Below are 115,343 nucleotides of genomic sequence, written 5' to 3' on the forward strand. Positions count from 1 at the left end.
CGCGCCCGCTTCCTGGCCCTGCTGGCCTACACCGACAGCCACGGCCGCTGAGACCGGGCAGTCGACAAGTAGTAAGGGATTGAATGCATGCGCGCCTTAGCTGAGTTCATCATGCGCGGTCGCGTGCAGGCCACTCTGGTAGTGGCTGGATGTGCGGCATTGCCGTTGCTTTATTGGTTGGGTGCTGCCGCAGGTTGCCTTGTGCTGCTGCGGCGCGGTTTGAAGGACGCCCTTGGCGTTCTTGCCCTGGGTTTGTTGCCGGCCTTGATCTGGTGGCTGCAAATGGGTGATCCACGGGTACTTCTGGTACTGCTGGGGTCATCGAGCCTTGCGTTGGTTTTGCGCGCAAGTGAGTCCTGGGTCCGTACGCTGCTGGTCAGCGTGGCATTGGGGTTGGTGTACTCAGTGATGCTTGGCGCGGCTTTCCGCCCGCAAATCGAGGCGCTGGCGCAGGAGATCGTCAAGATCCTGCCGTTGGCTCTCGGGGATCTCTACCAGCAGTTGTCGGTAGATGAGCGAGCGCGGTTTGCGTCACTGATTGCCCCGGTCCTGACTGGCCTGATTGCGGCTTTGTTGCAGGTCGTCAGCGTGCTGAGCCTGATTCTTGGGCGTTATTGGCAGGCGTTGTTGTACAACCCGGGTGGTTTTGGTCGCGAGTTTCGCAGTATCAGAATCCCAGCGGGGCCGGCGATGTTGCTGCTGGCGTGCATGGTTGTCGGGCCGAACTTCGGCCCACAGATGGCCTTGCTGGCGCCGATTTGCAGCGTACCGCTGGTGTTTGCCGGGCTGGCCCTGATTCATGGGCTGGTTGCGCGAAAGCGCCTGGCCAGGTTCTGGCTGGTGGGGTTGTACGTCACGCTGTTGCTGTTCATGCAGCTGATCTATCCGTTACTCGTGGTCTTGGCCATTGTTGACAGCCTGATTGATTTTCGCGGTCGTCTGGCGTCGAAAGACGCCGATAACGCGAACGGTGAAGGTTAAAAGTTAGAGGATTTTCACATGCAACTGATCCTTCTGGAAAAAGTCGCCAACCTGGGCAACCTGGGCGACAAAGTGAACGTTAAGGCCGGCTACGGTCGTAACTACCTGCTGCCATACGGCAAAGCCACCGCTGCAACCGCTGCCAACCTGGCTGCGTTTGAAGAGCGTCGTGCTGAGCTGGAAAAAGCCGCAGCAGACAAAAAAGCGTCGGCCGAAACTCGCGCTGCCCAACTGGCTGAGCTGGAAGTGACTATCACTGCCACCGCTGGTGACGAAGGCAAGCTGTTCGGTTCGATCGGCACCCACGACATCGCTGATGCACTGACCGCCTCCGGCGTTGAAGTGCAGAAGAGCGAAGTTCGTCTGCCGAACGGCACCATCCGCAACGTAGGCGAATTCGACGTAGCCGTGCACCTGCACGCCGAAGTTGAAGCCACCGTACGCGTTGTCGTGGTAGCAGCTTAAGTCGCACCTAACTGACTGGCACCTCGCGTGCCAGCCGGTTAACATCGGGCACGATCCTGTTTACAGGTCGTGCCTTTTGTTTTTCTACACACCCCAAATTCCAAGTGGCCATGAACGAAATCTCCGCTCCTGAGCAATACGATCTGCAAACCGCTGCCCTGAAGGTGCCGCCGCATTCCATCGAGGCCGAACAGGCCGTGCTCGGTGGCTTGATGCTGGACAACAACGCCTGGGAACGCGTGCTGGATCAAGTCTCGGACGGTGACTTCTATCGTCATGACCACCGCCTGATCTTCCGCGCCATCGCCAAGCTGGCCGACCAGAACTCACCGATCGACGTGGTAACCCTGGCCGAGCAGTTGGACAAGGAAGGCCAGACCTCCCAAGTGGGTGGCCTGGGCTACCTCGGTGAGCTGGCGAAAAACACGCCGTCCGTCGCCAACATCAAGGCCTATGCCCAGATCGTCCGCGAGCGCGCCACCCTGCGCCAGTTGATCGGCATCAGCACTGAAATCGCCGACAGCGCCTTCAACCCCGAAGGCCGCACTGCTGCCGAGATCCTTGACGAAGCCGAGCGGCAGATCTTCCAGATTGCAGAAGCACGGCCCAAGACCGGCGGCCCGGTCAGCGTCAACGACCTGTTGACCAAAGCCATCGACCGCATCGACACCCTGTTCAACACCGACGCGGCTATTACCGGTATTTCCACCGGCTACACCGACCTCGACGAAAAGACCAGCGGCCTGCAGCCGTCCGACTTGATCATCGTCGCCGGCCGTCCGTCGATGGGTAAGACCACCTTTGCGATGAACCTGGTGGAAAACGCCGTTCTGCGCAGCGACAAGGCGGTGCTGGTGTACTCCCTCGAGATGCCAGGTGAATCGCTGATCATGCGTATGCTCTCGTCTCTTGGCCGTATCGACCAGACCAAGGTGCGTTCCGGTCAACTTGAGGATGACGACTGGCCGCGCCTGACCTCGGCGGTCAACCTGCTCAACGACCGCAAGCTGTTTATCGATGACACCGCCGGTATCAGCCCGTCCGAAATGCGCGCGCGTACCCGGCGCCTGGTGCGTGAGCATGGCGACATCGCCCTGATCATGATCGACTACCTGCAGTTGATGCAGATCCCGGGTTCCAGCGGCGACAACCGTACCAACGAGATTTCTGAAATCTCTCGTTCCTTGAAGGCGCTGGCCAAGGAATTCAACTGCCCGGTGGTGGCGTTGTCCCAGCTCAACCGTTCCCTGGAACAACGTCCCAACAAGCGTCCGGTGAACTCCGACTTGCGGGAATCCGGAGCGATCGAGCAGGACGCCGACGTGATCATGTTCGTGTACCGCGACGAGGTGTACCACCCCGAGACGGAACACAAGGGCATTGCCGAAATCATCATCGGCAAACAGCGGAACGGCCCGATCGGGTTTATCCGGTTGGCGTTCATCGGCAAGTACACGCGTTTCGAGAACCTGGCGCCGGGTAGCTACAACTTCGACGACGACGAGTAATTTGTGGGAGCGGGCTTGCTCGCGAAGGCGGTGGATCGGCCAGCAGGTGTATTGACTGACACACCGCCTTCGCGAGCAAGCCCGCTCCCACATTTGAATGGGTTCACAATTCAGGGTCACCACAATTCCGACTACTACCGTCGGAATTGGTCAAAATTTGTGCTATATTCCGCGCCCGCGATTTTTCATCTTCACACCGGTCACCGTCATGCAAACAGCCAAGCCGTTATTTGACTATCCCAAGTACTGGGCCGAATGTTTCGGTCCTGCGCCATTCCTGCCGATGAGCAGGGAGGAGATGGATCAGCTTGGCTGGGATTCGTGCGACATCATCATCGTCACAGGTGATGCCTATGTTGACCACCCATCGTTCGGCATGGCGATCATCGGCCGGCTGCTGGAGTCCCAGGGCTTTCGCGTCGGGATCATTGCGCAGCCGAACTGGCAGTCCAAAGACGACTTCATGAAGCTCGGCGAGCCGAACCTGTTCTTCGGCGTCGCGGCCGGCAACATGGACTCGATGATCAACCGCTACACCGCCGACAAGAAAATCCGCTCTGACGACGCCTACACCCCCGGCGGCATGGCTGGCAAACGCCCCGACCGTGCAAGCCTGGTGTACAGCCAGCGTTGCAAGGAAGCCTACAAGAACGTGCCGATCGTACTCGGCGGCATCGAAGCTTCCCTGCGCCGCATCGCCCACTACGACTACTGGCAAGACCGCGTGCGCAACTCGATCCTGATCGACGCCACCGCCGATATCCTGCTGTACGGCAACGCCGAGCGGGCCATCGTCGAAGTTGCCCAGCGCTTGTCGTGGGGCCACAAGATCGAAGACATCACCGATGTGCGCGGTACTGCGTTCATTCGCCGTGACACGCCGGCGGGCTGGTACGAAGTGGACTCCACGCGCATCGACCGTCCGGGCAAGATCGACAAGATCATCAACCCGTATGTGAATACCCAGGACACCCAGGCCTGCGCCATCGAGCAGGAAAAAGGTCCAGTCGACGATCCGGAAGAAGCCAAGGTTGTGCAGATCCTCGCCAGCCCGCGTATGACCCGTGACAAGACCGTGATCCGCCTGCCATCGGTGGAAAAGGTCCGCGGCGACGCGGTGCTCTATGCCCACGCCAACCGCGTGTTGCACCTGGAAACCAACCCAGGCAACGCCCGTGCCTTGGTGCAGAAACACGGAGAAGTGGACGTGTGGTTCAACCCGCCGCCCATTCCCATGACTACCGAAGAAATGGACTACGTGTTCGGTATGCCTTACGCCCGCGTGCCGCACCCGGCATACGGCAAGGAAAAGATTCCGGCCTACGACATGATCCGTTTCTCGGTGAACATCATGCGTGGCTGCTTCGGCGGCTGCACCTTCTGCTCGATCACCGAGCACGAAGGCCGCATCATCCAGAACCGTTCCGAAGAGTCGATCATTCGCGAAATCGAAGAGATCCGCGACAAAGTGCCGGGCTTCACCGGCGTGATCTCCGACCTCGGCGGCCCGACGGCGAACATGTACCGCATCGCCTGCAAAAGCCCGGAAATCGAATCCGCGTGCCGCAAGCCATCGTGCGTGTTCCCTGGCATCTGCCCGAACCTGAACACCGACCACTCGTCGTTGATCCAGCTGTACCGCAGTGCCCGTGCGTTGCCGGGTGTGAAGAAGATCCTGATCGCTTCCGGCCTGCGCTACGACCTGGCCGTCGAGTCGCCGGAATACGTCAAAGAGCTGGTCACCCACCACGTCGGTGGCTACCTCAAGATCGCCCCGGAACATACCGAGGAAGGTCCGCTCAACCAGATGATGAAGCCGGGCATTGGCAGCTATGACAAGTTCAAGCGCATGTTCGAGAAGTACACCAAGGAAGCGGGCAAGGAGCAGTACCTGATCCCGTACTTCATCGCCGCCCACCCCGGCACCACCGATGAAGACATGATGAACCTGGCCCTGTGGCTCAAGGGCAATGGCTTCCGTGCCGACCAGGTGCAGGCGTTCTACCCGTCGCCGATGGCCACCGCCACCGCGATGTACCACTCGGGCAAAAACCCGCTGCGCAAGGTCACCTACAAGAGCGACGCGGTGACCATCGTCAAGAGCGAGGAGCAGCGCCGCCTGCACAAGGCGTTCCTGCGTTACCACGACCCGAAGGGCTGGCCAATGCTGCGTGAAGCATTGACCCGCATGGGCCGTGCCGACCTGATCGGGTCGGGCAAGGACCAACTGATCCCGCTGCACCAGCCGTCCACCGACAGCTACCAGAGCGCCCGGCGCAAGAACTCGACGCCGGCCGGCAGCCATAAGGTCGCCAAGGAAACCACCACCAGGATCCTCACCCAGCACACCGGCCTGCCACCCCGTGGCAGCGACGGCAGCAACCCGTGGGACAAGCGCGAGCAAGCCAAGGCTGCGGCCCAGGCGCGCAATAAGCAGGCGGCCAAAGAGCGCAGCGATGCGGCCAAGGGCAAGGGCGGCAAGCCTACGCGCAAGCCGGTTGTGCCGCGTTGATCGACGCCTGAAAAGCAAAACGCCAGCCTCGTGCTGGCGTTTTGCTTTCTGGTCGGTGGTGAGTCTGTTTGGTAAGGTGGCGCCCATTAGATTGCTATCGCAGGCAAGCCAGCTCCCACACTTGGAATGCATTCCCCTGTGGGAGCTGGCTTGCCTGCGATGAGGCCGGTCTGGGCACTCTCAATTTCAAGGAAGAACACTATGGGCAACCCCTTGCTCAACATCGGCATGGACTCCAACCGCTCCCAATTCATGGCGCGCCAACGCATTGAGAGCCAGATCAACCTGCCGCGGCTGTTCGCCGTCATTGACGCCGACCCCAGCATCGTCGGCGCTGGCGTGGTGTACATCGACGCCGACTTCAACGTGATCACCCTGCGCGAATTCAAGCCCATCTGCAGCATCAAACCCAAGCGCGTCATTTTGCGCGAGGCGCAGAAGTACATCTCGCCGGCGCAGTTCGTCGAGCAGGTGAAGACCGACCCCCGTGAAGGGCGACTCCAGAAGGAGGCCTTTGATATGGGGCTTTCCTGTGGGGCGGCGGTGATCGGTTGGATCGTGGTGTTCAGTGGCAGCGTCGCCGTACCCTTCACCGCCGGCGCCAGTGCTTTTGTGGTGGGTATTGGTGTCACAGCGGCGCTGGCCAGCAGTGCTCAGTGCGGGTTTGGCGTGGCCCGTACCTATAACGAGATCCTTGACCCGCAAGCCAACGACCGCATGGACGACGCCCAGTGGTATGGCGCGGTGTCACCGATTCTCGATGCCGCGTCGTTGGTCGGGATCGGAACGGGAGCCTTCACCACATTAAGGCTACTCAAGGCCAAAAAAGCCGCTGCGTTGGGCAAGAGCTGGTATGAATTGCTCAAGGGCTTGAATCGCCAGGAGCGCAAGAAGTTGACCCAGGAATTGCTCAGTCTCAAAGACCCAAGCCTGACCCCCAAGTTGCTCAAGTTGCAGCAGCGCGCCGGCACGTTGCCCAAGCGCTACAGCTCCACGGAAATTCGTCATGCCACGCTCACCCAGCTCAAGGACGCCTTGGGCGGCATGTTGGGTATATGGGGCAGCTATCGAACCGGTCACGTTGGCTCGGCATCGACGCTTGCCATTGGCCTGTATGAGGAACTGACGGAATGAAGGGGTTTCCCGATAGGCGCAGTTTCCTTGCGCGTTATTTTCCGGTGTTCATGGGCACCATCTTCATGGCGATTTTCTCTGGTTCGGTGGCTGTCTCCACGGCGGGCGTGACCTATTTGCGCGGTGTTGAGCCGGCGCTCAAGGCCAACTACTCCGGGGCTGCAATCCTGGTGCTGGTGGCAGTGTTGGTGTTTGGCAATGTGATGATTGCACGCGGGTATCCCTGGGCGACCCGGCTGGTGGCGGGCTACCTGGTGTGTTGCCTGCTGTTCGTGTTGCCGATGATTCAATACGGCCTCAATACCCTGGTGTACGGCTCGGCGGTGCTGTTTCCGCTGCTGGGCTTGCTGCTGCTCAACAGTAAGCGCCATCGTGAAATGCGCCAGCGGTTACTCGAAATACGTCACCTGCGTCGGGCGGTGATTGCGCAACGCAAGGCCCGTTGATTAGGTAGGTTTATTGGCGGTAGGTGGCCTGTTTGTTAGGGTGGCGCCCATCAGATTGCTATCGCAGGCAAGCCAGCTCCCACAGGGGAATGCATTTCAAGTGTGGGAGCTGGCTTGCCTGCGATGAGGCCGGTCTGGGCACTTTCAATGTCAAGGAAGAACACTTATGGGCAACTCCTTGTTCAACATCGGCATGGATTCCAACCGCTCTCAATTTATGGCGCGCCAGCGCATCGAGAGCCTGATCAATCTGCCACGGCTGTTTGCGGCCATCGATGCTGACCCCGGCGTTGTCGGTGCAGGAGTTGTGTATATCGATGCCGATTTCAACGTTGTCACTCTGCGCGAATTTCAGCCCATCTGCAGCATCGCGCCCAAGCGTTTGATCCTGCGCGAGGCGCAGAAATACATCGCGCCAACGCAATTCGCTCAGCAGGTGCAAGACAATCCGCGTGAGTTCCGCTTGGTGGGCGAAGCGGTCAATACCACGCTATCGTGTGCCGGCGCGGTCATCGGTTGGATTGTGGTGCTCAGTGGTTCCGTCGCAGTTCCGTTTTCGGCGGGGGCCAGTTCGGTGGTCGTGGCGCTCGGCTATACGGCCGCGGCAGCCAGTTCTGTGCAGTGCTTTGCCAGCGGCTATCGCACCGTCAATGAGGTCCGCAACCCCGCGCGCAATGATCAGCTCGACAGTGAGGAGTGGTACCAATACACCATGATTGCCCTGGATGCGGCGTCGTTGGTTGGGGTGGGTTCATCGGCATTGGCAACGGTCAAGCTGGTGCGGCTGAATAAGGCCTCTACCGGGAAAAGTGTGAGAGAGGTGCTCAGGGGCCTGAATCGACAGGAGCGCGCCAAGTTGACCAAAGAGCTGCTGAGCATCAACGACCCACGCTTGACGTCCAAGATGATCAAGTTAAAGCAGTTGTCGGGCGAGTTGCCTAAGCGGTTCACGCCCACCGAGGTCAAGCATGCAACGGTCACGCAGATCAAGGACGCGTTGGGTGCAGCCATCGGTTTTACCGGTAGTGCGGTGTCAGGGAACGTGCGCACAATTGCCATAGGGCTGTATGAGGAGGCCGAGCAATGAACGAGCTGCCTAGCATTCGCAGTTTTCTGTCGACGTATTTCCCCGTCTTTGTGGGGGCGATATTTGTCTGCATTTTCACCCTCGTGTTTGCGGTTCCGGTGTTCTTCGATAGCTATATGCCAAGCCTGTCCATGGCAGATAACGCCAAGTACTCCTTCCTGGTGGGTATCGCACTCACGCTAGTCATTGTGCACTGCAATTTCATGATTGCACGCGGGCGTCCCCAATGGATGTGGCCGCTAGTGTTGCTGTTGGGGGGATGCTTTCTGGGTGTATTGCCAACACTCAATGATCAGCCGAACGGGGTGGTATATGCCTTGAGCCTGGTGTTTCCATTACTTGGGCTGTTGCTGTTCAACAGCAAACGTCACCGTGAAATGCGCCAGAAACTGGTCGAAGTTCGCTGCCTGCGCCAGGCCATGATTGCCCAACACAAACACCATTGATTGGGTAGATTCACCACCTGCACTCAGCCCGGCGCTACAAATGTGTGCAGCGCCTGCACCATAGCCGCAACGTTGGCGCTGTTTTGGTGCTGTACTGCACCGGGCCTGACGTTTTAGTGCAATGACTACTGCTGTGGCATAAGTCTTGCGCGCGTTGTGCTTATGCCCTGGCTCGCAGGAGGCCGCCGTGTCGATTCATGTCGCGTTGCACCACGTTACGCATTACCGCTACGACCGTGCAGTTGAACTCGGCCCGCAGATCGTGCGGCTACGCCCGGCGGCCCATAGCCGTACGCGGATACTGTCCTACGCGTTGAAGGTGTTGCCCGAGCAGCATTTCATCAACTGGCAGCAAGACCCCCAGGGCAATTACCTGGCGCGCCTGGTGTTCCCGGAAAAGACTGACGAGTTGCGCATTGAAGTCGACCTGGTCGCCGAGATGGCGGTGTTCAATCCGTTCGATTTTTTCCTGGAGCCCTACGCCGAAAATATCCCGTTCAGCTACGCCGCCGATGAGCAGCGCGAGCTGGCGCCGTATCTGGAAACCTTGCCGCTGACGCCAAGGTTGGCTGCGTACCTGGCCGGTATCGACCGCACGCCGCTGCCTGCTGTGGATTTCCTGGTCGGCCTCAACCAGCGCCTGGCCGCCGATATCGGTTACCTGATTCGCATGGAACCGGGCGTGCAAACTCCGGAATTTACCCTGGAAAACGCATCCGGCTCCTGCCGCGACTCGGCCTGGTTGTTGGTGCAATTGCTGCGCAACCTTGGGTTGGCGGCGCGATTTGTCTCTGGCTATCTGATTCAGCTCACCGCCGACGTCAAAGCCCTCGACGGCCCGTCCGGTACCGAGGTGGACTTCACCGACCTGCACGCCTGGTGCGAAGTGTATTTGCCCGGCGCTGGCTGGATTGGCCTGGATGCCACGTCCGGGTTGTTCGCCGGTGAAGGGCATATCCCCTTGGCCTGTAGCCCCGATCCATCGTCCGCCGCGCCCATCAGCGGGTTGGTGGAGCCGTGCGAATGCGAGTTCACCCATGAGATGTCGGTGGAGCGCATCTGGGAAGCGCCACGGGTGACCAAGCCCTACACCGAAGAACAATGGTTGGCGATCCAGGCCCTGGGCCGGCAGATCGACGGCGACCTGCTCAAGGACGACGTACGCCTGACCATGGGCGGCGAGCCGACCTTCGTCTCTATCGACGACCCAGACGGCGCCGAATGGAACACCGCAGCCCTGGGCCCGGACAAGCGACGCCTGTCGGCCGAGCTGTTCCAGCGCCTGCGCCAGCACTATGCGCCTAAGGGCCTGGTGCATTTCGGCCAAGGCAAGTGGTACCCCGGGGAGCAATTACCACGTTGGTCGCTCAACTGTTATTGGCGCCGCGATGGCGTGCCGATCTGGCACAACAGCGCGCTGATCGCCGATGAGCAAGAGGACTACGGTGCCGACGGGGTGATGGCCGGGCGTTTCCTGGCCAGCGTCGCCGAACGCCTAAAACTGCCGGCGCGCTTTGTGTTCCCGGCGTTCGAGGACAATTTCTACTACCTGTGGCGCGAAGGGGCGCTGCCCCAGAACGTCACCGCTCAGGACCCGCGTCTGAGCGACGACCTGGAGCGTGAACGCCTGCGTAAAGTCTTCAGCCAGGGCCTGGATAAAGTCATCGGCCAGGTGCTGCCGCTGGCACGCACGGCGGCCAATGACCGCTGGCAGAGTGGGCGTTGGTACCTGCGCGACAACCATTGCCGCCTGGTGCCGGGGGATTCGCCGCTGGGCTATCGTCTGCCGCTCGCTTCGCAGCCCTGGGTGACGGCGGCGGAGTATCCGTTTGTGCATCCGACCGACCCTAACCAGGATCAGCCGGAGCTGCCGACCAGCGCCCAGTTGCAAAACCATGGCGAGCCCGCGCCGGGTGATGAGCGTGTGCCCAAGGTCGACGAGTCCGCCGACTGGCTGACCCGTACCGCGCTGTGCGCCGAAGCACGAGAAGGCCGCCTGTACCTGTTTATGCCGCCGCTGGAGCGCATCGAGGATTACCTGGAGCTGGTGACTGCCATTGAGGCCACCGCCGAAGAGCTGCATTGCCCGGTACTGCTGGAGGGCTACGAGCCGCCAGCGGATACGCGCCTGAGCAATTTCCGGGTCACGCCAGATCCCGGTGTCATCGAGGTCAACGTACAGCCATCCGCCACCTGGGACGAGTTGGTGGAACGCACCGAATTCCTCTACGAAGAGGCCCGGCAAACCCGCCTGACCACCGAGAAGTTCATGATCGACGGGCGCCATACCGGCACCGGTGGCGGTAACCACTTCGTACTCGGCGGTGCGACGCCCAAGGATTCGCCCTTCCTGCGCCGACCGGACCTGCTGCGCAGCCTGATCAGCTACTGGCATAACCACCCGTCGTTGTCCTATTTGTTCTCCGGCCTGTTTATCGGCCCCACCTCCCAGGCACCCCGGGTGGATGAGGCGCGCAACGATGCGCTGTATGAACTGGAAATCGCCTTCGCGCAGATGCCGGCACCGGGCGAGGACTGCCCGCCATGGTTGGTGGATCGCCTGTTGCGCAACCTGCTGATCGACGTGACGGGTAATACCCATCGCGCCGAATTCTGTATCGACAAACTTTACTCACCCGACGGCGCCACTGGCCGCCTGGGGCTGCTGGAATTGCGCGCCTTTGAAATGCCCCCCCATGCGCGCATGAGCCTGACCCAGCAGTTGTTGCTGCGAGCGCTGGTCGCGCGGTTCTGGCGCGAGCCCTATGCGCCGCCGAAGCTGGCGCGCTGGGGCACTGAACTGCATGACCGTTTCCTGTTGCCGCACTTTATCGAGCAGGACTTTGCCGACGTGATCGTCGAGCTGAACGCGGCTGGTTACCCGCTGCGAGCCGAATGGTTCGCGGCGCATCTGGAGTTCCGTTTCCCCAAGGTGGGCGACTACGCCGTCAGCGGTATCGAACTGGAACTGCGCCAGGCCTTGGAGCCTTGGCATGTGCTGGGCGAGGAGGGCGCGGTGGGGGGCACGGTGCGCTATGTGGATTCGTCCCTGGAGCGCCTGCAAGTGAAGTTGAGCGGGTTGCCACCGCAACGCTACCTGCTGACCTGCAATGGCGTGCCGGTGCCGCTGCAACCGACCGGCCGCGTCGGTGAGTTCGTGGCGGGGGTGCGTTATCGCGCCTGGCAACCGGCCAACTGCCTGCAACCGACCATCCCCGTGCATGCGCCGCTGGTATTTGACCTGCTCGACACCTGGATGCAGCGTTCGTTGGGCGGCTGCCAATACCATGTAGCGCACCCGGGCGGGCGCAATTACGACAGCCTGCCGGTGAATGCCAATGAGGCGGAGAGCCGGCGCATGGCGCGGTTTTTCCGCTTGGGGCATAGCCCGGGCAAGCTTGTGGTGCCGACTGTAACGGTAAACGATGAGTTGCCAATGACCCTGGATTTGCGGCGTTTCACAAAAAATAAGGAATGAACATGATCCAAGTGTGGGAGCTGGCTTGCCTGCGATAGCGGTGGTTCAGTCGATAGTTCTGGTGACTGACACACCGCTATCGCAGGCAAGCCAGCTCCCACATTGGATCGTAGTGAATTTGAGTTAACCTGACTTCCCTTGCCTCTGCCGAGCGTTCCATGTCCGACTTGCTCGACCGTTACCCGCTCACCGCGGGCACCTATCACGAACTGCTGGACGCCAGCGGCGCGGTGCGTGCCCATTGGCGGCGCTTGTTCGATCACCTGCAACGCAGCACGCCCGCACAACTGGCCCAGCGCCAGGCGTTGTTGACGCGCCAGATCCAGGAAAACGGCGTGACCTACAACGTCTACGCCGACCCCAAGGGCGCCGACCGCCCCTGGGAGCTGGACTTATTGCCCCATGTGCTGGCCGCTGACGAATGGCAGCAACTGTCGGCCGGCATCGCCCAGCGTGCGCGCCTGCTCAATGCGGTGCTGGCCGACCTGTATGGCCCGCAGCGCTTGATCAAGGAAGGCTTGCTGCCCGCCGAACTGGTGTTCGGGCATAACAATTTTCTATGGCCGTGCCAGGGTATCCAGCCGCCCGACGGTGCGTTCCTGCATCTGTACGCGGTCGACCTGGCGCGCACGCCGGATGGCCGCTGGTGGGTCACCGCCGACCGTACCCAAGCCCCATCGGGCGCCGGCTACGCCCTGGAAAACCGCACCATCGTGTCCCGCGCCTTCCCGGACCTGTACCGGGATATGCAGGTGCAGCACCTCACCGGTTTCTTTCGCACGCTCCAGGAAACCCTGGCGCGTCAGGCCCCTGGCGATGACCAGCCGCCACTGATCGTGTTGCTCACGCCGGGGCGTTTCAACGAAAGCTATTTCGAACACCTGTACCTGGCGCGTCAGCTCGGCTACCCCCTGGTAGAGGGCGGCGACCTCACCGTGCGTGACAGCACTGTGTTCCTGAAAACCCTCAGCGGCCTGCGCCGGGTGCACGCGATCATGCGTCGCCTTGATGATGATTTCTGCGACCCGCTGGAGCTGCGCACCGACTCCGCGCTCGGCGTGCCGGGCCTGCTCGACGCCGTGCGTCAAGGCAACGTGCTGGTGGCCAATGCCTTGGGCAGTGGTGTGCTGGAGTCCCCGGGGCTGCTGGGCTTTTTACCCAGGATCAATGAGTTTTTGTTCGGTGAAGCCTTGATCCTGCCGTCGATTGCCACCTGGTGGTGCGGTGAAGCGCCGGTGCTTGCCGAAGCCTTGGAAAAACTCCCGGAACTGCTGATCAAGCCGGCATTTCCCTCACAAAGTTTCGCTCCGGTGTTTGGTCGCGACCTTGACGACGAACAGCGCCAGGCCCTGGCCGAACGCATGCGTGCGCGGCCCTATGCCTATGTCGCCCAAGAGCTGGCGCAACTGTCTCAGGCACCGGTATGGCACACCGTGGATGACCACTTGCAACACCGTGCCATCGGCATGCGTGTCTACGCCGTGGCCAGTGAAGACGGTTATCGGGTACTGCCTGGCGGCTTGACTCGCGTGGCGGCCGACGCCGATGCCGAGGTGGTGTCGATGCAGCGCGGCGGGGCGAGCAAGGACACCTGGGTGCTCGGTGAGCGCGCGCCGGGTGGCGAGCAGTGGCGCGCCCAACGCACCATTGGCGCCTATGACCTGGTGCGCCGCGATCCCTATTTGCCCTCGCGCGTGGTGGAAAACCTGTTCTGGTTCGGTCGTTACTGCGAGCGCTGCGACGACAGTGCGCGCTGGCTGCGTATCGTACTGGCGCGGTATGTCGATGGCGACGATCCGCTGGCGTTGCAGGCCGCCGTCGAACTCGGCGAAAGCCTGCGCCTGTTGCCGGAGGAGGGCGAGCTGCCGGAGCGCCTGCTCGCCGCCTTGCTGGGTGATGACTGGCCTTCAAGCCTGCGCGCCAATTTGCAGCGCTTGCAGTGGGCGGCGTCCCAGGTGCGCGGCAAGTTGTCCCGGGGAAACTGGCAGGCCCTGGTGGAGCTGCAACGCGAAGCCATGGAACTGGAAAGCGACACTGCAGACTTTGGCGAGCTGCTCGACTTTCTCAACCGCCTGGTGATGTCCCTGGCGGCACTGTCCGGGTTTGCCCTGGACGACATGACCCGCGATGAAGGCTGGCGCTTCTTGATGATGGGCCGGCGTATCGAGCGTCTGCAGTTTCTGAGCAGCAGCCTTGCGGCGTTCCTGCGTGGCGTGGCCGTGTTCGATCAGGCCGGGCTGGAATGGTTGCTGGAGCTGGGCAACAGCAGCATCACCTACCGCTCGCGCTACCTGGCGGTGCCGCAGTTGATCCCGGTGCTCGACTTGCTGCTGCTCGACGAGCAGAACCCCCATGCGGTGCTGTTCCAGCTCAAGTTGGTGAGCCGCACCCTGCGCCGTCTCAATGATGATTTTGGCGTGCCCCGTGAAACCGGGCTGGCGCCGTTGGTCGAGCGCCTGGCGCGTTTTGACCTGGGCTGCCTGGAGGACGGCCTGTTTGGCGAAACCAGCGTGCGTGCCGCGCTGGACGGCCTGGCCGACTTGCTGCAAGCGGTGGCCGATGAAAGCGGGCAGGTGTCGGATCGCCTGGCGCTGCGCCATTTTGCCCACGTGGATGATGTCAGCCAGCAAACGGTGTCGGTGTAATGAGCGCGCGCTATCAGATTTTCCACGATACCCATTACCACTATGACAGCCCGGTGTCCCTGGCCCAGCAACTGGCGCACCTGTGGCCAAGGCCGTGCGCCTGGCAGAAGTGCACCTGGCAGCAGTTGGATATCAGCCCGGAACCCACCTCGCGCCGCGACGAACTGGACGTATTCGGCAACCCGATCACTCGCCTGGCGTTCGAACGGCCCCATGATGAATTGCTAGTGAACGCCGGACTCACTGTAGAAGTGCTTTCGCGACCCGCTCTGGACTTCCAGCGGTCGCCGCCCTGGGACCACACCCGCGACAGCCTGACCTACAGCAGCCAGGCCTTGAGCGCCGAGCTGATCGAAGCCTGCCGCTATCGCTTCGAGTCGCCCTATGTCCATCTGAAGAAAACCTTCGTCGAGTTCTCCGAAAGCTGCTTCCCGCCCGGCGAGCCTTTACTGCTGGGCACGCAGGCATTGATGGAGAAGATCTTCAGCGAATTTACCTTCGATGCCGAAGCCACCCAGGTCGCCACGCCGCTGGTTGAAGTGCTGGAGCGCCGTCGTGGCGTGTGCCAGGACTTCGCTCACCTGATGCTTGCCTGCCTGCGTTCCCGTGGCCTGGCGGCGCGCTATATCAGCGGCTACCTGCTCACCCAGCCACCGCCCGGCCAGCCACGGCTGATTGGCGCGGATGCTTCCCATGCGTGGGTTTCGGTGTTTTGCCCGGTATCAGGCTGGGTGGATTTTGACCCGACCAACAATGTGCAGCCGGCGCTGGAGCACATCACCCTGGCCTGGGGCCGGGACTTTTCTGATGTGTCGCCATTGCGGGGGGTGATTCTGGGGGGAGGCAGCCACGACCCGGAGGTGCGGGTGACGGTGATGCCGCTGGAATGAAAAACGATCATTCCCACGCTCTGCGTGGGAATGCCTGCTGTGACGCTCTGCGTCACCCTTGCGCTGGCTTCAAGCCTGGTGCGGGACGCGGAGCGTCCGGGGCTGCATTCCCACGCGGAGCGTGGGAACGATCATTCAGCTGGGTCTTTCGGGGTTTCGGTCTCGTCAGTTGCCGCTTCACCTTCGGCATCCGGGTTCAGCGCGCCGGCTTCTTCCTCTGCAGCGGCTTTCTTGCGTTGCAGCTTTTCCTCTTTCTTCTGTTCCTTGGCCAAGTCTCTCTGACGTTTGGCGAAGGAGTAATTAGGTTTGGCCATGGGCGATCCTCTAGGGTCGAAGGTGAGGGTGGGCGGCGCGCAGCTGCCTCGGGTCGTCATGGTAGCAGCTTCAGGGGGCCCTTTGCTTTCACTTACCGCAGGCGTAGGCAGCCAGAAGGCCGTTGAACAGGTGATTGAGGTGCATGGCATGAACTCCCGTGAGTGATGGGCCGATCATAATCAGGGTGCGGCAGTTTGGCTGGTTGATTGTGTTGATGAAGCTGATAGCCTAAAGTTGTATACAATCTGTTGATTCAGATCATAAGAACTCAAGCCTGATTGAGGCACCCTTACCGCAATCCGCGTTTTTAAAACCCTGCCTTGGAGATTCACATGTTTGCCAAACTCGTTGCTGTTTCCCTGCTGACTCTGGCGAGCGGCCAGTTGCTTGCTGCAGAGTGCAAGGTCACTGTCGACTCCACCGACCAAATGTCGTTCAACACCAAAGCGATTGAAATCGACAAGAGCTGCAAGCAGTTCACCGTTGAGCTGACTCACTCGGGTAACCTGCCCAAGAACGTGATGGGCCATAACTGGGTGCTGACTACCGAAGCCAATATGCAACCGGTGGCAACCGACGGCATGGCTGCGGGGATCGACAAGGATTACCTGAAAGCCGGTGATGAGCGCATCATCGCCCACACCAAGATCATCGGTGCCGGCGAGAAAGACTCGGTGACCTTCGACGTCTCCAAGCTGAAGGCCGATGAGAAATACAGCTTCTTCTGCTCGTTCCCAGGCCACATCTCGATGATGAAAGGTGCTGTGGTTCTGAAGTAAGACCGCGTTATCGTTCATCGCAGGCAAGCCAGCTCCCACATTCGACCGCATTCCCATGTTGGAATCCGGTCAAGTGTGGGAGCTGGCTTGCCTGCGATGGCGATGTGACAATCAATGCAAAACGATCAGGTTCACCTCAAGGCGCAAACGGCATCACCCGCTTGTGCTCAGTCTTGCGATAGGTCTCGCAGATAATCCTGAACGCCTCCTCACGCACCGGCTCACCCTGCAGGAACGCATCAATCTCGGCATAGGTCACGCCATGTGACGCCTCGTCCGGCTTGCCCGGCGAAAGGTCTTCCAGGTCGGCGGTCGGTACCTTCTCCACCAGCGATTCCGGCGCGCCAAAGTGACGGGCAATGGCCCGCACCTGATGCTTCACCAGCCCGCTCAACGGTGCCAGATCGCACGCGCCATCACCGAACTTGGTGTAGAAGCCCATCACCGCTTCCGCCGCATGGTCGGTGCCGATCACCAGCCCACCGGCCGCGCCGGCGATGGTGTACTGCGCCACCATACGCATGCGCGCCTTGGTGTTGCCCAGCACGAAGTCACGGGACGCCGCGGCCTTGCCTTCAAAGGCGGCCACTTCATTGGCCAGGGCTTTAACCGCCGGGCCGATGTTCACGGTGTGACGTTCATCCGGCTCGATAAAGTCCACCGAGGCCTGGGCGTCGTGCTCGTCGAACTGGGTTTCGTAGGGCAGGCGCACGGCGATAAAGCGGTACGCCTCATCGCCGGTGCTGGCGCGCAGTTCCTGCACCGCACGTTGGGCCAAGAGGCCTGCGGTCAGGGAGTCGACACCACCACTGATGCCGAGCACCAGGGTCTTGAGCCCGGAATTGCGCAGGCAGTCCTGGATAAAGGCCACGCGCCGGGCAACCTCGGCTTCGAGTGCGGCCGGGTCCTTGAACGGGGCTTGCACCTTGAGCTGTTGTGCAATCTCACGCTGTACGGCTTGCATGATTCACTCCTTGCTGGATAGGGCAGGTACTTTGAAAACGTGACGCAAATAGGCGACAAAATTCGGGTCGGTGCAATGGGTCTTGCCCGCTTCATCGGAAATCTTCGCGACGGGCTGGCCATTGCAGGCGGTCATTTTAAGCACGATGCTCATCGGTTCCACCCCTGGAATATCACAGGTCAGGTTGGTGCCGATGCCAAAGCTCACATTAATGCGACCGCGCAACGCCCGGAATATTTCCAAGGCTTTGGGCAATGTCAGACTGTCGGAGAACACCAGGGTCTTGCTCATCGGTTCGATGCCCAGCTTGTGGTAGTGAGCGATGGCTTTTTCTGCCCACTGGATCGGATCACCGGAGTCATGGCGCAGGCCGTCGAACAGCTTGGCGAAGTACAAGTCGAAGTCGCCCAGAAACGCGTCGGTGGTGATGCAATCGGTGAGGGCGATACCCAATAGGCCACGGTACTCGCGCACCCAGCAATCAAGGGCGGCGATCTGGCTGTCGATCAAGCGTGGGCCGAGTTGCTGGTGGGCCATGATCCACTCGTGGGCCATGGTGCCCAGCGGCTTCATATCGAATTCGCGCGCCAGGTGCACGTTGCTGGTGCCGACAAAACGGCCAGGGAAATCGTGCTTGAGCACGCTGACCACTTCCTCTTGCACCCGGTAGGAAAAGCGCCGGCGCGTGCCGAAGTCCGCCACTTGCAGCTCCGACAGCTCATCGCTGCTGGCGTTGGCGGTCAACCAGTCGAACTTGCGATACAGCTGCTCGCGGGCCTGTTCAAGGATCACGGTCTGGTAGCGGTAGCGGTTACGCACCTCGCTGACGATGGCCAGCATTGGCACTTCAAACAGGATCACATGCAGCCACGGCCCGCGCAGGCGGATAAACAACTCGCCGTTCTCGATGCCGGTTTGCACATACCGCAGGTTGAAGCGAAACAGCCCGAGGAAACGCAGAAAATCCGGCTTCATAAAGCTGATGCGTTCCAGGAACCCCAGTTGATCGGGGCTCAGGCTCAGCTCGGCGAGGCGCTCGATCTGGTAACGAATCTCCGCCAGGTAAGGGCGCAGGTCTTCGCTGTTACGGCAACGAAACTCCCATTCAACTTCCACGTTCGGGTAGTTGTGCAGCACCGCCTGCATCATGGTCAGCTTGTAGAAGTCGGTGTCGAGCAGGTTCTGCACGATGCGATCGGCAAACACACTCTCGCTCATAACGGGAATCTCCAGACGGGTCGGCGATGGAGGCCGGCCTTTACGCACAATTGAGGAAGGGGGTTAGTGGCGCATAGACTTGTGGGGTTTTGCCAGTGATTTTTTCAGTAAGGCCACTGGCGCCATCGCAGGCAAGCCAGCTCCCACATTTGGAGTGCATTCCAAACGGTGGAAGCTGGCTTGCCTGCGATGGCGATTCTCCAGGCGCTAAAGCACCTGCTCCATCATCCACTTCACAAACTCGCGCACCTTGGGCACCTCCGCCGAATGCTCGGGATACGCCAGGTAGTAAGCATCCTGGCTCGGCATCGCATGTTGCCAGGGGATCACCAACTTGCCCTCGGCCAATTCCTCCTCCACCAGAAAGCGCGGCAATAACGCCACGCCGCATCCCACCTGCGCCGCACGGATACACATATAAAACGTGTCGAACCGCGGGCCATGGTAGCTGTGCTCGGTATGGAAGCCCTGGCTGGCGAACCAGTCATGCCAGCCCTGGGGCCGCGAGGCGTTTTGCAGTAGCACCAGGTCGCTCAGTTGCGTGGGGTCGGTGAAAGGCTGGGCGGGCAGGCTGTCGGGCGAACACACCGGTACCAGCTCTTCACTGAACAGTTTCAGGCTCTCGGTGCCGGGACGTGCGCCCTGGCCGAAATAGAACGCCATGTCGGCCTTGCCTTGCAGTAACTCGTCCGGGTCCTGTTCGTTGCACAGGTCCAGGTGGATCTGCGGGTGGCGCAAACGCCAGCCTTTGAGGCGCGGCACCAGCCAGCGTGCTCCGAAGGTGTAGGGCGTGGACACGCGCAGCACTTCGGTTTCGCCCCCGTAGGAGCGCAGGTAGTGGGTGGACATTTCCACCTGGGTGAGGATCTTGCGCACTTCCACCAGGTACAGGTCGCCCGCCGGGGTCATCTGCAAGCGGCGGCGCACGCGGCGAAACAGCAGGTGTTGCAACAGTTCTTCCAGCTGCGCTACTTGTTTGCTCACCGCGCTTTGGGTGAGGTTCAGTTCCTCGGCGGCGCGGGTGAAGCTCAGGTGGCGGGTGGCCGCTTCGAAACACTGCAGGGCGGTGATCGAGGGCAAATGTCTTTTGTTCAGCACGGCATGCCTCTTTTTATTCTTTGCATGAATAAAGGGAATGATATCTCGCCTAATCGTCGTTTGTTGGCAAGTCTTGGGCCAGCTACAAATAGGGCCAGGATCGCCGTGCGTATTGCGGCGCGAATTTTTGTCTGCAGATTGAAGGAGTGACCCATGGTTGCCGCATTGCTTGATCGTCTCGGGGTAAACCCGGCGCTGTACCAGGCTGGAAAACAACCCGTGCATTCACCGATTGATGGCAGCCGTATCGGCAGTGTGCACTGGGAAGGCGCCGCCGAGGTGGAGCAACAGGTCAGTCGCGCCGAGCATGCATTCGAAGCCTGGCGCAAGGTGCCGGCGCCGCGGCGTGGCGAGCTGGTGCGCCAGTTCGGCGACGTATTGCGCGAGTACAAGGCCGACCTGGGCGAACTCGTTTCCTGGGAAGCGGGCAAGATCACCCAGGAAGGCTTGGGTGAAGTGCAGGAAATGATCGACATCTGCGACTTCGCCGTCGGCCTGTCGCGCCAGTTGTACGGCTTGACCATCGCCTCCGAGCGCCCCGGCCACCATATGCGTGAAACCTGGCACCCGCTGGGCGTGGTCGGCGTGATCAGCGCCTTCAACTTCCCGGTGGCTGTGTGGGCGTGGAACACTGCGCTGGCCTTGGTGTGCGGCAACGCAGTGATCTGGAAACCGTCGGAAAAGACCCCGCTCACTGCACTGGCCTGCCAGGCCTTGTTCGAGCGCGTACTGAAAAAATTCGACGGTGCCCCCGAGTACCTCAGCCAAGTGATCATCGGCGGCCGTGACGCCGGCGCTGCGCTGGTGGATGACCCGCGCGTCGCCCTGATCAGCGCCACCGGCAGCACGCGTATGGGCCGTGAAGTGGCACCCAAAGTCGCCGCACGTTTCGCCCGCAGCATCCTTGAACTGGGCGGCAACAACGCGATGATTCTCGGCCCAAGCGCCGACTTGGACATGGCCGTGCGCGCCATCCTCTTCAGCGCGGTGGGCACCGCCGGCCAACGCTGCACCACCCTGCGCCGGCTGATCGCCCATGAGTCGGTCAAGGAAGAAATCGTCACCCGCCTCAAGGCCGCCTATTCCAAAGTGCGCATCGGCCACCCACTGGAAGGCAACCTGATCGGCCCGCTGATCGACAAGCACAGTTTCGACAACATGCAGGACGCCCTTGAGCAAGCCTTGAGCGAAGGCGGCAAGGTGTTCGGCGGCAAGCGCCAACTGCAAGACACATTCCCCAACGCCTACTACGTATCGCCGGCCATCGTGGAAATGCCCGAGCAAAGCGACGTGGTGTGCAGCGAAACCTTCGCGCCGATTCTTTACGTGGTCGGCTACACCGACTTCGCCGAAGCACTGCGCCTGAACAATGCCGTGCCACAAGGTTTGTCGTCCTGCATCTTCACTACCGACGTGCGTGAAGCCGAGCAGTTCATGTCGGCGGTGGGCAGCGACTGCGGCATTGCCAACGTCAACATCGGCCCGAGCGGCGCGGAGATCGGTGGCGCGTTCGGGGGTGAAAAAGAAACCGGCGGCGGGCGTGAGTCGGGCTCGGATGCGTGGCGCGGGTATATGCGCCGGCAAACCAATACTGTGAACTACTCGCTGGAACTGCCGTTGGCACAAGGCATCACGTTCGACTGACCAGACTGATCGTTCCCACGCTCTGCGTGGGAACGCATTCTGTGACGCTCCGCGTCACGACAATGCGGACGCGGAGCGTCCAAGGCTACATTCCCACGCAGAGCGTGGGAACGAGCGGTGGTGAATTCATCCCGGAGTCTGGCAATGGCACTGCGCGAAACATGTTTATGGGAACACCTCACCCCAGGCCGTCCCGACCGAGCCGCGCTCAAGGGCGCGGTCAAGGTGGATGTGTGCGTGATCGGCGCCGGCATCACCGGTTTGTCGGCGGCCATTCATTTGCTGGAACAAGGTAAAAGCGTCGTCGTACTGGAGGCCCATCGCACCGGTCACGGCGGCTCGGGGCGCAACGTAGGGCTGGTCAACGCCGGCCTGTGGATTCCACCGGACGAGATCGAGGCCGGTTTCGGCACAGCGGTGGGCAGCCAGCTCAACCGCATGTTGGGTGCGGCGCCGTCCCTGGTGTTCAGCCTGATCGACAAGTACAACATCGACTGCCAATTGCGCCGTGAAGGCACCTTGCACATGGCGCACAACGCCCGTGGCGAGGCGGACTTGCGCAGCCGTGAGCAGCAGTGGAAGCGCCGTGGCGCACCGGTTGAGTTACTCACCGGCCAGGCCTGCGAGCACGCCACCGGTACCCGGAAAATCGCCGCCGCGTTGCTGGATCGGCGCGCCGGCACCTTGAACCCCATGGGCTACACCACTGGGTTGGCAAATGCCGCCGCAGCGTTGGGCGGGCAGTTGTTTGACCATTCTCCGGTCACCCAGCTTGAACGCCAAGGCGCCGATTGGTCGGTGCAGACCGCCGAGGGCGCGGTGCAGGCCGCGCAGGTGGTGATCGCCTCCAACGCCTACACCGAAGGCGAATGGACTGAACTGCGGCGTAACTTCTTCCCCGGCTATTACTACCAGGTGGCGTCGGCGCCGCTGACCGATGACGCGGCCAAACAGATCCTCCCCGGCGGCCAGGGTTCGTGGGACACGCGCCAGGTCCTGAGCAGTATTCGCCGCGATGCCGACGGGCGCCTGTTGCTGGGCAGCCTGGGTAACGGCAACCAGAAGCCGGCGTGGTTCCTCAAGGCATGGGCCGATCGGGTGCAGCAACACTACTTCCCGTACCTCAAACCGGTGCAATGGGAATTCACCTGGACCGGCTGCATCGCGTTCACCCCCGACCACTTGATGCGCCTGTTCGAACCGGCCCCCGGCCTGGTGGCGGTTACCGGTTATAACGGGCGCGGGGTGACCACCGGCAGCGTAGTGGGCAAGGCGTTTGCCGACTACCTGTGTCACCAGGACCCCCAAGCCTTACCGATCCCTTTTGCCCCTATGCAACCTCTGGCCGCTGTGGGCCTGCGCAGTTGCCTGTATGAAGCCGGCTTCTCGCTCTATCACGCCGGGCAATGCCTGAGGATCGTGATCTGATCAGCGAAATACCCCTCAGAAGCCTGCGTTTTCTTAGCAGGCTACCCATCTGTATTGGTGCAAGTCGTAGCAATCACGCACTGTAAATGTGCAGTTCCGTTACGCACGTTGTTACAGCTGTAGGAACTGTCGTTTATGCCTGTGGTTGCAGGTGCGACCTACCAGGGTTGTACTTTTTTGCAGTGCTGGTTGCACCCGTAGACGCTAGACGGTTGCACGTCCTGGCAAAAGGCGTCGAAACGCCTGTAATAACAATGACACCGTGTCTTTTTGAAGAATAAAAAAGTAATGGCACGCGGCTTGCTCTGAGCTTTCAGTGAAAAGTTTGAATGCAAGTTGTCGTGCCAAAAATCAAAAATATCGGAGCACCACTCATGTCCCAGACGTTTTACAAGAAAGGTTTTCTGGCCCTCGCCGTTGCTGCGGCGCTGGGTGTTTCTACGTTTGTTCAAGCTGATGTGAAAATTGGTGTGGCGGGCCCGATGACGGGTGCCAACGCCGCTTTCGGTGAGCAGTACATGAAGGGTGCCCAGGCGGCAGCCGACGTTATCAACAAGGCCGGCGGCATCAACGGCGAGCAGATCAAGCTGGTGGCGGGCGATGACGCCTGCGAACCCAAGCAGGCCGTGGCCGTGGCCAACCGCCTGGCCGACCAGGACAAAGTGATCGGTGTGGTCGGGCACTTCTGCTCATCCAACACCATCCCGGCGTCTGAGGTTTACGACGAAGCGGGCATCATCGCCATCACCCCAGGCTCCACCAACCCACAAGTGACCGAACGCGGCCTGGGCGCCATGTTCCGTATGTGCGGGCGTGACGACCAGCAAGGCATCGTGGCCGGCGACTACATTGTCGACGTGCTCAAGGGCAAGAAAGTCGCGGTGATCAACGACAAAGACACCTACGGCAAAGGCCTGGCCGACGCCACCGCTGCGCAGTTGACCAAGCGCGGCGTCAAGCCGGTGCTGGAAGAGGGCCTGACCCGGGGCGAGAAAGACTTCAGCGCCCTGGTTACCAAGATCCGTTCCCTGGGCGCCGACGTCGTGTACTTCGGCGGCTTGCATCCGGAAGCCGGCCCACTGGTGCGCCAGATCCGCGAAGCGGGCCTCAAAGACGTCAAGTTCATGTCCGATGACGGCGTGGTCACCGACGAACTGGTAGCCACCGCCGGCGGCGCGCAGTACGTTGATGGTGTGTACATGACCTTCGGCGCCGACCCGCGCCTGCTGCCAGACAGCAAGACGGTCGTGGAAGAGTTCCGCAAGAACGGTACCGAGCCTGAAGGCTACACCCTGTACGCTTACGCCTCGATCCAGGCCCTGGCCGCCGGCTTCAACGGTGCCAAGTCCAACAAGGGCGAAGACGCTGCCAAGTGGCTCAAGGCCAACCCGGTTAAAACCGTCATGGGCGAAAAAGCCTGGGATGCCAAGGGCGACCTGAAAGTCTCTGACTACGTGGTTTACCAGTGGGACAAAGACGGCAAATACCATCAGTTGGAAAAGCAGAAGTAAGTACAAGCACCACGGACTCAATGTGGGAGTGGGCTTGCTCGCGAAAGCAGAGTGTCAGTCGCCGAATGTGTTTATGACCCACCGCATTCGCGAGCAAGCCCGCTCCCACATAAGGGCTGTGTTTTGACCCCGATCTGTCTTTTCCTCCAGAAGCGCCGCACACCCACCGGTGTGCAGGTGCTCACCGCGTGAGATTGCGTTATGGATGGTATTTTCCTGCAGCAACTGGTCAACGGCCTGACCCTCGGGTCGGTCTATGGCCTGATCGCCATCGGCTACACAATGGTCTATGGCATCATTGGCATGATCAACTTCGCCCACGGCGAGGTTTATATGATTTCCGCTTACCTCGCGGCGATCAGTCTGGCACTGCTGGCTTACTTCGGCATCGAATCCTTCCCGCTGCTCATTCTCGGTACTTTGATCTTCACCGTAGTCGTCACCGGCGTGTACGGTTGGGTGATTGAGCGTGTCGCCTACAAACCCCTGCGTAACTCCACCCGCCTGGCACCGCTGATCAGCGCCATCGGTATCTCGCTGATCCTGCAGAACTACGCGCAGATCGCCCAGGGCGCCAAGCAACAAGGCATTCCCACCCTGCTGGCCGGCGCCTGGCGCGTCGATATCGGCACCGGGTTCGTGCAACTGACCTACACCAAAGTGTTCATCCTCGTGGCGGCGTTCGCCGGCATGGCCTTGCTCACCTACATCATCAAATACACCAAGCTCGGCCGCATGTGCCGCGCCACCCAGCAAGACCGCAAGATGGCCTCGATCCTGGGCATCAACACCGACCGCGTGATCTCCTACGTGTTCGTCATCGGCGCAGCCATGGCTGCCCTGGCCGGCGTGCTGATCACCCTCAACTACGGCACCTTCGACTTCTATGCCGGCTTCATCATCGGCATCAAGGCGTTTACCGCGGCGGTCCTCGGCGGCATCGGCTCCCTGCCTGGGGCGATGCTGGGCGGGATCATCCTCGGTATCTCCGAGTCGCTGTTCTCGGGGTTGATCAACTCTGACTACAAAGACGTGTTCAGTTTCTCCCTGCTGGTGGTGATTCTGATTTTCCGTCCCCAGGGCCTGCTTGGTCGCCCACTTGTGGCGAAGGTGTAAACATGTCTGCTGCCAAATCCATTGATATCAAGAAAAGTGTGGTCGATACGGTCCTCGCGGGGCTGATTTCGCTGATCGTATTCGGCCCGATTGTCGGCGTGGTGCTCGACGGCTACAGCTTCAACCTGGAACCTGCGCGGGTTGCCGTGCTGGTCGCTATCGTGATGGCCGGGCGCTTTGCCTTGAGCCTGTTCCTGCAAACTTCCAAGGGCGTGAAGATCCTGCAGGGGTTCGAGAGCAGCGGCTCCGGCGTGCACGTGCTGCCACCGGACTACAAGTCGCGGCTGCGCTGGATTATCCCGGCGTTGATCGTGATCGCCATCGTGTTCCCGATCTTTGCCAACAAGTACCTGCTCACCGTGGTGATCCTGGGGCTGATCTACGTATTGCTCGGCCTGGGGCTGAACATCGTGGTGGGCCTGGCGGGCCTGCTCGACCTGGGTTACGTGGCGTTCTATGCCATCGGTGCCTACGGCCTGGCGCTGGGTTATCAATACCTGGGCCTGGGCTTCTGGACGGTGCTGCCACTGGCGGCCATCGCGGCGGCGTTGGCGGGGTGCATACTCGGCTTCCCGGTGCTGCGAATGCACGGTGACTACCTGGCCATCGTGACCCTGGGTTTTGGTGAAATCATTCGCCTGGTGCTCAACAACTGGCTGTCGTTCACCGGCGGCCCGAACGGGATGCCCGTGCCGTCACCGACCTTCCTGGGCCTGGAGTTCGGCAAGCGTGCGAAGGATGGCGGCATTCCGTTTCACGAGTTTTTCGGCATCGATTACAACCCCAACATCAAGTTCATGTTCATCTACATCGTGCTGTTTCTGGTGGTGCTGGCCGTGCTGTACATCAAGCATCGCCTGACGCGCATGCCGGTCGGTCGCGCCTGGGAAGCCCTGCGCGAAGATGAAATCGCCTGCCGTTCCATGGGCCTGAACCATGTGCTGGTCAAACTCTCGGCCTTCACCATCGGCGCGTCCACCGCCGGTTTGGCCGGGGTGTTCTTTGCCAGCTACCAGGGCTTCGTCAACCCATCGTCGTTTACCTTCTTCGAGTCGGCGTTGATCCTCGCCATCGTGGTGTTGGGCGGCATGGGCTCGACGGTCGGCGTGGTGATCGCAGCGTTCGTGTTGACCGTGGCGCCGGAACTGCTGCGTAGTTTTTCCGAGTACCGTGTGCTGCTGTTTGGGGTGTTGATGGTGGTGATGATGATCTGGCGACCGCGTGGCTTGATTCGTATCAGCCGTACCGGTGTGACGCCACGCAAGGGTGCCATAGCGAATAGGGAGCCGCGCCATGAGTAAGGAAGTCGTGCTGGTAGTCGAACACCTGATGATGCACTTCGGGGGCATCAAGGCCCTCAGTGATGTGAGCCTACAGGTCAAACGCAACTCGATCTTCGCCCTGATCGGCCCCAACGGCGCCGGCAAGACCACGGTGTTCAACTGCCTCACCGGCTTTTACAAAGCCAGTGGCGGCAAGATCGAGCTCAACGTGCGGGGCAAGCAAACCAACGTCATTCAGTTGCTGGGTGAGCGCTTTGAGGCCACCGACTTTGTCTCGCCCAAAAGCTTCCTCAGCCGCGTGTACTACAAGATGTTCGGCGGCACCCATCTGGTGAACCGTGCCGGCCTGGCGCGCACTTTCCAGAACATTCGCCTGTTCAAGGAAATGTCGGTGCTGGAAAACCTGCTGGTGGCCCAGCACATGTGGGTCAACCGCAACATGCTTGCCGGCATCCTCAATACCAAAGGCTACCGCAAGGCCGAAAGCGATGCGCTGGACTGCGCATTCTACTGGCTGGAAGTAGTCGACCTGGTGGACTGCGCCAACCGTCTGGCCGGCGAGCTCTCCTACGGCCAGCAGCGCCGCCTGGAAATCGCCCGCGCCATGTGCACGCGGCCGCAGATCATCTGCCTGGACGAACCGGCAGCGGGCCTCAATCCACAGGAAACCGAAGCCCTCAGCGCGATGATTCGCCTGCTGCGCGACGAACACGACCTTACGGTGGTGCTGATCGAACACGACATGGGCATGGTGATGAGTATTTCCGACCACATTGTGGTGCTGGACCACGGCAACGTGATCGCCGAAGGCGGCCCGGATGCGATCCGCAACGACCCGAAAGTGATCGCCGCCTACCTGGGCGCGGATGAAGAGGAGCTGGTATGAGTGCACCTATCCTCGAAATGAAGGACCTGGACGTGTTCTACGGCCCGATCCAGGCCCTGAAAAAAGTCTCGCTGCACATCAACGAAGGCGAAACCGTCAGCCTGATCGGCTCCAATGGCGCGGGTAAGTCCACGTTACTGATGTCGATCTTCGGTCAGCCTCGGGCCGAGTCGGGGCAGATCCTCTACAACGGCGTCGACATTACCCACAAATCGTCCCACTACATCGCTTCCAACGGCATTGCGCAGTCGCCGGAAGGGCGGCGGGTGTTCCCCGACATGACCGTCGAGGAAAACCTGCTGATGGGCACTATCCCCATTGGCGACAAGTTCGCCAGCGAGGACATGCAACGCATGTTCGAGCTGTTCCCCAGGCTCAAGGAGCGGCGCAACCAGCGGGCGATGACCATGTCCGGTGGTGAGCAACAAATGCTCGCCATCGCCCGTGCGCTGATGAGCCGGCCCAAGCTGTTGCTGCTCGATGAGCCAAGCCTGGGGTTGGCGCCGATTGTGGTGAAGCAGATCTTTTCCACCCTGCGCGAGCTGGCGTCCACCGGTATGACCATCTTCCTGGTGGAGCAGAACGCCAACCATGCGCTGCGCCTGTCGGACCGAGCGTATGTGATGGTCAATGGTGAGATTCGCCTGACCGGCACCGGCAAGGAGTTGCTGGTGAACGAGGACGTGCGCAACGCCTACCTGGGCGGCCACTGACCTAAGATCCAGGCGCATCAACCCTGTGGGAACCGGGCCTTATGTGGGAGCCGGGCTTGCCCGCGACAGCATCACCTCGGTTTAGCTGACATACCGAGGTGGCCGCATCGCAGGCAAGTTAGCTCCCACCCAAAGCCGGTTCCCACATTTGTTTTTGCGATGTCCACAAGCGCTCAACCAAATTGTGGAAAACAAATCCAGCCCACCTCAAAAGCGCGACATATAGTCGCCGCAAATCCCTGTTTTGTCACAGTTTTGACTTGTCCCCATCCACTGTGGAACCGGCTGTGGGTAACGTGGGAGTAGCTGGCTGAAAGCCTTTAACCACGTGGCTTGTAGCGTGTTGGTTGTTTTTCGATCAGTGTGTTTTTCGCGACCGTCTCAAGGGTTTGTCAACCTGTTTAAAGACACAGGTATATGAACGAAATAAGTCGTTCCGGCCTGTGGATAAGTCTGTGATTAAACTCTGGAAAGACGCGCGCAGGGGCCGCAATGACTGGCCTGGAGCCATCGTTGTGTTTTTCAGCATTTGTCGCCGGCTACATAGGCGCTTGCCCAGGTCAAGCAAAAAACTTTATAAAACCGCCTGCAACCCTTGTACACAGTGGCTTTGAGCCGTTTGCACTTGCCCCCAAAGACTGTGGGCGCAGTTGTGGATAACCTGCGCGCATATGGCTGCAAGCTACGGTTTATAAGGCTTTGCGTCGCTTGATTAAAAAGTGATCAGTCAAGTATGCGCGTGTGTGCACAGCGGTTGCCGCAAACGCGGCGTAAGGGCATTCTGCTGGCTGTTTTTTTCCCGATGCCCGCAAGGAGAACACCATGTCCGACACGCTGTTTATCACTGGCGCTACTTCAGGTTTCGGCGAAGCCTGTGCCCGTCGTTTTGCCGAGGCCGGCTGGAAACTGGTGCTCACCGGTCGTCGTGCCGAGCGCTTGAATGCCTTGGTCCAAGAGCTTTCCAAGCAGACCGAAGTGCATGGCCTGGTGGTGGATGTGCGCGACCGCAAAGGCATGGAGGAGGCCATCGCCAACCTGCCGCCGTCGTTCGCCACGCTGCGCGGCCTGATCAACAACGCCGGCCTGGCCGTGGGCACCGACCCTGCGCCCAAGTGCGACCTCGACGATTGGGAAACCATGGTCGATACCAACATCAAGGGCCTGCTGACCACCACCAACCTGCTGTTGCCGCGCCTGATTGCCCATGGCCGCGGGGCCGGGATCATCAACCTGGGCTCCATCGCCGGTAACTACCCGTACCCGGGCAGCCATGTGTATGGCGGTTCCAAGGCGTTCGTGAAGCAGTTTTCGTTGAACCTGCGCTGCGACCTGCAAGGCACCGGCGTGCGCGTGACCAATATCGAGCCGGGCTTGTGTGAAAGCGAGTTCTCCCTGGTGCGCTTCGGCGGTGACCAGGCGCGTTATGACGCCACCTACGCAGGTGCCGAGCCGATCCAGCCGCAGGACATTGCCGATACGATTTTCTGGGTGATGAACACCCCGGCGCACGTGAACATCAACCGCCTGGAGTTGATGCCGGTGAGCCAGACCTGGGCTGGGTTTGCGATTGAGCGTGGGGCCAAAGGCTAAGACCGCGTCGCTGCCATCGCAGGCAAGCCAGCTCCCACATTTGACGGTATTCACACATCCAAATGTGGGAGGCGGCTTGCCTGCGATGGCGGCAAATCGGCCAAAATGCGGCATAAGGTACACTGCCCGCCTGAAAACCCCACCGCACCCAGCGGTTTAAAGGTTTTGACAGGAGGCAATGTGAGTAACCGAGGTGAGCAGGCACTGCTCAAACAATCGACTATCCTGATGTTCGCAGTCGCGATCGCCGGGATTGTCACGGGTGTGATATCCGGCGCCCAATCCATTCTGTTCGACGGCTTTTTCTCGCTGATCGCCACCGCCATCAAGGTGCTGATGCTGATCACGGCCAAGCTGATCGCCAAGAAAAGCAACGAGCGTTTCCAGTTCGGCTATTGGCACCTGGAGCCAATGGTGCTGTTGATCGAAGGCAGTTTCCTGCTGCTGATCGCCATCTACGCGTTCCTCAATGGCGTGTTCGGCATTATCAATGGCGGGCGCGAAATCGAGTTGGGGCTGGTGATCATTTATGCGGCGGTGTTTACCGTCGTGGAGTTCGCCTACTTCTTCTATGTGCGCTACCGCAATCGCACACTCAAATCGTCATTGATCCAGTTCGACAACATCAGTTGGCTGGTGGACGCGATGCTGTCGGTGGGCTTGCTGATCAGCTTCCTGGCCGCACTGTTGCTCAAGTCCCAGGGCTATGGCGAGTGGGCGGTCTACGTGGACCCGTTGATTCTGATCCTGCTGGCCCTGAGCATGCTGGCGCCGGCATTCAAGATCCTGCGCCCGGCGCTGCGCGAAGTGTTGGGCATCGCGCCGGATCACTTGGACGACAAGGTTCGCGAAGTGATGGACGCGGCGCAGGCCAAGCATGGTTTCGACGACTATGTGTCCTATGTGCAGAAGCACGGGCGTGCGCGGTTTATCGAAATTCATGTGGTGCTGCCAGCGAATTACCCGGTGGATAACGTCGCGACTCTCGATGGGCTGCGGGAAGAGATATCCACAGGGCTTGGGGCGGCGGATGCGGCGCGGTGGTTGACGATCAGTTTTACCGGGGATCGCAAGTGGATTGCCTAAAGTCTGTTAGAGCGAGGTGAGGCTATCGCAGGCAAGCCAGCTCCCACATTTAAATGTGCGAACACTATCAACTGTGGGAGCTGGCTTGCCTGCGATGGGGCCCAGCAGGTCAGCCCAGATGTTGGACCAAGCCCTGATAGCAAGTCGCCAAATGATAGGGCGTAGTCGAAGGCATATCCCGTCGGCTCACCTTACCCTCGGCATCCAGGCATTCATGCCAACCCTTGGCATGCAAAAAGCGCTGTTGCAGCGCCTGCAACTGACGCTGCAGCACCGCTTCGCTGCCTGGCCGCAAGGTCAACGCCCGCAGGTACTCCGCCTGTGCCCAGATCCGTTGGGTACCGTCGCGCACCGTGCCATCCAGCGCAAGCATGCCGCTGACCGCCCCGCTTAACTTATCCACACCCTTTTGCTCGGCATAGGCAAATGCCCGTGTCAGCGAGCCATGCAGTGCGGTGCCGCGTAGCACAGCTGAAGACTCGAGCAAAAAGAACCATTCGAACTGGTGCCCCGGCTCAAACCAGTTATCCACAGCGCCCAAAGGTTTTTCCATCATCACGCCGTGCTCGCGGTCGATGAAACGTTGCTGCATGGCCGTCGCCAGTGCCAGCAGGGCCGCTTGTACCTGGGCGTCCTCACGCACCGCGAGGGTGGCCAGGAAACCTTCGGCCAGGTGCATCAACGGGTTTTGCAACGGGCCGGAGTCGAGCGAGGCCCAGTTGCGCTCCAGTACGGCCTCGTACAAGCCGTCACCGGTGGCAAAACGTTGGGCGACGACTTCCAGGGCAGCGTTGAGCACCGATTCCACCAACGGCTCACGCATCTTGGCCCAGTAATGGGCGCAGGCAAAAATAATGAAGGCGTGGGTGTAGAGGTCTTTGCGCTTGTCCAGCGGCTGGCCGGCAGGGTCGATGCTATAGAACCAGCCACCGTGTTCGGCATCATGGAAGTGCCGTTGCAGGGAGCGAAACAGCGCTGCCGCACGTTCTTCGGCGAAAGCCGCGCCGGGTTCGCCGATCAGGCTGGCGAACAGGTACAGCTGCCGGGCGCAGGCCATGGCGCGATAGCGCTGAGGGGGCAGTGGCTGGTGATCGGCATCCAGGGCCTCAAAGGGCAGTGCCAGGTCGGCATTCCAGCCCGGGCCTTGCCAGAGAGGCACGATCAGGTCATGGAAGTGCGTGAGCACAGGCGTAAGGGAAGAGGGGGAAGCGATGGGCATTGGCTGGCGTCGTCACGGCAGGGGTGTAGGCGCGCATGGTAGCAGGCTGATCGTTCCCACGCTCTGCGTGGGAATGCATTTTATGACGCTCTGCGTCATGCTTTGGGACGCAGAGCGTCCTCGGCTGCGTTCCCACGCGGAGCGTGGGAACGAGAGGCCCTCAGCAGTGCCGCAAATCAGCCCGCCAGCAACCACACCCCAGTCGCCGCCGAAGCCGCCCCGGCCACTCGCACCAAGGGTGCAGCAGCAGCTGGCAAAAAGCGCACGACTGCATAACCGGCTGCATGCAACGCCGCGGTCGCCCCCACAAACCCAGCGGCATACGCCCAAGGGCTGGTCATATCCGGCAGTTCCAGGCCATGGGCCACGCCATGAAACAGCGCAAACAACGCCGTGGCGCCCACGGCCACGAACAGCGGCGGCCGTACCGCCAATGCTACCGCCAGGCCCAAGGCCAGCACCGAAGCAGCAATCCCGCTTTCCAGCGCCGGCAGTTGCAGCCCTTCAAAACCCAGCACGCCGCCGATCAGCATGGTGCCGACAAAGGTGCATGGCAGCGCCCAGCGCGCGGCGCCTTTTTGTTGGGCCGCCCAGAGGCCTACCGCAATCATGGCCAGCAAGTGATCGAGGCCGCCCAGGGGATGGCTGATACCGGCCATCAGGCCATTGTCGCCATGGCCAGGATGGGCGAAGGCCAGGGCAGGCGCGAGCAGCAGCACGGCGGCGGCGAAAAGTCTGTTGAGTCTCATGGACAGGTTCCTTATGGGTTGATCAGGCGGCGGTCAGCAGGCCCTGGCGTTCGATGAAGGCGACGATGTCATCCAGGCCGACCCCGGTTTTCTGGTTGCTGAACACAAAGGGTTTGCCGTTGCGCATGCGTTGAGTGTCGCTGTTCATCAGGTCCAGCGACGCGCCGACCAGCGGGGCCAGGTCGATTTTGTTGATCACCAGCAGGTCGGATTTGCAAATGCCAGGCCCGCCCTTGCGCGGCAGCTTGTCGCCCGCAGACACATCGATCACATAGATGGTCAGGTCCGACAGTTCCGGGCTGAAGGTGGCCGACAGGTTGTCGCCGCCGGACTCCACCAGAATCAGGTCCAGGCCCGGAAAACGACGGTTGAGTTGGTCCACGGCCTCCAGGTTGATCGAGGCATCTTCGCGAATCGCCGTGTGTGGGCAGCCGCCGGTTTCCACGCCGATGATGCGCTCCGGCGCCAGGGCCTGGTTGCGCACCAGGAAGTCGGCATCTTCACGGGTATAGATGTCGTTGGTCACCACCGCCAGGTTGTAGCGATCGCGCAGCGCCAGGCACAGGGCCAGGGTCAGGGCGGTCTTGCCCGAGCCTACCGGGCCGCCGATACCGACGCGCAGGGGTTGTGTGTTCATGTGCTTCTCCAGAATCAGGAACGGAACAGGCGGCTGTACTGGCGCTCGTGGGCCATGCACGCCAGGGACAGGCCAAAAGCAGCGCTGCCCAAATGGTTAGGGTTAATGCGCTCGGCATCCTGCTGGGCTTGTTGCAGCAGCGGCAGCAGTTCACTGGTTAGACGCTGGGCGGCTTGCTGGCCCAGTGGAAGGGTTTTCATCAGCACGGCCAATTGGTTTTCCAGCCAGCTCCACAGCCAGGCGGCGAGGGCGTCGTCGGCGTTGATGTGCCAGGCGCGCGCGGCCAAGGCCCAGCCAAGGGCCAGGTGCGGTTCGTCGCGTTGAGCGAGAAAGTCACGGGCGCTGTCGTCCAGTTCCGGCAAGCCGTTGAGCAACTGTTGCAGGGAGTAGCCCATCTGGCGGCTTTCCTGATACAGCTCCCGGCTCTCACGGCTGGCGCGATGCTCGTCGCACCACTGCGCCAGTTGTGCCCAGTCCTGCTCGATGGCTGCGCGGCAATGGGCGAGCAACAGCGGCGCTTCGAAACGCGCCAGGTTGAGCAGCAACTGGTCACTGATCCAGCGTCGGGCGCTCGCGGCATCCTGCACGCGGCCGTTGTCCACCGCCATTTCCAGGCCCTGGGAATAGCTGTAGCCGCCAATCGGCAATTGCGGACTGGCCAGGCGTAGAAGCGCCCAGGCTGGGTTCATAGACGTACGCCGAACTGATGCAGCTTGGGGGCGTAGTTGAAGTCTTCATCCCCATGGCGCGAATGATGATGGCCGCCGCCATAGGCGCCGTGCTCGGGTTGAAACGGCGCTTCGATGGTCTGTGCATCGGCACCCAGCTGTTCAAGCATGGCCTTGAGCACGTAGTCATCGAGCAGGCGCAGCCAACCGTCACCGACTTGCAGGGCTACATGGCGGTTGCCTAGGTGATAGGCGGCGCGAGTCAACTCGAACGCGTTGCGGCAGGTGACATGCAGCAGTTGTTCAGGGCGGGCGCACACCCGTACGACGCGTCCGTCTTCTGCCTGTAGGAATTCACCATCATGCAAGGGCGGCTGGCCCCGCTCCAAAAACAGGCCGACGTCTTCACCGTCGGCACTGAAACAGCGCAGGCGGCTTTTGCTGCGGGCTTCGTAATTGAGCAGCAACTCGGCGGCCCAGAGGGCTTGGGGGGCGATTCGGCGATGTATCACCAGCATCAGAGAGCTTCCAGCTGTGAGCGATGAAAGACCTAGAGCAAGGGGCTTGCCAATCACGGGATTGAGTAGGAATTCCCTGTAGTCAGGCAGGCATGCTGCTCAATAGGGCGTCAGATAATTCAGTGTGTGAATCAATTTGGTGCGTGGCGAGGTTTATAGCACCGGCGAAGGGCGTTTTGCGTTGATGGAGGCGCTTGTCTTGATGAAATTTCTTTCATCTTTTTCTCTGTAGGCAGTTTTTAGGATTTGTCCTACGAATCATGAGGATTTGGAGTTCATGAGATTACCTGAGGGTTCTTTAGGCTATGCGCCCTGTTTAATACCACCGCGACGTTCATCATGCTTCGATCAATTTTCTGTATATGCCTGGTCAGCCTGACCTTCTTTATTTCATCGGCATCGGCCAATTTTCAGCCCCGCGCCAGCTTCGGCTCGTCGCTGCAAAGCCTCAAGCCGGCTTCCATCGACGACGTGATCGACCGCGCCCATGAGTTGCTCGGTACGCCCTACAAGTGGGGCGGCACCTCGGCGGAGCAGGGCTTCGATTGCAGCAGCTTCCTGGTTTACCTGTTCAAGACCCAGGCCAATATCCAGATACCGCGCACCACCACGGCCATGCACCGTTCATCGGCGGCGACCATCAAGCGCAATGCGTTGAAGCCTGGGGATGCGGTGTTTTTCAAAGGCAACGGGCGCGGCCAGGTCAGCCATGTCGGGCTTTACATTGGCCACGGCAAATTCATTCATTCGCCGCGCACCGGCAAAACCATTCGTATCGATTCATTGAGCAATAGCTACTGGAACAAGCACTACACCACCGCCAAACGGTTCCACACGGCGGGTTGATTGCTTTATTCGGTGCTGCCCAGCCCTTGCCAATGCTTGAGGCCGATAAAGATAAAGCGCAGTTGCTGGGTGATTTTCGCTTGGGGCGTAAGGTGGGCCGGCAGGGCGTGGGCCGGTGGGTCGATGATATCGGGCAGGGTGGCGAACACGCTCTTGACGATCAGGTCGGCCATCACATGCAAACCTTCGGCATCCAAGTGCTGGAGTTTGGGCATCAGCGTCAGGTCGGCGGCCAGGTCGCGGGTGATGTCTTCGCGCAGGGCGGCGATGGCTTGGCGCACGGCCAGGCAGCCGCCGTACTGTTCGCGAGCCAGGAACAGGAACTGAGAGCGGTTAGCCGAAACCACATCGAGAAAGATGCGCACCGAGGCATCAATGATGCCGCCCATCACGAATTCGTTGTGGCGCACCAGGCGGATCGTGGCGCGAAAGGTCTGGCCGACCTCGCTGACCAGTACCAGCCCCAACTGGTCCATATCGGCGAAATGGCGATAGAAACCGGTGGGCACGATACCCGCCGTCTTGGCCACTTCACGCAAGCTCAGGCTGCCAAACCCACGGCCACACTCCATCAGATGGCGGGCTGCGTCCATCAGGGCGAGGCGGGTCTGTTGCTTCTGTTCGGCGCGGGGCAGCATGAGCGGATGAGCTTTGTCGGCAAGTACAGCGACGCACTCTAGCAAAAGCGCTTTGCCGGCGTCGAACTTGGCAGGGGCGGGGCGTGACGCGGTCTATATAAAAGCAAAAGCCCGATCGGCAGATCGGGCTTTTTTCTGGGCCACCACAGGCTTAGCTCTGTGCTTGATGCAGTTCTTGCAGACGGTCGGCACCGCCTTCAGCAACGCCTTCGGTGTAGGCACGTTTGTTGGCTTGTTCAGCACCGCCTTCGACCAAACCTTTCTCTTGCAGACGGTTGTAGCCATTTTCAGCTACGGCGCCTTTGGCGTAATCACGGTTTTCGTCTTCTTGCGAACCGCTGCGAGCCACGGTTTGGCTGGTTTGCACGGCTTGGGCTTTGTTCTGTGGGGTGGCCTGTTCGGCAGCTGGCAGGGCAAAGGCGCTGGAAGCCAGGACAGATAACAGAACGGTAGCGAGTAATTGGCGTTTCATGATGGTTGCTCCTAGGGAGGGCGATAAAGTGGGTACAGGGCTAATGTTACCCTTGATAAGTCGATATAAAAGTTCATAAACACAATGGTAATAATCAACAGAATTGATTGTTCTCGCGGGAGGCTCTAGATCGAGCCTCTCAAGCCCGCGGCTTTGCACCGATGTGGGTATTTTCGACACGAACCTGGGTAACAATGGTGCGTCGTCGATGGGGAAAATTGTCTGGTTGATCAGGAAAATCGCTTTTTTCGGCTAAATCCGCCGTTGCGTTAAACCCCCAGGCACTTTGCCAGTCGTAGTCCTATAAGCTGTTTAAAAGGCTGTTGCCCAGCCAGTCGTATTCAGGAGTCCTGTGCAATGACGCGCACTCGTAAAATTCTCGCTTGGAGCTGCGCCAGCTTCGTTCTGTTGATTGCCATCGTGGTACTGGTGTTGGTGTTCTTCGACTGGAACCGCATCAAGCCGCCCCTCAATGCCAAAGTCTCCGAAGAACTGCATCGTCCATTCGCCATTAACGGCAACCTCGCGGTGGTGTGGCAGCGTGAGCCCGATGAAGGCGGCTGGCGCGCCTGGGTGCCGTGGCCCCATGTGATTGCCGAAGACCTGACCCTGGGTAACCCCGATTGGTCGAAACAACCGCAGATGGTCACGCTCAAGAAGGTTGAGCTGCGCATTTCGCCCCTGGCCTTGCTGGTGCAGCGTGTGGTGATCCCCCGCATCGACCTCACCGAACCCGGTGCCCAGTTGCAGCGCCTGGCGGATGGCCGCGCCAACTGGACGTTCAAGTTCGACCCCAAGGACCCCAACGCCGAACCGTCCAACTGGGTGGTGGATATTGGCGCCATCGGCTTCGACAAAGGCCATGTGACCCTTGACGATCAAAGCCTCAAGACCCAGCTGGATGTGATCATCGACCCGCTGGGCAAGCCGATCCCCTTCGGTGAAATCGTCGGCGACGCCGATGCCAAGAAGGCCCTGGAAAAAGGCTCGGCGCCCCAGGACTACGCGTTCGGCCTCAAGGTCAAAGGTCAATATCATGGTCAGAAGCTCGCGGGCACGGGCAAGATCGGTGGCTTGCTGGCCTTGCAGGACGCGGCCAAGCCGTTCCCGCTGCAAGCCCAGGTCAAGATCGCGGACACCAGCATCGCCCTGGCCGGCACCCTGACCGACCCGCTGAACCTCGGCGCCCTGGACCTGCGCCTGAAGCTTTCAGGCAGCAGTCTGGGCAACCTGTATCCGCTGACCGGCGTGACCCTGCCGGATTCGCCGGCCTATTCCACCGACGGCCACCTGATCGCCAAACTGCATGAGCCCAGCGGCGCCTCCTTCCGCTACGAGAACTTCAACGGCAAGATCGGCAACAGCGACATCCACGGCGACCTGGCCTATGTCGCCAGCCAGCCACGCCCCAAGCTCAGTGGCGCGCTGGTGTCCAACCAACTGCTGATGGATGACCTGGCGCCTTTGATTGGCGCGGACTCCAACGCCAAGCAAAAAGCCCGTGGCGGTGAAAGCAAACAGCCGGCCACCAAAGTGCTGCCGGTTGAGGAGTTCCGCACCGAGCGTTGGCGCGATATGGATGCCGACGTCGAGTTCACCGGCAAGCGCATCGTGCACAGCGCCGATTTGCCCTTTACCGATCTTTATACGCACCTGGTGCTCAACGACGGCCAACTGAGCCTCGAACCCCTGCGTTTTGGCGTGGCCGGTGGCAAGCTCGATGCGCAGATTCGTTTGAACGGCCGCACCACCCCGATGGAAGGCCGCGCCAAACTCACGGCGCGTAACTTCAAGCTCAAGCAGTTGTTCCCGACTTTCGAACCGATGAAAACCAGCTTCGGTGAACTCAACGGCGATGCCGATATTACCGGGCGCGGTAACTCGGTGGCGGCACTGTTGGGCACATCCAACGGTGACCTGAAGATGCTCATCAACGATGGTGCCATCAGCCGAAGCCTGATGGAAATCGCCGGGCTCAACGTGGGCAACTACGTGGTCGGCCGCCTGTTCGGCGACGAAGAGGTAAAGATCAACTGCGCGGCGGCGGACTTCGGCATCAAGACGGGCCTGGCGACCACACGGTTGTTTGTGTTCGATACCGAGAACGCGATCATCTACATCGACGGCACCGCGAATATGGCCACCGAGCAACTGGACCTGACCATCACGCCGGAATCCAAGGGTTTTCGCCTGTTCTCCCTGCGTTCGCCGCTTTACGTCAATGGACCTTTCATCAAGCCCAATGCTGGCGTGAAAGCCATTCCGTTGGCGCTACGTGGTGCAGGCATGGTCGCCCTGGGCGTGATCGCCGGGCCGGCCGCCGGCTTGCTCGCCTTGGTTGCCCCAAGCGGTGGCGAGCCCAATGAGTGCGCACCGTTGCTGCAACAGATGAAGGAAGGCAAGGCGCCCAAGACCGTGAAGTAACTGTGGGAGCGGGCTTGCCCGCGATAGCGGGGTATCAGTCAATGATTTATCAACTGATCCAACGCTATCGCGAGCAAGCCCGCTCCCACAGGGTGATGTTGCGGTGTTAGTTATTACAGATCCTGCAGAATATCCGCCATATCGTCCGCGTGTTCTTCTTCCTGAGCCAGGATGTCTTCGAAGATGCGACGGGTAGTCGGGTCTTTGTCACCGATGTACTGGATGATCTCGCGGTAGCTGTCTACTGCGATTCGCTCGGCCACCAGGTCTTCATAGACCATTTCCTTCAAGGTGTTACCCGCCACGTATTGCGCATGGGAGTTTTTCGACAGCAGGTCGGGGTTGAACTCCGGCTCGCCGCCCAGTTGCACGATACGCTCGGCCAGTTTGTCAGCGTGCTCGGCTTCCTGGGTCGCATGTTCCAGGAACTCATCGGCAGCCACGCTGGCCTTGAGGCCGTTGGCCATGAAGTAGTGACGCTTGTAGCGCAACACGCAGACCAGTTCAGTGGCCAGCGACTCGTTGAGCAGTCGGATGATTTCCTGACGGTCGGCGTCGTAGCCTTCGGTCACGGCACCGTTTTCGACGTTCTGGCGGGCGCGGCTGCGCAGGGTCGCAACGTCAGTCAGTTGTGCTTGAGTCATTTCAATCTCCTGGGGCTAATCCGGTTGTACGCCACGCTCTGCCGGCGTGATCGCTATTGGTTGTGAGTCCCGGGCCAGGCGAAAAGTTTTATCGGATTTAACAGGATGTGTCCTGAGGGCGTCTGACCGGTGTGGTCCAGCGCTCCGACAGGATCACTCCACCCAGGGTCAGCAAGCCACCCACCAGGTGATACCGCGCCAACTCTTCCTTCAGCACCACCGCCGCAATCAGCGCGGTAATCAGCGGCAGCAGGTTGAAGAACAACGTGGTACGGCTGGGCCCCAGGGTCTTGACCGAGTGCATCCACGCCAGCGGTGCCAGCATCGAAGCCAGCAGGCAGGCATATAGCACCAGCGGAATATTCGCCCAGCCCAAACCGGCCTTGGCCGAGAACAGATACAGCGGCAGCAGCACCATCACCGCGACCAGCACCTGCAAATACAGCAGCACCAACGGCGGCAGGCGCAGCTGCCATTTTTTCAGCAGGGTGCTGTAGACCGCATAAGCCAATGTTGCCACCAGCATCATGCCGTCGCCCAGGTTGACCCCATGTTGCAGCAACGCGCCCAGGCTGCCGGCCGACACCACCACGACCACGCCTGCGAACGACAGCACCGCGCCGGTCAGCGCACCGAAGGTCAGGCGTTGGCCAAGGCTGATGATCGCGGCGGTCAGCGCCATCAACGGCATCAGAGACAGGATGATGCCCATATTGGTGGCGCTGGTCAGCGTCGCGGCGTAATAGGCCAGGCTTTGATACACCGCCATGCCGAGCACGCCGAGGGTAAAGATCTTGCCCAGGTTGGGACGGATCTGCGGCCAGTGGGCGACCACCGGTTTGAGCATGAACGGCGTGAACAGCAACGCAGCGAACAGCCAGCGGTAAAAGCCGATTTCAGCCGGGAAGATCGAGCCCACGGCCAATTTGTTGACCACGGTGTTGCCGGCCCAGATAAAGATAGCCAGCAGCGGATACGCGTATTGCATTGAAAAGAAACCCAGTGTGTTGACGAGGCAGGATTATCCTCTGTCTGGATCGAAGCCTATACTGCGATCCAGACAACTGAGCGTTGAATCCAGACAATATGTCCCGACACACCGTACGCCTGCCCGATTTCGCCCGCCTGCCAAGCCCGGTGTACTTTCGGTATTCCGATTTTGCCCCGGACACCGAATGCACCCCCCACCAGCACACATGGGGCTCGCTGGATTACTCGGCCAGCGGTGTGATGCGCATGGAAGTGGCGGGCAATCGCTTCATGTCGCCACCGCAATACGCCGTGTGGGTGCCGCCGCTTACCGAGCACAGCTCCTACAATGCCGAGGCGATTGTCTACCACTCCGTAGGGCTGGCGCCGCAGCTGTGCGAGCAGTTGCCGCAGCAGCCTTGCACCCTGGCGATCAGCGACATTCTCAAGGCGATCCTCAAGGATTTCGCCCTGCGCGATGTCAATGCACCGCGCACCGATGCCGACATGCGCCTGGCCCAGGTGCTGGTGGACCAGCTCAGGCAGGCGCCGGTCCACGACTGCTTCCTGCCCTACGCCCGCCACCCGGGATTGCTTGGGGTCTTGGAGGGCATGCAGGCAGAGCCGGGAGACAACCGCCCTCTGGCGCAATGGGCCGAGCAGGTGCATGTGAGCGAGCGCACCCTGGCGCGCCAGTTTGTGCGCGAGCTGGGCATGAGCTTCGGCGAATGGCGCCAGCGCTTGCGCTACCTGGCGGCCATCGAAGCGCTGGACAGCGACCGCAGCGTGCAACACGTGGCGTTTGATCTGGGCTACAGCACCGCCTCAGCGTTTATCGCCATGTTCCAACGCCACGCCGGCTGCACGCCGGAGCAATATCGGCGGGCGAACATTCGTGGCCGGTGAAGTTGTAACAGGTTTTGACTACACTGCGCTGTAGGCCGTGCCCGTCGGCACGGTAACAGGGAGAAAACTCCATGAAGATGCTGCGTATTCCGTTGTTGATGATGGGCCTGCTGATGTGTGCCCAGGGTTTTGCCGCCACTGCCCAGCAAAACAAAATGACCACCTGCAATGCCGAAGCCACCACCAAGACGCTCAAGGGCGATGACCGTAAGGCCTTCATGAAGACCTGCCTGTCGGCACCTGCCGCCAACGACGCCAAGACCCTGACCCCGCAGCAGCAGAAGATGAAAGACTGCAATGCGTCGGCGAAAACCAAGGCGTTGACCGGTGATGCGCGCAAGACATTCATGAGCACCTGCCTCAAGGGCTGATCGCGAGTTCACGAATGCTGCAGAACCCCTGTGGGAGCTGGCTTGCCTGCGATTGCGTCGCCTCGGTATGACGGATACACCGAGGTGCCCGCATCGCAGGCAAGCCAGCTCCCACACTTGATCGTATTCACAACACCCGCTCTCGCTTGATTCTTCCAAGGCTGGCAGACTGCCCATCCTTCAACGCCGTTTGTTTTGAGGCTGTATGCCAACGTTTTCTCAGCGTCATGTGTTGTTGCTGTCCAGCTACATCATCATTTTCGGCGGGTTGCTGCTGGTACTGCCGCTGAAATTGCTACCCAGCCTGCTGGCCGGCCTGTTGGTCTATGAACTGGTCAACATGCTCACCCCTCAATTGCAACGCCTGATCGAAGGCCGGCGCGCGCGCTGGCTGGCGGTGGCCTTGCTGGGCACCTTGATCGTCAGCGTGTTGGCCTTGATCTTCGCCGGCGCCATCAGCTTCCTGCTCCACGAAGCGGAAAACCCCGGGGCTTCCCTGGACAAATTCATGGGCGTGGTCGACCGCGCGCGCGGGCAATTGCCGCCGTCCATCGATGCTTACCTGCCCGCCAGCGCCGCGGAGTTTCGCGTGGCCATCGGTGATTGGCTAAGCAAGCACCTGAGCGAACTGCAACTGGTTGGCAAAGACGCCGCCCACATGTTCGTCACCTTGCTGATCGGTATGGTGCTGGGTGCGATCATCGCCTTGCAGCGCGTGCCCGACTTGACCAAGCGCAAACCCTTGGCCGCCGCGCTGTTCGACCGCCTGCACCTGTTGGTCCAGGCGTTTCGCAACATCGTCTTCGCCCAGATCAAGATCGCCGCGCTCAACACCGCCTTCACCGCGGTGTTCCTGGCAGTAGTGCTGCCGCTGTGTGGCATTCACCTGCCGTTGACCAAGACCCTGATCGTGCTGACCTTCCTGCTCGGTCTGCTGCCCGTGATCGGCAACCTGATCTCCAACACGCTGATCACCATCGTGGCGCTGTCGCTGTCGATCTGGGTGGCGGTGGCGGCGCTGGGGTATTTGATCGTGATCCACAAGGTCGAGTACTTCCTCAACGCGCGAATCGTCGGCGGGCAGATCAGTGCCAAGTCATGGGAGTTGTTGTTGGCGATGCTGGTGTTTGAGGCAGCGTTCGGCCTGCCGGGGGTGGTGGCGGGGCCGATTTACTATGCCTATCTGAAGAGCGAGCTGAAGCTGGGTGGGATGGTTTAAAGACAGGTTCGGTGCCTGAACTGGCCTCTTCGCGAGCAAGCCCGCTCCCACATTCGGCTGCATTCCAAAGATGGAACGTGGTCAAGTGTGGGAGCGGGCTTGCTCGCGAAGGGCGCGCCACGGTTTCAGCTGAAACTCAGCTGCCGTAGCGCTTGCTCGCCTCAATCGCCAAACCGCTACCGATACTACCGAAGATATTACCTTCCACATGCCGCGCATTCGGCAGCATTGCCGAGATGCTGTGGCGCAGTGCCGGGATGCCGCTGGAACCACCGGTAAAGAACACCGTGTCCACCTGGGCCACGCTCACCGAGGCGTCATTGAGCAACTGTGTGACACTGCCGCGCACGCGTTCGAGCAGGTTGTCGATCGACGATTCGAACAGTGCGCGACTCAGGTCGACGCTCAAGCCCGCTTCGATACGGTCCAACGGCACATGGCGGCTGTCTGCCTGGGTCAGATGGATCTTGGTTTCCTCCACCTCCATCGCGAGCCAGTGCCCAGCACGCTGTTCGATCAGCTTGAACAGGCGGTCGATGCCGCCGGTGTCTTCGATGTCGTAGCGCATGCTGCCCAGGGCCAGCTGGGATTTTTGCGAGTACACCGAGTTGATGGTGTGCCAGGTCGCCAGGTTCATGTGGTGGCTGGTGGGCATGTAGGCGCCGCTCTTCATGCGGCTGCCGTAGCCGAACAGCGGCATCATGCCAGCCAGCGAGAGTTGTTTGTCGAAGTCGGTGCCGCCGATGTGCACGCCGCCGGTGGCGAGGATGTCGCTCTGGCGGTTGTCGTTGTGACGACGATCCGGCGACAGGCGCACCAGGGAGAAGTCGGAGGTACCACCGCCGATATCGACGATCAACACCAGCTCTTCTTTCTCGATGGTGGACTCGTAGTCGAACGCCGCTGCAATCGGTTCGTACTGGAACGAGATGTCCTTGAAGCCGATCTTGCGCGCCACATCCACCAGGGTGTTTTCCGCTTCCTGGTCGGCCATCGGGTCGTCATCGACGAAGAATACCGGGCGGCCCAGTACCACTTCTTCGAATTCACGACCGGCGTTGGCTTCGGCGCGACTCTTGAGTTGGCCGATAAACAGTGCCAGCAGGTCGGTGAAGGGCATGGCAGTGCCGAGCACGCTGGTGTCGTGCTTGATCAGCTTGGAACCCAGCAGGCTCTTGAGCGAGCGCATCAGGCGGCCTTCGTAGTTCTCCAGGTATTCGTGCAGCGCCAGGCGACCGTACACCGGGCGGCGTTCCTCGAAGTTGAAGAAGACCACTGACGGCAAGGTGATTTTTCCGTCCTCCAGCGCGATCAGCGTCTCCTCGCCGGGGCGGATCCAGCCGACGGTGGAGTTGGACGTGCCGAAGTCAATGCCGCAGGCACGGGCTGGAGATTCGTTTTTCATGTCTAACAGGTTCCGGTCAAAAAACGGCCGCGCAGTGTATGTCACTCGGGCCCGGATGCGTAGACCGGCGATCCGTAATTCAGCGCGCATTCGCGCTACATAGCTACGCCTCGGACCGGCAGGGGCTTGGTTAGGCTGCGGTTTTACTGCCCTCACGGACGAACTGCTATGCCTGATGCAACCTTCAATGCCGACCTGCGCGGCGTGCATTACGACTTTCTCAAACAACGCGTGCCGAACTGGTTCATGGAAGGCACGCCGCAACGCCAGGAAGAACTTGGCAAACACGAAATGGATATTCCTGCCTGGTACCTGGCCGCCACCCACACGGACAAAACCACCCTGGCGGCACAGCATTCGCGCTTTCGTGAAACGCTTAATTCGATTGAGGAACACCTGGGCCAGATCGAAGACGTCCTGACATTCGCCGAGCAACCGCTGAAAGATGCGATCAAAAAGGAGTTCAATCTGGAGCTGGATGTACGCAATGTGTTCTTCGTGCGCAAGTATGGCTCCAAAGGCGCTCGCGATGACTTCTACGGTGCCTTTGTTTTCGAACAACAAAACGATTCGTCGCTGAACTATACATACCGCGGCATTTCATTGCTGGAAGCCGCCCTGGCCAATTTCGAGGCCGATGAAGAACAGCCCTGCGCGTGCACCGATTGCCAACTGATCACCACCTTCAACCCGCAAAACCCCAACATCATTGCGACCTTCGCGGCGGTCAATGCCCAAGCTGTAGCAATCGCCCCCCACGCGTTCGCCAAGCTCTGCCGCACTCTGGACCTGGGCGCGCTTTACCAGGCGCATATCAAGGCGGTGGTTGAACCTGCAGACGCCAGCGGGCGCCAGGCACTGCAGCAGCTACTCGAGGAGCACCAGCGCCAGCAGCTTGCAGTGTGCATCGAGATTGCCAGGCTGCAGTTGAACGGAGCGCTGAGTGCCGATGCCTATAGAATGCTCAAGCAGGTGGTGACCGGTTCTGATATCCCCAGGCTTGGTGGGAAACCGGTGACTTATGCCGCACTTAAAGTATTCGATAGCGTGTTGGTAGGGCCGCTGTTGATCGGGCCCGATCGTCAAAATACGAGCCGCTCCGAGCCGCTGGTGGTGTACATCCCCGGTGACCCCCAGCAGCCCGTCAAGGAATATGCGTCAAGTAGCGAGTTCATGGCTGACTTGCGCACACGCCTGCACAGCGCATCGTATCGACGCTTTTTCAGCCGCTTTGTGCCAGTGCGCGACCAAGGCGGTTTTTTCGCCCGGTTCAATCGGTTGTACCAGCCTGCCAACAACGGAAATGGCGGGGCAGACTATCCGCTGCGCACACCGTTGGCGCGGTTGCCGATGCAAGACTGGGTCGTTGCCGGTGACCTGTGGCAGCGCATTCGCCAAGCACATATCAGCAAGATTTTGAGTGATGCACGTGCCGTGGCCGTGCCCACTGAAGATGAAGACCGCAAGGCTCGGCTCGAACGTTTGGAGCGCTTTTTCGACGCGGCTGTCAGCGTGTTCAACCTGGCCGCTTTTGTAGTGCCGGGGCTGGGGCCGATCATGCTCGCGGTGGGTGCTTCGCAAATGTGCTACGAAGTGTTCGAGGGCATTGAGGCCTACGAACAGGGCGAGCCGCGCCAGATGTGGGCGCATTTCGCTTCCGTGGCGCTGAACGTTGCCTTCATCGCCGCCGGTTCCAAGGTGTTGCCTGCCGTCAAATGGCAGAGTGCGGTGGATCATCTCAAACCGGTGACGCTGCCAACAGGCAAGCAGGTGCTGTGGAACCCTGATCTTGCGCCCTATGCATCGCCACTCAAACCCGCGCCCGAGGCCAAGCCCGATGCGTTGGGCCTGTACGAGCACGAAGGCCAACAGTTGGTGCCGTTCGACGACTCCCATTATCAGGTCAAGCAAGACCCACACACAGGTCAATACCGCATCCAGCATCCGAGCCGTCCCAATGCCTATGCACCGGAACTGGAGCACAACCATAACGGGGTCTGGAGCCATGAACTGGAGCAACCGCTGACGTGGGACGAGCCCACGCTGCACAAGCGCCTGGGCATCGCCGGACAGTCCGAACCGCTACGTATCAGCGGCGTCGAGACCGATGCGTTGCGCCAGACCATGGTCGATCATGAGCCGCTGCCGCTCTTGCTGGACGACACCATCAAGCGCCTCGAACTGCACCGGCAACTCAGCACCTTTGTCGAGCAAATCAAAAGCAGCGACCCGCTGGTGTACCAGAAAGCCGATCCTGTGCTGCAATTTGACATGCTCCAGCGCCGCGGTTTGCTGCCCGATAACGTACCGCTCAAAGTCATTGGCCCCACCGGCGACGTGCTGTGGGAAACCGCCGATGCGCCGACTTCAGTGCGCAAGCGTGTAATAGTGCTGACCGAAAGCACTGTGGCTCAGGGCCGCTTGCTCAGGGAGTTGCTGTACACCTTGCAGGGGGTCGACCCGCAGCTCAAGGAGTTTCCGGGTAGCCCCGATCAATCCCTGGACGTTCGCTGCGGCCAACTGCGCCAGTACCTCGGCGATGCCGTGCAGAGCCTCAAGGGTCCGTTGCTGGAAGAACGCTACCGAGCGCTGAACCCCGCACCCGATGCGGATGTGCAACGGGTGCTGGACGCATTCCCGGCCTTGCCGACCCTGGCGGCCGAGCGGTTGTTGCAAGGGGCTACGGCAAACGAACTGGAGGCCTTGCGCAGCAGCGGTCGCTTGCCTGAGCGATTGGCCGAGCAGGCGAAATGGTGTGCCCAGCAAACCCGTGTGGCGCGTGCCTACGAGGGCCTGCACCTTGACACTCAGACCGGACTCGACAGTCATCGCTTGGCCTTGCGCACCCTGGAAACGTTGCCAGGATGGCACCGAGGTTCGCGGCTGGAGTTACGCCAGTATTCCCCAGAGGGCACGGTGCTCGATGCCATCGGCTCACCCGATTTTCCGCACAAGCGAACCTTGGTGCTGCTCGAGAGCGGCGAATTCCAGGCTTCCATGCCCGGCGATTTCTACAGTGCCATCTGGGAGCAACTGGCGCTCGACGAGCGTCAGCGCCTGGGCCTGGGCAGCGCCGCTGAGCTCAAGCAGGCGATTCAGCACAGCCCTTTACCACGCGAGGCGCTGCTCACGGTGTTGGAGGAGAATCCACAGCGCAAACCGGACTATGACCCGATGGTACGTCTGTTGGGTGGCGGGCCGGGGTTTCGTCTGTTCAGGAAAATTGGCAACGCGTTGCGCACGGACAGAGGGCGCGTACGGCAGTTGTTTCCCAGCTTCAACGAGGAGCAAATCACCGCGTTTATCCAATCCTTGGGTGATGACGTGACTGGGGGACTAGCGCGGCGGGAGGAAGAGTTTCGGGCACTGAAAAAAACCTTGAAGGTGTGGTGGCGCGCCCAAGGGCCGCAAGCCATGAATGCCTACAGCGTTCAGACAGAGCTGGTCAATCAAGTCGTGCGCTGCTGGCGGCGGGAAACCGGGGCGTTACTGAAGCTGCATTACGGCAGGGGGGAACGGTTTGATTTGCCGCCAGTGAGTGCAGATTTCAGTCATGTGCAACACCTTGAGCTGTCCGACATCAGTTGGTCGAGCAACGCGGGCAAGTTTCTCGACAACTTCAGGCATCTGGAGGGTTTGAAGATCTTTAATGGCGACGTTGCCGAATTTGCGCCTGTGATCGGGGAAATGAAAAATCTGACTTCGTTGAGCATCACCTTCAGCGGGCTTCGATTGACACCGCACAGTGCGCACTTGTTAAGCCGGCTCAGCGCGCTTGAAAACCTGGACCTGACGCATAACCCGTTAGGTACATTGCCCGACTTCAGTGGTATGCCAAACCTCACGGAGTTGAACTTGCGCGGTACGCAGATTGACCAGTGGCCTTCTGGATTAACCAGCCTGACCGGATTGAAGCGTGTCGACCTGTCGAATAACCGACTGCAGGAGGTCCCTGCGCAACACTTGACGCCGCCGGCGGATCAGCTCGAAGCGGTCGTGCGCACGAATAACGTCACCATTGTGCATGGCAACCCCTTTGCGGCCGACTATTGGCAGAAGTTCGACCAGTATTGGAAGAACCTGACGCAAAACCATCCGCGCCTCCTGCGAGGCGCCCTTGATGACGCCTTTGATAGCGGAAATCCAAGGCTTCGGGTCATGCAGAAAATATACCCGAACAACAGCGTGCAGTTTTCCAGGGGGATGATTTGGGCGTTGGGCGAGGCCGCCGAGGCAGAGCTGGCGACGCGTGAGCAAGCATTTGACACGCTGCTGCGTCAGTTGGAGGGCTGGCGGTTCTCCGGCGGCGGTGAGCGCCAGCGCTATGTGCGGGTTGGGCAACGTTCCACCGAGGTGGCGGCACTGAGTGATCGCGCAACGGCCCAGCAACGTATCTTGAGTTGCTGGCGCAGGGAAACCCCGCAGCAACTCACCCACGCGGGTGACCCCTTCGGTCTGGAGCTGGACCTCAGTGGCCTGAACCTGCCGAGCCTGCCTGATCTGGATGCGGATTTCAGCCATGTCGGTTCACTCAAATTGAGCAACATGAACCTCAATACGTCGCCTGAAGGTTTTCTCTCTGGCTTTCGAGGCGTGCGCTGGCTGGACCTGTCGAGTAACCGGTTGCGCGAATTGCCACCGGCGCTGGGGCAGATGCAGGGCTTGACCCGGCTGTCCCTGCAAAACAACCGGATACGCCTGACCCCCGATTCTGCAGCGACGCTGTCGTCACGCACCACGCTCAGGGCGTTGCTGCTCAATTCAAACCCACTGGGTATCACGCCGGATTTCAGTCAAATGTCGGATCTGCGTTCATTGGGCATGGGGGCAACCGGCATTGATAGCTGGCCGACGGGCTTGGGTGGCCAACCAAGCCTGGATGCGGTGTACCTCAGAGGTAACAATATTTCCACATTGCCCGATTCGCTGATAGCCCCGCCGGACGAGCAACTGGCACAGACCCTGCGCGTCACCCGTGTGACCGATCTGGATTTGAACCCGTTGTCGGTCGAGACGCGACAACGCATAGTCGCTTACGGCAACCGGCTAAGTGCGGGAGAACGAGCCACTAACAGGCTGGTCGCCAGCGTCATGCGGGTGGCTGATCGTCCTGTGGTGTTGGCTGCCACTGATGCTCCGTTCCGGCGCTGGTCCATCGGGTTCTCCACGCAACAGGTTGCGCAGCGCAGACTTCAATGGGCCGCCCTGCAGGCCCTGCCCGGTGCGCAAGGTTTCTTCGAAGTGCTGCGTGACCTGGAAGTCGCACCAGCAGGCCATGCAGACTTGCAGCGGCGCGTGTGGGAGGTGATCGATGGCATCACGCAAAACAGCTCCGAGTCCGAGCAGTTGCGCAAGGAAATGTTTGAATGGGCGGGCCGGGCGGCCTGTTGTGATCGTGCGGCCCTGACCTTCAGCAACCTTGAGATCCTGCTGATGACCCACAACGCCAGGACCCTCGCACTGGACGCGTCCCAGGGAGCGGCGCTGCTGAAACTGTCCAGGGGGCTGTTGCGCCTGGAGGAGCTGGAGAAGATCGCACTGCAAGATATCGACCGGCGTAGAACTGCGATCCGCAAGCGCGCCGACTTGACCCCCGCTCAGCGCGAGGTGGAGTTCAGCCGCTTGGAAGAGGTGGAGATTCGGCTGGCGTATCGTCATGGCCTGAAGGATCGCCTTGAGTTGCCGGGCCAGCCGCAACAGCCACGGTTCGCTCGTCTGGGTAATGTCTCCTTGGAGATGCTTAATGATGCCTATCAGCGAGTCATCAGCCTGGATAACTCCGCACAGGAGTTTCAAGCCGTGCTTTCAAGGGACTTCTGGAAAGATTATGTGGCGAACAAATACCGCGCACGGTTTGAAGTACAGAACGAGCCCCACCACGAAAAAATGGATACGTTGCGGCGTGATTTCGAGGCTGGGACATTATCGCGCGCAGCCTACGATGCCAAGGCCGAGGAGTTGCAGGCACAGTTTGCGATTGAAGAAGCGCAGTTGATTGAAACCTTGACCCGCGATGAAGTGGCGCAGGCGCTGGTACCCACGGCAACTCTCGAAGCGCTGGGGGAAAGCACCTCCGTGAACCTGCAACTTTCCCAGGCGCAAGCCATTGAATTCAATGGCAAGCAATATTTTGTCGCGAGCATGCCCGATGCGGGCGACGGTGAGCACTACGTGCTGTGGGTACAGGCGGTGGACAATCCGTTGCTGTTGACCAGCAGCGGCGTAATTGCCAAGCCTGATGTCAGCGGGGTATGGAAGCGTCGGGGTCTGGTGGGCGGGATGGCGCCGCAAGGTTCGGACGATGAGTTTGTGGAGGCCTCGGAGTCCATGCCGGTGCGGCCATACACGGCGGGCGAACTCAGCTATATGCGCCGTGAAATCCATTTCACGGCCAATCCCAATCCGGCCGGCAGCTACATCCGTGCCAACAACGGCAAGTATCCGCTGAGGGATTATCAGGGACGGCCTATTCGAATCAGGTCTCTGGAGAAGCAGGTGATCCAGGACTCGGGCGCCCACTACACCTCGGCGCAGATCAAGCCTTACATCCAGTTCGAGGGATATGAACAGGTCGGCGCGCGCTATGAAGCGCAACTGCAACTGCGCACGTTCACCGAACAAGACGTGAAAGTGCCGGGCGAGAAAGCGTTGATCGGCCAGTCGATGGTGGTGGCCAACCGCCGAATCGCCAAAGGCGAAATCGTCGGTGTGTACGGCGGTACCGTGCTGCCGTTCGGTATCTTCGGGCCTGGCGAACAGACCTATACCATGAAGGTGGGCAGCCAGATGGTTGCCCACGGGAACACGCTGGTGGAAGAACCGATTCACATATCGGGGGACAACATCCTGTCGCGAATCAACACCCACTTTGAGTACGACGCCAACGGCACACCCCTGCGCCAGGCGTTGGGAGGCTACAACGTTGAGACCGTGGCTTTCGACGTCGAGGCCGACATGTGGCTGGGCGTGGGGCCTGACGCGCAGATCAAGCGCAAGCCATTTTTACTCAATGCCATTTTCGCTACCGAAGATATCGCCGCTGGCACCGAGTTGCGTTTGGACTACCAGTACACCGAAGACATGATAAGAGGCCGATTTGCCTGATTCTTGCGTTGCGGGTAACGCGTCTGTCGTCGTAAATAGACGCGTCCTATCTTGAAAGTCCATGTTTTGCCCCAATCTTGTGGGCATATCCAGGCGGTACACCGCGTTTGCATTGATGCCGTGTATCGCCGCTTAACTTAGACGCGCCCTGACATCAATTCCCAGGCTGCCAGCCATGGCGTGCCGTGTGGCGGGCTGCGCGATATCGATAACGGATGGTGATGCCCCCATGGATTTCAAAGACTACTACAAGATTCTCGGTGTCGAGCCAACGGCTGACGACAAGGAGATCAAGTCGGCTTATCGCAAGCTGGCGCGTAAATATCACCCGGACGTGAGCAAGGAAAAGGATGCCGAAGCCAAGTTCAAGGACGCGTCCGAAGCCTATGAAGCGCTGAAAAGCGCCGACAAGCGCGCCGAGTACGACGAGCTGCGTAAATACGGCCAGCATGGTCAGCCGTTCCAGGGCCCGCCTGGCTGGCAGAGCCGTGGCGGCTTTGGCGGTGGCCAGGATGCGGGCGATTTCTCGGACTTCTTCAGTTCGATCTTCGGCTCGCGCGGTGATGCCTTCGGTGGCGGCCAGCGCCGTCCCGCCGGGCGCAAGGGCCAGGATGTGGAGATGCAGTTGACGGTGTCGCTGGAAGAAACCCTGTCGACCGAGTCCAAGCAGATCAGCTTCCAGGTGCCCCAGTACGATGCCTCCGGCCGGCACGTCAGCAATACCGTCAAGAGCCTGAACGTGAAGATCCCGGCCGGTGTGGCCGATGGCGAGCGCATCCGCCTCAAGGCCCAGGGTGCGCCTGGCATTGGTGGCGGGGCCAATGGCGACTTGTACCTGATCATCAAGTTTGCACCACACGCCAAGTTCGAGGTGGACGGTGAAAACCTGATCATCAACCTACCGCTGGCGCCGTGGGAGTTGGCGCTGGGCACGGAAGTGGCCGTGCCGACCCTCACCGGCAAGATCAACCTCAAGGTGCCTGCCGGTAGCCAGAACGGCCAGCGTATGCGTGCCAAGGGCCATGGTTTGCTGAACAAGGCCGGGCAACGCGGCTATCTGTTCATCCAGCTCAAGGCCGTCATGCCCAAGGCGGCGGATGATGAGGTCAAGGCATTGTGGGAGGCCCTGGCGCAAAAGGCTGCGTTCAATCCGCGCGAGCAGTTCTGAACGGGTCATTGATTTAGTTAGCGCCAGCCGCAAAAACGGCGTGCCTAGGATGACAACCTCTTCCAAGAAAAGGTTGTCATCCCATGCCGGACCTTCAAGTCACCGACCCCGCCACCCCGCCTCCTGGTGAGCAGGGCCAGCATTACGAACTGATCAAGCAGGCGATCCCCACTTGCCTGGTCAACAGTTCGCCCTCCCGTCGCAAGGCCCTCAAGGACACGCCGCCGGCTATTCCCCGCTGGTATGACGCCGCTTCCCAGGCACGCAAAGATCAGCTCAAAGTGCTGCTGGACGCCCGTTGCGAGTCGCTCAACGAACTGGAGAAAACTTTCAGTCACATACGCTCGGAGCAAGCGTTTGCCCAACCCTTGCTGGAAGCCGAGCTAAAGGCTATCGGCCACGAGCTGGACGTCAATCAAACCTGGTTGCGCCTGTATGTACCGGTCGAAGATGCCTTTGGCGTGAAGACCGGTGGCTTCAGGGTCAAAACGTTCTCCCTGCTGCACGCTGCCCTCGGCAACTTTGAGCAACGGGAGACTCGAGAGGGCTATTTCAACAGCGCCTCAGGTTTCATTACCCAACCGGACGTGCGCGATCATTTCGAGCGCCACACCACGACCCTGAAGATTCATGCGTTCACCCAGCTGTGCCGAGACCTGGACCTGGGCAAGCAGTACCAGGCTCACCTCAAGGCACAGTTGAAACCTGACGACGCCAAATCCCAAGCCGAACTGCGCGAACGTTACGTCCGGCATCAGAAAGCCGCCTTCAAGGCGGCGGCGTACCTGGCGTTGCTCAAAGGCGACATTGGCGACAGCGACCACGCGCTGCTGATGCGGGTGGCGGCCGGGGAAAAACATATTCTCAGCGACGGTAAGCCCATCGGGTATCGCAGCCTGAGCCTGATGAACCTGCATGTGCACGATTGCCTGGTCATCGACACTTGCGCCAAGCCTGGCTACACCTGCTGGGTCATCGTCTATATTCCCGATGACCCCGACCATCCCATCAAGCGTTATGAAAGCTTCAATGACTTTCGCAATGATTTGACCGAGCGCCTGAGCGCGAAAACCACCCAGCAAGCTGACCGCTCCCAAGGCTGGAAGGCTACGCCGAACCAGCATTTTTTTGCCCGGTTCGTTGCCGACAAAGACCGCGCCTACTACTACAAACGACTGACCGAACTGGTGCTGGACGCACCTCCCCAGCCGTTTGGTGCACAGGCCTTGCGATCGGAGTGGGGGCGCTTGCTGACTTCTCCGTCCTTTGCCACGCCTTCGGCACTGGGCGAACCCCAGCCCTACGTGCGCGTGCATGCCACTGCCCCTGAATTCAACATTCGCGCCCACACCCTGACGGACCTATGGCAAGTTGCAGACCTGTGGACCTATCGCCTGGGCAGCCTGCGTACGCGGCTGTTCGAGAACGCCCGGCATCGTGCGGTGAGCACCGCCGATGTCGATGAGGCCTCGCGTTCACTGCGCGCTGCGCATTACCTGAGTATCGGCCTGTTCGGCCTGAACCTGGTGGCCATGGCGGTGCCGCCGCTGGGTGTGGTGATGGCTGTGGCGATGGCCGGGCAACTACTTTACGAAGTCATCGACGGTGTTATCGAGCTGAGCGAAGGCGACCGCGAAGCGGGCTGGGCGCACATCACCGACGTGGTGGAAAACCTGGCGGCGCTGGCGGTACAGGCAGCCGTGGTGCACTTCACCGTGTCGCCGTTTATCGAGCAGCTCAAGGCCGTTACCCTGCCCAGTGGCAAGACTCGGCTCTGGAAACCCGACTTGTCGGCCTATGAGCACACCGCGTCCCTCCCTTCAGTGGCGGCGGATGAGCAAGGCCTGCACCGGCACAACGGCCAGACCGTGCTGCCGTTGGAGGGCAAACGCTATGCCGTGCAACAAGACCCGCTGACCGAGCAATATCGCATCCTGCACCCTACACGTGCCGAGGCCTATCAACCGATATTGAAGAGCAACGGCACTGGCCTCTGGAACCATGAGGTGGAACGCCCGCACACCTGGGAAGGCGCCACGTTGATGCGGCGATTGGGCCCGGTGACGGAGGGCTTCAGCGATGCCGAGTTGGAGCAGGCGCGCAGCGTGGCGGCTGTGAGTGAGGACGTGCTGCGCCGCGTGCATGTGGAAGGCGAGCCGGTACCGGCGATCCTGCTCGACACCCTGCGCCAGTTCAGGGCGTATCGCGATGCGGTGAACGTCGCCGAGGGCATTCGCCAGGGCTCGCTCAGCAGCGCACTGTGCAGCTATGCCGCATCCCTGGCGGTGGAGTTGCGGGGATGGCCAGCGAGCAAGGCGATCGAGGCATTTACCGGCACCGAGTTGAGCGGACCGTCGATCAAATACGGTAATCAGCAGGCCGCGGCGGCGGACACCGTGCAGGTCCACCGCGCCGATTTGATGAGCGGCCAGTTGCCCATACGCATTATCGAAGCGCTCAGCGAACCTCAGCGAGATGCTCTGGTGGGCAGTTACACCGCCCGCACACCCGAGGCGAGAACCGAGGCCCTGAGATTGAAACTCGAACAAAGGGCCATCGAGGTGCGCGAGCGGTTGATGAAGAGTATCTACGTCGAGCAGCAGCCACCCTCCGACACCGCGATTATGCTGATCCAGCGCGACTTCAGTGGCGTGCCGACGATTTTGGCGCGCGAAGTGCTGGCGGACGCGACGCCGAGCGAGCGCGACACGATGAACCGCGCCAAGCGCATTCCCCTGCGGCTCGCTGAAAAGGCGCGCCGGGCGCAGCAGCAAATGCGCCTGACCCTCGCGTATGAAGGCTTGTACCTCGACGCGTTGGCCGGTCCAGACACCGAAACCCTGGCCCTCCACACACTGCCGGCACTGCCCGGCTGGTCGGACAATTTGCGCCTGGAAGTTCGCGAAGGCCGGTTTGAAGGCCCAGTGCGCGCCAGCTTCGGCCCCCTGGAGGCGAGTAGTCGCAAGGTGTTGGCACGCATGGAGGATGGGCGTTACCAAGCCTTCGATGAGCGCGGCCAGCACCTGCATGGGCTCAATGGTTTCTATGGTGCTTTGCAGCATGCGTTGACCGATGCCCATCGCAACGCGATTGGCGTGCCCCACGTCGGCCAGGGTGAGCAATTGAAGGGGTTGATCAAGCAGCATGCAATAGGCCGAGTACCGTTGCGCAAAGCCTTGGGCATGTCGCCGGAAAAACTGCCTTTTTTTCGACCGCCCAGCGTGTTGCCGGGTGAGCGTCGCGGCTATCCATTGAGCGGGCGGGGTGGCACTGAGTGGGAAAAAATCACGCGCGAGCGGATCCGCAGCCTGTACCCGCAAATCACCCGGGACGAAATGCTCGCCCTGATCAACGAGCGCGGCGCGCTGGATCTGAGCTGGCTGCGTGCGTTGGAGCAAGAGTACAAGACCCTGCAGGCCGCCTTGCACAACTGGTTGAGCACCCCGCCCCGGGGCATGGAGGCGTTCGGTGACCAGCAACGCCAGGTGCTGAGGGCCAGGCGCAAGATTTATACGGCGCTGGATGACGCCTGGAGAAAGGTCGGCCCACGGCACTACGATCGAAATGGGCGCCTTTTGGGGCAGAAAATCGAATGGTTGGAAGACGACCTGGCGCAGCAGCTCAGAACCTTGCCCGCACTGACTGCAAACTTCGACCATGTCAGCTACTTGGGCATTGTGGGAACCGAAGGCTCGCAGCTGACGGATGCAGATGTGCAGCCACTGCTCGCCAACTTTCGCGGTCTGCGTCGATTAGGGATCGAGGCTGCTCAACTGACAAGCGTGCCGTCAGCCATCGAACAGATGCCGCATTTGCAGCGGTTGCATTTGGGCGGCAACGATATTGTCCTGACGCCTGAAGACGTCCTGCGCTTGAAAGATCGGGTGCGTCTCAAGGAGTTGTTTTTGGACATGAACCCACTCGGCTTGCCACCCGATGTTGGGCGCATGCCGCGCTTACAGACCCTGCTGCTCAATGACACAAGCCTGGAGGAGTGGCCTGCCAGTGTGTTCCGTGTGCCCAGGCCGGAAAATTTCATTCTGGATATGCGGCAGAACCCAATAGCGCGGATTCCCGAGTTCGCGCCGGGCTCGGATAAGGCACTGATTGTGGCGAAAACCTTCCTCACCCGTGAAGAACTGACGCCTGAGCTGCTTGCTCAATTCAAGCGGTACATCGAGGCCGCTGGCCGGGATCCGGATCGCCAATTGCCGAAAAGGGGGGCGCTCGACAGCGAGCAGTGGAAAACCGGTTATTCGGCGCAGGAATGGCCCTCCAGGCAAGTGTTATGGGACATGCTTGAAGGCTCGTTTGGCTCTGAGGGCTTTTTCAATCTTCTTCGTGCCGTCAGGCACTCCGGGGACTCGACAGGCAGGGGCGGCGTATGGTTGCCGGAATTGACCGCCAAAGTCTGGCGCATGCTTGAGGCGATGGGCGAAGACGCCGAATTACGCGAACACTTGTTCCTGATGGCCCGGGACCCAGCGGCCTGCGTGGACGCCGGGGCGCAGTTGTTCAATTCGATGGGCGTTGCCGTGCTGCATTGGTCAGCCTACTTCAGCGAGGATGTCGACGCCGTGCGCAGGGCCGTGTTCAACCTAGCCAGGAGGAAATGGCGCCTTGATGAGCTGGGGCGTATTGCCCATGCTCGCGTCGCCGAGTTGCAGGAGCAGGGCGCCAGGTTTCCCGAGTATGATGCCCAGGGCCTGCGCATTGAGCATTACGATGGCGCCGGTAATGTGATCGCCGATATCGACGAAGTCGAAATCTATCTGGCGTATACGGTGCCGCTGGCCACCCGGCTGGACTTGCCCTGGCAATCCAGAAGCATGATGTTTCGCGAGGACTATGTCACGGCGCCGATGGTGGAGGTGGCATTCCAGCGCGTACAGCTGCAGGATCAGGGCGCGCAGTTGCGTGACAATCTGCTGGAGCAGCCGATGTGGACTGACTTTCTGCAGCGTGCGCATCAAACTGATTACGCGCCGATTGCCGAAAAATTCGACGCCCTGATCGACTATGAGGCCGCGCAGGCACAATGGGCCGCCGCTGCCCACCTCCCCGAGAGAGCGAGGCAGGCCCTGCGTCAAACCATCAGCCAGGCGGCCCAGCGCCTGGGTAGACCAGCTTCGGAAAGTGAACCGGGGCAACTGATGCCCCAGCAAGACTACGATGACACCTTTGGCCGCATCAATGCCGAACTGATCACCTTGAACCAGACACTGACCGATCAAGCGATCAGCGCCATCCTCTAGAACAGGAAGTACCGCTGGGCCATCGGCAACACCTCGGCCGGTTCGCACCACAGCAACTGACCGTCAGCCTTGACCTGATAGGTTTGCGGGTCAACCTCGATGTCCGGCAGGTAATCGTTGTGGATCAGGTCGGTTTTCTGCACATCGCGGCAACCCTTGACCACCGCGATCTGCTTCTTCAGGCCCAGGGCCTCGGGCAGTCCGGCCGCCTGCGCGGCCTGGCTGATAAACGTCAGGCTGGTGGCGTGCAGGGAGCTGCCGAAGCTGGCGAACATGGGGCGGTAATGCACCGGCTGCGGCGTCGGGATCGAGGCGTTGGCGTCGCCCATCAGGCTCGAAGCAATGGCGCCGCCCTTGAGGATCAGCGTGGGCTTGATGCCGAAAAAAGCCGGGCGCCACAGCACCAGGTCGGCCCATTTGCCGACTTCGATGGAGCCGACGATATGGCTGATGCCGTGGGTGATCGCCGGGTTGATGGTGTATTTGGCGATGTAGCGCTTGGCGCGGAAATTGTCGTTGCCGGGGCCGTCGCCGGGCAGCGGGCCGCGCTGTTTTTTCATCTTGTCGGCGGTCTGCCAGGTGCGTGTGATCACCTCGCCGACGCGGCCCATGGCCTGGCTGTCGGAGCTGATCATCGAGAACGCGCCGAGGTCGTGCAGGATGTCTTCGGCGGCGATGGTCTCGCGGCGGATGCGGCTTTCGGCGAAGGCCACGTCTTCGGCAATGCTCGGGTCCAGATGGTGACACACCATCAACATGTCCAGGTGTTCGTCGATGGTGTTACGCGTGAACGGCCGCGTCGGGTTGGTGGAGCTGGGCAGCACATTGGGGAAACCGCAGGCCTTGATGATGTCCGGCGCATGCCCGCCACCGGCACCTTCGGTGTGGTAGGTGTGGATGGTGCGGCCCTTGAGCGCGGCGAGGGTGGTTTCGACAAAGCCCGACTCATTGAGGGTGTCACTGTGGATCGCCACCTGCACGTCGTAGGCATCGGCGACGCTCAGGCAGTTGTCGATGCTCGCCGGCGTGGTGCCCCAGTCTTCGTGCAGCTTCAAGCCGATCGCACCGGCCTTGACCTGCTCGATCAGCGGCTCGGGCAAACTGGCGTTGCCCTTGCCGGTAAAGCCAATGTTCATCGGGAGCGAATCGCTGGCCTGCAGCATCCGCGCAAGGTGCCACGGGCCGGAGGTGCAGGTGGTGGCGTTGGTGCCGGTAGCCGGCCCCGTGCCGCCGCCGATCATGGTGGTGACGCCGCTGGTCAGGGCCTCTTCGATCTGCTGCGGGCAGATGAAGTGCACATGGGAGTCGATGCCGCCCGCCGTGAGGATCATGCCTTCCCCGGCGATCACTTCGGTGCTGGCGCCGATGGCCATGGTCACACCGGGCTGGATGTCCGGGTTGCCAGCCTTGCCGATAGCGTGGATGCGGCCGTTCTTGAGGCCCACGTCAGCCTTGACGATGCCCCAGTGGTCGATGATCAGCGCGTTGGTGATCAGCGTGTCGACCACTTCATGGGCGAGCAACTGGCTCTGGCCCTGGCCGTCGCGGATCACCTTGCCGCCGCCGAATTTGACCTCTTCGCCGTAGACGGTGAAGTCCTGTTCCACTTCGACGAACAGTTCGGTGTCGGCCAGGCGCACCTTGTCACCGACGGTGGGGCCGTACATGTCGGCGTAGGCTTGTCTAGATATCTTCATGGGTGTGTCCTCGATCGTTCCCACGCTCTGCGTGGGAATGCATCCTGTGACGCTCTGCGTCACGACGTAAAGAGCGGACGCAGAGCGTCCCTGGCGGCGTTCCCACGCGGAGCGTGGGAACGCTCTATGCATTTCAACGTGGGAGCTGGCTTGCCTGCGATGAGGCCCTAAAGGTCGCCCATGACTCGCCCTGCAAACCCAAATACCCGCCGCCCACCACCCAAATCCACCAACTCCACCTCCCGACGCTGCCCCGGCTCAAACCGCACCGCCGTGCCCGCCGGAATATTCAGGCGCATGCCACGGCTGGCCGCTCGGTCGAATTCCAGCGCGTCATTGGTCTCGAAAAAGTGGTAATGCGAGCCCACCTGGATCGGCCGGTCGCCGCTGTTGGCCACGCCGAGGGTGAGGGTGCGGCGGCCGACATTCAGTTCGATCTCGCCAGGCTGGATCTGATATTCACCAGGAATCATGCAGGTTGCCCCAGGGTCTTGAAGTAGATGGCGGTCGGGCTGTAGCGCCCGTCCGGGCTTTGGCAATAGTCGGGCAGCTCACCGATTTTGGTGTAGCGCAGCGACTGGTAAAAGGCTTCGGCGCCGGAGCCGGCCTCGGTGTCCAGGTACAGCAGGCCACGCTTGTGCTGGCGCGCGGCGAGTTCCAGGGTATTCATCAATTGCTGGCCCAGGCCATGGCGACGGGCGCTGCTGTGCACCAGCAACTTTTGCACCTCGGCGCGGTTCAGACCGTTGGCTTTCTGGCACAACGCCAATTGCACGCTGGCGATCACCTGCTCGTCGCGCACCACCACCCACAGCAGCAGGCTGGTGTCCTCGACGCCGGCTTGCACGCCGCTCAGGTAGTCCCGGGCCTGGGCCTCATCGAAGTCGGCCATGAAGCCCACCGACGCGCCGTGCTGCACCGCGTCCAGCAACAGCTCGATCAAGCCCCGGCGGTAGTGGGCAAAACTTTCCGCATTGACTCGACGCAGTTGTGCAGCGCTCATCGATGTCACTCCTTGGGCGGTTGTGCGCCCGGGTTCAAGGTCAGTTGCATAAAGGTCAGGTCCAGCCAGCGGCCGAACTTGATGCCCACTTGCGGCATTTGCCCGGTAGTCACGAAGCCCAGGCGCTCATGCAGGCGGATCGAGGCCAGGTTGCCGCTTTCGATGGCGGCGACCATGACGTGCTTGCCGCAGCTGCGGGCGCGCTCGATCAGGGCCTGCATCAGGTGTGGGCCGAGGCCTTTGCCACGCTGGTCATTGCGCACGTATACCGAGTGTTCGACGCTGTAGCGGAAGCCTTCGAAGGGGCGCCAGTCGCCGAATGAGGCGTAGCCGGTGACTTCGTCGTTGTCCACCGCCACCAGGATCGGGTATTGCTGCGCCTGGCGTGCACTGAACCAGGCCTGGCGGTTGGCCAGGTCCACCGGTTGCTCGTTCCAGATCGCCGTGGTGTTCAACACCGCGTCGTTGTAAATGGCGCGGATTGCCGGCAGGTCGTGTTCGGTTGCATCACGAATCATGGCTGCGCCTCAGGCAATGGGCTGGTGGACGGTGACCAGCTTGGTGCCGTCGGGGAACGTGGCTTCCACCTGGATATCCGGGATCATTTCCGGGATGCCTTCCATAACCTGTTCGCGGCTGAGCAGGGTGGTGCCGTAGTGCATCAGGTCGGCCACCGTGCGGCCATCGCGGGCGCCTTCCATCAGGGCGGCGGAGATATAGGCGATGGTCTCCGGGTAGTTGAGCTTCACTCCGCGTGCCAGGCGCCGTTCGGCGACCAGGCCTGCGGTGAAGATCAGCAGTTTGTCTTTTTCCCGTGGGGTCAGGTCCATGGTTTAAGGTCCTTCAAACATCATTTATAAATACACTGCAGATCCCCTGTGGGAGCGGGCTTGCTCGCGAAACCGGTAGATCCGTTTCGAATGCGTCGACTGACACACCGCTTTCGCGAGCAAGCCCGCTCCCACATTTTGATCATCATGTGCTCCAGATTCGTGGTGCGACTGCTTCTCGCCCCAGCACTGCCGGGCGTAGCAATTTCCATAGATCAATCAACCACCCCCGCGCCAGCAGCGCTTCACTGGCCAAACAACGCGCCACCAGTAAGCCAGGCAATTGGGTCAAATCCCCGCGCACCGCATGGGGCAGTGAGCGGCATTGTTCAAGCAGTTCAGGGTCGATCTCGCCGGTCACCAGCAACGTGGCAAACACCGGTTGCCCATCCAGCCCGATAGGCGAATCCAGCAATCCATCGGCGCCCACAATGCGCTGGCGCTCATGCCAGAGCAACTGGCCGTCGCGGCGAATATCCAGGTGCGATTGAAAGTGCCCCAGGTCGAACCGTTCGCCACTGGCCGGGCGGCCCAGAGCGACCACATCCCAATAGAACAACCGCGCATCGCCCGACAGCTCCACTCGCGTGGTCAGTTCGGCCTGGGCGGCGCTGAATACGATGGTTTCCTGGGGCAGCCATTCCAGCGTCGCGCCGGCCTCGACGGTCAACTTGACGTGCTGAAACGCCGGGCCGCTGGCGCGGTACCACTTGGCGGCGCCGGGGCTGGTCAGTTGTGCCCAGGCACCCGTGCCCACATGGGCGCTGATGTCCAGGCGATCGCCACCGGCAATCCCGCCGGGAGGGTGCACGATGATGTGCTGGCACACCTCAGGGCCTTCGGCGTACAAGTGTTTTTGCACGCGCAGCGGGCCAAGGTGGCGGCGCAATACCGGGCGTGTGGTGTCTTTGACACGCGCGTAGCCGAGTTCCAGCTCGGCGTGCCAGCTGGGCGTGAACAGGGCAGGGGTAATGGGCAGGTTCATGGCGTGTGCTTATCGTTAGGAGGCTACAGATTAGATGGTTACCAGCCCACGCACACCCTCGCTTTCCATATTTTCACCACGGCCCTGCTGCACGATTTCGCCACGGGACATCACCAGGTACTGGTCAGCCAGTTCAGCGGCAAAGTCATAGAACTGCTCCACCAACAGGATCGCCATGTCGCCGCGCTCCGCGAGCTTCTTGATCACCGCGCCGATTTCCTTGATGACCGACGGCTGGATGCCTTCGGTGGGCTCATCGAGAATCAACAGGCGCGGGCGGCTCGCCAGGGCGCGGCCAATCGCCAACTGTTGTTGTTGGCCCCCGGATAAATCGCCGCCGCGGCGGTGCTTCATTTGCAGCAATACCGGGAACAGTTCGTAGATGAAGGCTGGCACCTCTTTGGCTTCGGCGCCGGGGAAGCGCGACAGCCCCATCAGCAGGTTTTCCTCCACGGTCAGCCGCGCAAAAATCTCGCGGCCCTGGGGCACGTAGGCGATGCCGGCATGTACGCGCTGGTGCGGCTTGAAGCCGGTGATGGCCTTGCCTTCCCAGTTCACCGCGCCTTCCTTGGCTGGCAGCAGACCCATCAGGCACTTGAGCAGGGTGGTCTTGCCCACGCCGTTACGCCCGAGCAGGCAGGTGACTTCGCCGACCTTCACGTCGAAGGACAGCCCGCGCAGAATGTGGCTACCGCCGTAATACTGGTGCAGCTTGTCGACTTGCAGCATGTTCGATTCTCCTCAATGATCGTTCCCACGCTCTGCGTGGGAATGCATACCGTGACGCTCTGCGTCACCGTTGCTCAGCGGGACGCGGAGCGTCCAACTTGGCATTCCCACGCGGAGCGTGGGAACGATCAGCCGTTCGTGTCAGCGTTAGCGGCCGAGGTAAACCTCGATCACCCGCTCATTTTCCTGCACCTGTTCCAGCGACCCTTCGGCCAGCACGCTGCCCTGGTGCAACACAGTCACATGGTCGGCAATCGAGCCGACAAACCCCATGTCGTGTTCCACCACCATCAACGAGTGCTTGCCGGCCAGGCGCTTGAACAGTTCGGCGGTGAACTCGGTCTCGGCGTCGGTCATGCCCGCCACTGGTTCATCGAGCAGCAACAGTTGCGGGTCTTGCATCAGCAACATGCCGATTTCCAGGAACTGCTTCTGGCCGTGGGACAGCAAACCGGCGGGGCGATGCACCGAGGCGGTGAGGCGGATGGTGTCGAGCACTTCCTCGATGCGGTCTTTTTGCTCGCCGTTGAGGCGCGCTCGCAGGCTGGCCCACACCGACTTGTCGGTCTTCTGCGCCAGCTCCAGGTTTTCGAACACGCTGAGGGCTTCGAACACCGTGGGCTTCTGGAATTTGCGCCCGATGCCGGCCTGGGCGATTTGCACTTCGCTCATGCGCGTCAGGTCCAGGGTTTCGCCAAACCAGGCCTTGCCGTGGCTGGGCCGGGTCTTGCCGGTGATCACGTCCATCAGCGTGGTCTTGCCCGCGCCGTTGGGGCCGATGATGCAGCGCAATTCGCCAACGCCGATGTACAGGTTCAGGTCGTTGAGGGCCTTGAAACCGTCAAAGCTGACGCTGATATCTTCCAGGGTCAGAATGGTACCGTGGCGGGTGTTGAGCCCTTTGCCCGCGACCTGGCCGATGCCAATCGCATCGCGGCCGCTGCCTGCGTCGAAAATAGGTTCAAGCATGACGTTCCTCATTTCTTCAGCAGGCCGATAACGCCCTTGGGCAGGTACAGGGTGACGATAATGAACAGCGCCCCCAGGAAGAACAGCCAGTACTCGGGGAAGGCCACGGTGAACCAACTCTTCATGCCATTGACCACACCGGCGCCGAGCAGCGGCCCGATCAGCGTGCCACGCCCGCCCAGCGCTACCCACACGGCGGCTTCGATGGAGTTGGTCGGTGACATTTCGCTGGGGTTGATGATGCCCACTTGCGGCACATACAGCGCACCGGCAAGGCCGCACAACACTGCGCTCAACACCCACACGAACAGCTTGAAACCGCGTGGGTCGTAACCGCAGAACATCAGGCGGTTCTCGGCATCGCGCAGGGCGGTGAGCACACGCCCGAACTTGCTCTTCGCCAGGCGCCAGCCGATGTAGAGGCTCGCCACCAGCAACAGCACCGTGGCGATAAACAACACCGCCCGCGTGCCCGGTTCAGTGATTCCAAAACCTAAGATGCTGCGGAAGTTGGTAAAGCCGTTGTTGCCGCCGAACCCGGTCTCGTTGCGAAAGAACAACAGCATCCCCGCGAACGTCAGGGCCTGGGTCATGATCGAGAAATACACGCCCTTGATTCGCGAGCGGAAGGCGAAGAAACCGAACACCAACGCCAGCACCCCGGGGGCCAGTACCACCAGGCACAACGCCCACAGGAAGTGGTCGGTGCCGGCCCAGTACCAGGGCAATTCGGTCCAGGACAAAAAGGTCATGAACGCCGGCAACTCGCTGCCTGCCGCCTGGCGCATCAAGTACATGCCCATGGCGTAGCCGCCCAGGGCGAAGAACAAACCGTGGCCCAGGGACAACATCCCGGCGTAACCCCACACCAGGTCCAGCGCCAGGGCGACGATGGCGTAACAGAGAATCTTGCCCACCAGGGTCAAGGTGTAGGCCGACACATGCAGCGGGTTGTCGGCAGACAAGAGCGAGCACAGGGGCAACGCCAGCAGCAGGAGCAGGATGACTGCACCGACTGCAATCGTGACCTTGGGGCCGGCCTTTTGCGTGGCCGTAAGCATCAATGGCTGGTTCATCAGTCGATCACCCGTCCTTTCAGTGCGAAGAGTCCTTGCGGGCGTTTCTGGATAAACAGAATGATCAGCGCGAGGATCAGGATCTTGCCGAGCACGGCGCCGATCTGGGGTTCGAGGATCTTGTTGGCGATCCCCAGGCCAAAGGCGGCCATGACACTGCCGGCCAACTGGCCGACGCCGCCGAGCACCACCACCAGGAACGAGTCGATGATGTAGCTCTGGCCCAGGTCCGGGCCGACGTTGCCGATCTGGCTCAGCGCCACGCCGCCCAAACCTGCGATACCGGAGCCGAGGCCAAAGGCGAGCATGTCCACGCGCCCGGTGGGCACGCCGCAGCAGGCGGCCATGTTGCGGTTCTGGGTGACGGCGCGCACGTTCAGACCCAGGCGCGTCTTGTTCAGCAGCAGCCAGGTGAGCACCACCACGAACAGCGCAAAGGCGATGATCACGATGCGGTTGTACGGCAGCACCAGGTTGGGCAGTACCTGGATGCCGCCAGACAGCCAGGCCGGGTTCGACACTTCGACGTTCTGCGCGCCGAACACCAGGCGCACCAGCTGGATCAGCATCAGGCTGATGCCCCAGGTGGCGAGCAGGGTTTCCAGTGGGCGGCCATACAAGTGACGGATGACTGTGCGTTCCAGCGCCATGCCGATGGCCGCGGTGACAAAAAACGCCACCGGCAACGCGATCAACGGGTAGAACTCGATGGCCTGGGGCACATAGCGCTGCATCATCAACTGCACCACATAGGTGGAGTAGGCGCCGAGCATCAGCATCTCGCCGTGAGCCATGTTGATCACGCCGAGCAGGCCGAAGGTGATCGCCAGGCCCAGGGCCGCCAACAGCAGGATCGAGCCCAGGGACATGCCGCTGAACGCCTGGCCGAGGATTTCACCCATCATCAGTTTGCGTTTGACCTGGGCCAGGCTGGTTTCAGCGGCGGTGTGCACGGCGGCGTCGGCTTCCACGCCTGGCGCCAGCAGCGCTTCAAGGCGCGTGCGGGCCAGCGGGTCGCCGGTGCTGCCGAGCAAGCGCACGGCTGCCAGGCGCACCACCGGGTCGGGGTCGACCAATTGCAGGTTGGCCAGGGCCAGGCTCAGGGCGCTGTGCACCTGCTCATCCGTTTCGGCGGCGACCTGCTGGTCGAGGAATTTAAGTTGTGCAGGCACCGCGCTTTTTTGCAGGGTGCGCGCTGCGTCCAGGCGCACCTTGGGGTCGGCGGCGAGCAGTTGCTGGCTGGCTTGCACGTTATTGATCAAGCCGCGCAGGCGGTTGTTCAGGCGCACGGTCTTGGTTTCGCCGTTGAGCATGAGTTGACCTTGCTCAAGGGCGTCCACCAACTCGATACGCGTTGGGTCGGGGTGGGCGGCCCAGTCCTGCAGGAGTTTGGCTTGCTGCACCGGGTTGGCGGCAAGGAAGTCTTCGGCGTCGCTGGCGTGTGCGCCAAAGGGCAGCACCAGCAGCACGGCGAGGATGAGGCGGTGGAGGGCAGTGGGCATAGCAAAATGTCCTGATCATGCGGGGACAGTGTGGGAGCAGGCTGTGTGGGGGCTGGCTTGCCTGCGATGGCATCGCTGCGGTGTGTCAGGCACACCGAGTTGTTTGCATCGCAGGCAAGCCAGCGCCCACAGTGACCATGTCCTACATTCGAGCTGTGGGGGGCGTTAGTTGCTCTTCACGGCATAGTCCGGCTTTTTGTCATTGCCCGGGATGTAGGGGCTCCACGGCTGTGCACGAATCGGCGCTTCGGTCTGCCACACCACCGAGAACTGCCCGTCGGCCTGGATCTCACCGATCATCACCGGCTTGTGCAGGTGGTGGTTGGTCTTGTCCATGGTCAGGGTGAAGCCCGACGGCGCGGCGAAGGTCTGGCCGCCCAGGGCTTCACGCACTTTGTCGACGTCGGTGGACTTGGCTTTTTCCGCCGCCTGCGCCCACATATGGATGCCCACATAGGTGGCTTCCATCGGGTCGTTGGTCACGGCTTTGTCGGCGCCCGGCAGGTTGTGTTTCTTGGCGTAGGCTTTCCAGTCGGCCACGAACTTCTGGTTCACCGGGTTTTCCACCGACTGGAAGTAGTTCCAGGCCGCGAGGTTGCCCACCAACGGCTTGGTGTCGATGCCACGCAGTTCTTCTTCACCCACCGAGAACGCCACCACCGGTACCTCGGTGGCTTTCAAGCCTTGGTTGGCCAGTTCTTTGTAGAACGGCACGTTGGAGTCGCCATTGACGGTGGAGACCACAGCCGTCTTGCCACCGGCGGAGAACTTCTTGATGTTGGCGACGATGGTCTGGTAATCGGCGTGGCCGAACGGGGTGTAGACCTCTTCGATGTCTTTATCCGCCACGCCTTTGGAATGCAGGAACGAGCGCAGGATCTTGTTGGTGGTGCGCGGGTACACATAGTCGGTGCCGAGCAGGAAGAAACGCTTGGCGCTGCCGCCTTCTTCGCTCATCAGGTATTCCACCGCCGGGATCGCCTGCTGGTTCGGCGCCGCACCGGTATAGAACACGTTGGGCGACATTTCTTCGCCTTCGTACTGCACCGGGTAGAACAGCAAACCGTTGAGTTCTTCAAACACCGGCAACACCGATTTACGCGACACTGAGGTCCAGCAGCCGAACACCACGGCGACCTTGTCCTGGGTCAGCAGTTGGCGGCCTTTCTCGGCGAACAGCGGCCAGTTGGACGCTGGGTCTACCACCACCGGTTCGAGCATCTTGCCGTTCACCCCGCCTTTGGCGTTGATCTCGTCGATGGTCATCAGCGCCATGTCTTTGAGCGAGGTTTCGGAGATCGCCATGGTCCCGGACAACGAGTGCAGGATGCCGACCTTGATGGTCTCGGCGGCCTGGACGGTCCAGGTCAAACCCATGGCGGCAATGGATGCCGACAAAGTGAAAGCCTTGATCAAGCTGCGACGCTTCATGGTGCGATCTCCGTGTACCGATAATTGTTGTGGGGCAGATACACAGGGCTTTGCAAGGGCTGTGCCTGCTACGCCAGACACGGGTTTACCGGCGGGTTCGGGAGGTAAAGCCGCTCCGTGGCGCACCAGGTTGGCGCCACGGAGGCCGTTGGGTGCACGGCAGGCTTCAAAAGAGGGCGTTGGGCGACAATGCTTCAGGCGGTTGCGCTAATGCGTGACAGCAGCAAGCGATCCAGCGCCCACACCAGGACCAACGAAGCCCCTACCAACGGGAAAATGATCGCCAGCCCGAGCATGATCGCCATCGCGGTTTTCCACTTGGGCAGGTCGTGGCGCAGCGGCGGTACACCCAGTCCACCCTGGGGCCGGCGCTTCCACCAGATCACCACGCCGCTGACCGCACTGAGCAGAATCATCAGGCAGATCACCAGCACGATCAGTTGGTTGACCCAGCCGAACATCTTGCCTTCGTGCAGCATCACGCCGGTCTCGGTGGCGCGTGCGACCAGGTTGTAATGATCCCAGCGTACATCGGCCAGGACCTTGCCGGTGTACTGGTCCACGTGCAGGGTGGCGTCGTTGCGCGGGTCGTCGGCGAACACCGCGACGGTGAATACACCGGAGGCGGTGGTGGGGAAGGTAATGCTGTAGCCGGGCTCGACCTTGCGTGTGTTGGCCAGGTCGACCACCTGTTGCAGGCGCACCGTGGGTGCGGCCGGGCCTGCGTGCATTGCGCCGTGATTCATATGCTCGGCGTGGTCGCCGGACATTGGCATCGGCGTGTTTTCCAGGGCCCAGGGCACGGTTTGCTGGGTGGCTGTGTTGAGCACACGGGCCTGCTGGTCGGACTGCGGCACGCTGTTCCACATCGCGGCTGGGAAGGTGTTCCACAGGTCGGCGTATTGCTTGCCCCAGAAGCCGGTCCAGGTCATGCCGCTGAGCAACATCACCAGCAGGAACGCTGCGCCCCAGAAGCCGGCGACAGCGTGCAGGTCACGCCAGAACAAGCGGCCACGGCTGCCGATGCGCGGCCATAACACGCCGGCCGAGGACTTGCCCCGCGGCCACCACAGGTACAGGCCGGACACCACCAGCATCACGCCCCAGCCAGCGGCCAATTCGATCAGGCGATCGCCCACGGTGCCGATCATCAGTTCGCCGTGCAGGGCGCGGACGATGGCTTGCAGGTTGTTGTTTGCGTCTTGCTCACCGAGGACGGTGCCGCGATAGGGGTCGATGAACACCGTCACCTCGTGGGCATCGTTGCGCATCACGAACTGCGCGCTGCGAGTGGCGCCGGCAGGGGGCAGGTATTTGCTGATCGCGGCGTGGGGGTAGGCGGCCTGGGCGCGCTGCAGTTGCTCGTCGGCGCTCAGCGCATGTTCGGCGGCGGGCACGGTGAGCAGGTGGCCGTACATCAGCGGGTCGAGCTGGGGTTTGAACAGGTAGATGATGCCGGTGAGGGCCAGCAGCACCATGAAGGGGGCGACGAAGAGGCCGGCGTAGAAGTGCCAGCGCCAGGCCAGGTTGTAGAAGGAAATTTTTTGTTGTGTGGTCATCGGCTGCTCCGCATAAGGCTTTTGATTTTTCTTGGTCTGTTACACCGTCATCGCAGGCAAGCCAGCTCCCACAGGGGACTGTAATCCACCTGTGGAAGCTGGCTTGCCTGCGATGCTTTTAGAAGCTCATGTCCACCTTGGTCCAGAGCGTACGCCCCGGCTCCTTGATGGCCTGCGGGTCGTTGGCTGGGTAACCGAAGCCTGCGTTACCGGCCAGGTTCAGATGCTCGGCGTAGGCCTTGCCAAACAAGTTGTCGACGCCGGTGCTGACCTTGAAGTGCTTGTTGATGCGGTAGGCCGCGTTCAGCGAGAACACGCCGAAGCCGCCACTCTTGTCGTAGTCCTTGCCGACCACGTTGCCTTTGTTCGGGTCGATACGGTGTTGCGCCGCGACCACCCTCCACAACGCACCAGCGCTCCAATCGTCTTCGCTGTAGGTCAGGCCCAGGCGCGTGTCCAGCGGTGGCATTTGTGGCAGGGCCTTGCCGTCGCTGCTGTTCTTGCCCCAGGCATAGGCGAGGCTGGCGTCGGCTTTCCAGTGTTGGCTCAGCTTGTACGCTGCGCCCACTTCGCCGCCCATGATGCGTGCGTCCACATTGCGCGCCTGGGAGGTGGTCCCCATCATGCCGGGCCTGTAGTCGAACAGGATGAAGTCGCGCACCTGGCCGACATAGCCCGACACCCAGGCTTCCAGGTCGGCGCTCTTGTACTGGGCACCGAAGTCGAGCTGGGTGGTTTTCTCGGGCTTCACGCCGTCGAATGCATTCACCGAACCGGCCGCGCCGGTGTTGGGGGAGAACAGTTCCCAGTAATCCGGGAAACGTTCCGCGTGGCCCAGGCCGGCATACAGCGTGGTGGGGCTGTCCGCCAGGTCGTGCTCATAACGCACAAAGCCCGAGGGCAATGTATCGGCGCGGGTGTCGCCGGCGGTCGGGTTCGGGCGCGACATCATTCCCGAGCCGGTGCGTTGACGGAAGTCCTTGGCCGAGGCGCGGTCCAGGCGTGCGCCGGTGATCAGGCGATCGTTGTCGGCGGCGTACCAGGTCAGTTCGCCGAACACACCGTAGTTGTGGAAATTGGCGTCCTTGTTGCGCGGCAAATCCTTATACGTGTCGATGCCCATGCTGCTGCGCGCACGGTGTTCATTGGTCTGCGCATCCAGGCCGCTGATCAATTGCACATCCGCCCAGCGCCAGGTGGCCTTGATGCGTGCGCCAAGGGTGCGGCGGTCGACGTTGGACGCCATGGGGCCCGCCATCATGCCGGTGCTCGAAGGGACACGCAGGCTGTAGTTGTCCATCACATGGTCGGCGTAGTTGTAGTAGACCTGGGCCTCGACCTTATCCAGCACCTCGCCGATATTGGATTTCTCGAAACGCAGCCCCAGGCTTTCGCGCAGGAACTGCGAGCCGTCCATGCCGCGACCGGCGTAGCGCGCTTCACCATCGCCACGCCCGGCGGTGAGTTCCAGCAGGGTGTCGGCGTCGGGCGTGAAGCCCACAGCCACGTCACCGTTCCACTTGTCATAACGCGAGGCGACGGTGTCGTTGTTGCCGTCCTTGTAGTCGTCGGCATGGGCCTGGTTGCCGATCACCCGCACGTAGCCCAATGGGCCGCCGGCAGCGGCATCGATGACCTTGTCGAAACGCCCGTTGGAGCCGGCCAATACGCTGGCGTTGACCCGTGTGCCCAGCTCGCCGAACTGCTCCGGCTCACGCTCGAACAGGATGGTGCCGGCAGACGCGCCCGGGCCCCAGAGCACGGTTTGCGGGCCTTTGATCACGGTGAGCTTGTCGTAGGTTTCCGGCGAAATGTACGAAGTTGGCGCATCCATGCGGCCCGGGCAGGCGCCGAGCATCATGCCGCCGTTGGTGAGGATATTCAGGCGCGAGCCGAACATGCCGCGCAGCACCGGATCGCCATTGGTGCCGCCGTTACGCACCAGGGCGAAGCCGGGGATGGTCTTGAGGTAGTCGCCGCCATCGCTGGCGGGCACCGGTTGGCGAGGGTCTTTGGGGTTGGTGACCACGGTCAGCGGTGAGCTAGGGGCGATCGCGGTGATGACGGTGGGGCTCAGCTCATGCTCGTCGGCGTGAGCGTGGGCAGCCAATAGTGCGCCGCATAAGGCGGTGAGCAGGGCAGTACTTCCCAAACGGGTGTCAGCAGAAAACCTGGACATGACAAATTCCATCAATCAATCGTAAACAACACGGCCAGCAGCCTGCGGCTGTCTGTCTAAAGTCGGCCGGGGTGAAGTAACGCTGTGAAGGGCTTACGAAACGATGGGCGGCGCACGGCTACGGGCGCCGGGGAAGATGCTCTGCCGGGCATGGCCCAGGCGCGTGGCGGGTGTGAGGGCGTTGGCGGGCGGCGGGGTGCCGAGGGCCACGAACGACACACTGCCGGGCAGGGCCGGGCAGCTGAATAGCAGGTCGCAATAGCCGCACTTGGCCCAGAGTGCGTGGTGTTCGGCTGGAGCTTGGGTGTGATGGGATTCACCGTGGTCGCTCGGCATATCCATGGGCATTTCCATGGACATACCGGCGTGATGATCCATCGGCATCGCCTGGGAAATCAGCGGACCGATAAAGATCATCAGCATGGCGAACAGGCTGATCCAACTGCCGCGCTTCACGCGGTAGTGGGGAGACAACCTGGCGCGAGGGGCGCCCATCGAGGTTGGCTTACTGGGCGTGCATATGCTCGTGACCCGCCATCGGTGGCGCTTTTTGCACCGACACTTGCACCTGGACCTTGCCGGCTTTCTCGAAGGTGAGGGTCAGCGGGAATTGCTTGCCATCGGCCAGCAGGCTGCGGTCCTTGAGGCCCAGCAGCATGACGTGATAGGCCATTGGCGCGAAGGTCAGCTCACCCTTGGCCGGTACGGCGACGCTGGGCACTTGTTGCATCTTCATCAAATCGCCTTGCATTACGTGCTCATGCAATTCGGCTTTCTCCGCCAAGGGCGTCTCGGCACTGAGCAGGCGATCCGGCGTCTCGCCAGTGTTATGAATCACAAAGTACGCCGCGACGGTTGGCGCATTCGGCGGCAATTCCTGGGACCAGGGATTGCTGACCTCCAAGTCTCCGGCCTTGTAGTCATCGGCATTGGCAGCACTGAACACCGGCAGCAGCAACGCAGCCAGAAGCAGGGAAGATTTAAGCATGGCAGTTCTCCAGAACGGTTCTAAACGCAGTTCACTTGCGAAGAAGTTCAGACCGTTGGAGAGGCGCGGGGGTTAAGGCTTGGCCATTGCTGGCGCGGGGTGGGATTGCGCAATAAGCGCGGCGGCAGGCTCTGCACCGCCTCGAAGCGCGTCACATACAACTGCGGCACATGCCCTGGCAACGCCACCAACGGCGCCGAACCCGAGCAACACCAGCAATGCTGCATAGCCGAGTGATCATCCGGCGGCGCCGGGATTTCCAGCTTGCCCAGGGCAATCGCCTTGAGGCTCGCGCCATTGGACGAACAGAACCCGCCCCACATCAGACGCTTGATCGGGTCATCCGTCTGCTGCATCGCACTGGCCAACGGCATGGCAAACGCATTGAACAGCACTGCAAGGCAGGCGATCCAGGCAATTGCAAAGCGTTGACGGGCCATGGCGGATAATCCGTAGGGTTAAACGATCAGGCGGGTATTTAGCCTGATCGGGGGGGATAAGTAAAAAGGGCGGGTGTGGTTTGGTGTCGCAGTGGTGGGTTTGAGGATAGACGAGAACGGCCGCTTGCCAATTTTGCAGAAGGGACGCAGCGTACCAGGCGGGCTGATCGTTCCCACGCTCTGCGTGGGAATGCCGCGTTGGACGCTCTGCGTCCGCTTTTAAAGCCGTGACGCGGAGCGTCACAGGATGCATTCCCACGCGGAGCGTGGGAACGATCAAGTCAGGTATAGGGCTTTTTCCAGCCAATGGTTGCGCAGTTGATTGAGCTAGCGCCTTGGCTGGCTGATCTACTACCGTCATTTGATAACGCAATTCCAAAGTGTGTGCGGGCTTGCTCGCGAAAGCGGTGTGTCAGTCGCTGGATGTTTCGGCCGACACACTGCCTTCGCGAGCGAGCCCGCTCCCAAATTATGCAGCGGGTACGCCGTGGACCTGCATATCGACCCCCAGGGCTTTTCTAATCACGGCAAAAATCGCCGCAAGGTTATCCATGCTGGGGTTGCCGCTGGCCGAAAGCATTCGGTGCAGGCTTTTGCTAGGTTTGGCGGTTTGTTTCGCAAGGCCTTCAAAGCCTACTGTGGCGTTGACTAAATCACGCAGGATCACGCGAGATATTTCCGGCTCGCCATTGAGAAATAGCGTAGCGGCCTCGTCGAGAAGCGCTTGGGCGAATGCAGGGTCTCGCTGGGCACGTTCAGCGATGGTGTGTTTGTAGCTACGGGTAAGCGCCATGCTGGTCACCTCTTTTGTTTCAATTTCTTGTCACGCTGATACTCGTTAATCAGCGACTTTACGACCTTGATATCGCGCTTTTGACTGGACTTATCACCACCACCGAACAGGATGATTAATCGATGTCCTTCTCGTATCAAATAGATTCGCAAGCCGGGTCCCCAGTCGATACGGTATTCGCCTAGCCCATCGAACCACTTGATGTTGCTGGTGTTGCCTGTTTCAAGCCGAACTAAAGCGGTTGAAACTCGAGTTGCCGCTGGGACACTCAAGGATGAAAACCACTCATCGAACGGACTGGAATCGTTGTCGCGTTGGTATTCTTCGATCTCAATCATTAGCCGTCCTGAAGGTAACAAATAGGTTACTAATCAAGCAAGCGAGCGATCCTGACTCATCGAGTGAAGTTTGCCAACGCGCTGAGTGTTTCTTCAGACGACAGGAATTCCCTATCTACTTGAGCCAACACCGGCCGCTTCAACACCAACACCTGCACCCCACGCTCACGCGCCACTTCCAGCTTCGGCTCGGTGGCGGTGCTGCCGCTGTTCTTGCTGATCAGCACATCAATTCGCCGTTCTTCGAATAACGCCCGCTCGTCCTCGATGAGGAACGGCCCGCGTGCGCCGATCACTTCACAGCGCTTGTTGCCCGGATACACATCCAGCGCGCGCAAGGTCCAGAACTGCTCGGCGGGGATTTCGTCGAGGTGCTGCAAGGGTTCGCGACCCAAGGTGAACAGAGGGCGCTTGAAGGGTTTGAGCGCTTCGACCAATTCGGCCCAGTCGGCGACCTCTCGCCAGTCATCCCCCGGCTGCGGCTGCCAGGCCGGGCGTCGCAATGCCCAGCAAGGTACGCCGCATGCCCTTGCAGCCTCGGCCGCGTTGCGGCTGATCTGCGCCGCATACGGGTGCGTAGCATCAAGGATCAGGCTGATGCGTTCGGCACGTACAAACTGCGCCAGGCCTTCACTACCGCCGTAGCCGCCGACCCGCACCTGGCAGGTGAGGTCGGTGGGTACGCGGCCCACGCCGGCCAGGCTGTAGACGTGTTCAGGCCCCAAGGTGCGGGCGATGGCCAGCGCTTCCGTGACGCCGCCCAGCAGCAGAATTCTTTTCATAGCGGCTTGATCACTTCCAGCAACGTGATCGGCAGTGCCTGGCGCCAGGTATCGAACTCGCCCAAGGGCTGCGCCTGGGCCACATGGATGCGGGTCAGTTCGCCGCCATGCTCGGCACGCCAGTTCATCAAGGTCATTTCGCTTTGCAGGGTCACGGCATTGGCAACCAGGCGGCCACCGGGGCGCAGGTGTTGCCAGCAGGTATCGAGCACGCCGTCGCGGGTGACGCCGCCGCCGATGAAGATGGCGTCTGGTGTTTCCAGGCCGCTTAACGCCTCCGGCGCCTTGCCGCGAATCAGTTGCAGACCGGGCACCCCGAGGGCGTCGCGGTTGTGTTCGATCAGGCTCTGGCGGCCGGTGTCGGCTTCAATCGCCAAGGCACGACAGCTGGGATGGGTGCGCATCCATTCAATACCGATGGAGCCACTGCCCGCGCCCACGTCCCATAACAGTTCGCCCGGCATGGGCGCGAGGCGGGCGAGGGTCATGGCGCGCACATCGCGCTTGGTCAGTTGGCCATCGTGTTTGAAGGCTGAGTCCGGCAAGCCGGCAAGACGCGACAGACGCGGTGCGTTCGTATCCGCCAGGCAGTCGATGGCGACCAGGTTCAAATCGGCAACCGCGGTGTGCTCCCACGCTTGCGCGTGCCCGTCGATACGCCGTTCAGCCGGGCCGCCCAAGTGTTCAAACACACTGATGCGGCTGGGACCAAAACCGCGCTCGGTTAACAACGCAGCAATCAAGGCGGGACTGCTGCCATCATTGCTCAGTACCAACAAGCGCACGCCACTGGCCAAATGCGCGTTGATTGCCGCCAATGGCCGCGCCACTACCGACAATGTCACCACCTCCTGCAACGGCCAGCCCACGCGCGCCGCCGCCAGGGATACCGACGAGGGCGCTGGCAAAATCGTCAACTCCTCAGCCGCCACTTGCCGGGCCAGGCTGGCGCCGACGCCATAGAACATCGGGTCGCCACTGGCCAATACGCACACAGGCTCTCCACGCCGCGACAACACCGGCTCCAGGGAAAACGGGCTCGGCCACAGCTGGCGCTCGCCACCAATACACTGCGGCAGCAGGTCCAACTGGCGCTGAGCACCTATAATCCGCGTGGCGCGCAGCAAGGCATGCCGGGCATTCCTGCCCAGGCCTTTGAAGCCGTCTTCACCGATGCCTACAACCGTCAGCCAGGGCGACATATCAATTCCTTGAACGACATCCGACGGGCAGGCTTTTCATGCCGCCGGACAAAGCAGGCATAATACCGCGCCTTTACCCGTCAACCGGTAGCCCCGTGAACCCAACGCCCGCTGTGAATACCTTGCGCCCCTCGGCTTGTCCGGGGTTGCTGCGTATTGTGCAGGCGTTGGACGGCGGCATTTGCCGAGTCAAATTGGCGGGCGGCGCGATCACTGCCGCCCAGGCCCACGCCGTGGCGGACGCGGCCCAGGCGTATGCGGGCGGGGTGATCGAGGCGACCAACCGCGCCAACCTGCAGATCCGCGGCATCGGCGCCGAGCAGGAGGCGTTGATCGCCCGGCTGCTGGCGGCGGGCCTGGGCCCCAGCAACGCGGGCGGTGACGACGTGCGCAACCTGATGCTCAGCCCCAGCGCCGGCATCGACCCGCAGATGCTGTTCGACACCCGCCCGCTGGCCGCACAGATCCTCGCCACTCTGGAGAACCATCCGCGTTTCCATGAATTGTCGGCCAAGTTCGCGGTGCAACTCGATGGTGGCGAGGACCTGGCGATGCTCGAACATCACCACGACCTGTGGTTATCGGCCTTCGTACGCCACGGCGAAACCCTGCTCGCGTTCGGCCTGGCCGGCTGTCCGGGCCTGGATGCGCCCCTGGCCGCCGTGCCATTGGGCCAAGGCCTTGAGTTGGTAGTGGCTGTGCTGGAAACCTTTCTGGACCTCGCCACCCCAGAGCAAACGCGTATGCGTCATTTGCCTGTGGATAACGTACTGAGCCATTTGCGCTTGCCGTTGCTGCCAATCGACGGCTTCGAGCGCCCGCCCAGCGACCCGTCGCTCCAGGTGGGCACTTATCCACAAGTGCAAAAGAATCAGTTCTACGTCGCCGCCCTCGCGCCCTTGGGCCGCCTGGACCCGACGATGCTCAAGGGCGCCGCACAACTGGCCAGCGACTATGGGGACGGCACCTTGCGCTTCACCCCCTGGCAAGGTGTGCTGGTGCCCAACGTCGAAAAGCCTCACGCCGTGACCGAGCGCCTGGCGCAACTGGGCTTTATCTGCTCGCTCGGCCACCCGCTGGCGCGCATGATTGCCTGCACCGGTTCCAGCGGCTGCGCAAAAGGCCTGGCCGACACCAAGGCCGACGCCGTGCAACTGGCCGCTCTGCAATCGGGCGTTGAGGTGCATCTGTCCGGCTGCCCGCGCTCCTGTGCTGCCGCGCACACCGCGCCAGTCACCTTGCTGGCGGTGAGCCCCGGCCACTACGACCTCTATTTTCGCGATGCAGCCCAGCCTGGTTTTGGCCGGCTGCACGCGCGCACTCTTTCCATTGAAGCGGCGGGCGCCCTGTTGCGCGCTCGTCCACGGAGCAACACCGATGATTGATTACATCCGCGACGGTCAGGAGATCTATCGCAACTCCTTCGCCATTATTCGCGCGGAAGCCAAGTTGGACCGCATCCCGGCTGATTTGGAAAAACTCGCGGTGCGGGTGATTCATGCGTGCGGCATGGTCGAAGCCATCGACGGCCTGCAATTCTCCGAAGGGGCCGGCAAGGCCGGGCGTGACGCGTTGGCCGCTGGCGCGCCGATTCTGTGCGATGCGCGGATGGTCTCCGAAGGCGTGACTCGCACACGCCTGCCGGCCAATAACCAGGTGATCTGCACCCTGCGTGACGACAGCGTGCCGGAGCTGGCGCGGGAGCTGGGCAACACCCGTTCCGCCGCCGCCCTTGAGCTGTGGCGCCCGCACCTGGAGGGCAGCGTGGTGGTGATCGGCAACGCGCCGACCGCGTTGTTCTACCTGCTGGAAATGCTCGACGCCGGCGCGCCGAAACCGGCGTTGATCCTCGGTTTCCCGGTGGGTTTTGTCGGCGCCGCCGAATCCAAGGCCATGCTCGCCGCTGACAGCCGTGGGGTGCCGTTCGTGATCATGCAAGGTCGCCTGGGCGGCAGCGCCATGGCTGCCGCCGCCGTCAATGCCCTGGCCACGGAGGTCGAATAATGCAGGTGCGCGGACGTTTGCTTGGCCTGGGCGTAGGCCCCGGCGACCCGGAACTGATCACCGTCAAGGCTCTGCGCTTGCTGCGCGAATCGCCGGTGGTGGCGTACTTCGTGGCCAAGGGCAAGAAGGGCAACGCCTTCGGCATCATCGAGGACCACCTGGTGCCGCAACAGACCCTGATGCCGCTGGTGTACCCGGTGACCACCGAAGTGCTGCCCGCGCCGCTGTCCTACGAGCAAGTGATCAGCGACTTCTACGACAACGCCAGCCTCGACGTGGCCGCGCACCTGGACGCGGGCCGCGACGTGGCGGTGATCTGCGAAGGTGACCCGTTTTTCTACGGCTCCTACATGTACCTGCATGACCGCCTGGCCGAGCGCTACGACGCCGAGGTGATTCCAGGCGTGTGCTCGATGCTCGGTGGTGCCTCGGTACTCGGCGCGCCGTTGGTGTATCGCAACCAGAGCTTGTCGGTGCTCTCGGGCGTGTTGCCCCACGAGGACCTCAAGCGCCGCTTGGCGGATGCCGATGCCGCAGTGATCATGAAGCTGGGGCGCAACTTTCCGAAAGTGCGCCAGGTGTTGGAAGAACTGGGTCTGGCCGAGCGGGCGTTGTACGTGGAACGCGCGACCATGGCCAACCAGAAGATCGTGCCGCTGGATCAGGTGGAGCCGATGTCGTCGCCGTATTTCTCACTGATCATCGTGCCCGGTGAACGGTGGCAAGGTTGATGACCCCGGCGATTGTGATTCTGGGCCAGGGCAGCCTGGCGACTGCGCGCAAGCTTCAGCAGGTTTACCCCGGCGCGTTGATCCACGGTTTGGCCACACGGGTTGAAGGTGCAGACCGCACCTACAGCGAATTCGGCGCGACCTTGCGTCAGCTTTATCAGCAGGGCACGCCACTGATTGCCCTGTGCGCCGCGGGCATTGTGATCCGCACCCTGGCGCCGTTGCTGCTGGAAAAGGGCGAAGAGCCCGCCGTGCTGGCCGTGGCCGAAGACGGCAGCGCGGTGGTGCCGTTGCTCGGTGGCCTGGGTGGCGTGAACCTGATGGCGCGCGACATTGGCGCAGCACTCGGCGTGTCTGCCGCCATCACCACCAGCGGCGAGTTGCGTTTTGGCACCTGCCTGCTCAACCCGCCAGCGGGTTATCAACTGGCCGACATCGAGTTGGGCAAACGCTTTGTCTCCGACCTTCTGGCCGGCGAAAGCGTGCGTATCGAAGGCACGGCGCCATGGCTGGAGGACGCTAACCTGCCTCAGGATCAACAAGCGCGCCTGGCGATTCATGTAGGCAGTGCCGAGCGCACACCGACAGCCAACGAGTTGCTGATTTACCCGCAGAATGTCTACGTTACCTGCCGGCCGGGTGCGCAATTGGCCGAGCGTGTGCGCACGGCGTTGCAGGAGGCGGGCGTGGCCGTGCAATCCCTGGCCTGCTTGCTGGCCAGCGACCTGCAGATGGCTGACGCGTCCTTGCATGAGGCCGCGTCGGCCTTGGGTGTACCGTTGCGCTTTGCCGCGCTGACACCCGTTGCGGACATCAGTATTACCGTGGCCGAGCAGCCCTTGGACCTGTCACAGGTTGGGCGCCCGCGCGGGCGGCTGGCGGTGATTGGCCTGGGCCCCGGCGCCGCAGAACTGATGGTGCCGGCGGTGAAGGCGGAACTGGCGCGTTGCACCGATGTGCTGGGCTATGAAACCTACGTGCGCATGGCCGGGCCATTCCGTGACGATCAAGTGCAACACTGCACCGACAACCGCGAAGAAATGCAGCGCGCCCGCCACGCCTTCGAGCTAGCTGCGCAAGGCCGCTCGGTGGTGGTGGTGTCCTCTGGTGACCCGGGTGTATTCGCCATGGCCGCGGCGGTGATCGAGGCGCTGCACGAGTCCAGCGAGCCGGCCTGGCATCAGGTCGACCTGGAAATCCTGCCAGGGGTCTCCGCCTCGCTGGCCACCGCCGCCCAGGCAGGCGCGCCGCTGGGGCATGACTTCTGTGTGATGTCGCTGTCGGATAACCTCAAGCCTTGGTCTATCATCGAAAAACGCCTGGACCTGGCTTCCCAGGCCGACCTGGCCTTGGCGTTCTACAACCCGATCTCGCGGTCGCGGCCTTGGCAACTGGGGCGCGCCCTGGAAATCGTCGCGCTGCATCGCACGCCACAGACGCCAGTGGTGCTGGGCCGTGACATCGGCCGCCCAGGCCAGACACTGCGCGTCACCACCTTGGGGCAACTGACGCCCGAGCAGGTGGACATGCGCACCATGGTACTGATCGGTTCATCCACCACTTGTGTGTTCCCGCGTGCGGGTGGCGGCGAGTGGGTGTACACGCCACGTTGGTATGGCAACAAACCCAACTCCTGAAACAGCCCCGTTGGCTGCCGGAAAGCTCCGAATATCCCAGGGATTCCCCTGGCGTTGTTCGGAGCTTTTTCTTTTTTATGCGATGAAAACCGCACGCCTGCCCGCCGCGCCTTGTCATTGCTGGACGCTGGTTTTGGGCGGGGCAGGCCAAGGGATGTTTGTCGCATGGAAACCCCGCCGCTCCCTGGACTAGTGTGGAAGCAAGCCCCATGTGGGGTGCTTGTGGAGAACAGAAAATGGAGCGACGTCACAAAAGGATCAACAGCAAAAAAAGGCGCAAGTTGATTGCCGCCTACAAGTTACCGGGCGCACCTGCCAGGCAGGCCACGGCAGTGTTGGATAGCGAGGATGATTGCAATGCGGCCGTGGTCAACAACGGCGTGATTTCGTTTGCCGAAGGCTTGTCGGCGTTGAATCGGGAATACGTGCGCAAAAGCTATCTGCTGGCCAGCAGTTATGTGAGCGATGTGCTGAACGTCCAGCGAGGCAGCGAGGCGTGGTACGAGGAATTTATCAAGGTTATGGTCAGCCTGGGGTGGCTGCCGCTGCGCAGTCGCTTTGAGCGAGTCTCGCGTGCGGGCAAGGGCCTGACGGTGCAACTGGCGGCGCTGAATATCATCGCCTCGATGCTGACGTCGACGGCGCTGTCCGGGCCACTGCTCAGCGCATTGCCAAAGCTGGCTGCCGATGCGCTGGACGCACTGAAGCGCCAGCCAGCATCTTTCGAGCTGTTCAAGCGCAATTGCGCAGTGCGTGAGGGCGGCGATTTCGGCCTGGCCTCCTGCGTTGAAACAGACGGCGAGTTGATCATGGTGCTGGTGACCTACAGCACCCATGGTGTGGATAAACAGGTGGGCCTGCCCTTCCTGGAGTGGGACAGCTCCTCGTTCGAGGCCTTCAGCGGGCAGACTTGCCTGGTGCTCAATACCTCGATGGTCAACGAGAAAACCATCCAACTGATGCGCGAAAGCGCCGGTGACAAAGTGGAAATGGCTATCGCCAAATACCGGATCTAGGGCACCAGGTAGCCGCGTACCCCGGTAAAAATGATTTGCGCGGCCAGGGCGCAGACGAACAGGCCCATCAACCGGCTGACAATCTGCAAGCCCTGGTCGCCGAGAATGCGTTCGATACGGTTGGACAGGTACAGCACCACGCCCACCGTCAGGCTGGCCAGGGCAATACTGAGGATGGCGGTGAGCTTATCGTCCCAGTGCGGTTGGCTGACGCCCATCACCAGTAAGGCGCCAATGGTGCCGGGGCCGACGGTGAGCGGGATGGTCAGCGGCACGATGGTCACGTCCTGCTGCACGTTGTCGGTCTGCACCGCCGACTTGCCCTGAGCCATGCCTAATGCGGAGATAAACAACACGCTGCCGGCGCCGATACGGAACGCATCCACGGTAATGCCGAACACGCTGAAAATTACCCGACCGAACAGGTAGAGCAACACGCTCGATACCAGGGTGGCCAGTGCAACTTTCCACGCCAGGCGCCGACGCTCCTTGCTGGAGTAGCCACGGGTCAGGCTGATAAAGCAGGACAGCACAAAGAACGGGCTGTAGAGCACCAGCATCTTCAGGTAAACGCTGAACAACACATGGAGCATGGGGGCGGCTCGCGGGCGGGGAAAGTGTGGAGGAGTCTATCCGACACAGATCAAATGTGGGAGCTGGCTGATCGTTCCCGCGCTCTGCTGATCGTTCCCATGCTCTGCGTGGGAATGCATCCAGTGACGCTCTGCGTCGCGTTCAAGCAGGACGCGGAGCTTACCGGGCGGCGTTGCCACGCGGAGCGTGGGAACGATCATCAGGAAAGGGTGCTGTGCTCAGGGCGCTGTTGGCGCTGCGCCACCCAGTAGTCCACCAGCTCGCGCAGTTGCGACAGTTCCACCGGCTTGGCCATATGCCCGTCCATGCCCGCCTGGCGTGCGCGTTCTTTGTGTTCCGACAGGATATGCGCGGTAAGCGCCACCACCGGCGTGCGCACGCGTTGATGGCTGATTTCCCACGCCCGCAGTTGCTGCGTGGCGGAGAAACCATCGAGGATCGGCATCTCACAGTCCATCAATACCAGGTCATAACGCTGGGCTTTCATTGCCTGCAGCGCTTCTTCGCCGTTGCTGGCGGTGTCCGGGTTGAGGTTGAGCTTGCCGAGCATGCCGCGAATCACTTTGGTGGAGATGCTGTTGTCTTCGGCTACCAGGATGCGGAAATCGCTGGGCACGGTAATGGCTGCCGGTGCGCTGGGGGCCGGGCGTGCAACGAGGGCGCCTTTGCTGCGCTGGGTCAGCTCATCGGCCAGGGTGGTCTTGAGGGTATAACCCGCCACTGGCTTGGCGAGAATGCGCTTGATCCCACAGTTGCGCGCAATGATCTTGCTCGGCGCGTTACTGATGCCGGTGAGCATGATCAGCAGTATGTCGTGGTTCAGGCTCGGATCTTCCTTGATCTTCGCCGCCAGTTGCATGCCGGTCATGCCGGGCATGTTCTGGTCCAGCAGCACCACGTCAAAGTAATCACGCAGGTGCGCTTTGGTACGCAGCAGCGCCAGGGCCTCCTTGCCCGAAGGCGCGGCGCTGACGTTCAGGCCCCAGGCCGTGCACTGCTGCACCAGCACTTTGCGGCAGGTGTCGTTATCGTCCACCACCAGTACGCGGGCGTCCTTGAGCGGGCCGTCGAGGTCGCTGGTCGGATGCTCCAGGCGTTCCGGGTCCAGGGGCAGGGTCAGCCACAGGGTGCTGCCCTGGTGACTGCCGCTTTTGATGCCGAACTCGCCGTTCATCAACAGGATCAATTGGCGGGCAATGACCAGGCCCAGGTGGCCGCTCAAGCGCGTCGCCGAGAGGAAGTTCTTGCTGTGCAGTTCGCTGTGCAGCAGGGCGTCGCGTTCGGCGGCTTCCATGGGTACGCCGCTGTCTTGCACGGCAATGCGCAGGCGTGGCTTGGGGCTGCGCTCATCCAGGGCGACGACGATCAGCACTTCGCCTTCATCGGTTTTGTGCAGGGCGTTTTCCAAAAGGCTCAGCAGCGCCTGGCGCAGTCGCGTCGGATCACCGCTGATCACCCGTGGCACCTGAGGCTGGATAAAGCTGATCAGCTCGACATTCTGCTGCTCGGCCTTGGCGCGGAAGATGCTCAGGCAGTCGTCGATCAATGCATTGAGGTCGAACTGCACATCATCCAGTTCGATCTGACCGGATTCGAGCTTGGAAATGTCGAGAATTTCGTTGATCAGGGTGAGCAACTCGTTACCGGCGCTGTGGATGGTCTGCACATAGTCGCGTTGCTTCACCGACAACGGCGTGCCCAGCAGTAACTCGGTCATGCCCAGCACACCGTTCATGGGCGTGCGGATTTCGTGGCTGATCTTCGCCAGGAACTCGGCCTTGGCGGCGATTTCGGCGTTGCTGGCCGCCAGGTCGCGGCTCAGGCTGAAGCGGGTTTCGACAATGGCGCGCTGGCGCTCGCCGAGGGCCAGGCTCATCAGCAGGCCGCTGAGGCAGATAAAGCTCAGCAGGGTGACGATCAGGCCTTGTGGCGCCACCAGGGTGAGGCCGAGCAGGGCGGGCAGGATGATCAGCGTGCCGATGTTGAACACCACCATGGCCGCCACGAACAAGCGCGCCGGGCGGTAGCCTTTTTGCCAATGATAGGCCGAGACGAACAGCATGCTCAGGCCCGCCAGCGCGACCAGGGCATAGGTGATGATGTTCAGCGGCAAGGTGTTGACGAACAACAACAGCAAGCCGCACAGGACGATCAGCAGGATGTCCGCCATCAACACTTTGTTCAGCGGATGCGGGCCCAGTGGCATGAAAAAGCGGTAGGCAAACATCAACCCGCAGGGTGCGGTCAGCAGTAGGGCCAGGTAGGCGCCAGGGGTCTGGATCGCGTGCCAGTTCGGCAGCCACGGCCCCACCAGGTTGAGCAGTAGCGCCAGGCTGAGCATCAACAGGAATTCGCACGCGGCCAGCCACAGGCTACTGCGCGAGCGGTGGTAGGCGAAGCGCGTGAGGTTGTGCAGGATCAGCATCGACAGCACGCCGAACAGCAGACCGTAGATCAATGTCTGGTTCTGGTTGGCAGCGGCCTGCACCGCCGGTTCCAGGGTGATGTAAGGGCGCAGTTCGTGTTCCGAGACCAGGCGCAAATACACCTCCAGGGGCCGCGGGCTCTGGGGCATCGGTAACATGAAGTCACTGCTGGGCAACGGGCGCTCAGCCTGGGGTTGGCGAGTGCCGGTGATTTGCTGCTCCACCAGGGTGTCGCCGTCCAGTACGTACAGGCTCAGGCTGGACAGGTCCGGGGCAAACACCCGCAGCACTTGTTCGTGCTTGCCGGGTTGCAGCCTGAAGCGCACCCACAACGCACCGTCCGGCTGCGCGGCAGTGATCCGGTCCAGTTCGATGGGGCTGAATTGATTGGTATAGCGGGCGGAACGGATGTCGCTCAGTTGCAGGTCGGCCTGTTCATCAAGCAATACCGCCCAGCCACTGCCTTGTGCGGCGGCCTGGGCCGGTAGCAAGCAGAGCAGGGTCAGTAGACTGATTGTGAAACCTATGGCGATCCTGAGCCAGCGCACGGCGAAATCCCTTCGGTAGGTGGATGCACGGGTTAACTATGCGCGGGGCGACAGGGTACGGCAAGGGCCAAAGGCCCTTACCTAACCGAACGGATAGCTACTGCAAGTGTAGCTACTCAGTTGTTCTCACCACGTTCGCGGGCAATGGCACGGTAGCCAATGTCGGTGCGGTAGAAGCAGCCTTTCCAGTCGATTTTCGCCGCCAGTTTGTAGGCCTGTTGTTGCGCGGCATCGACACTGGCACCCATCGCGGTGGCGCACAATACGCGGCCACCGGCGGTTACAACTTTGCCGTCCTTGAGCGCGGTGCCCGCGTGGAACACCTTGCCTTCCAGCGCAGCGGCGGCGTCGAGGCCTTCGATCACATCGCCCTTGGCGTAGTCGGCAGGGTAGCCACCGGCCGCCAGCACAATCCCAACACTAGGACGTGGGTCCCACTGCGCTTCGACCTTGTCCAGGGCCTGGGCGAGGGCGGCTTCCACCAGCAGCACCAGGCTCGATTGCAGACGCAGCATCACCGGTTGGGTTTCCGGATCGCCGAAGCGGCAGTTGAACTCGATGACTTTGGGGTTACCTGCTTTGTCGATCATCAGGCCGGCATAGAGGAAACCGGTGTATACGTTGCCTTCATCCGCCATGCCGCGCACGGTTGGCCAGATCACCAGGTCCATGACGCGCTGGTGCACGTCGGCGGTTACGACGGGTGCCGGGGAGTAGGCACCCATGCCGCCGGTGTTCGGGCCGCTGTCGCCGTTGCCGACGCGCTTGTGGTCCTGGCTGGTGGCCATCGGCAATACGTTCTTGCCGTCGACCATCACGATAAAGCTGGCTTCTTCGCCATCGAGGAATTCCTCGATGACCACCCGCGAGCCGGCGTCACCAAAGGCATTGCCGGCGAGCATGTCGCGCACGGCGTCTTCGGCTTCCTGCAGGGTCATGGCGACGATCACGCCTTTACCGGCAGCCAGGCCATCGGCCTTGATCACGATCGGTGCACCTTTCTCACGCAGGTAAGCCAGGGCCGGCTCGATCTCGGTGAAGTTCTGGTAGTCGGCCGTGGGGATCTTGTGGCGAGCCAGGAAGTCCTTGGTGAAGGCTTTCGAGCCTTCCAGCTGGGCGGCGCCCGCGGTAGGGCCGAAGCAGTCCAGGCCACGGCTGCGAAACAGATCGACGACGCCTGCCACCAGTGGCACTTCCGGGCCGACGATGGTCAGGGAAACATTCTTCTCGGCAAAATCTGCCAGTTGCTCCAGGGCCAGCACGTCGATGGCGACGTTTTCGCACTTGGCTTCGATGGCGGTGCCGGCGTTGCCGGGGGCCACGAAGACTTTCTGCACGCGTGGGTCCTGGGCTACTTTCCAGGCCAGGGCGTGTTCACGGCCACCGCTGCCAATGATCAAAACATTCATTTCAAAAACCTCGTTAGGATGATCGTTCCCACGCTCTGCGTGGGAATGCCTCTACGGACGCTCTGCGTCCGAGGGACGCGGAGCGTCCCTGGCTGCGTTCCCACGCGGAGCGTGGGAACGATCAATCAGTGGCGGAAGTGGCGCATGCCGGTGAAGACCATCGCAATGCCAGCTTCATCAGCGGCGGCGATGACTTCTGCATCACGCATCGAACCGCCCGGTTGGATCACGGCGGTCACGCCGGCTTTTGCAGCGTTGTCCAGGCCGTCACGGAACGGGAAGAATGCATCGGAAGCCATCACCGAACCCACCACCTGCAAACCGGCGTGCTCAGCCTTGATCGCGGCGATACGCGCCGAGTTCACGCGACTCATCTGACCAGCGCCGACACCGATGGTCTGGCGGTTCTTGGCGTAGACGATGGCGTTGGACTTGACGTATTTGGCCACTTTCCAGGCGAAGATCAGGTCGTTGATCTCTTGCTCGGTCGGCGCGCGCTTGGTCACGACTTTCAGGTCCTGGCTGCCGATCATGCCGATGTCGCGGCTCTGTACCAGCAGGCCGCCATTGACGCGCTTGTAGTCCCAGGCCGCGGCGCGGTCTGCCGACCACTCGCCACAGGCCAGCAGGCGCACGTTGGCTTTGGCGGCGACGATGGCGCGGGCTTCTTCGCTGACGCTTGGGGCGATGATCACTTCGACGAACTGGCGCTCGACGATGGCCTTGGCGGTCTCGGCATCCAGTTCGCGGTTGAAGGCAATGATGCCGCCGAATGCGGATTCGGTGTCGGTGGCGTAGGCCAGTTCGTACGCCTGGCGGATACCGCCTTCAGCGTCCGGGCTGACGGCCACGCCGCACGGGTTGGCGTGCTTGACGATCACGCAGGCCGGTTTGACGAAGCTCTTCACGCATTCCAGCGCGGCGTCGGTATCGGCCACGTTGTTGTAGGAAAGTTCTTTGCCTTGCAGTTGGGTCGCGGTGGCAATGCCCACTTCGGCAGGCTTGGCTTCCACGTAGAACGCCGCGCTCTGGTGCGGGTTCTCGCCGTAGCGCATTTCCTGGGCCTTGATGAACTGGCTGTTGAAGGTGCGCGGGAACTGGCTGCGGCCTTCGGTGCTGAGGGTGTCAGCCGCCTGGTTCACGGTGCCCATGTAGTTGGCGATCATGCCGTCGTAGGCGGCGGTGTGTTCGAACGCCTTGAGCATCAGGTCGAAGCGCTGGGCGTAGGTCAGGCCACCGGCCTTGAGGTTTTCCAGGACGTTGGCGTAGTCACTGGCGTTGACCACGATGGCCACGTCTTTGTGGTTCTTGGCCGCCGAGCGCACCATGGTCGGGCCGCCGATATCGATGTTTTCGATGGCGGTCGGCAGGTCGCAGCCTGGCTTGTTGATGGTGGCTTCGAACGGGTAGAGGTTAACGGCCACCAGGTCGATCGGCTTGATGCCGTGCTCGGTCATGATGGCGTCGTCGATGCCGCGACGGCCAAGGATGCCGCCGTGGATTTTCGGGTGCAGGGTCTTGACGCGACCGTCCATCATTTCTGCGAAACCGGTGTAGTCCGCGACTTCCACTGCGGCCACGCCGTTGTCCTGCAGCAGTTTGAAGGTCCCGCCCGTGGAGAGGATTTCCACACCCAGGGCTTCCAGCTCCCGGGCAAATTCAAGGATCCCGGTCTTGTCGGAAACACTGATCAAGGCACGGCGGATCGGCAGGCGGGTGGTCTGGTCGGTCATCTCAATTTCCATCAAAAGCAAAGGAAGTCAGCAAAAAAGGCGACCGGTTTTACGCGGGCGCCTTTCTGGTTTGATTGAATGCTTACAGCAAATCGTACTGCTTGAGCTTTTTGCGCAAGGTGCCACGGTTGAGGCCCAGCAGCTCACTGGCTTTGGTCTGGTTGCCCTTGACGTAGTTCATCACGCTTTCGAGCAAGGGCGCCTCGACTTCGGAGAGCACCAGGTTGTACACATCCGTGACGGAAGCGCCCTCAAGGTGGGCGAAATAATTGTGCAGCGCCTTCTCGACACTCCCGCGAAGGGTCTGGCCTTCTTCGCTAGGCGTGTTGAGGTGCTGTTTCAAATTGACGTTGTCGCTCACGGGTGTTGTTCCACTCACTAAAGTCTCGGTCATCATCGTCATGCGGCCACCCCTTCTCCATCCCCTGTTCCCAGGCTCTTGTCGCGTCCGGCGAAGAACTCACGAACGGTGGCGACCTGTGCCTGCGTTTCATCCAAACGATTGAACTGAGCGCGGAATTCCTTGGCGCCCGGCAAGGTGGCGAGATACCAGCCGACATGCTTGCGAGCAATGCGTACTCCCATCACGTCCCCATAGAAGGCGTGCAGGGCGGCCAGATGCTCTAGCAGAATACGTTCCACCTCGACCAACTCTGGTGCCGGCAAGACTTCACCAGTACGCAGGAAATGCTCGATTTCACGAAAAATCCACGGCCGCCCCTGGGCGGCCCGGCCAATCAACAAACCATCGGCACCGGTCGCGTGCAGCACGCGCCGGGCTTTCTCGGCACTGTCGATGTCGCCATTGGCAAAGACGGGCATCGACACGGCCTGCTTGATCGCGGCAATGGTGTCGTACTCGGCTTCACCGGTGTAAAGGTCGGCGCGGGTGCGGCCATGCACCGCCAGCGCTGCAATACCAGCCTGTTCAGCGATCTTCGCCACCGTCAGGCCATTCTTGTTGTCCCGGTCCCAACCGGTACGAATCTTCAGGGTCACCGGTACATCTACTGCGCCGACAACGGCCTGCAGGATCTCGGCGACCAACTGCTCATCTTTCAACAGCGCGGAACCGGCGGCCTTGTTGCAGACCTTTTTGGCCGGGCAGCCCATGTTGATATCGATGATCTGTGCACCCAGCTCCACATTGGCCCGGGCTGCATCCGCCAGCATCTGCGCATCGCCACCGGCGATCTGCACCGAGCGTGGCTCGGGATCACCTTCGTGGATCATGCGCATCCGCGACTTGCGGGTGTTCCACAAACTCATGTCGCTGGTAACCATTTCAGAGACTACTAGACCCGCGCCCAAACGCTTGCACAGCTGACGAAAGGGCTGGTCGGTGACACCCGCCATCGGGGCGAGGATCAAGCCGTTCTGCAATGTGTATGGGCCGATGCGTACCGCCGACATAGGACTTCCCTGTTGTGGGGCCGGATCATTAGAGTTCGAAAAAGGGTTGGCATGATACCCGCTCTCGATGACGGGTTAAAGGCTGAATTGGATAAAATCTGAACAGTTATTTTTTTATCGCCATCGGTTTGGTTGACGATGGCCAAGTCAATAATCCGCCGTCAAACCTCGGTGGGCGCGCCGTTTCACTCGGGTGAATGGAAGCTCAGGCTGTAATTCACGGCTTTGTTGCCGGGGTCCAGGATGTCCAGGGAGATGTGGATCGGCGTCTGCGAGGGCATTTCGCTCACGCCGGCCAACTCGCCGCTCAGGTATTCGGCGGGCTTGAAGCGACGACTGGCAATCAGGCTGCCGTTCAAGTCCGCAAAGCGCAGCTCCAGCAGTGGGAAGGGCTGGGAGAAGGTCGCGCGGTTATAGAGGATGGCATCCACCACCAGTGCCCCGGCGAACTCGGGGTGGCTGCGCACCACCAGGTTGCTGCTCTTGATATGGGTAATGTCGACCCGCGATGGCACGGTGCACCCCAGTTTCGGGCATAGCGTCTGGAACCACGGGCGATAGGCGTCCTGGCGGGCCAGGTCGTCGAACTGGTAGGCGATGTACTGGCCGGCCAGGCCGGCGGCGGCGAGTACGACCAACAATATCCAGAGCAGACGGCGACCCCAGCCTGACGGACGCTTCTGCGCATACAGGTGCAGGGGGTCGTCTTCCAGGTCCTGGAGCAACTCATCGTGTACACCGGCCTCCGTTCGCGCGCGCTTGCGTCGCGCGAACGCGCGGTCTTCGGGTTCAGGCTCATCGTGCTCGTCGCGGGTGGGTGTCAGCGGCGGGTCGAGGTCGTCATCCACGGTAGTGGCGTGCAGAGCTGGTTCGTCATCGAGTTCGTCGACGTGGGCAGACATGGACGGTTCGGTGCGCTGTTTGGACGCAGGTGCCTTAACCGGCTCGGGCTCTTCTTCTGGTGCCTGTGCACGCTCTTCGGGTGGCTCACTGAACAGGCTGGCCGCCCATTTTTCTTCCTCGGCCTTGACCGTGTCGCGGCTGGCACTGAAGGACTCTTCCTTTTGCCGACGGTCGGCGCCTGGCTGGCGACGTTCTGCGCCCACTGCCTGGGTGTGCTGGATCTCGCGACGTTCCAGCCTGGCCAGTTCCTTGTCCAGGTTATCCAGGTCCAGCTCTTCGGCCGTCCACTGCTTCTGGCTGATGGCCCGCGGTGGCTCGGGAGGCGTTTCGACAGTCGGTTCGGCGGCCGGCTCGGCGGTGGTCGGCACTTCAGGCTCCGGCGCAGACGCCTGGGCCCGTTGCTCCAGCAACTGGCGAGCGGCGTTGAATACTTGCAGGCACGAGCCGCAACGCACCACGCCGCGGGCCACGCTCAACTGAGCGTGGTTGACGCGAAAACGCGATTGGCAATGTGGGCACTGGGTGACGAAACTGTCGGTCATGCGGCCATCCAATTCAGGCAAGCGCTCATTCTAGCGCCGACGACCGCTGATGCGTACCCAGCCATCACGGTTGGCGATCGGGTCCAGCTCGAAGTCCTTGGCGTAGGCCGCAGCCACGTCTTCACCTTGCTCGGCCAGGATGCCCGAGAGCGCCAGGCGCCCGCCCGGCTTGACCAGGCTCGACAGTTGCGGCGCCAGCGACACCAGTGGCCCGGCGAGGATATTGGCGACCAGTACGTCGGCCTGAACCTGGGGAAGGTCCTCAGGCAGGTAGAGTGGGAATTTGCCTTCGGCAATGTTGTTGCGCCCGGCGTTATCGCGGGAGGCTTCCAGGGCCTGCACGTCGATATCGGTACCCACGGCCTCCTTGGCGCCCAGCAGCAGGGCGGCGATGGCCAGGATCCCCGAGCCGCAGCCGAAGTCCAGTACGTTGCTGTCGGTCAGGTCCTGGCCGTCCAGCCATTCCAGGCACAGGGCGGTGGTCGGGTGCGTGCCGGTACCGAACGCAAGGCCCGGGTCCAGCAGCAGGTTGACGGCGTCTGGCTCGGGAGCGGCGTGCCAGCTTGGCACGATCCACAAGCGCTGGCCGAAGCGCATGGGCTGGAAGTTATCCATCCAGCTGCGTTCCCAGTCCTGGTCTTCGATGACTTCGCTGTGATGCTCGGGCAGCGGGCTGCCGGTGAGCAGTTCCATATGGGCCAGCACGGCAGCGGCGTCGGTGCCGTCTTCGAACAGGGCCAGCAAGTGGGTGTGGGACCACAGCGGCGTGGTATTGAGTTCCGGCTCGAAGATCGGCTGGTCTTCGGCGTCCATGAAGGTCACCGACACGGCACCCACTTCGAGGAACGCGTCTTCGTAGGTTTCGGCTTGTTCTGGGCTGATGGCGAGACGGACTTGCAGCCAAGGCATGGCGGGCACCTTTGAAAAAAATGAATGTGCGGCGGGCAGGCCGCGAAAGCGCGCAAGTTTACGCGAGAGCAAGCCAGAAGACGACTGCGCCGACGATCGTTCCCACGCGGAGCGTGGGAACGATCGGGGGGCGGTGGCCCATAAACAACAAAACCGCCCGAAGGCGGCTTTGTTGGGTGGAGCACTTACTGGTTGGCCAGCTTGTGTTCCAGGTAGTGAATGTTCACACCACCTTCGCAGAAGCCTTCATCACGAACCAGATCCCGATGCAGCGGGATGTTGGTCTTGATGCCGTCGACCACGATTTCGTCCAGGGCGTTGCGCATACGGGCCATGGCCTCGTCGCGAGTGGCGCCCCAGGTGATCAGCTTACCGATCAGCGAGTCGTAGTTGGACGGAACCTTGTAGCCGCTGTACAGGTGCGAATCCACACGTACGCCGTTGCCGCCGGGCGCGTGGAAATGCTTGACCAGGCCAGGGCTTGGGATAAAGGTTTTCGGGTCTTCGGCGTTGATGCGGCACTCCAGCGAGTGGCCGTGCATCTTCACGTCGTCCTGGGTGAACGACAGCACGTTACCGGCGGCGATGCTCAGCATCTCCTTGACGATGTCGATACCGGTGACCATCTCCGATACCGGGTGCTCTACCTGCACACGAGTGTTCATCTCGATGAAGTAGAAACGGCCGTTCTCGTAGAGGAACTCGAAGGTGCCGGCGCCACGGTAGTTGATATCGATGCAAGCCTTGACGCAGCGTGCCAGGACTTCCTGACGCGCCTTTTCATCCAGGCCCGGAGCCGGAGCTTCTTCCAGGACTTTCTGGTGGCGACGTTGCAGCGAGCAATCGCGGTCGCCCAGGTGGATAGCGTGGCCCTGGCCATCGGACAGTACCTGGACTTCCACGTGACGTGGGTTGGTCAGGTACTTCTCCAGGTAGACCATCGGGTTGCCGAACCAGGCGCCCGCTTCGGAGCGGGTCTGCTTGGCGGCTTCGATCAGGTCTTCTTCCTTGTGCACCACGCGCATGCCGCGACCACCACCGCCACCGGCGGCCTTGATGATCACCGGGTAGCCGACTTCGCGACCAATGCGCAGAGCGGTTTCCTCGTCTTCAGGCAGTGGGCCGTCGGAGCCTGGAACGGTGGGCACACCGGCCGCGATCATGGCGTCCTTGGCCGAGACCTTGTCGCCCATCAGGCGAATGGTTTCGGCTTTGGGGCCGATGAAGGCAAACCCGGATTTTTCCACCTGTTCGGCGAAATCGGCGTTTTCCGCGAGGAAGCCGTAGCCGGGGTGGATGCCATCGGCGCCGGTCACTTCTGCCGCAGCGATGATGTTCGAGACTTTCAGGTACGAGTTCGTGGCCAGTGGCGGGCCGATGCAGATGCTTTCGTCCGCCAGCTTCACGTGCATCAATTCGGTATCGGCCGTCGAGTAAACAGCGACGGTCTTGATGCCCTCTTCCTTACAGGCGCGCAGGATACGCAGCGCGATCTCGCCGCGGTTGGCGATCAGGACTTTTTGCAGTTTCTTCGCAGGTTTCAACATCGAAGGCGCTCCGCGGTTCAAACGATGGTGAACAGCGGCTGGTCGTACTCAACCGGCTGACCGTTTTCTACCAGGATGGATTCGATGACGCCGGCTTTTTCCGCGGTGATGTGGTTCATCATTTTCATCGCTTCAACGATGCAGATGGTGTCACCCACTTTCACGGTTTTGCCCACTTCAACGAAGGCTGGCGAGGTCGGTGCCGGGGTGCGGTAGAACGTACCGACCATTGGCGACTTGACCACGAAGCCGTTCAGCGCAGGCGCGGCTGGGGCGGCAGGTGCAGTGGCGGCGGCAGGCGCGGCAGCCGGAGCAGCAGCGGCTGGAGCCGGCGCTTGCATCTGTGGTGCGTAGAACTGTTGGGCCGGGGTCTTGCTGTGACGGCTGATCCGTACGGACTCTTCGCCTTCCTTGATTTCCAGCTCGTCGATACCGGATTCTTCCAGCAGTTCGATCAGTTTCTTAACTTTACGGATATCCATGAATCATCAACTCCCAAGGGTCGGTCAGGGGCGTTTAGCCTGTTCTTCAATGTGTTCCAGGGCGGCCTCCAGGGCCAGTCGGTAACCGCTGGCGCCAAGGCCGCAGATCACTCCTACCGCTACGTCGGAGAAGTAAGAGTGATGGCGGAAAGCTTCGCGTTTGTGCACGTTCGATAAATGCACTTCGATGAATGGGATGCTCACCGCCAGCAGCGCGTCACGTAATGCAACGCTTGTATGCGTAAAAGCGGCGGGGTTGATCAGAATAAAGTCCACGCCTTCGCCGCGCGCGGCATGGATACGATCAATCAATTCATACTCGGCATTGCTTTGCAGGTAGAGCAAATGGTGGCCGGCTTCACGTGCCCGTCGTTCCAGGTCGAGGTTGATCTGATCGAGGGTTACTGCCCCGTAGACGCCCGGTTCGCGGGTGCCAAGCAGGTTCAGGTTGGGTCCGTGAAGAACCAGTAAGGTCGCCATTGGCTGTTCCTTGTTATTGGTGTGGGTGCGTCAGAACCCGGCGACTATGCCGCAAAGCCTTTGTGACTGTCCAGTTCTATGCAGTAGCCGGCACGATTAGCGAGGATTGCGCAAAATTTGTGACCAAGACCCTGCATCTGGTCAGTGTGGGAGCTGATCGTGCCCACGCTCGCGTGGGCACGCATCCAGTGATGCTCTGCGTCACGGCTTTAAAGCGGGATGCGGAGCGTCTGGGGCGACATTCCCACGCGGAGCGTGGGAACGATCAGCCAGCTCCCACATTAGATCGGGTCAGACGCGGAAGGCTTGCACGGCGGTAGTCAGTTGCCCGCCCAGTACCAGCAGGTGTTCGCCCTGGCTACGGCCCTGGCCAATGCGCAGTAAATTATCCTCACCCAATTGATGTATCCGTTCACTGTTGTCGCGAATCTCGCTCACGGCTCCACTTTGCTGCGCGGTCACATCGGCAATGCGCACGGCAGTGTCGGAGATGGTCTGGATCGCGCCGACGATTTCATCCAGCGCGCCATCCGCCGCCTGGGCCTGCTGGGCGGTGGCTTCGGCGTGTTCGACCTGGGCGCGCATGCCTTCTACCGACTGGTGCGCGGCGGTTTGCAGGCCGGCGATCAGGCCCTGGATTTCGGCAGTGGCACCGGCGGTACGCTGGGCCAGGGAGCGCACTTCGTCGGCCACCACGGCGAAACCACGCCCGGCCTCACCGGCGCGGGCGGCTTCGATGGCGGCGTTGAGCGCAAGCAGGTTGGTCTGGTCGGCAATCGAGCGAATCACCGTGAGCACGCCGCCGATGGTGGCGGACTCTTCGGCAAGTTTCTCGATCATCTGCGCGTTTTGCTGCACTTCGCCCACCAGCGCATGCAGCCCGGTGAGGCTCAGGCCGATCACACGCTGGCCTTGCTCCACGGCCTGGCCCGCACTGCGGCTGGCGCCGGCCGCCTGGCTGGCATCCCCGGCAACTTGCTGGATGGTGGCTTCCAACTCACCCAGGGAATCACGGATTTGCGCGGTGTCGCCGGCCTGGCGTTCGGCGCCGTCGTGCAGGCCGCTGCTCAGTTCGGCCAGGGCGCGGCTGCTGCCCGCCACTTCTTCGGCATTGCCGCGGATGGTGCTTACCAAATCCACCAGGTAGGCGCGCAGGCGGTTGAGGGAGGCCTCGATATCGTGCAGTTCACGGTTGGTCTTGCCCAGGGCAATCGGTTGGCTGAAGTCGCCTTCGGCCCAGGTCGACAAGGCGGGTGCCAGGTTGGTCAGTACGCGCGCCAGGCGCCGTTGCAGGGTGTCGATCAGCAATGCGATCAGCAGGATCAGGCCAATCATCACGCCCTGCATCACGCGTACTTCGCCCTGGATCCTGGCATGTTGCGCGCGCACCACGGGTTCCAGGCCGGCGATGGCTTGTTGCACGTTAGTGATTTTAAGGTGGGTGCTGGCGGCGAGATCGGCGCGTTGCTGGATCTGTTCACGGGTGCGCTGCAGCTCGGCGGGGTAGCGGGTCAGCAGGCTGTTGAGTTCGCGCTTGAGGTCGACGCCGGTGTCCTGAGCTTCGGTTTTTTCGGTGTTTTCCAGCCCCATCAGCGCGGAAAAATCATCGGTGTTGGATTCAGCGCTGGCCTTTATTCCCAATAGGGGCAGTTGCGCGAGCAGGTCGGCCTGGGTTCGCAGGTTAGTCACCTCCCGCTCGACATCAGCAGCCAACTCGGCGCGCCCGCTGCTGACCAGCTTGTCGCGGGCCAGGGACAGTTTGCCCAAATGTTGCGAGGCGGCGAGCAGCGGCGACATATAGCGCGCAGCCTCCGCGGAATTGACGCCGCTGGCGTACTGGCTCAGTTGTTCCAGGTTTGCGCCCAGTTCACGTTCGGCTTGCAGCAACAGCGCTTGCGGGTCGCCAGCCAATTTACCGGCGGCCAACAGGTCAGTCTTGCTGAAGGTCTCCAACTCCACGAGGCTGGGCCGCAGGCTTTGCGCCAATTCGGGCGGCAGATCGCCCAGCTGCAGGCTTTCCAGGCTCTGGGTGGCACTGCTCAGGCGCAGGGCATCGCCGCTGGCCAAGTAGTCCTCGATGTTTCGGGCGGCCTGGTTTTGAAAGATCTGGGACAACCCCAGGTAGCGCTCCATCAACAAGTACGGGCGCTCCAGCGCCCGTTGCGACCACCACAGCGTCGCGCCGAGGGCCAGGCACACGGCCACCAGCAGAAGGGTATTGAGATTGGTCAGCAGCTTCAGGCGCATGCGGGGTTTCAACCGACGGCAAGAGATAAGCGCCTGAATTTATTGCGTTTGTATTACAGCGTTATGACCGAATCGGTGGATTCTGGTGAAAAGATGGCACTTTGCTTTGATGTGCGAGCGGCTTGCACGCGGTTGCGTCCGGCGTCCTTGGCGCGGTAGAGCGCTTCGTCAGCCTGAGCGGCCATCATCAGGCTGTCGGAATCGTCGCACAGCTCCACCAGGCCGGCGCTGAAGGTGCACCACAAATCCTGCGGTTGGGCGGGGTAGTGGATTTCTGCAAAGCGCCGGCGAATGTCGTCTAGCACCTTGCAGGCCGATTCCAGGTCGGTGTCGGGCATCACGATGGCGAACTCTTCACCGCCGTAGCGGCCGATGTAATCGGTCTTGCGCAAACGCTGCTTGAGAAACAGTGCCAGGCTCTTGATCACCCGGTCGCCCATGGGGTGGCCGTGGCTGTCATTGACGCGCTTGAAGTGGTCGATATCGAGCATGGCAAAGCTAAGAGGCTTGTTCTCGCGGCGGGCGCGGAAGCTGCAATCTTCGAGCAGTTGCAGGATATGCGTGTGGTTGTACAGCCCGGTGAGGCTGTCGCGCACCATCCGCGCCTTCAAGTTGCGCGCACGCGACGCCCGGTTGCGCACAGTGGTGATCAGGTGACGCGGTTTGATCGGTTTGGTGAGGAAATCGTCACCGCCCTCGCTCATCGCATCCAGTTGCTTATCCAGGTCGTCCTCAGCCGACAGGTAGATGATCGGCACGCTGACGTAGCGGTCGTTGTGGCGAATCACCTTGGCCAGTTCGGTGCCGGTACAGGCAGGCATGTACATGTCGAGGATGATCAGGTCGGGTTGGAAATCCGCCAGCTCGGCCATGGCCTGGATCGGTTCGATCAAGGTGCGGGTGATAATCCCGGCACTGTTGAGCAAGCGTTCGGTGTGCAGCGCCTGGGCCCGCGAGTCGTCGATGATCAGCACTTTGTACGGTTCGTACTGGGCCGCGCAGGTCAGCACTTCGATCTTTTCCAGCAGGCTTGAGGCTTCCAGGGTGCCGGTCAGGAACTCTTCGCCACCGGCGCGCACGGCGGCCAGGCGCGTCGGGGTGTCGGTTTCGTGCAGGCTGAAAAACAACAGTGGCAGCTTGTGCTCCAGGCCCTCTTGGGCTTCTGCGGCGAGCTTCAGGCCCAGGCCTGTGCCGCAGAAGTCCACGTCCATCACGATCGCCGACGGCAAACGCTCGGCCATGGCCGCGCGAAAGGCGGCGACGCTGTCCAGGGCGTGGGCGCTCATGCCAAAGAATTCGAGCTGCTTGGCCAGGCGCTCGGCGCGGTCATGGTCGGCGAGCATCACATAGATCGGCTTGCGCATCGGCGGCAGGAAGGTTTGCTCAAGCTGGTCGCCCTGGCGCAGGCCGGTGCGGGACAGGCGTTGCATCAAGCGGTTGAGCTCGGTGATCAGTTGGCTGCTCAGGCGGCCACTGTTCTCGTCCACGGCTTGCAGGGACTCACTGATATGCCGTGCCAGTTGCGTGTGTTCGGGCTGTTCGAAGCGTTCGGCGAAGCGCTGCAGGCGCAGGTTGGCTTCGCTGAGTTCGGAAAAGTCGGCGTTCGACCACTCGCTGCGTTGCAGGCGCTGCCAGATCTCAAGAATTTGACGTGCCTGATGAATTACCCGCTGGGCAAAGTGCTGCTTGAGACGCTCGCGGCTGGGGTCTTCTGACTCGGTCATATCCTGACTACTGTGAGGGTGCATGCTGAGGTCGACTGATGGCTCTATGCTAGCACCTCTTTTCTGATAGATGAGTGTCATACGTCAATTAAGTCTGCGTGCCGAAGATTCAGTTATTGACCGGCTGGTCGCCCAGCGTAAAAGGTGTGCATCCTTTATAGTCCAAGCGGCCCGGTGCGCCACTTTCGTGTAAAAGCCCCGCACCGATGGGCACGATGGGGTAGGGTTGTGGTCGGAATGTCTGAACGCACCCGGACAATTGACGTGCATGAACTCAAGTGATTGAAAGGATATCGCCATGCTGGACTGGAAAAACCGCGAAGGCAGTGCCAAAGGCCCCGCCCCTGAGCCCAAGTCGGCCAACCGCAGCTATTTTCGCAACCTGCTGATGAGCCGGGCGTTGCTCAGCATCATCGGCTTGTACCTGCTGGTCACCGGTGGCCTGGGTTGGTACTGGAGCCAGGAGCCGGCGCTGTTTCCGGTGCAGCAAAACGCCCAGCTTGCCGCCGAGAAGGAAGGCAAGCAGATGGTGGTGGGTTACACCACCGTTGAAACACTCAAGACCGTGGTCGGCACCTTGCTGAACAAGCCAGGCGGCTACATCTCCAACGACCGTTTCCCTCCGGGCTTGTGGATGGACAATATGCCGAGCTGGGAGTACGGCGTGCTGGTGCAGGTGCGTGACCTTACCCGCGCCCTGCGTAAAGACTTCGCCCGCTCCCAGTCGCAGTCGGCTGAAGACGCTGACTTGGCCAAGGCCGAGCCGCGCTTCAACTTCGATAACAAGAGCTGGGTGCTGCCTTCCAGTGAGTCGGAATATCAGGAAGGCATCAATTCCCTGAGCCGCTACGAAGCGCGCCTGTCTGACCCGAACCAGCGCGGCGCGCTGTTTTATGCGCGTGCCGACAACCTCAACAACTGGCTGGGTGATGTGGCCACCCGTTTGGGTTCGTTGTCCCAGCGTCTGTCCGCCAGCGTAGGCCGGGTCAAGTTGAACACTGCGCTGAAAACCGAGGCGCTGGCGCCGGGTGAAGTGCCGCAGGTTGATGAAGAAGTGGTGGAAACCCCATGGATGCAAATCGACAACGTGTTCTACGAAGCGCGCGGCCAGGCGTGGGCCCTGTCCCATCTGTTGCGAGCCATCGAAGTCGACTTTGCCGACGTACTGGCCAAGAAAAACGCCACCGTCAGCGTGCGCCAGATCATTCGTGAGCTGGAGGCCTCGCAGGAACCGGTATGGAGTCCTATGATTCTTAACGGCAGTGGCTTCGGCGTACTGGCGAACCATTCGCTGGTGATGGCCAACTACATTTCCCGGGCAAACGCTGCAGTGATCGACTTGCGTCAGCTCCTCAACCAGGGTTGATGATGGACGCTACTCAAAAGGAGGCCGCACACCGAGCGGCTTCCGATGCTGAACTGATCTGCTGGGTCGACGAGCAGGACCACCTGCTCGGCCACCTGGTCAGGTCCGACCTGCGCCAGCGCGGCTTGATTGGCCGCTGCACGTTTATCTTCCTGTTCAATTCCAAAGGCGAGTTGTGTGTGCACCGGCGCACGCTCAGCAAGGCGTTGTATCCAGGGTATTGGGATACGGCGGCGGGTGGGATGGTGGCCGAAGGTGAGAGTTATGCCGTTTCGGCAGCCCGCGAGCTGGAAGAGGAATTGGGCGTCAGCGGTGTGCCCTTGACCGAACATGACTATTTCTATTTTGAGGATGGCGACAGTCGGCTTTGGTGCAAATCCTACTCTGCCGTCTGGGACGGCCCCCTGCGCCTGCAGCCCGAGGAGGTCATGGAAGCGCGGTTTTTAAGCATCGAAATCATCCAGCAAGAGGCCGAACAAAAGCCCTACTGCCCGGACGCCCAGGAAGGCTTGCGGCGCTATCTGGCCTCGCGTCGCTAAAGTTGCAAAAAATGGCGCCATTTGGCTCTTAGCAAGTCGGCTTTTTGCCGTTACACTGCGCGCCTTTTCACCCGAACCACATTAGCGGTTCGGTAGCGCTGCCCCTGCCTGAGTGGGGCTTCGCGGTCGGTCACCGCCTTGTGCGGCGCCGATCAGTCTTCATCCTCCCAAGAGGATTGCCGGTGGCCAAAAAAGCCGCATCCTTCGCCGCCCTTGGTGGCCTGGTATTTTCCACCGACGCAGGTCGACACTGCCCGGACTGTCGTCAGCCCGTGGATTCGTGCACCTGCAAACAGACCCTGATCCCTGAAGGCGACGGTATTGCCCGCGTGCGTCGCGAGAGCAAAGGCCGTGGCGGCAAGACGGTGACCACCATCACCGGCGTGCCCCTGGCTGAAGAGGCCCTGAAGGAATTGGCCACCTCGCTGAAAAAGCGCTGTGGCACCGGTGGCGCGTTGAAAGACGGGGTTATCGAGATCCAGGGCGATCACGTCGAGTTGCTGTTGGCCGAGCTGATCAAGCTCGGGTACAAGGCCAAGAAGTCCGGCGGCTGAAAGCCTCTTCCCAACCTGTGGCTAAACTCTGTCCTGCCAGTGGGGTCTACTTCCCTTGCAGGCAAATCGTCATTTTCATTCTTTAGACTGCGCCAGCCTCCGCGAGAGGTGGCGCCTTCGCCTTCATTTATAGGGGACTTCGATGTCCGTACGACGCACACGCAAAGACGATGGCAGCCAATGGACAGTTGCGGACAGCCGCAGTGTTTACGGGATTCGCCATTGGGGGGCCGGGTATTTCGCGATCAATGAAGCCGGTCGCGTAGAAGTTCGTCCGAACGGCCCGAACAGCACGCCCGTCGACCTGTACGAGCAAGTCGATGAGCTGCGCAAAAGCGGCCTGTCGTTGCCGCTGTTGGTACGCTTCCCCGATATCCTGCAAGACCGCGTGCGCCAATTGACCGGTGCCTTCGATGCCAACATCGAACGCCTGGAATACCAGAGCAAGTACACCGCGCTGTACCCGATCAAGGTGAACCAGCAAGAAGCGGTGATCGAGAACATCATTGCCACCCAGAACGTCTCCATCGGCCTGGAAGCCGGCTCCAAGCCTGAGCTGCTGGCCGTGCTGGCCCTGGCGCCGAAGGGCGGCACCATCGTCTGCAACGGTTATAAAGACCGTGAGTTCATCCGCCTGGCGCTGATGGGCCAGAAGCTCGGCCACAACGTGTTCATCGTGATCGAGAAAGAGTCCGAGGTGGGGCTGGTGATCGAAGAGGCGGCGAGCCTCAAGGTCAAGCCGCAGGTGGGCCTGCGTGTGCGCCTGTCGTCCCTGGCATCGAGCAAGTGGGCGGACACCGGTGGCGAGAAATCCAAATTCGGCTTATCCGCAGCGCAGCTGCTGTCAGTGGTCGAGCGCTTCCGCGCGGCCGGCCTGGACCAGGGCATCCGCCTGCTGCACTTCCACATGGGCTCGCAGATCGCCAACCTGGCCGACTACCAGCACGGGTTCAAGGAAGCCATTCGTTACTACGGCGAACTGCGCAACCTCGGCTTGCCGGTGGACCACATCGACGTCGGCGGTGGCCTGGGCGTGGACTACGACGGCACCCACTCGCGCAACGCCAGTTCGATCAACTACGACATGGACGACTACGCCGGCGTGGTAGTGGGCATGCTCAAGGAATTCTGCGACGCGCAGAGCCTGCCGCATCCGAACATCTTCTCCGAAAGCGGCCGTTCCCTGACCGCTCACCACGCCATGCTGGTGGTACAGGTCACTGACGTCGAGAAGCACAACGACGAAATCCCGACCATTGAAAACAAGGAAAGCCTGCCCGAAACCGTGCAATGGCTGGTGGACCTGCTGGGCCCGACCGACATCGAGATGGTCACCGAAACCTACTGGCGCGCCACCCACTACATGAGCGATGTGGCGGCCCAGTACGCCGACGGCAAGCTGACCCTGGCCGAAAAAGCCCTGGCCGAACAGTGCTACTTCGCGGTGTGCCGTCGCCTGCACAACTCGTTGAAAGCCCGCCAGCGTTCGCACCGCCAGGTGCTGGACGAACTCAACGACAAGCTGGCCGACAAGTACATCTGCAACTTCTCGGTATTCCAGAGCTTGCCGGATACCTGGGCCATCGGCCAGGTCCTGCCTATTCTGCCGCTGCACCGCCTCGACGAAGAGCCGCTGCGCCGCGCCGTGCTGCAAGACCTGACCTGCGACTCCGACGGCAAGATCAAGCAATACGTCGACGAGCAAAGCATCGAAACCAGCCTGCCGGTGCACGGCTTGAACGAAGGCGAGGACTACCTGCTGGGGATCTTCCTGGTCGGCGCCTATCAGGAAATCCTGGGCGACATGCACAACCTGTTCGGTGACACCGACTCGGTGAACATCTACCAGCGTGAAGACGGTTCGGTGTACAGCGCCGGGATCGAGACCCACGACACCATCGAAGACATGCTGCGCTATGTGCACTTGTCGCCGGAGGAGTTGATGACTCATTACCGGGACAAGTGCGCCAGTGCGAAGATCTCGGCCTCGGAGCGCACCCAGTTCCTGGATGCGTTGCGCCTGGGCCTGACCCGTTCTTCGTACCTGTCCTCGTAATAAAAATGTGGGAGCGGGCTTGCCCGCGATGGCGGAGTGTCAGGCAACCGTTAGGGGGCTGACCCACCGCCATCGCAGGCAAGCCAGCTCCCACATTTGGGTCTGCGTTCCTTCAGTTCCCGCCCAGCCACAGCCCTTGCCGATTCAAGTGCCAGGCAATTGCCCACAGCGTCAGGCTGCGCACCGCCATGAACAGCAGGAAGGTGATCCACAATCCGTGGTTACCCAGGCCCTGCAACGCCCAGGCAATCGGCAGTACCAGCAGCACCGTCAGCAACATCCCATTGCGCATCTCCCGCGCGCGCGTTGCGCCGATAAACAAGCCATCGAGCAAATAACTCCACACCGCAATCAACGGCAATACCGCAAGGTAGGGCAGGTAGATATCGGCGGTTTCGCGCACGCTGGGGATATCGGTTTGCATGGCGATAAATAGATGGCCGCCGAAGGTGAACAGCAGGGCGAAGCCGATGCTGGCGATCAGTGACCAACCGCAGGCCACGACTAATGAGCGACGCAACGCCTGCCGGTCACGGGCGCCGATGGCGTGGCCGCAGAGGGCTTCGACCGCGTGGGCCAAGCCATCCAATGCGTGAGCCGTCAGTAACAGGCCGTTAAGCAGCAGCGCATTGGCTGCCACAGTGGCATCGCCCAGCCGCGCACCTTGCACCGTGATCATGAAAAATACCGACTGCAAGGCGAGGCTGCGAATAAAGATGTCGCGGTTCACCGCCAGCAACGGGCGCCAGCTTTGCCACAGTTTCAACGCGGCCCAGGCGATATGCCCCGGATAGGCGCGCAGGGCTTTTTGCGTGAGCGCCAGGCCGAGCAGGGCGCCGGTCCATTCCGCGATCACCGAGGCACGGGCGGAGCCGACCACGCCCCAGTCCAGGCCAAGTACAAACCACAGGTTAAGCGCAATGTTGACCAGGTTGGTGGTCAGCAGAATCGCCAACGGCGCCCGCGCATTCTGAGTGCCGAGGAACCAGCCGACCAGCGCATAGCTGGCGAGGGCGGCTGGCAGACCGAACAGACGGGTGTGGAAAAACTCGCGGGTCAGTTGGTTCAATTCAGGGGAGGGCTGCATCCATTCCAAAGCCAGGTGGCTCAGGGGAATACCGACCGTGCCCAGCAACATCGCCAACCCCAGCGCCAACAGCAGGCCTTGCAACAGGATTTGCCGCAGCGCCGCGCCATCGTTGCGCCCGGCGGCTTGGGCGGCGAAGCCGGTGGAACCCATGCGCAGGAAACCCATGGCCCAGGCGAGGAAGGTATACAGGCTGGCGCCGACAGCCACGGCGCCCAGTTGATGGGCGTGGGGCAGGTGGCCGATGACCATGCTGTCCACCAGGGCCACCAAGGGCACCGAGATATTCGACAGGATCATCGGCGCGGCCAGGGCCCAGACGCGGCGGTGGGTAGGGCGGTGGCGCCAGTCGGACAATAAGGTGGACATGCAGTCTCCTTCGGGGGAGCGGCATTGTACCCGGCCATCAGTTGCACAGCAGGCCCAATGTGGGAGCTGGCTTGCCTGCGATGACGGACTCTTTGCCAACTCATCCGGTGACTGACCCACCGCTATCGCAGGCAAGCCAGCTCCCACATTTTGATCTTGATCGCCAATGGTTGTGGGATTTGGCTTGGCTTCATGCCCCACCAAGAACCAACCGCCCCTCCGTCGGTCAATGTGACCGGTGCCGCAGCGGCTTGGTCGGCGCTGATATATAGTTCACCCCTCGGTTCCCTCTGACTATGAGTGCCCCATGCTTAACAACGGACTGTTCCTGGCCTGCGCGCTGGCCCTGCTGAGCGCTTGCGATTCTTCCGATAAACCCGCTGCACCGCCTGCGCCCACTGTGGCGGCAGCGCCGAAGCCGGTGAAAGCTGCGGTGGACGTGGCAGCGTTGAAGCAACGCTATGCCGGGCGCGAGCTGAGCGTGGTGGACGTGTCCGAGGTGCAGTTGGACGGGGCCAGCACCTTGTCGGTGAGCTTTTCCATTCCTCTGGATCCGGATCAGAAGTTCGCCGACAAGCTGCACCTGGTAGACAGCAAGTCCGGCAAGGTCGATGGCGCCTGGGAACTGTCCGATAACCTGATGGAATTGCGCCTGCGCCACCTTGAGCCGCAGCGCAAGCTGGTGCTGACCGTGGACGCCGGGGTGAAGGCAGTCAACGGCAACACCCTCGCCGCCGAATACAACGCCCGCCTGGAAACCCGCGACCTGCAAGCCACCGTCGGCTTCGCCAGCCGCGGCACCCTGTTGCCGACGCGCCTGGCCGAGGGCCTGCCGGTGATCGCGTTGAACGTCGACAAGATCGACGTGGAATTCTTCCGGATCAAACCCGAATCCCTGCCGTCATTCCTGGCGCAGTGGGGGCGTAATACCAGCCTGCAAAGCTATGAGTCCCGTGAACTGCTGCCAATGGCCGAGCTGGTCTACGGCGGGCGTTTCGACCTGAACCCGGCGCGCAATACCCGCGAAACCCTGCTGCTGCCGATTGCCGGCCTCAAGCAGTTGCAGCAGCCGGGCGTGTACCTGGCGGTGATGCGTGCTTCGGGCACCTACAACTATTCGCAACCGGCCACCCTGTTCACCTTGAGTGATATCGGTCTGTCGGTGCACCGCTATGCCAATCGCCTGGATGTGTTTACCCAGGCGTTGGAAGGCGGTAAGGCACTCAACGGCGTCGAACTGGAAATCCTCGATGCCGAAGGCCGTGTGCTCGGACAGGGCAAGACCGAAGACGGTGGCCACGCCGAGTTGCCACTGCCGAAAAAAGCCCAGGTGTTACTGGCCAAGCAGGGCGAGCAAACCAGCCTGCTGCGCCTGGACAGCGCCGCGCTGGACCTCGCCGAGTTCGATATCGGCGGGCAGCCCTCTCACCCGTTGCAGTTCTTTGTGTTCGGCCCGCGTGACCTGTATCGCCCCGGCGAAACCGTGCTGCTCAACGCGCTGTTGCGTGACAAGGATGGCAAGGCGGTAAAGCCGCAACCGGTCAGCGTCGAAGTACGGCGCCCGGATGAACAGGTGAGCCGCAAGTTCGTGTGGGAGGCCGACGCGTCCGGCCTGTATCAATACCCGTTGCAACTGGCCGGCGAGGCGCCGACCGGTCGCTGGCAGTTGGTATTCGACCTCGGTGACGGCAAGCCGCAACTGTATGAATTTCTCGTCGAAGACTTCCTGCCCGAACGCCTGGCGCTGGAACTCAAGGGCAGTGACACGGCGTTGAGCCCGGCGGATAACCCGGTCATCCAGGTCAACGGTCGTTACCTCTACGGCGCGCCCGCGTCCGGTAACCGCGTCAGTGGCCAGGTGTACGTGCGCCCACTGCGTGAGGCGGTCAAATCCCTGCCGGGCTACCAGTTCGGTTCCGTCACGGAAGAAGAGCTGAGCCAGGATTTCGAGCTGGACGAAAGCGTACTCGACGCCAATGGCGAGCAAGCGCTGACCCTGGAAAGCAAGTGGGCCGAGGCCAAATCGCCGTTGCAACTGATCGTGCAAGCCAGCCTGCAAGAGTCCGGCGGGCGGCCGATTACCCGGCGCCTGGTGCAGCCGATCTGGCCGGCCGAGCAGTTGCCGGGCCTGCGTGGCCTGTTTGATGGCAAGGAAACCAACGGCGATGGCCCGGTGGAATTCGAAGTGCTGGTGGCCAACCAGGACGGTCAGAAACTGGCCGCACAAGACCTCAAGGTGCGCCTGGTGCGTGAGCGCCGCGACTACTACTGGAACTACTCGGAGAATGACGGCTGGAGCTACCACTTCAACGAGAAATTCCTCAATCTCGATGAGCAGAGCCTGAACATCAAGGCTGGCGACACCGCCAAGGTCAGCTTCCAGGTGGAGTGGGGCCCTTACCGCGTGGAGGTCGAAGACCCGCAGACCGGGCTGGTCAGCAGCCTGCGTTTCTGGGCCGGCTACCAGGCCCAGGACAACACCGAAGGCGGTGCCGTGCGCCCCGACCAGGTCAAGCTGGCGTTGGACAAACCCGCCTATGGTGATGGCGACACCGCCAACGTCACCGTCACGCCACCGGCTGCCGGTAAAGGCTACCTGTTGGTGGAGTCTGCCGAAGGGCCGCTGTGGTGGCAGGAAATCGACGTGCCGGCCGAAGGCAAAAGCTTTGCGGTGAAGCTCGACCCGAAATGGTCGCGCCACGATCTGTATGTAAGCGCCCTGGTGATTCGTCCGGGCGAGCGCAAAGCCAACATCACGCCTAAACGCGCCGTGGGCTTGCTGCACCTGCCGCTGGATCGTACCCAGCGCAAACTCGGCCTGACCCTCACCGCGCCAGAAAAAATGCGCCCCAAACAACCGCTGACGGTGAAGATCGCCGCCAAAAACGCCGATGGCAGCGTGCCCCAACAGGTGCACGTACTGCTGGCGGCGGTGGATGTGGGCATCCTCAATATCACCGAATACCCAACGCCCGATCCGTACGCCAGCCTGTTTGGCCGCAAAGCCTATGGCGTCGACCAATTCGACATCTATGGGCAACTGATCGAAGCCGGTCAAGGGCGCCTGGCCAGCCTGGCATTTGGTGGCGACGCGGCATTGGCCAAAGGCGGCAAGCGCCCGGACACCAGCGTTACCATCGTTGCCCTGCAAAGCGCCCCGGTGACTCTGAACGACAAAGGCGAGGGTGAAGTCAGCGTCAATATTCCCGACTTCAACGGCGAACTGCGCCTGATGGCCCAAGCCTGGAGCGATGATCGCTACAGTATGGCCGAAGGCAAGACCGTGATCGCCGCCCCGCTGATTGCCGAGTTGTCGGCGCCGCGCTTCCTGGCAGGAGGCGACCAGACCACCTTGGCCCTGGACCTCTCCAACCTGTCGGGCAAGGCCCAGAAACTCGATGTGCAATTGACCGCGCAAGGTCAGCTGCAGTTGGTCAACAGTGGCGCGCAATCGGTTGAGCTCAAGCAAGGTCAGCGCACCACCCTGCGTATTCCGGTACAAGCCTGGGGCGGGCTCGGCCAGGGCAAGGTCACGGTCACCGTCAACGGCCTGGACTTGCCGGGTGAAAACCTGCCGCCGTTCAGCCGCGAATGGACCTTGGGCGTACGCCCGGCGTACCCGGCCTTGCTCAAGCATTACCGCGCAGTGCTCAAGGATCAGCCGTGGAGCTTGCCGTCGGGCGCACTGGATCAATTCGATGCATCGGGACGTGAGGCGTTGTTGAGCCTGTCGAGCCGGCCGCCGTTGAACCTGGGCGCGCAGATCAGTGCACTCAAGGCGTACCCCTACGGTTGCCTGGAGCAAACCGCCAGTGGCTTGTACCCGTCGCTGTACGCCGACGACGCGCTGCTCAAGCGCCTGAGTATCAAGGGCGAGCCGGATGCCGAGCGCAAGCGCAAGATCGAGTTGGGCATTGAGCGCCTGCTGGGCATGCAGCGCTACAACGGCAGCTTTGGTTTGTGGGGCGCCGATGGCGAGGAAGAATATTGGCTGACCGCCTATGTCACCGACTTCCTGCTGCGCGCCCGCGACCAGGGTTTTGCCGTCCCGCCTGAAGCCTTGAAGAAGGCCAGCGAGCGCCTGTTGCGGTATGTGCAGGAACGTAATCTGATCGAGGTGGATTACAGCGACAACGCCGAACACACCCGGTTTGCCGTGCAGGCGTATGCCGGCATGGTGTTGGCGCGCAGTCAGCAGGCGCCATTGGGCGCGTTGCGCAGCCTGTTCGAACGGCGCAGCGACGCACGCTCCGGCTTGCCGCTGGTGCAGTTGGCCATTGCCCTGCAGAAAATGGGTGACCAGCCCCGTGCAGATCAGGCGTTGTTGGCCGGCTTGGCGGCGCAGCGCAATGCCAATGAGTGGCTGGCCGACTACGGCAGCCCGTTGCGCGACCAGGCGATGATCCTGGCATTGCTGGAGGAGAACGACTTGGCCAAGGGCCAGCGCGAGGAGCGGTTGTTCACCTTGTCGGATCAGTTGGCCGCCAGCCCGTACCTGTCGACCCAGGAGCGTAATTCCCTGTTCCTGGCTGGGCGCCTCGGGTTCGCCAAGCCGCAAGCGAACTGGCAAGTGTCGCTCACCGGCAGCGGCGGTGTGCGTGAGTTGAACAACCAGCAATCGACGTTGGAGTTGGACGGCAAGTTGTTGTCCAGCGACCTGGCCTTGAGCAATCAGGGTGAAGCGCCGGTGTACCAGCAATTGACGGTCTCGGGTTATCCACACGTGCCGCCAGCGGCCGGTGGCAACAACCTGAGTATCCGCCGCGAATACCTGGGCATGAACGGCCAGCCGTTGAACCTGCGTAACCTCAACAGCGGTGATCTGGTACTGGTGCACTTGGCGGTCAGCGCCAAGCAACGGGTGCCGGATGCCCTGGTGGTCGACCTGTTGCCTGCCGGCCTGGAACTGGAAAACCAGAACCTGGCCCAAAGCGCGGCGAGCCTGGAGAACGCCAGCAGCCAGGTGAAGGAGTGGCGTGAGTCGATGCAGAATGCCTCGCTCAAGCATCAGGAGTTCAGGGACGATCGCTATGTGGCCGCGATGAATCTGGATGGCTATGGCACCACGCACTTGCTGTACCTGGCGCGCGCGGTGACACCGGGAACCTACCGCGTGCCGCCGCCGCAGGTAGAGTCGATGTATCGGCCGAACTGGCAGGCAGTGGGTGAGACGCCAGTGGATATGGTGATCAAGGGCCGCTGAAAGCCACTGTAGGAGCGAGCTTGCTCGCGAAAAACGTCAACGATAACGCGGGTTTCCTGGATTAACGCGGCGTCTGTGAGTTTTTCGCGAGCAAGCTCGCTCCTACAGAGGAGAATCGAGTGGTTGTAATGTCAGTGTACGACCCAGCTCAGCAACCACAGCCCCAGCATCAGCCAGATGATCCCGACGATAATCGAGGCCCGCATAAAGGCGCGTACCGCCGAGTAAAGGAACAGCAGGCCGACGATCAGGGTGATGATGCTGATGATCGACGTGTCCATGCCCAAGGTGCGTGACAAACCGTCGATAAAGTTGCCGCCGGCGTGGGTCAAGGCCCCGAACAAACCGCTGAGCCCGTCGACGATAAAACGGATGACGGAACCGAGCGCCTGGCCCAACCATTCGAAAAAGCTTTCTACCTGCATGTGCGTGTCCTGATGAGAAGGTGGGCGTAACTGTGCCTTTGGTTGTCGATAACGCAGGCGAGTTCCCTGCAAGCATAGAGGTTTGCCCGTTTGAGTTTTAGTTTAATCACGTCCGGATGTACGCGGCCCAATGTGGGAGTTGGCTTGCCGGCGATAGCGGTGGGGCAGTTGTGGATAAGTTGACTGATCCTGCGCTATCGCAGGCAAGCCAGCTCCCACAGTTATTGCGCTGGGCTTTGGGTTGTGTGGTGTTGGTGGTTGCCCTGCTATGGCTGGCCGATCGTATCTGGCCCTTACCCCTGCCCCAGGACGACCTGGCCCGGGTGGTGCTGGCCGAAGATGGCACACCCCTGTGGCGATTTGCCGATGCCAATGGCGTATGGCGCTATCCGGTACACACTAGCGAAGTTTCGCCTTATTACCTCGACGCGCTGCTCACCTATGAAGACCGTTGGTTCTACCAGCACCCCGGCGTAAACCCGTTGGCGCTGGTGCGTGCGACCTGGCAAAACCTGAGCGGCGCGCGCGTGGTCTCCGGCGGCAGCACCTTGTCGATGCAAGTGGCGCGCCTGCTCGACCCGCACTCACGCACCCTGCACGGCAAGTTACGCCAGCTGTGGCGTACCGCGCAGTTGGAGTGGCACCTGTCCAAGGACGAAATCCTCAACCTGTACCTCAACCGTGCGCCTTTCGGCGGCACGCTGCAGGGCGTGGCGGCGGCGAGCTGGGCCTACCTGGGCAAGTCGCCGTCACAGCTGACCCACGCCGAAGCCGCTTTGCTCGCGGTGTTGCCCCAGGCGCCAAGCCGTTTGCGCCCGGACCGTCATCCGCAGCGCGCCCAGGAGGCCCGCGACAAAGTGCTGCGCCGCCTGGCCGAGTTTCAGGTATGGCCGCAATCGGCGGTTGATGAAGCCCTGGAAGAACCCCTGCTGCTCGCCCCACGCCTGGAACCTAGCCTGGCGCCTCTGCTCGCACGCCGGCTGAACCGCCCCGACAGCCCGCCGCTGATTCGCACCACCCTGGATGCCACCCTGCAACGCCGTCTGGAAGACCTGTTGCTGGGCTGGCGCGCACGCCTGCCGGAACACACCTCGGCGGCCATCCTGGTGGTGGAAGAAGAAAGCATGGCGGTGCGCGCCTACCTGGGGTCGGTGGATATCAACGACACCAAGCGCTTTGGCCATGTGGACATGATCAGCGCACTGCGTTCGCCCGGTTCCACCTTGAAACCTTTTCTCTACGGGATGGCGTTGGACGACGGCCTGATTCACTCTGAATCCCTCTTGCAGGATGTGCCTCGACGCTATGGTGACTACCGCCCTGGCAACTTTTCCATGGGCTTTACCGGGGCAGTGCCGGCGAGCACGGCGTTGTCCAGCTCGTTGAACCTGCCGGCGGTGCAACTGCTGGAAGCCTACGGGCCCAAGCGCTTTGCCGCGCAGATGCGCATCGGTGGCATGCCGTTGGCGTTGCCGGCATTGGCCGAGCCGAACCTGGCGCTGATCCTCGGCGGCGCGGGCAGTCGCCTGGAAGATCTGGTGAGCGGCTACAGCGCCCTGGCCCGCGATGGCAAGAGCGCCACCCTGCGGTTACAGCCGGACGATACGCTCAGGGAGCGGCCGTTGCTGTCGCCCGGCGCCGCATGGATTGTGCGGCGCATCCTCAGCGGCCAGGCGCGGCCCGACCGCGACCCGCGTGCCGAGCTGGTCCAACGCCCGGTGCTGGCGTGGAAGACCGGTACCAGCTATGGCTTTCGCGATGCCTGGGCGATTGGCGTAGGCCCGCGTTACCTGATCGGCGTATGGATCGGCCGGCCCGATGGCACGCCGGTACCGGGGCAGTTCGGCCTGGCGTCGGCAGCGCCGTTGATGTTGCAGGTGCATGACGTGCTGACCAACCGCGACAGCCAGCGCGGCATCAGTGCGCCGGTCAAACCGGTGCCTGCCAATATCGGCGTGGCGGCGATCTGTTGGCCGCTGGGCCAGCCCATGAGCCGCAGCGACCCCAACTGCCGCCGCCAGCGTTTTGCCTGGACCCTGGACAACACCACGCCGCCGACCTTGCAGGCATTGGATCAACCCTTGAGTGTGGGCTTGATGGAAAGCATCTGGGTTAACACCAAAGGCTTGCGGGTCGATGCCCATTGTCCTGGCGCAACCTCCAAAAGCATTGCCCTATGGCCGGCACCGCTGGAGCCTTGGTTACCCAGGGTTGAACGCCGCGAAGCGCGCATCCCGGCGGCTGACCCGGACTGCCCGCCACCGGCGCTGGCCGCGTCATCGCCGTTGTCCATCGTAGGCGTACGCGAGGGCGATCAATTGCGTCTGCCCGCTGCCAGTCAGCAAGCCTTGCGCCTGAACATCTCCGCCCTGGGCGGCAGTGGCCGGCGTTGGTGGTTCCTCAATGGTGCGCCGTTGGGCGACAGCGCCAATCAGGACAGCATCAATGCCAGTTTTGAACGGCTGGGCCGTTATCAGCTCAGCGTATTGGATGAAGCCGGTCAAACCGCCAGGCTCGAATTCAGCGTTGTCGACTGATCGCTGATCGTTCCCACGCTCTGCGTGGGAACGCCGCCTGGGACGCTCCGCGTCCCGTCATGGGGTAAGCTATACCCATTCAGGAGCCCGCGCATGAACCTCGAACACCTCACCGAACGGCTGCACCGCATTCGCGATACCAATGACTGGAAACAGTTTCACAGCCCGAAAAACCTGGCCATGGCTGCCAGCGTGGAAATGGCCGAGCTGGTGGAAATCTTCCAATGGCTCACCGAAGACCAATCCCGCCAGCTGCCCGCCGATAAACTCGCCCATGCGGGCCAGGAGGTCGGTGATATCGTCCTGTACCTGCTGCTGCTGTGCAGTGAACTGGGCCTGGATATGAACGAAGTGGTGCGCGCCAAACTGGCCGATAGCGAACGGCGGTTTGCCCATGAGTGATCGTCATTTCGACCAGTTGGCCACGCGCTTTGCCGAAAAGATCTACGGCGGCGCCAAGGGCGCGATTCGCCTGGCGGTGCTCCAGGCCGACCTGGTAGAAGCCTTGCCGCAACGCCCATTGCGCGTGCTGGATATCGGTGCAGGCCTGGGGCATATGTCGCTGTGGCTGGCCGAGCAGGGCCACGAGGTAACCCTGGCCGAACCCGCTGCGCCGATGCTTGAAGGGGCGCGTCAGCGCTTTGCTGACGCCGGCCAGACCGCGACCTTTATTCATGCACCGTGGCAGGACTTGCTCGGCCAACTCACCGAGCCTTACGATCTGGTGCTGTGTCATGCCGTGCTGGAGTGGTTGGCCGAGCCCCACGCCATCCTGCCGGTGCTGCACCAACTGACGCTGCCGGGGGGCTGGTTGTCCCTGGCCTTCTACAACCGTGATGCGTTGATCTACCGCAACCTGCTCAAAGGCCACTTCCGCAAAATGCGCAAGAACGACATGGCCGGCGAAAAGCAGAGCCTGACGCCGCAACAACCCCTGGACCCACGGGAGTTGGCGACGCAACTCGAAGGGCTGTGGCAGGTCGAAAGCCAAAGTGGCGTGCGGGTGTTCCACGACTATATGCCGGTGGAATTCCAGGCGCGCGCCAACCTGCAGGACTTGTTGGAGATGGAGCTCGCTCACCGTCGTCACCCAAGCTTTGCCGGGCTTGGGCGATATTTGCACTGGATCTGCCGCCCGGTTTAAGCGGCCCAGCGTGGGAGGTCGACATGCGTCGTCTCGGTTTAATCCTGTTGTCTTTAGGTCTTGGGGCTTGTTCGAGCCCCAACCCTTACGTCGCCAGTTCGGCACCGATGCCGCCGGCGCCCGCCCAGGCGGCCACTACCTTTGATGCCAGCGCTTACCCCGCGCCGGTACGCGACTATGGCGCCTACCGCAGTTGGGGCTGGCTCAACGGCCAGTTGCCGGCGGGTACGGCCTGGGCCGATTCGGCGCAGATTGCCGAGGCGGTCAGCAGCGCTCTCGACCAGCGTGGCTTGCGTCCCTTGCATGACAAGCGTGCGCCCGACCTGCTGGTGAGCGCTGATGTACGCCTGGAAAAACGCCTGCGCCAGGTCCAGGATGATTACGGGTATGGCTACGGTGGCTACAACCGTTATGGCAATGGTTATGGCATGTACAACAGCGTGCCTGTGGTGCGTACCTATGAAGTGACAGTGGCCGTGGCGCGTATCAGCCTGTTCGATGCGCGCACCCGCCAGCCGGTGTGGAGCACCAGCGCCGAAACCACCAGCCAGGGCAGCCTGAGCGAACGCGCCGATAGCTTGCGCAAGGCGATGCAGAAGGCAATGGCCGCCTATCCACCCAGTTAGCAGCTATTCTCATTACAGGCCCACGTTGTTTTTTGGAGAGCACCATGCTTCGTCGCATCGCTGCACTTGCTGTTGTCATGTTGCTGGGCGGTTGCCAGAGCAACCAGGTCAACCATGATTTCGACGCCAGCCGAGACTTCGGCGCCTATCGCAA

93 protein-coding genes and 1 pseudogene (2 of these 94 running past the window's edge) are annotated in these 115,343 nt (G+C 61.4%); 45 read left to right on the forward strand and 49 right to left on the reverse strand.

What is annotated here, in order from left to right; all coding sequences use genetic code 11:
- The 12 genes from rpsR to BT199_RS15290 form a co-directional block, all read left to right on the forward strand.
- A protein-coding gene (rpsR, locus tag BT199_RS15235) for a 30S ribosomal protein S18 (RefSeq protein ID WP_002551829.1) crosses the window boundary here: on the forward strand, positions 1-51 show its end. 180 nt of this gene lie to the left of the window's left edge; the window shows 51 of its 231 coding nt (coding positions 181-231); its start codon lies off the left edge, out of view; the stop codon is at positions 49-51.
- 36 nt (positions 52-87) lie between these two features.
- Entirely contained in the window at positions 88-981 is an 894-nt protein-coding gene (locus BT199_RS15240) for a YybS family protein (RefSeq protein WP_019818302.1), read from the forward strand.
- Between the two features lie 18 nt (positions 982-999).
- A complete protein-coding gene (gene rplI, locus BT199_RS15245) occupies positions 1,000-1,446 on the forward strand; it encodes a 50S ribosomal protein L9 (protein WP_003171376.1) in 447 nt (148 codons plus the stop codon).
- Positions 1,447-1,556: 110 nt separating this feature from the next.
- Positions 1,557-2,954 carry a replicative DNA helicase gene (gene dnaB / locus BT199_RS15250; RefSeq protein ID WP_003188079.1) on the forward strand — a complete coding sequence of 466 codons (1,398 nt, stop codon included), beginning with the start codon at positions 1,557-1,559 and terminating at the stop codon, positions 2,952-2,954.
- A 208-nt stretch (positions 2,955-3,162) separates the two neighbouring features.
- Positions 3,163-5,466 carry a YgiQ family radical SAM protein gene (locus BT199_RS15255; RefSeq protein WP_034125867.1) on the forward strand — a complete coding sequence of 768 codons (2,304 nt, stop codon included), beginning with the start codon at positions 3,163-3,165 and terminating at the stop codon, positions 5,464-5,466.
- Positions 5,467-5,667: 201 nt separating this feature from the next.
- Entirely contained in the window at positions 5,668-6,600 is a 933-nt protein-coding gene (locus BT199_RS15260) for an Ssp4 family T6SS effector (protein ID WP_019818300.1), read from the forward strand.
- Positions 6,597-7,046 carry a hypothetical protein gene (locus tag BT199_RS15265; RefSeq protein WP_014716677.1) on the forward strand — a complete coding sequence of 150 codons (450 nt, stop codon included), beginning with the start codon at positions 6,597-6,599 and terminating at the stop codon, positions 7,044-7,046. The genes BT199_RS15260 and BT199_RS15265 overlap by 4 nt, the downstream gene beginning before the upstream one ends.
- A gap of 166 nt (positions 7,047-7,212) precedes the next feature.
- The gene (locus BT199_RS15270; protein ID WP_072434873.1) at positions 7,213-8,133 is read left to right on the forward strand and encodes an Ssp4 family T6SS effector; all 921 of its coding nucleotides are present in this window, start codon (positions 7,213-7,215) and stop codon (positions 8,131-8,133) included.
- A complete protein-coding gene (locus BT199_RS15275) occupies positions 8,130-8,579 on the forward strand; it encodes a hypothetical protein (RefSeq protein WP_034134761.1) in 450 nt (149 codons plus the stop codon). The genes BT199_RS15270 and BT199_RS15275 overlap by 4 nt, the downstream gene beginning before the upstream one ends.
- Positions 8,580-8,766: 187 nt before the next feature.
- Positions 8,767-12,057: a transglutaminase family protein gene (locus BT199_RS15280; protein ID WP_072434875.1), complete on the forward strand. Its 3,291-nt coding sequence runs from the start codon at positions 8,767-8,769 to the stop codon at positions 12,055-12,057.
- A gap of 158 nt (positions 12,058-12,215) precedes the next feature.
- Positions 12,216-14,702: a circularly permuted type 2 ATP-grasp protein gene (locus BT199_RS15285; protein WP_072434877.1), complete on the forward strand. Its 2,487-nt coding sequence runs from the start codon at positions 12,216-12,218 to the stop codon at positions 14,700-14,702.
- Positions 14,702-15,592 carry a transglutaminase family protein gene (locus BT199_RS15290; protein WP_019818297.1) on the forward strand — a complete coding sequence of 297 codons (891 nt, stop codon included), beginning with the start codon at positions 14,702-14,704 and terminating at the stop codon, positions 15,590-15,592. The genes BT199_RS15285 and BT199_RS15290 overlap by 1 nt, the downstream gene beginning before the upstream one ends.
- A 131-nt stretch (positions 15,593-15,723) precedes the next feature.
- Here the strand turns inward: BT199_RS15290 and BT199_RS15295 are convergent, their stop codons facing one another.
- Positions 15,724-15,906 carry a hypothetical protein gene (locus tag BT199_RS15295; protein ID WP_014716683.1) on the reverse strand — a complete coding sequence of 61 codons (183 nt, stop codon included), beginning with the start codon at positions 15,904-15,906 and terminating at the stop codon, positions 15,724-15,726.
- A gap of 333 nt (positions 15,907-16,239) precedes the next feature.
- Between BT199_RS15295 and azu the strand changes: the two genes are divergently transcribed.
- Positions 16,240-16,686: an azurin gene (gene azu, locus BT199_RS15300; RefSeq protein ID WP_014716684.1), complete on the forward strand. Its 447-nt coding sequence runs from the start codon at positions 16,240-16,242 to the stop codon at positions 16,684-16,686.
- Positions 16,687-16,822: 136 nt separating this feature from the next.
- Here the strand turns inward: azu and nadE are convergent, their stop codons facing one another.
- The 3 genes from nadE to BT199_RS15315 all read right to left on the reverse strand — a co-directional run bounded on the left by nadE (position 16,823) and on the right by BT199_RS15315 (position 19,966).
- Positions 16,823-17,650 (reverse strand): ammonia-dependent NAD(+) synthetase, encoded by an 828-nt coding sequence (gene nadE, locus BT199_RS15305; RefSeq protein ID WP_072434879.1) that lies wholly within the window; start codon positions 17,648-17,650, stop codon positions 16,823-16,825.
- Positions 17,651-17,653: 3 nt separating this feature from the next.
- Positions 17,654-18,868: a nicotinate phosphoribosyltransferase gene (gene pncB / locus BT199_RS15310; protein ID WP_003188094.1), complete on the reverse strand. Its 1,215-nt coding sequence runs from the start codon at positions 18,866-18,868 to the stop codon at positions 17,654-17,656.
- Positions 18,869-19,075: 207 nt separating this feature from the next.
- Positions 19,076-19,966: a LysR family transcriptional regulator gene (locus tag BT199_RS15315; protein ID WP_014716686.1), complete on the reverse strand. Its 891-nt coding sequence runs from the start codon at positions 19,964-19,966 to the stop codon at positions 19,076-19,078.
- 153 nt (positions 19,967-20,119) lie between these two features.
- Between BT199_RS15315 and BT199_RS15320 the strand changes: the two genes are divergently transcribed.
- From BT199_RS15320 to BT199_RS15360, 9 genes are all read left to right on the forward strand, one after another.
- Positions 20,120-21,610, forward strand: coding sequence for an L-piperidine-6-carboxylate dehydrogenase (locus tag BT199_RS15320; RefSeq protein WP_003188096.1), 1,491 nt, complete (start codon positions 20,120-20,122; stop codon positions 21,608-21,610).
- A gap of 144 nt (positions 21,611-21,754) precedes the next feature.
- Positions 21,755-23,038: an L-pipecolate oxidase gene (locus BT199_RS15325; protein WP_038448662.1), complete on the forward strand. Its 1,284-nt coding sequence runs from the start codon at positions 21,755-21,757 to the stop codon at positions 23,036-23,038.
- A gap of 374 nt (positions 23,039-23,412) precedes the next feature.
- The gene (locus BT199_RS15330) at positions 23,413-24,549 is read left to right on the forward strand and encodes a branched-chain amino acid ABC transporter substrate-binding protein (protein WP_005784282.1); all 1,137 of its coding nucleotides are present in this window, start codon (positions 23,413-23,415) and stop codon (positions 24,547-24,549) included.
- 201 nt (positions 24,550-24,750) lie between these two features.
- Positions 24,751-25,665 carry an ABC transporter permease subunit gene (locus BT199_RS15335; protein WP_003188099.1) on the forward strand — a complete coding sequence of 305 codons (915 nt, stop codon included), beginning with the start codon at positions 24,751-24,753 and terminating at the stop codon, positions 25,663-25,665.
- Positions 25,666-25,667: 2 nt separating this feature from the next.
- On the forward strand, positions 25,668-26,966 hold the full coding sequence (gene livM, locus BT199_RS15340) for a high-affinity branched-chain amino acid ABC transporter permease LivM (protein WP_038448664.1): 1,299 nt from the start codon (positions 25,668-25,670) through the stop codon (positions 26,964-26,966).
- A complete protein-coding gene (locus BT199_RS15345; RefSeq protein ID WP_038448667.1) occupies positions 26,959-27,834 on the forward strand; it encodes an ABC transporter ATP-binding protein in 876 nt (291 codons plus the stop codon). Before livM ends, BT199_RS15345 begins: the two co-directional genes overlap by 8 nt.
- On the forward strand, positions 27,831-28,547 hold the full coding sequence (locus BT199_RS15350; protein WP_003188103.1) for an ABC transporter ATP-binding protein: 717 nt from the start codon (positions 27,831-27,833) through the stop codon (positions 28,545-28,547). The genes BT199_RS15345 and BT199_RS15350 overlap by 4 nt, the downstream gene beginning before the upstream one ends.
- A gap of 822 nt (positions 28,548-29,369) precedes the next feature.
- Positions 29,370-30,137 carry an SDR family oxidoreductase gene (locus tag BT199_RS15355; RefSeq protein WP_014716689.1) on the forward strand — a complete coding sequence of 256 codons (768 nt, stop codon included), beginning with the start codon at positions 29,370-29,372 and terminating at the stop codon, positions 30,135-30,137.
- Between the two features lie 180 nt (positions 30,138-30,317).
- Positions 30,318-31,223 carry a cation diffusion facilitator family transporter gene (locus tag BT199_RS15360; protein WP_014716690.1) on the forward strand — a complete coding sequence of 302 codons (906 nt, stop codon included), beginning with the start codon at positions 30,318-30,320 and terminating at the stop codon, positions 31,221-31,223.
- A 109-nt stretch (positions 31,224-31,332) separates the two neighbouring features.
- On the opposite strand, the gene BT199_RS15365 is transcribed toward BT199_RS15360, so the two are convergent.
- The 5 genes from BT199_RS15365 to ureE form a co-directional block, all read right to left on the reverse strand.
- Positions 31,333-32,442 (reverse strand): AGE family epimerase/isomerase, encoded by a 1,110-nt coding sequence (locus BT199_RS15365; RefSeq protein ID WP_072434881.1) that lies wholly within the window; start codon positions 32,440-32,442, stop codon positions 31,333-31,335.
- A gap of 176 nt (positions 32,443-32,618) precedes the next feature.
- Positions 32,619-33,191 (reverse strand): HupE/UreJ family protein, encoded by a 573-nt coding sequence (locus BT199_RS15370; protein ID WP_072434883.1) that lies wholly within the window; start codon positions 33,189-33,191, stop codon positions 32,619-32,621.
- Positions 33,192-33,213: 22 nt separating this feature from the next.
- On the reverse strand, positions 33,214-33,828 hold the full coding sequence (ureG, locus tag BT199_RS15375) for an urease accessory protein UreG (RefSeq protein ID WP_014716693.1): 615 nt from the start codon (positions 33,826-33,828) through the stop codon (positions 33,214-33,216).
- 14 nt (positions 33,829-33,842) lie between these two features.
- Positions 33,843-34,517 carry an urease accessory protein UreF gene (locus BT199_RS15380; protein WP_014716694.1) on the reverse strand — a complete coding sequence of 225 codons (675 nt, stop codon included), beginning with the start codon at positions 34,515-34,517 and terminating at the stop codon, positions 33,843-33,845.
- Entirely contained in the window at positions 34,514-35,014 is a 501-nt protein-coding gene (gene ureE, locus BT199_RS15385) for an urease accessory protein UreE (protein ID WP_014716695.1), read from the reverse strand. Before ureE ends, BT199_RS15380 begins: the two co-directional genes overlap by 4 nt.
- Before the next feature lie 339 nt (positions 35,015-35,353).
- Between ureE and BT199_RS15390 the strand changes: the two genes are divergently transcribed.
- Positions 35,354-35,860 (forward strand): C40 family peptidase, encoded by a 507-nt coding sequence (locus BT199_RS15390; protein WP_014716696.1) that lies wholly within the window; start codon positions 35,354-35,356, stop codon positions 35,858-35,860.
- A 5-nt stretch (positions 35,861-35,865) separates the two neighbouring features.
- On the opposite strand, the gene BT199_RS15395 is transcribed toward BT199_RS15390, so the two are convergent.
- Both BT199_RS15395 and BT199_RS15400 read right to left on the reverse strand, forming a co-directional pair.
- Positions 35,866-36,498, reverse strand: a complete 633-nt coding sequence (locus BT199_RS15395; RefSeq protein WP_003188114.1) for a TetR family transcriptional regulator — start codon at positions 36,496-36,498, stop codon at positions 35,866-35,868.
- 151 nt (positions 36,499-36,649) lie between these two features.
- A complete protein-coding gene (locus BT199_RS15400) occupies positions 36,650-36,970 on the reverse strand; it encodes a hypothetical protein (protein WP_003188116.1) in 321 nt (106 codons plus the stop codon).
- A gap of 357 nt (positions 36,971-37,327) precedes the next feature.
- Here BT199_RS15400 and BT199_RS15405 point away from each other — a divergent pair, with 357 nt between their 5' ends.
- Complete coding sequence (locus tag BT199_RS15405) at positions 37,328-39,394, forward strand: AsmA family protein (RefSeq protein ID WP_072434885.1); 2,067 nt, start codon at positions 37,328-37,330, stop codon at positions 39,392-39,394.
- A gap of 113 nt (positions 39,395-39,507) precedes the next feature.
- Here BT199_RS15405 and BT199_RS15410 read toward each other — a convergent pair whose 3' ends face one another.
- Positions 39,508-40,038 (reverse strand): ferritin-like domain-containing protein, encoded by a 531-nt coding sequence (locus tag BT199_RS15410; protein ID WP_014716698.1) that lies wholly within the window; start codon positions 40,036-40,038, stop codon positions 39,508-39,510.
- A 97-nt stretch (positions 40,039-40,135) separates the two neighbouring features.
- Positions 40,136-41,026 carry a DMT family transporter gene (locus tag BT199_RS15415; RefSeq protein WP_072434887.1) on the reverse strand — a complete coding sequence of 297 codons (891 nt, stop codon included), beginning with the start codon at positions 41,024-41,026 and terminating at the stop codon, positions 40,136-40,138.
- A gap of 98 nt (positions 41,027-41,124) precedes the next feature.
- Between BT199_RS15415 and BT199_RS15420 the strand changes: the two genes are divergently transcribed.
- From BT199_RS15420 to BT199_RS15430, 3 genes are all read left to right on the forward strand, one after another.
- Positions 41,125-41,913: an AraC family transcriptional regulator gene (locus BT199_RS15420; protein ID WP_072434889.1), complete on the forward strand. Its 789-nt coding sequence runs from the start codon at positions 41,125-41,127 to the stop codon at positions 41,911-41,913.
- Positions 41,914-41,984: 71 nt separating this feature from the next.
- On the forward strand, positions 41,985-42,284 hold the full coding sequence (locus BT199_RS15425; RefSeq protein WP_014716700.1) for a PsiF family protein: 300 nt from the start codon (positions 41,985-41,987) through the stop codon (positions 42,282-42,284).
- 205 nt (positions 42,285-42,489) lie between these two features.
- Positions 42,490-43,503, forward strand: coding sequence for an AI-2E family transporter (locus BT199_RS15430; protein ID WP_003188124.1), 1,014 nt, complete (start codon positions 42,490-42,492; stop codon positions 43,501-43,503).
- Positions 43,504-43,639: 136 nt separating this feature from the next.
- On the opposite strand, the gene BT199_RS15435 is transcribed toward BT199_RS15430, so the two are convergent.
- Positions 43,640-44,908, reverse strand: a complete 1,269-nt coding sequence (locus BT199_RS15435; RefSeq protein WP_072434891.1) for an Hsp70 family protein — start codon at positions 44,906-44,908, stop codon at positions 43,640-43,642.
- A gap of 168 nt (positions 44,909-45,076) precedes the next feature.
- On the opposite strand from BT199_RS15435, the gene BT199_RS15440 reads away from it, so the two are divergent.
- From BT199_RS15440 to BT199_RS15450, 3 genes are all read left to right on the forward strand, one after another.
- On the forward strand, positions 45,077-52,012 hold the full coding sequence (locus BT199_RS15440) for a dermonecrotic toxin domain-containing protein (RefSeq protein ID WP_072434893.1): 6,936 nt from the start codon (positions 45,077-45,079) through the stop codon (positions 52,010-52,012).
- Between the two features lie 229 nt (positions 52,013-52,241).
- Positions 52,242-53,180 (forward strand): DnaJ C-terminal domain-containing protein, encoded by a 939-nt coding sequence (locus BT199_RS15445; protein WP_014716703.1) that lies wholly within the window; start codon positions 52,242-52,244, stop codon positions 53,178-53,180.
- Positions 53,181-53,263: 83 nt separating this feature from the next.
- Positions 53,264-58,435 carry a dermonecrotic toxin domain-containing protein gene (locus BT199_RS15450; RefSeq protein WP_072434895.1) on the forward strand — a complete coding sequence of 1,724 codons (5,172 nt, stop codon included), beginning with the start codon at positions 53,264-53,266 and terminating at the stop codon, positions 58,433-58,435.
- On the opposite strand, the gene ureC is transcribed toward BT199_RS15450, so the two are convergent.
- The 20 genes from ureC to cbiE form a co-directional block, all read right to left on the reverse strand.
- The gene (ureC, locus tag BT199_RS15455; RefSeq protein ID WP_072434897.1) at positions 58,432-60,132 is read right to left on the reverse strand and encodes an urease subunit alpha; all 1,701 of its coding nucleotides are present in this window, start codon (positions 60,130-60,132) and stop codon (positions 58,432-58,434) included. The genes BT199_RS15450 and ureC overlap by 4 nt on opposite strands.
- Positions 60,133-60,299: 167 nt before the next feature.
- Positions 60,300-60,605, reverse strand: a complete 306-nt coding sequence (locus BT199_RS15465) for an urease subunit beta (protein WP_003188134.1) — start codon at positions 60,603-60,605, stop codon at positions 60,300-60,302.
- The gene (locus tag BT199_RS15470) at positions 60,602-61,135 is read right to left on the reverse strand and encodes a GNAT family N-acetyltransferase (protein ID WP_020301611.1); all 534 of its coding nucleotides are present in this window, start codon (positions 61,133-61,135) and stop codon (positions 60,602-60,604) included. The genes BT199_RS15465 and BT199_RS15470 overlap by 4 nt, the downstream gene beginning before the upstream one ends.
- Positions 61,136-61,140: 5 nt before the next feature.
- Positions 61,141-61,653 carry a GNAT family N-acetyltransferase gene (locus BT199_RS15475; RefSeq protein WP_019818288.1) on the reverse strand — a complete coding sequence of 171 codons (513 nt, stop codon included), beginning with the start codon at positions 61,651-61,653 and terminating at the stop codon, positions 61,141-61,143.
- Between the two features lie 9 nt (positions 61,654-61,662).
- Complete coding sequence (gene ureA, locus BT199_RS15480) at positions 61,663-61,965, reverse strand: urease subunit gamma (protein ID WP_003171437.1); 303 nt, start codon at positions 61,963-61,965, stop codon at positions 61,663-61,665.
- Between the two features lie 145 nt (positions 61,966-62,110).
- Positions 62,111-62,950 carry an urease accessory protein UreD gene (locus tag BT199_RS15485; protein ID WP_072434900.1) on the reverse strand — a complete coding sequence of 280 codons (840 nt, stop codon included), beginning with the start codon at positions 62,948-62,950 and terminating at the stop codon, positions 62,111-62,113.
- A gap of 30 nt (positions 62,951-62,980) precedes the next feature.
- Complete coding sequence (gene urtE / locus BT199_RS15490; RefSeq protein ID WP_034134779.1) at positions 62,981-63,679, reverse strand: urea ABC transporter ATP-binding subunit UrtE; 699 nt, start codon at positions 63,677-63,679, stop codon at positions 62,981-62,983.
- 147 nt (positions 63,680-63,826) lie between these two features.
- Entirely contained in the window at positions 63,827-64,660 is an 834-nt protein-coding gene (gene urtD / locus BT199_RS15495; protein WP_014716710.1) for an urea ABC transporter ATP-binding protein UrtD, read from the reverse strand.
- Positions 64,657-65,724 carry an urea ABC transporter permease subunit UrtC gene (urtC, locus tag BT199_RS15500; RefSeq protein ID WP_072434902.1) on the reverse strand — a complete coding sequence of 356 codons (1,068 nt, stop codon included), beginning with the start codon at positions 65,722-65,724 and terminating at the stop codon, positions 64,657-64,659. Before urtC ends, urtD begins: the two co-directional genes overlap by 4 nt.
- Positions 65,724-67,226 carry an urea ABC transporter permease subunit UrtB gene (urtB, locus tag BT199_RS15505; RefSeq protein WP_032904025.1) on the reverse strand — a complete coding sequence of 501 codons (1,503 nt, stop codon included), beginning with the start codon at positions 67,224-67,226 and terminating at the stop codon, positions 65,724-65,726. The genes urtC and urtB overlap by 1 nt, the downstream gene beginning before the upstream one ends.
- A 165-nt stretch (positions 67,227-67,391) precedes the next feature.
- Positions 67,392-68,657 carry an urea ABC transporter substrate-binding protein gene (urtA, locus tag BT199_RS15510; RefSeq protein WP_003188149.1) on the reverse strand — a complete coding sequence of 422 codons (1,266 nt, stop codon included), beginning with the start codon at positions 68,655-68,657 and terminating at the stop codon, positions 67,392-67,394.
- Between the two features lie 194 nt (positions 68,658-68,851).
- Positions 68,852-70,216 (reverse strand): PepSY-associated TM helix domain-containing protein, encoded by a 1,365-nt coding sequence (locus BT199_RS15515; protein WP_072434904.1) that lies wholly within the window; start codon positions 70,214-70,216, stop codon positions 68,852-68,854.
- Positions 70,217-70,334: 118 nt separating this feature from the next.
- On the reverse strand, positions 70,335-72,395 hold the full coding sequence (locus tag BT199_RS15520; protein ID WP_072434906.1) for a TonB-dependent copper receptor: 2,061 nt from the start codon (positions 72,393-72,395) through the stop codon (positions 70,335-70,337).
- Positions 72,396-72,488: 93 nt separating this feature from the next.
- Positions 72,489-72,890 carry a DUF2946 domain-containing protein gene (locus tag BT199_RS15525; protein ID WP_032873444.1) on the reverse strand — a complete coding sequence of 134 codons (402 nt, stop codon included), beginning with the start codon at positions 72,888-72,890 and terminating at the stop codon, positions 72,489-72,491.
- A gap of 10 nt (positions 72,891-72,900) precedes the next feature.
- Positions 72,901-73,383, reverse strand: coding sequence for a copper chaperone PCu(A)C (locus tag BT199_RS15530; RefSeq protein ID WP_072434908.1), 483 nt, complete (start codon positions 73,381-73,383; stop codon positions 72,901-72,903).
- Positions 73,384-73,430: 47 nt separating this feature from the next.
- Positions 73,431-73,823: a DUF2946 domain-containing protein gene (locus BT199_RS15535; protein WP_003188156.1), complete on the reverse strand. Its 393-nt coding sequence runs from the start codon at positions 73,821-73,823 to the stop codon at positions 73,431-73,433.
- Positions 73,824-74,292: 469 nt separating this feature from the next.
- Positions 74,293-74,616: a helix-turn-helix domain-containing transcriptional regulator gene (locus tag BT199_RS15540; RefSeq protein WP_014716718.1), complete on the reverse strand. Its 324-nt coding sequence runs from the start codon at positions 74,614-74,616 to the stop codon at positions 74,293-74,295.
- A 5-nt stretch (positions 74,617-74,621) separates the two neighbouring features.
- Positions 74,622-74,954: a type II toxin-antitoxin system RelE/ParE family toxin gene (locus tag BT199_RS15545; RefSeq protein WP_019818285.1), complete on the reverse strand. Its 333-nt coding sequence runs from the start codon at positions 74,952-74,954 to the stop codon at positions 74,622-74,624.
- Positions 74,955-75,010: 56 nt separating this feature from the next.
- Positions 75,011-75,736 carry a cobalt-precorrin-6A reductase gene (locus BT199_RS15550; protein WP_072434910.1) on the reverse strand — a complete coding sequence of 242 codons (726 nt, stop codon included), beginning with the start codon at positions 75,734-75,736 and terminating at the stop codon, positions 75,011-75,013.
- Positions 75,733-76,938 carry a precorrin-6y C5,15-methyltransferase (decarboxylating) subunit CbiE gene (gene cbiE / locus BT199_RS15555; RefSeq protein ID WP_072434912.1) on the reverse strand — a complete coding sequence of 402 codons (1,206 nt, stop codon included), beginning with the start codon at positions 76,936-76,938 and terminating at the stop codon, positions 75,733-75,735. The genes BT199_RS15550 and cbiE overlap by 4 nt, the downstream gene beginning before the upstream one ends.
- 38 nt (positions 76,939-76,976) lie before the next feature.
- Between cbiE and cobG the strand changes: the two genes are divergently transcribed.
- From cobG to BT199_RS15580, 5 genes are all read left to right on the forward strand, one after another.
- The gene (gene cobG / locus BT199_RS15560; RefSeq protein WP_032904724.1) at positions 76,977-78,323 is read left to right on the forward strand and encodes a precorrin-3B synthase; all 1,347 of its coding nucleotides are present in this window, start codon (positions 76,977-76,979) and stop codon (positions 78,321-78,323) included.
- Entirely contained in the window at positions 78,316-78,942 is a 627-nt protein-coding gene (locus BT199_RS15565) for a precorrin-8X methylmutase (protein ID WP_014716722.1), read from the forward strand. Before cobG ends, BT199_RS15565 begins: the two co-directional genes overlap by 8 nt.
- Positions 78,942-79,673 (forward strand): precorrin-2 C(20)-methyltransferase, encoded by a 732-nt coding sequence (locus BT199_RS15570; RefSeq protein WP_019818281.1) that lies wholly within the window; start codon positions 78,942-78,944, stop codon positions 79,671-79,673. The genes BT199_RS15565 and BT199_RS15570 overlap by 1 nt, the downstream gene beginning before the upstream one ends.
- Positions 79,673-81,310 carry a precorrin-3B C(17)-methyltransferase gene (gene cobJ, locus BT199_RS15575; protein ID WP_032904018.1) on the forward strand — a complete coding sequence of 546 codons (1,638 nt, stop codon included), beginning with the start codon at positions 79,673-79,675 and terminating at the stop codon, positions 81,308-81,310. The genes BT199_RS15570 and cobJ overlap by 1 nt, the downstream gene beginning before the upstream one ends.
- Positions 81,311-81,546: 236 nt before the next feature.
- A complete protein-coding gene (locus BT199_RS15580; RefSeq protein WP_019818279.1) occupies positions 81,547-82,326 on the forward strand; it encodes a hypothetical protein in 780 nt (259 codons plus the stop codon).
- Here BT199_RS15580 and BT199_RS15585 read toward each other — a convergent pair.
- From BT199_RS15585 to BT199_RS15645, 13 genes and pseudogenes are all read right to left on the reverse strand, one after another.
- Positions 82,323-82,919, reverse strand: coding sequence for a MarC family protein (locus BT199_RS15585; RefSeq protein ID WP_003171467.1), 597 nt, complete (start codon positions 82,917-82,919; stop codon positions 82,323-82,325). The genes BT199_RS15580 and BT199_RS15585 overlap by 4 nt on opposite strands.
- Before the next feature lie 200 nt (positions 82,920-83,119).
- Positions 83,120-85,894: a hybrid sensor histidine kinase/response regulator gene (locus BT199_RS15590; protein ID WP_072434913.1), complete on the reverse strand. Its 2,775-nt coding sequence runs from the start codon at positions 85,892-85,894 to the stop codon at positions 83,120-83,122.
- 116 nt (positions 85,895-86,010) lie between these two features.
- On the reverse strand, positions 86,011-87,303 hold the full coding sequence (gene purD, locus BT199_RS15595) for a phosphoribosylamine--glycine ligase (protein ID WP_014716727.1): 1,293 nt from the start codon (positions 87,301-87,303) through the stop codon (positions 86,011-86,013).
- A 125-nt stretch (positions 87,304-87,428) separates the two neighbouring features.
- A complete protein-coding gene (gene purH, locus BT199_RS15600; protein WP_014716728.1) occupies positions 87,429-89,036 on the reverse strand; it encodes a bifunctional phosphoribosylaminoimidazolecarboxamide formyltransferase/IMP cyclohydrolase in 1,608 nt (535 codons plus the stop codon).
- An 82-nt stretch (positions 89,037-89,118) separates the two neighbouring features.
- On the reverse strand, positions 89,119-89,439 hold the full coding sequence (gene fis / locus BT199_RS15605) for a DNA-binding transcriptional regulator Fis (RefSeq protein ID WP_002555375.1): 321 nt from the start codon (positions 89,437-89,439) through the stop codon (positions 89,119-89,121).
- The gene (gene dusB / locus BT199_RS15610) at positions 89,436-90,449 is read right to left on the reverse strand and encodes a tRNA dihydrouridine synthase DusB (protein ID WP_003188182.1); all 1,014 of its coding nucleotides are present in this window, start codon (positions 90,447-90,449) and stop codon (positions 89,436-89,438) included. Before dusB ends, fis begins: the two co-directional genes overlap by 4 nt.
- Before the next feature lie 185 nt (positions 90,450-90,634).
- Complete coding sequence (locus BT199_RS15615; RefSeq protein WP_072434915.1) at positions 90,635-91,894, reverse strand: DUF3426 domain-containing protein; 1,260 nt, start codon at positions 91,892-91,894, stop codon at positions 90,635-90,637.
- A gap of 30 nt (positions 91,895-91,924) precedes the next feature.
- Positions 91,925-92,803, reverse strand: a complete 879-nt coding sequence (gene prmA, locus BT199_RS15620; protein ID WP_034126418.1) for a 50S ribosomal protein L11 methyltransferase — start codon at positions 92,801-92,803, stop codon at positions 91,925-91,927.
- A 185-nt stretch (positions 92,804-92,988) separates the two neighbouring features.
- Positions 92,989-94,350 carry an acetyl-CoA carboxylase biotin carboxylase subunit gene (gene accC / locus BT199_RS15625; RefSeq protein ID WP_003188188.1) on the reverse strand — a complete coding sequence of 454 codons (1,362 nt, stop codon included), beginning with the start codon at positions 94,348-94,350 and terminating at the stop codon, positions 92,989-92,991.
- 17 nt (positions 94,351-94,367) lie between these two features.
- Positions 94,368-94,832, reverse strand: coding sequence for an acetyl-CoA carboxylase biotin carboxyl carrier protein (accB, locus tag BT199_RS15630; RefSeq protein ID WP_014716731.1), 465 nt, complete (start codon positions 94,830-94,832; stop codon positions 94,368-94,370).
- A 24-nt stretch (positions 94,833-94,856) separates the two neighbouring features.
- Positions 94,857-95,312, reverse strand: coding sequence for a type II 3-dehydroquinate dehydratase (aroQ, locus tag BT199_RS15635; protein ID WP_014716732.1), 456 nt, complete (start codon positions 95,310-95,312; stop codon positions 94,857-94,859).
- A gap of 291 nt (positions 95,313-95,603) precedes the next feature.
- A pseudogene (locus tag BT199_RS27715) lies at positions 95,604-96,119 on the reverse strand (methyl-accepting chemotaxis protein); the annotation flags it as partial.
- Positions 96,120-97,612: 1,493 nt separating this feature from the next.
- Positions 97,613-99,283 (reverse strand): response regulator, encoded by a 1,671-nt coding sequence (locus tag BT199_RS15645; RefSeq protein ID WP_014716734.1) that lies wholly within the window; start codon positions 99,281-99,283, stop codon positions 97,613-97,615.
- A 298-nt stretch (positions 99,284-99,581) separates the two neighbouring features.
- Between BT199_RS15645 and BT199_RS15650 the strand changes: the two genes are divergently transcribed.
- The 4 genes from BT199_RS15650 to speA all read left to right on the forward strand — a co-directional run bounded on the left by BT199_RS15650 (position 99,582) and on the right by speA (position 103,798).
- Positions 99,582-100,649: a DUF2333 family protein gene (locus BT199_RS15650; RefSeq protein ID WP_003188197.1), complete on the forward strand. Its 1,068-nt coding sequence runs from the start codon at positions 99,582-99,584 to the stop codon at positions 100,647-100,649.
- A gap of 2 nt (positions 100,650-100,651) precedes the next feature.
- A complete protein-coding gene (locus tag BT199_RS15655; protein WP_072434918.1) occupies positions 100,652-101,188 on the forward strand; it encodes an NUDIX hydrolase in 537 nt (178 codons plus the stop codon).
- Positions 101,189-101,370: 182 nt separating this feature from the next.
- Positions 101,371-101,742, forward strand: coding sequence for a translation initiation factor Sui1 (locus tag BT199_RS15660; RefSeq protein WP_003188201.1), 372 nt, complete (start codon positions 101,371-101,373; stop codon positions 101,740-101,742).
- Between the two features lie 142 nt (positions 101,743-101,884).
- Entirely contained in the window at positions 101,885-103,798 is a 1,914-nt protein-coding gene (speA, locus tag BT199_RS15665; RefSeq protein ID WP_003188203.1) for an arginine decarboxylase, read from the forward strand.
- Positions 103,799-103,910: 112 nt separating this feature from the next.
- On the opposite strand, the gene BT199_RS15670 is transcribed toward speA, so the two are convergent.
- Positions 103,911-105,254 carry an MATE family efflux transporter gene (locus tag BT199_RS15670; RefSeq protein WP_072434919.1) on the reverse strand — a complete coding sequence of 448 codons (1,344 nt, stop codon included), beginning with the start codon at positions 105,252-105,254 and terminating at the stop codon, positions 103,911-103,913.
- A 307-nt stretch (positions 105,255-105,561) separates the two neighbouring features.
- Between BT199_RS15670 and BT199_RS15675 the strand changes: the two genes are divergently transcribed.
- Positions 105,562-110,457, forward strand: a complete 4,896-nt coding sequence (locus tag BT199_RS15675; protein WP_072434920.1) for an alpha-2-macroglobulin family protein — start codon at positions 105,562-105,564, stop codon at positions 110,455-110,457.
- Positions 110,458-110,588: 131 nt separating this feature from the next.
- On the opposite strand, the gene BT199_RS15680 is transcribed toward BT199_RS15675, so the two are convergent.
- Positions 110,589-110,882 (reverse strand): hypothetical protein, encoded by a 294-nt coding sequence (locus BT199_RS15680; RefSeq protein WP_003188208.1) that lies wholly within the window; start codon positions 110,880-110,882, stop codon positions 110,589-110,591.
- 224 nt (positions 110,883-111,106) lie between these two features.
- On the opposite strand from BT199_RS15680, the gene pbpC reads away from it, so the two are divergent.
- From pbpC to BT199_RS15705, 5 genes are all read left to right on the forward strand, one after another.
- On the forward strand, positions 111,107-113,419 hold the full coding sequence (pbpC, locus tag BT199_RS15685; RefSeq protein ID WP_072434922.1) for a peptidoglycan glycosyltransferase PbpC: 2,313 nt from the start codon (positions 111,107-111,109) through the stop codon (positions 113,417-113,419).
- A gap of 93 nt (positions 113,420-113,512) precedes the next feature.
- Positions 113,513-113,821, forward strand: a complete 309-nt coding sequence (locus tag BT199_RS15690) for a MazG-like family protein (protein ID WP_003188211.1) — start codon at positions 113,513-113,515, stop codon at positions 113,819-113,821.
- Positions 113,814-114,563, forward strand: coding sequence for a methyltransferase (locus tag BT199_RS15695; RefSeq protein ID WP_014716739.1), 750 nt, complete (start codon positions 113,814-113,816; stop codon positions 114,561-114,563). Before BT199_RS15690 ends, BT199_RS15695 begins: the two co-directional genes overlap by 8 nt.
- Before the next feature lie 23 nt (positions 114,564-114,586).
- The gene (locus BT199_RS15700) at positions 114,587-115,189 is read left to right on the forward strand and encodes a DUF4136 domain-containing protein (RefSeq protein ID WP_014716740.1); all 603 of its coding nucleotides are present in this window, start codon (positions 114,587-114,589) and stop codon (positions 115,187-115,189) included.
- A gap of 44 nt (positions 115,190-115,233) precedes the next feature.
- Positions 115,234-115,343: the 5' portion of a DUF4136 domain-containing protein gene (locus tag BT199_RS15705; protein ID WP_014716741.1), read on the forward strand. 448 nt of this gene lie beyond the right edge of the window; the window shows 110 of its 558 coding nt (coding positions 1-110); its start codon is at positions 115,234-115,236; the stop codon falls past the right edge of the window.

The organism is Pseudomonas sp. NFR02 (genome assembly GCF_900119375.1).
Lineage (GTDB): Bacteria > Pseudomonadota > Gammaproteobacteria > Pseudomonadales > Pseudomonadaceae > Aquipseudomonas > Aquipseudomonas paracarnis.

What these genes read in the sequence shown, in the direction of transcription:
- BT199_RS15240 (WP_019818302.1), top strand. Translation starts at nt 88, where the DNA reads ATGCGCGCCTTAGCTGAGTTCATCATGCGCGGTCGCGTGCAGGCCACT.
- rplI (WP_003171376.1), top strand. Translation starts at nt 1,000, where the DNA reads ATGCAACTGATCCTTCTGGAAAAAGTCGCCAACCTGGGCAACCTGGGC.
- dnaB (WP_003188079.1), top strand. Translation starts at nt 1,557, where the DNA reads ATGAACGAAATCTCCGCTCCTGAGCAATACGATCTGCAAACCGCTGCC.
- BT199_RS15255 (WP_034125867.1), top strand. Translation starts at nt 3,163, where the DNA reads ATGCAAACAGCCAAGCCGTTATTTGACTATCCCAAGTACTGGGCCGAA.
- BT199_RS15260 (WP_019818300.1), top strand. Translation starts at nt 5,668, where the DNA reads ATGGGCAACCCCTTGCTCAACATCGGCATGGACTCCAACCGCTCCCAA.
- BT199_RS15265 (WP_014716677.1), top strand. Translation starts at nt 6,597, where the DNA reads ATGAAGGGGTTTCCCGATAGGCGCAGTTTCCTTGCGCGTTATTTTCCG.
- BT199_RS15270 (WP_072434873.1), top strand. Translation starts at nt 7,213, where the DNA reads ATGGGCAACTCCTTGTTCAACATCGGCATGGATTCCAACCGCTCTCAA.
- BT199_RS15275 (WP_034134761.1), top strand. Translation starts at nt 8,130, where the DNA reads ATGAACGAGCTGCCTAGCATTCGCAGTTTTCTGTCGACGTATTTCCCC.
- BT199_RS15285 (WP_072434877.1), top strand. Translation starts at nt 12,216, where the DNA reads ATGTCCGACTTGCTCGACCGTTACCCGCTCACCGCGGGCACCTATCAC.
- BT199_RS15290 (WP_019818297.1), top strand. Translation starts at nt 14,702, where the DNA reads ATGAGCGCGCGCTATCAGATTTTCCACGATACCCATTACCACTATGAC.
- BT199_RS15295 (WP_014716683.1), bottom strand. Translation starts at nt 15,906, where the DNA reads ATGGCCAAACCTAATTACTCCTTCGCCAAACGTCAGAGAGACTTGGCC.
- azu (WP_014716684.1), top strand. Translation starts at nt 16,240, where the DNA reads ATGTTTGCCAAACTCGTTGCTGTTTCCCTGCTGACTCTGGCGAGCGGC.
- nadE (WP_072434879.1), bottom strand. Translation starts at nt 17,650, where the DNA reads ATGCAAGCCGTACAGCGTGAGATTGCACAACAGCTCAAGGTGCAAGCC.
- pncB (WP_003188094.1), bottom strand. Translation starts at nt 18,868, where the DNA reads ATGAGCGAGAGTGTGTTTGCCGATCGCATCGTGCAGAACCTGCTCGAC.
- BT199_RS15320 (WP_003188096.1), top strand. Translation starts at nt 20,120, where the DNA reads ATGGTTGCCGCATTGCTTGATCGTCTCGGGGTAAACCCGGCGCTGTAC.
- BT199_RS15325 (WP_038448662.1), top strand. Translation starts at nt 21,755, where the DNA reads ATGGCACTGCGCGAAACATGTTTATGGGAACACCTCACCCCAGGCCGT.
- BT199_RS15330 (WP_005784282.1), top strand. Translation starts at nt 23,413, where the DNA reads ATGTCCCAGACGTTTTACAAGAAAGGTTTTCTGGCCCTCGCCGTTGCT.
- BT199_RS15335 (WP_003188099.1), top strand. Translation starts at nt 24,751, where the DNA reads ATGGATGGTATTTTCCTGCAGCAACTGGTCAACGGCCTGACCCTCGGG.
- livM (WP_038448664.1), top strand. Translation starts at nt 25,668, where the DNA reads ATGTCTGCTGCCAAATCCATTGATATCAAGAAAAGTGTGGTCGATACG.
- BT199_RS15345 (WP_038448667.1), top strand. Translation starts at nt 26,959, where the DNA reads ATGAGTAAGGAAGTCGTGCTGGTAGTCGAACACCTGATGATGCACTTC.
- BT199_RS15350 (WP_003188103.1), top strand. Translation starts at nt 27,831, where the DNA reads ATGAGTGCACCTATCCTCGAAATGAAGGACCTGGACGTGTTCTACGGC.
- BT199_RS15355 (WP_014716689.1), top strand. Translation starts at nt 29,370, where the DNA reads ATGTCCGACACGCTGTTTATCACTGGCGCTACTTCAGGTTTCGGCGAA.
- BT199_RS15365 (WP_072434881.1), bottom strand. Translation starts at nt 32,442, where the DNA reads ATGCCCATCGCTTCCCCCTCTTCCCTTACGCCTGTGCTCACGCACTTC.
- BT199_RS15370 (WP_072434883.1), bottom strand. Translation starts at nt 33,191, where the DNA reads ATGAGACTCAACAGACTTTTCGCCGCCGCCGTGCTGCTGCTCGCGCCT.
- ureG (WP_014716693.1), bottom strand. Translation starts at nt 33,828, where the DNA reads ATGAACACACAACCCCTGCGCGTCGGTATCGGCGGCCCGGTAGGCTCG.
- BT199_RS15380 (WP_014716694.1), bottom strand. Translation starts at nt 34,517, where the DNA reads ATGAACCCAGCCTGGGCGCTTCTACGCCTGGCCAGTCCGCAATTGCCG.
- ureE (WP_014716695.1), bottom strand. Translation starts at nt 35,014, where the DNA reads ATGCTGGTGATACATCGCCGAATCGCCCCCCAAGCCCTCTGGGCCGCC.
- BT199_RS15390 (WP_014716696.1), top strand. Translation starts at nt 35,354, where the DNA reads ATGCTTCGATCAATTTTCTGTATATGCCTGGTCAGCCTGACCTTCTTT.
- BT199_RS15395 (WP_003188114.1), bottom strand. Translation starts at nt 36,498, where the DNA reads ATGCTGCCCCGCGCCGAACAGAAGCAACAGACCCGCCTCGCCCTGATG.
- BT199_RS15400 (WP_003188116.1), bottom strand. Translation starts at nt 36,970, where the DNA reads ATGAAACGCCAATTACTCGCTACCGTTCTGTTATCTGTCCTGGCTTCC.
- BT199_RS15405 (WP_072434885.1), top strand. Translation starts at nt 37,328, where the DNA reads ATGACGCGCACTCGTAAAATTCTCGCTTGGAGCTGCGCCAGCTTCGTT.
- BT199_RS15410 (WP_014716698.1), bottom strand. Translation starts at nt 40,038, where the DNA reads ATGACTCAAGCACAACTGACTGACGTTGCGACCCTGCGCAGCCGCGCC.
- BT199_RS15415 (WP_072434887.1), bottom strand. Translation starts at nt 41,026, where the DNA reads ATGCAATACGCGTATCCGCTGCTGGCTATCTTTATCTGGGCCGGCAAC.
- BT199_RS15420 (WP_072434889.1), top strand. Translation starts at nt 41,125, where the DNA reads ATGTCCCGACACACCGTACGCCTGCCCGATTTCGCCCGCCTGCCAAGC.
- BT199_RS15425 (WP_014716700.1), top strand. Translation starts at nt 41,985, where the DNA reads ATGAAGATGCTGCGTATTCCGTTGTTGATGATGGGCCTGCTGATGTGT.
- BT199_RS15430 (WP_003188124.1), top strand. Translation starts at nt 42,490, where the DNA reads ATGCCAACGTTTTCTCAGCGTCATGTGTTGTTGCTGTCCAGCTACATC.
- BT199_RS15435 (WP_072434891.1), bottom strand. Translation starts at nt 44,908, where the DNA reads ATGAAAAACGAATCTCCAGCCCGTGCCTGCGGCATTGACTTCGGCACG.
- BT199_RS15440 (WP_072434893.1), top strand. Translation starts at nt 45,077, where the DNA reads ATGCCTGATGCAACCTTCAATGCCGACCTGCGCGGCGTGCATTACGAC.
- BT199_RS15445 (WP_014716703.1), top strand. Translation starts at nt 52,242, where the DNA reads ATGGATTTCAAAGACTACTACAAGATTCTCGGTGTCGAGCCAACGGCT.
- BT199_RS15450 (WP_072434895.1), top strand. Translation starts at nt 53,264, where the DNA reads ATGCCGGACCTTCAAGTCACCGACCCCGCCACCCCGCCTCCTGGTGAG.
- ureC (WP_072434897.1), bottom strand. Translation starts at nt 60,132, where the DNA reads ATGAAGATATCTAGACAAGCCTACGCCGACATGTACGGCCCCACCGTC.
- BT199_RS15465 (WP_003188134.1), bottom strand. Translation starts at nt 60,605, where the DNA reads ATGATTCCTGGTGAATATCAGATCCAGCCTGGCGAGATCGAACTGAAT.
- BT199_RS15470 (WP_020301611.1), bottom strand. Translation starts at nt 61,135, where the DNA reads ATGAGCGCTGCACAACTGCGTCGAGTCAATGCGGAAAGTTTTGCCCAC.
- BT199_RS15475 (WP_019818288.1), bottom strand. Translation starts at nt 61,653, where the DNA reads ATGATTCGTGATGCAACCGAACACGACCTGCCGGCAATCCGCGCCATT.
- ureA (WP_003171437.1), bottom strand. Translation starts at nt 61,965, where the DNA reads ATGGACCTGACCCCACGGGAAAAAGACAAACTGCTGATCTTCACCGCA.
- BT199_RS15485 (WP_072434900.1), bottom strand. Translation starts at nt 62,950, where the DNA reads ATGAACCTGCCCATTACCCCTGCCCTGTTCACGCCCAGCTGGCACGCC.
- urtE (WP_034134779.1), bottom strand. Translation starts at nt 63,679, where the DNA reads ATGCTGCAAGTCGACAAGCTGCACCAGTATTACGGCGGTAGCCACATT.
- urtD (WP_014716710.1), bottom strand. Translation starts at nt 64,660, where the DNA reads ATGAGGAACGTCATGCTTGAACCTATTTTCGACGCAGGCAGCGGCCGC.
- urtC (WP_072434902.1), bottom strand. Translation starts at nt 65,724, where the DNA reads ATGAACCAGCCATTGATGCTTACGGCCACGCAAAAGGCCGGCCCCAAG.
- urtB (WP_032904025.1), bottom strand. Translation starts at nt 67,226, where the DNA reads ATGCCCACTGCCCTCCACCGCCTCATCCTCGCCGTGCTGCTGGTGCTG.
- urtA (WP_003188149.1), bottom strand. Translation starts at nt 68,657, where the DNA reads ATGAAGCGTCGCAGCTTGATCAAGGCTTTCACTTTGTCGGCATCCATT.
- BT199_RS15515 (WP_072434904.1), bottom strand. Translation starts at nt 70,216, where the DNA reads ATGACCACACAACAAAAAATTTCCTTCTACAACCTGGCCTGGCGCTGG.
- BT199_RS15520 (WP_072434906.1), bottom strand. Translation starts at nt 72,395, where the DNA reads ATGTCCAGGTTTTCTGCTGACACCCGTTTGGGAAGTACTGCCCTGCTC.
- BT199_RS15525 (WP_032873444.1), bottom strand. Translation starts at nt 72,890, where the DNA reads ATGGGCGCCCCTCGCGCCAGGTTGTCTCCCCACTACCGCGTGAAGCGC.
- BT199_RS15530 (WP_072434908.1), bottom strand. Translation starts at nt 73,383, where the DNA reads ATGCTTAAATCTTCCCTGCTTCTGGCTGCGTTGCTGCTGCCGGTGTTC.
- BT199_RS15535 (WP_003188156.1), bottom strand. Translation starts at nt 73,823, where the DNA reads ATGGCCCGTCAACGCTTTGCAATTGCCTGGATCGCCTGCCTTGCAGTG.
- BT199_RS15540 (WP_014716718.1), bottom strand. Translation starts at nt 74,616, where the DNA reads ATGGCGCTTACCCGTAGCTACAAACACACCATCGCTGAACGTGCCCAG.
- BT199_RS15545 (WP_019818285.1), bottom strand. Translation starts at nt 74,954, where the DNA reads ATGATTGAGATCGAAGAATACCAACGCGACAACGATTCCAGTCCGTTC.
- BT199_RS15550 (WP_072434910.1), bottom strand. Translation starts at nt 75,736, where the DNA reads ATGAAAAGAATTCTGCTGCTGGGCGGCGTCACGGAAGCGCTGGCCATC.
- cbiE (WP_072434912.1), bottom strand. Translation starts at nt 76,938, where the DNA reads ATGTCGCCCTGGCTGACGGTTGTAGGCATCGGTGAAGACGGCTTCAAA.
- cobG (WP_032904724.1), top strand. Translation starts at nt 76,977, where the DNA reads ATGCCGCCGGACAAAGCAGGCATAATACCGCGCCTTTACCCGTCAACC.
- BT199_RS15565 (WP_014716722.1), top strand. Translation starts at nt 78,316, where the DNA reads ATGATTGATTACATCCGCGACGGTCAGGAGATCTATCGCAACTCCTTC.
- BT199_RS15570 (WP_019818281.1), top strand. Translation starts at nt 78,942, where the DNA reads ATGCAGGTGCGCGGACGTTTGCTTGGCCTGGGCGTAGGCCCCGGCGAC.
- cobJ (WP_032904018.1), top strand. Translation starts at nt 79,673, where the DNA reads ATGACCCCGGCGATTGTGATTCTGGGCCAGGGCAGCCTGGCGACTGCG.
- BT199_RS15580 (WP_019818279.1), top strand. Translation starts at nt 81,547, where the DNA reads ATGGAGCGACGTCACAAAAGGATCAACAGCAAAAAAAGGCGCAAGTTG.
- BT199_RS15585 (WP_003171467.1), bottom strand. Translation starts at nt 82,919, where the DNA reads ATGCTCCATGTGTTGTTCAGCGTTTACCTGAAGATGCTGGTGCTCTAC.
- purD (WP_014716727.1), bottom strand. Translation starts at nt 87,303, where the DNA reads ATGAATGTTTTGATCATTGGCAGCGGTGGCCGTGAACACGCCCTGGCC.
- purH (WP_014716728.1), bottom strand. Translation starts at nt 89,036, where the DNA reads ATGACCGACCAGACCACCCGCCTGCCGATCCGCCGTGCCTTGATCAGT.
- fis (WP_002555375.1), bottom strand. Translation starts at nt 89,439, where the DNA reads ATGACGATGATGACCGAGACTTTAGTGAGTGGAACAACACCCGTGAGC.
- dusB (WP_003188182.1), bottom strand. Translation starts at nt 90,449, where the DNA reads ATGTCGGCGGTACGCATCGGCCCATACACATTGCAGAACGGCTTGATC.
- BT199_RS15615 (WP_072434915.1), bottom strand. Translation starts at nt 91,894, where the DNA reads ATGACCGACAGTTTCGTCACCCAGTGCCCACATTGCCAATCGCGTTTT.
- prmA (WP_034126418.1), bottom strand. Translation starts at nt 92,803, where the DNA reads ATGCCTTGGCTGCAAGTCCGTCTCGCCATCAGCCCAGAACAAGCCGAA.
- accC (WP_003188188.1), bottom strand. Translation starts at nt 94,350, where the DNA reads ATGTTGAAACCTGCGAAGAAACTGCAAAAAGTCCTGATCGCCAACCGC.
- accB (WP_014716731.1), bottom strand. Translation starts at nt 94,832, where the DNA reads ATGGATATCCGTAAAGTTAAGAAACTGATCGAACTGCTGGAAGAATCC.
- aroQ (WP_014716732.1), bottom strand. Translation starts at nt 95,312, where the DNA reads ATGGCGACCTTACTGGTTCTTCACGGACCCAACCTGAACCTGCTTGGC.
- BT199_RS15645 (WP_014716734.1), bottom strand. Translation starts at nt 99,283, where the DNA reads ATGACCGAGTCAGAAGACCCCAGCCGCGAGCGTCTCAAGCAGCACTTT.
- BT199_RS15650 (WP_003188197.1), top strand. Translation starts at nt 99,582, where the DNA reads ATGCTGGACTGGAAAAACCGCGAAGGCAGTGCCAAAGGCCCCGCCCCT.
- BT199_RS15655 (WP_072434918.1), top strand. Translation starts at nt 100,652, where the DNA reads ATGGACGCTACTCAAAAGGAGGCCGCACACCGAGCGGCTTCCGATGCT.
- speA (WP_003188203.1), top strand. Translation starts at nt 101,885, where the DNA reads ATGTCCGTACGACGCACACGCAAAGACGATGGCAGCCAATGGACAGTT.
- BT199_RS15670 (WP_072434919.1), bottom strand. Translation starts at nt 105,254, where the DNA reads ATGTCCACCTTATTGTCCGACTGGCGCCACCGCCCTACCCACCGCCGC.
- BT199_RS15675 (WP_072434920.1), top strand. Translation starts at nt 105,562, where the DNA reads ATGCTTAACAACGGACTGTTCCTGGCCTGCGCGCTGGCCCTGCTGAGC.
- BT199_RS15680 (WP_003188208.1), bottom strand. Translation starts at nt 110,882, where the DNA reads ATGCAGGTAGAAAGCTTTTTCGAATGGTTGGGCCAGGCGCTCGGTTCC.
- BT199_RS15690 (WP_003188211.1), top strand. Translation starts at nt 113,513, where the DNA reads ATGAACCTCGAACACCTCACCGAACGGCTGCACCGCATTCGCGATACC.
- BT199_RS15695 (WP_014716739.1), top strand. Translation starts at nt 113,814, where the DNA reads ATGAGTGATCGTCATTTCGACCAGTTGGCCACGCGCTTTGCCGAAAAG.
- BT199_RS15700 (WP_014716740.1), top strand. Translation starts at nt 114,587, where the DNA reads ATGCGTCGTCTCGGTTTAATCCTGTTGTCTTTAGGTCTTGGGGCTTGT.